107 protein-coding genes, 1 tRNA gene, 4 pseudogenes and 1 riboswitch are annotated in these 104,310 nt (G+C 49.9%); of the genes and pseudogenes, 101 read left to right on the top strand and 11 right to left on the bottom strand.

Annotated elements, in window-relative coordinates:
* The 18 genes from NUV48_04035 to NUV48_03950 form a co-directional block, all read left to right on the top strand.
* A partial coding sequence (locus NUV48_04035) for an MFS transporter (protein ID MCR4441306.1) occupies positions 1–242 on the top strand: 242 nt, incomplete at its 5' end.
* Between the two features lie 97 nt (positions 243–339).
* Positions 340–1,671: a 4-hydroxybutyrate CoA-transferase gene (locus NUV48_04030; protein MCR4441305.1), complete on the top strand. Its 1,332-nt coding sequence runs from the start codon at positions 340–342 to the stop codon at positions 1,669–1,671.
* Positions 1,672–1,714: 43 nt separating this feature from the next.
* Positions 1,715–2,896 carry a CoA transferase gene (locus NUV48_04025; GenBank protein MCR4441304.1) on the top strand — a complete coding sequence of 394 codons (1,182 nt, stop codon included), beginning with the start codon at positions 1,715–1,717 and terminating at the stop codon, positions 2,894–2,896.
* On the top strand, positions 2,897–3,238 hold the full coding sequence (locus NUV48_04020) for a hypothetical protein (GenBank protein ID MCR4441303.1): 342 nt from the start codon (positions 2,897–2,899) through the stop codon (positions 3,236–3,238).
* Between the two features lie 52 nt (positions 3,239–3,290).
* A complete protein-coding gene (locus NUV48_04015; GenBank protein ID MCR4441302.1) occupies positions 3,291–4,157 on the top strand; it encodes a 3-hydroxyacyl-CoA dehydrogenase NAD-binding domain-containing protein in 867 nt (288 codons plus the stop codon).
* A 13-nt stretch (positions 4,158–4,170) separates the two neighbouring features.
* Complete coding sequence (locus NUV48_04010; protein MCR4441301.1) at positions 4,171–4,947, top strand: enoyl-CoA hydratase-related protein; 777 nt, start codon at positions 4,171–4,173, stop codon at positions 4,945–4,947.
* An 18-nt stretch (positions 4,948–4,965) separates the two neighbouring features.
* Positions 4,966–6,156, top strand: a complete 1,191-nt coding sequence (locus tag NUV48_04005) for an acetyl-CoA C-acetyltransferase (protein ID MCR4441300.1) — start codon at positions 4,966–4,968, stop codon at positions 6,154–6,156.
* A gap of 167 nt (positions 6,157–6,323) precedes the next feature.
* Positions 6,324–7,313 (top strand): amidohydrolase family protein, encoded by a 990-nt coding sequence (locus NUV48_04000; protein ID MCR4441299.1) that lies wholly within the window; start codon positions 6,324–6,326, stop codon positions 7,311–7,313.
* 55 nt (positions 7,314–7,368) lie between these two features.
* Positions 7,369–8,511: an acyl-CoA dehydrogenase family protein gene (locus NUV48_03995; protein MCR4441298.1), complete on the top strand. Its 1,143-nt coding sequence runs from the start codon at positions 7,369–7,371 to the stop codon at positions 8,509–8,511.
* A 48-nt stretch (positions 8,512–8,559) separates the two neighbouring features.
* The gene (locus tag NUV48_03990; protein ID MCR4441297.1) at positions 8,560–9,354 is read left to right on the top strand and encodes an electron transfer flavoprotein subunit beta/FixA family protein; all 795 of its coding nucleotides are present in this window, start codon (positions 8,560–8,562) and stop codon (positions 9,352–9,354) included.
* Positions 9,355–9,391: 37 nt separating this feature from the next.
* Positions 9,392–10,390, top strand: coding sequence for an electron transfer flavoprotein subunit alpha/FixB family protein (locus tag NUV48_03985; GenBank protein MCR4441296.1), 999 nt, complete (start codon positions 9,392–9,394; stop codon positions 10,388–10,390).
* Positions 10,391–10,423: 33 nt separating this feature from the next.
* Positions 10,424–11,281, top strand: a complete 858-nt coding sequence (locus NUV48_03980; GenBank protein ID MCR4441295.1) for a flavodoxin family protein — start codon at positions 10,424–10,426, stop codon at positions 11,279–11,281.
* Positions 11,282–11,288: 7 nt separating this feature from the next.
* Positions 11,289–13,232: an FAD-dependent oxidoreductase gene (locus tag NUV48_03975; GenBank protein ID MCR4441294.1), complete on the top strand. Its 1,944-nt coding sequence runs from the start codon at positions 11,289–11,291 to the stop codon at positions 13,230–13,232.
* A 45-nt stretch (positions 13,233–13,277) separates the two neighbouring features.
* Positions 13,278–15,215 (top strand): FAD-dependent oxidoreductase, encoded by a 1,938-nt coding sequence (locus tag NUV48_03970; protein ID MCR4441293.1) that lies wholly within the window; start codon positions 13,278–13,280, stop codon positions 15,213–15,215.
* A 63-nt stretch (positions 15,216–15,278) separates the two neighbouring features.
* Positions 15,279–15,740, top strand: a complete 462-nt coding sequence (locus NUV48_03965) for a DUF2889 domain-containing protein (GenBank protein ID MCR4441292.1) — start codon at positions 15,279–15,281, stop codon at positions 15,738–15,740.
* 34 nt (positions 15,741–15,774) lie between these two features.
* Positions 15,775–17,235, top strand: a complete 1,461-nt coding sequence (locus NUV48_03960) for a menaquinone biosynthesis decarboxylase (protein MCR4441291.1) — start codon at positions 15,775–15,777, stop codon at positions 17,233–17,235.
* The gene (gene ubiA, locus NUV48_03955) at positions 17,216–18,070 is read left to right on the top strand and encodes a putative 4-hydroxybenzoate polyprenyltransferase (protein MCR4441290.1); all 855 of its coding nucleotides are present in this window, start codon (positions 17,216–17,218) and stop codon (positions 18,068–18,070) included. The genes NUV48_03960 and ubiA overlap by 20 nt, the downstream gene beginning before the upstream one ends.
* A 37-nt stretch (positions 18,071–18,107) precedes the next feature.
* Entirely contained in the window at positions 18,108–18,866 is a 759-nt protein-coding gene (locus tag NUV48_03950; GenBank protein ID MCR4441289.1) for a class I SAM-dependent methyltransferase, read from the top strand.
* A gap of 89 nt (positions 18,867–18,955) precedes the next feature.
* On the opposite strand, the gene NUV48_03945 is transcribed toward NUV48_03950, so the two are convergent.
* Entirely contained in the window at positions 18,956–19,354 is a 399-nt protein-coding gene (locus NUV48_03945; GenBank protein ID MCR4441288.1) for a hypothetical protein, read from the bottom strand.
* A 17-nt stretch (positions 19,355–19,371) separates the two neighbouring features.
* The gene (locus NUV48_03940; GenBank protein MCR4441287.1) at positions 19,372–19,797 is read right to left on the bottom strand and encodes a ferritin-like domain-containing protein; all 426 of its coding nucleotides are present in this window, start codon (positions 19,795–19,797) and stop codon (positions 19,372–19,374) included.
* A gap of 122 nt (positions 19,798–19,919) precedes the next feature.
* On the opposite strand from NUV48_03940, the gene NUV48_03935 reads away from it, so the two are divergent.
* The 5 genes from NUV48_03935 to NUV48_03915 all read left to right on the top strand — a co-directional run bounded on the left by NUV48_03935 (position 19,920) and on the right by NUV48_03915 (position 25,942).
* Positions 19,920–21,788, top strand: a complete 1,869-nt coding sequence (locus tag NUV48_03935; GenBank protein MCR4441286.1) for a spore germination protein — start codon at positions 19,920–19,922, stop codon at positions 21,786–21,788.
* A gap of 37 nt (positions 21,789–21,825) precedes the next feature.
* Positions 21,826–22,887: a spore germination protein gene (locus NUV48_03930; GenBank protein MCR4441285.1), complete on the top strand. Its 1,062-nt coding sequence runs from the start codon at positions 21,826–21,828 to the stop codon at positions 22,885–22,887.
* Positions 22,877–24,169: a Ger(x)C family spore germination protein gene (locus tag NUV48_03925; protein ID MCR4441284.1), complete on the top strand. Its 1,293-nt coding sequence runs from the start codon at positions 22,877–22,879 to the stop codon at positions 24,167–24,169. The genes NUV48_03930 and NUV48_03925 overlap by 11 nt, the downstream gene beginning before the upstream one ends.
* Positions 24,166–24,345 (top strand): hypothetical protein, encoded by a 180-nt coding sequence (locus NUV48_03920; protein ID MCR4441283.1) that lies wholly within the window; start codon positions 24,166–24,168, stop codon positions 24,343–24,345. The genes NUV48_03925 and NUV48_03920 overlap by 4 nt, the downstream gene beginning before the upstream one ends.
* Before the next feature lie 517 nt (positions 24,346–24,862).
* Positions 24,863–25,942, top strand: a complete 1,080-nt coding sequence (locus NUV48_03915; protein MCR4441282.1) for a peptidoglycan-binding protein — start codon at positions 24,863–24,865, stop codon at positions 25,940–25,942.
* Between the two features lie 30 nt (positions 25,943–25,972).
* Here the strand turns inward: NUV48_03915 and NUV48_03910 are convergent, their stop codons facing one another.
* Positions 25,973–26,950, bottom strand: coding sequence for a GGDEF domain-containing protein (locus tag NUV48_03910; GenBank protein MCR4441281.1), 978 nt, complete (start codon positions 26,948–26,950; stop codon positions 25,973–25,975).
* Between the two features lie 195 nt (positions 26,951–27,145).
* On the opposite strand from NUV48_03910, the gene NUV48_03905 reads away from it, so the two are divergent.
* On the top strand, positions 27,146–27,604 hold the full coding sequence (locus NUV48_03905) for a QueT transporter family protein (GenBank protein MCR4441280.1): 459 nt from the start codon (positions 27,146–27,148) through the stop codon (positions 27,602–27,604).
* A gap of 80 nt (positions 27,605–27,684) precedes the next feature.
* On the opposite strand, the gene NUV48_03900 is transcribed toward NUV48_03905, so the two are convergent.
* Positions 27,685–28,395 (bottom strand): GntR family transcriptional regulator, encoded by a 711-nt coding sequence (locus NUV48_03900; GenBank protein ID MCR4441279.1) that lies wholly within the window; start codon positions 28,393–28,395, stop codon positions 27,685–27,687.
* A 364-nt stretch (positions 28,396–28,759) separates the two neighbouring features.
* On the opposite strand from NUV48_03900, the gene NUV48_03895 reads away from it, so the two are divergent.
* The 18 genes from NUV48_03895 (at position 28,760) to NUV48_03810 (ending at position 45,196) form a co-directional block, all read left to right on the top strand.
* Entirely contained in the window at positions 28,760–29,779 is a 1,020-nt protein-coding gene (locus NUV48_03895; GenBank protein ID MCR4441278.1) for a C4-dicarboxylate TRAP transporter substrate-binding protein, read from the top strand.
* A gap of 23 nt (positions 29,780–29,802) precedes the next feature.
* On the top strand, positions 29,803–30,279 hold the full coding sequence (locus NUV48_03890; GenBank protein ID MCR4441277.1) for a TRAP transporter small permease: 477 nt from the start codon (positions 29,803–29,805) through the stop codon (positions 30,277–30,279).
* Positions 30,280–30,385: 106 nt separating this feature from the next.
* Positions 30,386–31,669 (top strand): TRAP transporter large permease, encoded by a 1,284-nt coding sequence (locus NUV48_03885; GenBank protein MCR4441276.1) that lies wholly within the window; start codon positions 30,386–30,388, stop codon positions 31,667–31,669.
* 52 nt (positions 31,670–31,721) lie between these two features.
* The gene (locus NUV48_03880) at positions 31,722–32,420 is read left to right on the top strand and encodes a GntR family transcriptional regulator (GenBank protein ID MCR4441275.1); all 699 of its coding nucleotides are present in this window, start codon (positions 31,722–31,724) and stop codon (positions 32,418–32,420) included.
* 26 nt (positions 32,421–32,446) lie between these two features.
* Positions 32,447–33,532, top strand: coding sequence for a mannonate dehydratase (uxuA, locus tag NUV48_03875; GenBank protein ID MCR4441274.1), 1,086 nt, complete (start codon positions 32,447–32,449; stop codon positions 33,530–33,532).
* Between the two features lies 1 nt (position 33,533).
* Positions 33,534–34,376 carry an SDR family oxidoreductase gene (locus NUV48_03870; GenBank protein ID MCR4441273.1) on the top strand — a complete coding sequence of 281 codons (843 nt, stop codon included), beginning with the start codon at positions 33,534–33,536 and terminating at the stop codon, positions 34,374–34,376.
* A gap of 44 nt (positions 34,377–34,420) precedes the next feature.
* Positions 34,421–35,443: a sugar kinase gene (locus tag NUV48_03865; GenBank protein ID MCR4441272.1), complete on the top strand. Its 1,023-nt coding sequence runs from the start codon at positions 34,421–34,423 to the stop codon at positions 35,441–35,443.
* 11 nt (positions 35,444–35,454) lie between these two features.
* Positions 35,455–35,703: a DUF2437 domain-containing protein gene (locus NUV48_03860; GenBank protein ID MCR4441271.1), complete on the top strand. Its 249-nt coding sequence runs from the start codon at positions 35,455–35,457 to the stop codon at positions 35,701–35,703.
* A gap of 41 nt (positions 35,704–35,744) precedes the next feature.
* The gene (locus NUV48_03855; protein ID MCR4441270.1) at positions 35,745–36,218 is read left to right on the top strand and encodes a fumarylacetoacetate hydrolase family protein; all 474 of its coding nucleotides are present in this window, start codon (positions 35,745–35,747) and stop codon (positions 36,216–36,218) included.
* A gap of 97 nt (positions 36,219–36,315) precedes the next feature.
* Positions 36,316–36,963, top strand: a complete 648-nt coding sequence (locus tag NUV48_03850) for a bifunctional 2-keto-4-hydroxyglutarate aldolase/2-keto-3-deoxy-6-phosphogluconate aldolase (GenBank protein MCR4441269.1) — start codon at positions 36,316–36,318, stop codon at positions 36,961–36,963.
* A gap of 125 nt (positions 36,964–37,088) precedes the next feature.
* Complete coding sequence (locus tag NUV48_03845) at positions 37,089–37,820, top strand: HesA/MoeB/ThiF family protein (protein ID MCR4441268.1); 732 nt, start codon at positions 37,089–37,091, stop codon at positions 37,818–37,820.
* A gap of 37 nt (positions 37,821–37,857) precedes the next feature.
* A riboswitch (molybdenum cofactor riboswitch) is annotated at positions 37,858–37,978 on the top strand.
* A 73-nt stretch (positions 37,979–38,051) separates the two neighbouring features.
* Entirely contained in the window at positions 38,052–39,278 is a 1,227-nt protein-coding gene (locus NUV48_03840) for a molybdopterin molybdotransferase MoeA (protein ID MCR4441267.1), read from the top strand.
* 28 nt (positions 39,279–39,306) lie between these two features.
* A complete protein-coding gene (locus NUV48_03835; GenBank protein MCR4441266.1) occupies positions 39,307–41,223 on the top strand; it encodes a molybdopterin biosynthesis protein in 1,917 nt (638 codons plus the stop codon).
* A 32-nt stretch (positions 41,224–41,255) separates the two neighbouring features.
* Entirely contained in the window at positions 41,256–41,948 is a 693-nt protein-coding gene (locus NUV48_03830) for an ABC transporter permease (protein ID MCR4441265.1), read from the top strand.
* A 2-nt stretch (positions 41,949–41,950) separates the two neighbouring features.
* Positions 41,951–42,652, top strand: a complete 702-nt coding sequence (locus tag NUV48_03825; protein ID MCR4441264.1) for an ATP-binding cassette domain-containing protein — start codon at positions 41,951–41,953, stop codon at positions 42,650–42,652.
* A gap of 9 nt (positions 42,653–42,661) precedes the next feature.
* A complete protein-coding gene (gene moaA / locus NUV48_03820; protein ID MCR4441263.1) occupies positions 42,662–43,663 on the top strand; it encodes a GTP 3',8-cyclase MoaA in 1,002 nt (333 codons plus the stop codon).
* Positions 43,664–43,675: 12 nt separating this feature from the next.
* Complete coding sequence (moaC, locus tag NUV48_03815) at positions 43,676–44,194, top strand: cyclic pyranopterin monophosphate synthase MoaC (protein ID MCR4441262.1); 519 nt, start codon at positions 43,676–43,678, stop codon at positions 44,192–44,194.
* A 78-nt stretch (positions 44,195–44,272) separates the two neighbouring features.
* Entirely contained in the window at positions 44,273–45,196 is a 924-nt protein-coding gene (locus NUV48_03810; GenBank protein MCR4441261.1) for a molybdopterin-binding protein, read from the top strand.
* 62 nt (positions 45,197–45,258) lie between these two features.
* On the opposite strand, the gene NUV48_03805 is transcribed toward NUV48_03810, so the two are convergent.
* On the bottom strand, positions 45,259–46,518 hold the full coding sequence (locus NUV48_03805; GenBank protein ID MCR4441260.1) for a glycosyltransferase: 1,260 nt from the start codon (positions 46,516–46,518) through the stop codon (positions 45,259–45,261).
* A 127-nt stretch (positions 46,519–46,645) separates the two neighbouring features.
* On the bottom strand, positions 46,646–47,359 hold the full coding sequence (locus NUV48_03800) for an MBL fold metallo-hydrolase (GenBank protein ID MCR4441259.1): 714 nt from the start codon (positions 47,357–47,359) through the stop codon (positions 46,646–46,648).
* Positions 47,360–47,565: 206 nt separating this feature from the next.
* Here NUV48_03800 and yhbY point away from each other — a divergent pair, with 206 nt between their 5' ends.
* The 24 genes from yhbY (at position 47,566) to NUV48_03680 (ending at position 67,495) form a co-directional block, all read left to right on the top strand.
* Positions 47,566–47,859: a ribosome assembly RNA-binding protein YhbY gene (gene yhbY / locus NUV48_03795; GenBank protein MCR4441258.1), complete on the top strand. Its 294-nt coding sequence runs from the start codon at positions 47,566–47,568 to the stop codon at positions 47,857–47,859.
* Between the two features lie 24 nt (positions 47,860–47,883).
* Positions 47,884–49,029 (top strand): glutamate 5-kinase, encoded by a 1,146-nt coding sequence (gene proB / locus NUV48_03790; GenBank protein ID MCR4441257.1) that lies wholly within the window; start codon positions 47,884–47,886, stop codon positions 49,027–49,029.
* Between the two features lie 20 nt (positions 49,030–49,049).
* Positions 49,050–50,303, top strand: coding sequence for a glutamate-5-semialdehyde dehydrogenase (locus NUV48_03785; protein MCR4441256.1), 1,254 nt, complete (start codon positions 49,050–49,052; stop codon positions 50,301–50,303).
* Positions 50,304–50,576: 273 nt separating this feature from the next.
* On the top strand, positions 50,577–51,221 hold the full coding sequence (nadD, locus tag NUV48_03780) for a nicotinate-nucleotide adenylyltransferase (GenBank protein MCR4441255.1): 645 nt from the start codon (positions 50,577–50,579) through the stop codon (positions 51,219–51,221).
* A gap of 87 nt (positions 51,222–51,308) precedes the next feature.
* Positions 51,309–51,560 carry an RNA-binding protein gene (locus NUV48_03775; GenBank protein ID MCR4441254.1) on the top strand — a complete coding sequence of 84 codons (252 nt, stop codon included), beginning with the start codon at positions 51,309–51,311 and terminating at the stop codon, positions 51,558–51,560.
* A 61-nt stretch (positions 51,561–51,621) separates the two neighbouring features.
* Positions 51,622–52,200, top strand: a complete 579-nt coding sequence (gene yqeK / locus NUV48_03770) for a bis(5'-nucleosyl)-tetraphosphatase (symmetrical) YqeK (protein ID MCR4441253.1) — start codon at positions 51,622–51,624, stop codon at positions 52,198–52,200.
* 1 nt (position 52,201) lies between these two features.
* Positions 52,202–52,546 (top strand): ribosome silencing factor, encoded by a 345-nt coding sequence (rsfS, locus tag NUV48_03765; GenBank protein MCR4441252.1) that lies wholly within the window; start codon positions 52,202–52,204, stop codon positions 52,544–52,546.
* Between the two features lie 183 nt (positions 52,547–52,729).
* Positions 52,730–52,805 (top strand) — tRNA-Ala (locus tag NUV48_03760).
* A gap of 263 nt (positions 52,806–53,068) precedes the next feature.
* The gene (locus NUV48_03755; GenBank protein ID MCR4441251.1) at positions 53,069–53,863 is read left to right on the top strand and encodes an AAA family ATPase; all 795 of its coding nucleotides are present in this window, start codon (positions 53,069–53,071) and stop codon (positions 53,861–53,863) included.
* A complete protein-coding gene (locus NUV48_03750) occupies positions 53,853–54,845 on the top strand; it encodes a ParB/RepB/Spo0J family partition protein (GenBank protein MCR4441250.1) in 993 nt (330 codons plus the stop codon). The genes NUV48_03755 and NUV48_03750 overlap by 11 nt, the downstream gene beginning before the upstream one ends.
* Before the next feature lie 391 nt (positions 54,846–55,236).
* Entirely contained in the window at positions 55,237–56,223 is a 987-nt protein-coding gene (locus NUV48_03745; protein MCR4441249.1) for a patatin-like phospholipase family protein, read from the top strand.
* Positions 56,217–57,680 carry a nucleotidyltransferase gene (locus NUV48_03740; GenBank protein ID MCR4441248.1) on the top strand — a complete coding sequence of 488 codons (1,464 nt, stop codon included), beginning with the start codon at positions 56,217–56,219 and terminating at the stop codon, positions 57,678–57,680. Before NUV48_03745 ends, NUV48_03740 begins: the two co-directional genes overlap by 7 nt.
* A 707-nt stretch (positions 57,681–58,387) precedes the next feature.
* Entirely contained in the window at positions 58,388–59,896 is a 1,509-nt protein-coding gene (locus NUV48_03735) for an AAA family ATPase (protein ID MCR4441247.1), read from the top strand.
* Positions 59,874–61,178 carry an ATPase, T2SS/T4P/T4SS family gene (locus tag NUV48_03730; GenBank protein ID MCR4441246.1) on the top strand — a complete coding sequence of 435 codons (1,305 nt, stop codon included), beginning with the start codon at positions 59,874–59,876 and terminating at the stop codon, positions 61,176–61,178. The genes NUV48_03735 and NUV48_03730 overlap by 23 nt, the downstream gene beginning before the upstream one ends.
* On the top strand, positions 61,175–62,104 hold the full coding sequence (locus NUV48_03725; protein ID MCR4441245.1) for a hypothetical protein: 930 nt from the start codon (positions 61,175–61,177) through the stop codon (positions 62,102–62,104). The genes NUV48_03730 and NUV48_03725 overlap by 4 nt, the downstream gene beginning before the upstream one ends.
* Complete coding sequence (locus NUV48_03720; protein ID MCR4441244.1) at positions 62,104–62,943, top strand: hypothetical protein; 840 nt, start codon at positions 62,104–62,106, stop codon at positions 62,941–62,943. Before NUV48_03725 ends, NUV48_03720 begins: the two co-directional genes overlap by 1 nt.
* Positions 62,944–62,975: 32 nt before the next feature.
* Positions 62,976–63,197, top strand: a complete 222-nt coding sequence (locus NUV48_03715) for a hypothetical protein (GenBank protein MCR4441243.1) — start codon at positions 62,976–62,978, stop codon at positions 63,195–63,197.
* A gap of 5 nt (positions 63,198–63,202) precedes the next feature.
* Positions 63,203–63,610, top strand: coding sequence for a prepilin peptidase (locus NUV48_03710; GenBank protein MCR4441242.1), 408 nt, complete (start codon positions 63,203–63,205; stop codon positions 63,608–63,610).
* A 1-nt stretch (position 63,611) separates the two neighbouring features.
* Complete coding sequence (locus NUV48_03705; GenBank protein MCR4441241.1) at positions 63,612–64,034, top strand: hypothetical protein; 423 nt, start codon at positions 63,612–63,614, stop codon at positions 64,032–64,034.
* 11 nt (positions 64,035–64,045) lie between these two features.
* Entirely contained in the window at positions 64,046–64,549 is a 504-nt protein-coding gene (locus NUV48_03700; protein MCR4441240.1) for a hypothetical protein, read from the top strand.
* Positions 64,550–64,634: 85 nt separating this feature from the next.
* Positions 64,635–65,180, top strand: a complete 546-nt coding sequence (locus NUV48_03695; protein ID MCR4441239.1) for a hypothetical protein — start codon at positions 64,635–64,637, stop codon at positions 65,178–65,180.
* A gap of 105 nt (positions 65,181–65,285) precedes the next feature.
* Entirely contained in the window at positions 65,286–65,783 is a 498-nt protein-coding gene (locus NUV48_03690; protein ID MCR4441238.1) for a copper amine oxidase N-terminal domain-containing protein, read from the top strand.
* A 220-nt stretch (positions 65,784–66,003) separates the two neighbouring features.
* Positions 66,004–66,429: a hypothetical protein gene (locus NUV48_03685; protein ID MCR4441237.1), complete on the top strand. Its 426-nt coding sequence runs from the start codon at positions 66,004–66,006 to the stop codon at positions 66,427–66,429.
* A 55-nt stretch (positions 66,430–66,484) separates the two neighbouring features.
* Positions 66,485–67,495, top strand: a complete 1,011-nt coding sequence (locus NUV48_03680; protein MCR4441236.1) for a DUF4065 domain-containing protein — start codon at positions 66,485–66,487, stop codon at positions 67,493–67,495.
* Positions 67,496–67,607: 112 nt separating this feature from the next.
* Here the strand turns inward: NUV48_03680 and NUV48_03675 are convergent.
* Positions 67,608–67,844, bottom strand: a pseudogene (locus tag NUV48_03675) (IS3 family transposase).
* A gap of 120 nt (positions 67,845–67,964) precedes the next feature.
* Here NUV48_03675 and NUV48_03670 point away from each other — a divergent pair.
* The 10 genes from NUV48_03670 to NUV48_03625 all read left to right on the top strand — a co-directional run bounded on the left by NUV48_03670 (position 67,965) and on the right by NUV48_03625 (position 75,040).
* Positions 67,965–68,561: a KilA-N domain-containing protein gene (locus NUV48_03670; protein ID MCR4441235.1), complete on the top strand. Its 597-nt coding sequence runs from the start codon at positions 67,965–67,967 to the stop codon at positions 68,559–68,561.
* A 70-nt stretch (positions 68,562–68,631) separates the two neighbouring features.
* Positions 68,632–69,450: a KilA-N domain-containing protein gene (locus NUV48_03665; GenBank protein ID MCR4441234.1), complete on the top strand. Its 819-nt coding sequence runs from the start codon at positions 68,632–68,634 to the stop codon at positions 69,448–69,450.
* Positions 69,447–70,031: an RQC domain protein gene (locus NUV48_03660; GenBank protein ID MCR4441233.1), complete on the top strand. Its 585-nt coding sequence runs from the start codon at positions 69,447–69,449 to the stop codon at positions 70,029–70,031. Before NUV48_03665 ends, NUV48_03660 begins: the two co-directional genes overlap by 4 nt.
* A complete protein-coding gene (locus NUV48_03655) occupies positions 70,028–71,728 on the top strand; it encodes an SWIM zinc finger family protein (protein ID MCR4441232.1) in 1,701 nt (566 codons plus the stop codon). Before NUV48_03660 ends, NUV48_03655 begins: the two co-directional genes overlap by 4 nt.
* A 224-nt stretch (positions 71,729–71,952) precedes the next feature.
* Entirely contained in the window at positions 71,953–72,519 is a 567-nt protein-coding gene (locus tag NUV48_03650; protein MCR4441231.1) for a hypothetical protein, read from the top strand.
* A gap of 188 nt (positions 72,520–72,707) precedes the next feature.
* Positions 72,708–73,163, top strand: a complete 456-nt coding sequence (locus NUV48_03645; protein ID MCR4441230.1) for a hypothetical protein — start codon at positions 72,708–72,710, stop codon at positions 73,161–73,163.
* Positions 73,160–73,399 (top strand): hypothetical protein, encoded by a 240-nt coding sequence (locus NUV48_03640; GenBank protein ID MCR4441229.1) that lies wholly within the window; start codon positions 73,160–73,162, stop codon positions 73,397–73,399. The genes NUV48_03645 and NUV48_03640 overlap by 4 nt, the downstream gene beginning before the upstream one ends.
* 10 nt (positions 73,400–73,409) lie before the next feature.
* Positions 73,410–73,610, top strand: a complete 201-nt coding sequence (locus NUV48_03635; protein MCR4441228.1) for a DUF3791 domain-containing protein — start codon at positions 73,410–73,412, stop codon at positions 73,608–73,610.
* Between the two features lie 389 nt (positions 73,611–73,999).
* On the top strand, positions 74,000–74,635 hold the full coding sequence (locus tag NUV48_03630; GenBank protein MCR4441227.1) for a hypothetical protein: 636 nt from the start codon (positions 74,000–74,002) through the stop codon (positions 74,633–74,635).
* A gap of 15 nt (positions 74,636–74,650) precedes the next feature.
* Positions 74,651–75,040, top strand: coding sequence for a hypothetical protein (locus NUV48_03625; protein ID MCR4441226.1), 390 nt, complete (start codon positions 74,651–74,653; stop codon positions 75,038–75,040).
* Positions 75,041–75,311: 271 nt separating this feature from the next.
* On the opposite strand, the gene NUV48_03620 is transcribed toward NUV48_03625, so the two are convergent.
* From NUV48_03620 to NUV48_03610, 3 genes and pseudogenes are all read right to left on the bottom strand, one after another.
* A complete protein-coding gene (locus NUV48_03620) occupies positions 75,312–76,697 on the bottom strand; it encodes a pyruvate carboxylase subunit B (GenBank protein MCR4441225.1) in 1,386 nt (461 codons plus the stop codon).
* A 362-nt stretch (positions 76,698–77,059) separates the two neighbouring features.
* Positions 77,060–77,935 carry a LysR family transcriptional regulator gene (locus NUV48_03615; GenBank protein MCR4441224.1) on the bottom strand — a complete coding sequence of 292 codons (876 nt, stop codon included), beginning with the start codon at positions 77,933–77,935 and terminating at the stop codon, positions 77,060–77,062.
* A 149-nt stretch (positions 77,936–78,084) separates the two neighbouring features.
* A pseudogene (locus NUV48_03610) lies at positions 78,085–79,398 on the bottom strand (ISNCY family transposase).
* 306 nt (positions 79,399–79,704) lie between these two features.
* Between NUV48_03610 and NUV48_03605 the strand changes: the two are divergent.
* From NUV48_03605 to NUV48_03560, 10 genes and pseudogenes are all read left to right on the top strand, one after another.
* Positions 79,705–81,153 (top strand): CapA family protein, encoded by a 1,449-nt coding sequence (locus NUV48_03605; protein ID MCR4441223.1) that lies wholly within the window; start codon positions 79,705–79,707, stop codon positions 81,151–81,153.
* A gap of 64 nt (positions 81,154–81,217) precedes the next feature.
* A complete protein-coding gene (locus tag NUV48_03600; protein MCR4441222.1) occupies positions 81,218–82,735 on the top strand; it encodes an FAD-binding protein in 1,518 nt (505 codons plus the stop codon).
* A 233-nt stretch (positions 82,736–82,968) separates the two neighbouring features.
* A complete protein-coding gene (locus NUV48_03595) occupies positions 82,969–84,657 on the top strand; it encodes an ABC transporter substrate-binding protein (GenBank protein MCR4441221.1) in 1,689 nt (562 codons plus the stop codon).
* A 119-nt stretch (positions 84,658–84,776) separates the two neighbouring features.
* On the top strand, positions 84,777–85,769 hold the full coding sequence (locus tag NUV48_03590) for an ABC transporter permease (protein MCR4441220.1): 993 nt from the start codon (positions 84,777–84,779) through the stop codon (positions 85,767–85,769).
* A complete protein-coding gene (locus NUV48_03585) occupies positions 85,766–86,638 on the top strand; it encodes an ABC transporter permease (GenBank protein ID MCR4441219.1) in 873 nt (290 codons plus the stop codon). Before NUV48_03590 ends, NUV48_03585 begins: the two co-directional genes overlap by 4 nt.
* Positions 86,639–86,653: 15 nt before the next feature.
* The gene (locus NUV48_03580; GenBank protein ID MCR4441218.1) at positions 86,654–87,637 is read left to right on the top strand and encodes an ABC transporter ATP-binding protein; all 984 of its coding nucleotides are present in this window, start codon (positions 86,654–86,656) and stop codon (positions 87,635–87,637) included.
* Complete coding sequence (locus tag NUV48_03575) at positions 87,624–88,607, top strand: ATP-binding cassette domain-containing protein (protein MCR4441217.1); 984 nt, start codon at positions 87,624–87,626, stop codon at positions 88,605–88,607. Before NUV48_03580 ends, NUV48_03575 begins: the two co-directional genes overlap by 14 nt.
* A 158-nt stretch (positions 88,608–88,765) precedes the next feature.
* Positions 88,766–89,647 carry an MBL fold metallo-hydrolase gene (locus tag NUV48_03570; GenBank protein ID MCR4441216.1) on the top strand — a complete coding sequence of 294 codons (882 nt, stop codon included), beginning with the start codon at positions 88,766–88,768 and terminating at the stop codon, positions 89,645–89,647.
* 80 nt (positions 89,648–89,727) lie between these two features.
* A complete protein-coding gene (locus NUV48_03565) occupies positions 89,728–90,984 on the top strand; it encodes an MFS transporter (protein MCR4441215.1) in 1,257 nt (418 codons plus the stop codon).
* Between the two features lie 84 nt (positions 90,985–91,068).
* A pseudogene (locus NUV48_03560) lies at positions 91,069–91,206 on the top strand (IS21 family transposase).
* A gap of 174 nt (positions 91,207–91,380) precedes the next feature.
* Here NUV48_03560 and NUV48_03555 read toward each other — a convergent pair.
* Positions 91,381–91,755: pseudogene (locus tag NUV48_03555) on the bottom strand (transposase).
* Positions 91,756–92,489: 734 nt separating this feature from the next.
* On the opposite strand from NUV48_03555, the gene NUV48_03550 reads away from it, so the two are divergent.
* From NUV48_03550 to NUV48_03480, 15 genes are all read left to right on the top strand, one after another.
* Positions 92,490–92,843, top strand: a complete 354-nt coding sequence (locus NUV48_03550) for a helix-turn-helix domain-containing protein (GenBank protein ID MCR4441214.1) — start codon at positions 92,490–92,492, stop codon at positions 92,841–92,843.
* Positions 92,836–93,624 (top strand): ImmA/IrrE family metallo-endopeptidase, encoded by a 789-nt coding sequence (locus NUV48_03545; GenBank protein MCR4441213.1) that lies wholly within the window; start codon positions 92,836–92,838, stop codon positions 93,622–93,624. The genes NUV48_03550 and NUV48_03545 overlap by 8 nt, the downstream gene beginning before the upstream one ends.
* A complete protein-coding gene (locus NUV48_03540) occupies positions 93,608–94,189 on the top strand; it encodes a hypothetical protein (protein MCR4441212.1) in 582 nt (193 codons plus the stop codon). The genes NUV48_03545 and NUV48_03540 overlap by 17 nt, the downstream gene beginning before the upstream one ends.
* Before the next feature lie 493 nt (positions 94,190–94,682).
* Complete coding sequence (locus tag NUV48_03535; GenBank protein MCR4441211.1) at positions 94,683–95,216, top strand: DNA repair protein RadC; 534 nt, start codon at positions 94,683–94,685, stop codon at positions 95,214–95,216.
* 45 nt (positions 95,217–95,261) lie between these two features.
* Positions 95,262–95,660: a hypothetical protein gene (locus NUV48_03530; GenBank protein ID MCR4441210.1), complete on the top strand. Its 399-nt coding sequence runs from the start codon at positions 95,262–95,264 to the stop codon at positions 95,658–95,660.
* Entirely contained in the window at positions 95,661–97,127 is a 1,467-nt protein-coding gene (locus tag NUV48_03525; protein MCR4441209.1) for a protease complex subunit PrcB family protein, read from the top strand.
* A 53-nt stretch (positions 97,128–97,180) separates the two neighbouring features.
* Positions 97,181–99,094 carry a hypothetical protein gene (locus NUV48_03520; protein MCR4441208.1) on the top strand — a complete coding sequence of 638 codons (1,914 nt, stop codon included), beginning with the start codon at positions 97,181–97,183 and terminating at the stop codon, positions 99,092–99,094.
* 52 nt (positions 99,095–99,146) lie between these two features.
* On the top strand, positions 99,147–99,362 hold the full coding sequence (locus NUV48_03515) for a hypothetical protein (protein ID MCR4441207.1): 216 nt from the start codon (positions 99,147–99,149) through the stop codon (positions 99,360–99,362).
* A gap of 12 nt (positions 99,363–99,374) precedes the next feature.
* The gene (locus NUV48_03510) at positions 99,375–99,806 is read left to right on the top strand and encodes a hypothetical protein (GenBank protein MCR4441206.1); all 432 of its coding nucleotides are present in this window, start codon (positions 99,375–99,377) and stop codon (positions 99,804–99,806) included.
* The gene (locus tag NUV48_03505) at positions 99,763–100,317 is read left to right on the top strand and encodes a hypothetical protein (protein ID MCR4441205.1); all 555 of its coding nucleotides are present in this window, start codon (positions 99,763–99,765) and stop codon (positions 100,315–100,317) included. The genes NUV48_03510 and NUV48_03505 overlap by 44 nt, the downstream gene beginning before the upstream one ends.
* A 48-nt stretch (positions 100,318–100,365) precedes the next feature.
* Positions 100,366–101,661 carry a hypothetical protein gene (locus tag NUV48_03500; GenBank protein MCR4441204.1) on the top strand — a complete coding sequence of 432 codons (1,296 nt, stop codon included), beginning with the start codon at positions 100,366–100,368 and terminating at the stop codon, positions 101,659–101,661.
* 146 nt (positions 101,662–101,807) lie between these two features.
* Positions 101,808–102,695, top strand: a complete 888-nt coding sequence (locus tag NUV48_03495) for a hypothetical protein (GenBank protein ID MCR4441203.1) — start codon at positions 101,808–101,810, stop codon at positions 102,693–102,695.
* A gap of 198 nt (positions 102,696–102,893) precedes the next feature.
* Positions 102,894–103,286 carry a hypothetical protein gene (locus NUV48_03490; protein ID MCR4441202.1) on the top strand — a complete coding sequence of 131 codons (393 nt, stop codon included), beginning with the start codon at positions 102,894–102,896 and terminating at the stop codon, positions 103,284–103,286.
* 18 nt (positions 103,287–103,304) lie between these two features.
* On the top strand, positions 103,305–103,877 hold the full coding sequence (locus tag NUV48_03485) for an ABC transporter ATP-binding protein (GenBank protein MCR4441201.1): 573 nt from the start codon (positions 103,305–103,307) through the stop codon (positions 103,875–103,877).
* Positions 103,878–104,026: 149 nt separating this feature from the next.
* Positions 104,027–104,310, top strand: a 284-nt coding sequence (locus NUV48_03480) for a transposase (GenBank protein ID MCR4441200.1), incomplete at its 3' end; no start/stop codon positions are given.

Here is a 104,310-nt window from a genome sequence, read left to right as displayed (position 1 = left end):
TGTACGGTTCCGAGCTGTGGCCGACCTGGCTGCGGGCAACGGGGATGGGCATCGCTTACATGGGCATTGCCCGCATCGGTTCGACCTTTGGCCCCATGGCGGTCGGCGCGATGGCCGATATAATCGGGGTGGCAAAGGCCATCGGGGTCATGGCCAGCTTCTATATCCTGGCGGTTATCCTGATCTGGGCCATCGGCTACGAGACCAAGGGCAAGTCCCTGGAAGAACTGGACAAAATCTGATTGGGAAGTATTCTTGGACAGCGGGATGGTTTGCATGGGTCACGCCGGCTTTGGCCGGCGTGACTTAAAATAATGAGGCAGAAAGGTGGTTAAATCAATGACCAAATGGCAGGATCTCTACAAAAAGAAGCTCACCACCGCCGATGAAGCCGTCAAAGTGGTGAAATCCAACGACCGGGTCGTCTTTGGCTTCGCCTGCGGCGAGCCGCAGACCCTGGTGGAAGCACTCGTCAGGCGCGCGCCCGAGCTGGAGAACGTGGAGATCGACCATATGATTTCTATGGGCCCGTCCGAGTACTGCAAACCGGAATATGAAAAGAACTTCCGCCACCGTTCCCTGTTTATCGGCGCTTCGGCCCGCGAAGCCGTCAACGACGGGCGGGCGGACTTTGTCCCCATCTTTTTTCACCAGATACCCTGGCTCTACCAGCGGGGCATCCTGCCGGTCGACGTGGCCTTGATCCAGCTTACCCCGCCGGATAAAAACGGCTTCTGCAGCCTGGGAGTCTGCGCCGACTACACCATCGCGGCCATGGAAGCGGCCAAGTGCGTGGTGGCCGAGGTTAACGCCCAGTACCCCTGGACCAGTGGCCGGCCTGTGCATGTTTCGGAGCTTGATTACATCGTGGAAAGCGACCGCCCGATCATCACCACGGGGAAACCGGCCATCACCGAGGTGGAAAGAGAGATCGCCAGGCACGTCTCTTCACTGGTCGAAGACGGGTCAACCCTGCAGATGGGTATCGGCTCCATCCCCGACGCCGTTGCCTCGCTGCTCGTCGACAAGAAGGACATCGGCGTTCATACCGAAATGGTGGCCGACTGGTGCGTCGACCTTTACGAAGCCGGAGCGCTCACCGGGCGCAAGAAGAGCATGCACAAGTGCAAATTGATCGCTACTTTTATCCAGGGTTCGCAAAAGCTGTATGACACCATTAACGGCAACCCCATGGTGGAGATGTGGCCTGTCGACTATACCAACAGCCCATGGATCGTGGCCCAGCAGCATAAAATGGTCGCCATCAACAGCGCCCTCCAGGTCGACCTGCAGGGCCAGGTCTGCGCCGACAGCATCGGCACGAAACAGTACAGCGGCGTGGGCGGCCAGGTCGACTTCATCCGCGGGGCGGCGCAGTGCCCGGGCGGAAAATCGATCATCGCCATGACTTCGACGGCCGCCGGCGGTAAGCTGTCGCGCATCGTGCCCTGGCTGGAACAGGGCGCCTCGGTGACCACCAGCCGCAACGACGTCCATTACGTCGTCACCGAATACGGGATAGCGGACCTGAGATTCAAGACCTTGCGGGAAAGGGGAGAGGCGCTCATCGAGATCGCGCACCCCGATTTCCGCGCCGAACTGCGCAGGGAACTGTACCGGAGGCACCCGGGGTATGAAAGGTACAAGCAGAGAATGGAGCAGAAAAAATAGCCCCAAAACAGGCTTATCCCACATTTTTATTAAGGAGGGATATATGATGAAAGAAGCCCTTTCCGGTCTCAAGGTCCTGGACCTGACCCGCCTTCTTCCCGGTCCTTACTGCACCATGTTCTTAGCCGACTTCGGGGCCGAGGTCGTCAAGGTGGAGGAACCGGGGCGCGGCGACTACATGAGGGAATGGCCTCCCTACATCAATAAAGTCGGGGCGATTCACCTCCTGGTTAACCGCAATAAAAAAAGCATGACCCTGAACTTGAAGAAACCAGAGGGCAAAGAAATACTGCTTAAGCTGTGCGAACAGGCCGATGTGCTCGTGGAAAGCTTCAGGCCCGGGGTGATGGACCGTTTGGGGGTAGGCTACGAGGCCGTGAAGCAGGTTAACCCGCGCATCGTTTACTGTTCTTTAAGCGGTTACGGGCAGGACGGACCTTACCGCCTGCTTCCTGGCCATGACCTCAACTACATTGCGCTGGCCGGTCTTTTGGATCTCTGCGGTGAGCCGGGAGGAGACCCCATCATCCCGGCGACCCAGGTGGCCGACCTGGGGGGCGGCGCGCTGATGGCCCTGTCCGGGATTCTCCTGGCCCTGCTGGCGAGGGAAAGAGAGGGGATCGGGCAGTTCATTGATGTGGCCATGCTGGACGGCACGGTGAGCTGGATGATCCGGCCGGTTGCCTGCTACCTGGCGGGAGAGCTGATTAAGCGAGGCGAAGAACTGGCCGCCGGCGGCCTGACCAGCTATTTGCCCTACGAGACGTCGGACGGCAGGCACATTGCCGTAGGCGCAATGGAGGAGAAGTTTTGGGAGAATGTTTGCAAGAAGCTGGGGCGCGAGGACCTTGTCCCCATCCAGTACGGGGACAGGGAAAAGCAGGACTACATCCGCCGGGAGTTGAAGAAGATTATTAAAACAAAGACCCGCGACGAATGGGTCAAGGAAATGATGTTCGCCGGCGACTACTGCGTTACGCCTGTCAATAACGTTGCCGAAATGATGGAAGACCCGCAGGTCCTGCACCGCGAGATGGTCGTGGAAGTTGACGACCCGGTGGCCGGCAGGATCAAGCAGCTGGGCGTGCCGATCAAGCTCTCCGCAACCCCTGGGAAAGTGGCCAAGGCCGCGCCCCTTTTGGGGGAGCATACTGAAGAGATGCTTTCCAGGATTGGCTTTGACAAAAAAATGGTCGGCGAATTAAAGGAAAAGGGAGTCATCTAGTTGGGGGGAGGAAGAGATCCGGTCAGGCTGGGCATCCGGTACTGCGGGGGCTGCAACCCGGGAATAGACAGGGAGGAAATAACAAAAAAAATACTGCGGCTTCTTGTCCAGGCTGGAATGAAATTGCAGGTCGTCTATGAGGGGGACGAAAGGTCTCCTGATTTCTGGCTGACCGTCAGCGGCTGCGAAAGCGACTGCACAAGCCGGAAAGACAGCCTTGCCGAGGTGGTGGTGGCCGGATGTTCAGTAGACCGCTGGAAGGCGGCTGGCGAGGAGGACATCGTGTTGAGAGCTTACCGGAAGATTATTGAACTGGCCGGCAAAAAAAGGACGGGCGGTTAGTAATTAATATATAAAAATATATAAAATTTCATAATAAAGGGAGGTAAAAACAATGGAAGTGAAAAAAATAGCGGTTATTGGGGGATCCGGGCAGATGGGCCAGGGGATATGCCACGTGGCCGCCCTGGGAGGCTATGAGGTGTCCCTGCGAGGGAGGACACCCGAGACCTGCCAGAAGGCGTTTGACGGGATCAGCAAAAACATGTTCAAAGGGGTGGAGAAGGGCAAGGTATCCAAAGAAGAAGCCGAGGCCGCGCTGGCGCGCATCAAGACGACCACCAGCCTGGAAGAGTGCGCAAAAGACGCCGACTTCGTCATCGAGGCCGTGCCGGAAGAACTGAAAGTGAAGTGGGAAACGTTCCAGGCCCTGGATGAGATCTGCCCCGGCCACACCGTCTTTGCCACCAACACCTCTTCTTTAAGCATTACCGAGATCTTCTCCGTGACCAAAAGGACGGACCGCTGCATCGGGATGCATTTCTTCATTCCCGTCCACATCATGAGGCTGGTCGAAATAATCAAGGGACTGGAGACCAGCGATGAGACGGCGGCCGTAACCGAAGCCGTGGCCAAAAAAATGGGCAAGGAGACGGTGATGGTCAACGAAGCGCCCGGCTTTGCCACCAGCCGGATCAACGCCCTGATCGGCAACGAGGCCTTCAGGATGCTGCAAGAAGGGGTGGCCTCCGCGGAAGACATTGACAAGGCCATCAAGCTGGGACTCAACCACCCCATGGGGCCGTTTGAAATGATCGACATGGTGGGGCTGGATACCCGGCTGCATACCCTGGAATACCTTTACGAAACGCTGGGCGAGAGGTTTCGTCCCAACCCGCTGCACGTCAAGTACGTGAAGGCGGGAAGGCTGGGCAGGAAAGTCGGCAAGGGAGTCTATGAATACCCCGATTTGAAAAAGTAGGCAGGTTAGGGAGATGACTTACCAGAACATACTGCTGGAAAAGGAAAACGGTATCGCCGTCTTGACAATAAACCGCCCCGAGGTCAGGAACGCGCTGAACAAAGAAACGGTGCAGGAGATCAGGCAGGCCGTGGCCGAAGTCAGGGAAGACGAGAGCGTCAGGGTGTTGATTGTGACGGGCGCCGGCGACAAGGCCTTTGTGGCCGGCGCGGATTTGAACAGCCTGCAAAAACGGGGGATGGTCGAGACCCTGGCCAATGAGAACCAGTTGGCGCTGTCCGAGCTGGCTGGTCTGGAGAAGCCGGTCATCGCGGCAGTGAACGGTTTTGCCCTGGGGGGCGGTTGCGAACTGGCCATGGCCTGTGACATACGCATTGCCAGCGAGAACGCGAAGTTCGGACAACCCGAACCGGGGCTGGGCTTTCTGCCCGGGGCCGGGGGGACCCAACGGCTGCCCAGGCTGGTGGGTGCGGCCAAGGCCAAGGAGCTAATCTTTACCGGCGAATTAATCGACGCCCGGGAAGCGGAGAAGATTGGACTGGTGAACAAGGTTGTGCCGCAGGAGGAACTGATGAAGGCGGCCCGGGAAATGGCGGAAAAGATCATGAAGAAAGGCCCGCTGGCGATCAGGATGGCCAAACTGGTGATCGATAAGGGCATGGACGTGGACCTGGCCAGCGCCCTTCTTTTGGAACGCGTCGGCCAGACAGTGCTGTTTGGCAGCGAAGACAGGAAGGAAGGGATATCGGCATTTTTTGAAAAGAGACCACCTGAATTCAAAGGCAAATAACAAAAGGGGGAAAAAGAGATGCGTGAAGCTGTAATCGTGGAGGCCGTGAGGACAGCCGGCGGCAGGATGGGTGGTACCCTGAAGGATGTTCAGGCGGAAGACCTTTCCAAAATTGTGATGGAAGAACTGCTCAACAGGACAGGCATCGAAAAAGAAGCGATCAGCGAAGTGATCTGGGGACAGACCAAGCAGTCGGCCGATGCTCCCAACATTGCGAGGGTGGCGGCGCTCAAGACCGGGATACCAATAGAGATCCCGGCGTACACCGTCCACCGCCAGTGCGGTTCAGGGCTACAGGCCGTCAACAACGCCGCCCAGGCCATCATGTGCGGCCTGTCGGACATAGTTATCGCCGGCGGGGTGGAGAGCATGAGCACCGCCATCTACTACCTGCGCAACGCCCGCTTCGGTTACACCGCCGGCAACGGCGAGCTGGTGGATTCAAACACCGAGAGCCAGCCCAGGTCGCAGCCCATTGAGATGTTCGGCTCGTTCACCATGGGCATGACGGCGGAAAACCTGGCCGAGAAGTATTCCATCAGCCGGGAGGAGCAGGACCTCTTTGCCTTCAACAGCCAGGAGAAGGCCCATGCCGCCATCCAGGCGGGCAGGTTCAAGGAAGAGATTGTCCCGGTTATAATTCCCCAGAGGAAAGGCGACCCGATCATCTTTGAGGTCGACGAGCACCCGCGCCGGACCAGCATGGAGGAGCTGGCCAAACTGAAGCCGGCCTTTAAAAAGGACGGGACGGTCACGGCCGGCAACGCGTCGGGGCGCAACGACGGGGCAGCCGGGCTGGTGGTCATGTCCGCCGAGGAAGCGGCCAAAAGGAACCTCAAGCCCATGGCCATAATCCGCAGCCAGGCCGCAGCAGGCGTTGATCCCAGGATCATGGGGATCGGGCCGGTGCCCGCTTCCCAAAAGGCCCTGAAGCTGGCCGGCCTGAACTGGGGAGACATCGGGCTGATCGAACTGAACGAGGCCTTTGCCGCCCAGTCCCTGGCCGTGATCAAAGAGCTTGACCTGAACCAGAGCATCGTCAACGTCAACGGCGGGGCCATTGCCCTGGGACACCCCCTGGGCTGCTCGGGGGCCAGGATACTCACCACCCTGCTATACGAGATGAAGCGCCGCAAAGTCAAGTACGGCCTGGCCACCCTGTGCATCGCCGGCGGCCAGGGCATTGCCACCGTCGTGGAGCGCGTGTAACGTGTAAAGAAAATTATTTTAAGCCAGCTTTGACGCCGCCGGCCGGCGTACGGCCCTGGGACAGTTTTACTGCCCGGGAGTCATTAAATGCGCAGCGGCGCTGTACGCCGCCGGGGCGTTATTTATACCATTATTAAACTTGCCAAGTATGAGAGGAGGAGTAAAACATGTCGAAAGACACGGAAAAGAGAGCACCCAAGACCCCGGAAGAAAGAGGTTACACCATACTTGACATTCATGCCCACCCCAGCGTTAAAGACGGTGGCGTACCGCCGGTCATGCGGTATGCCCTTTCCTTAAAGAAATACCTGGAACCCCGCTGGACAGGGAAATCGGGAAACCGCACCATGGAGGACCTCATCGATGAAATGCCGGTCCTGGCCGACCTGGTAGGCATCCTAAAGAAGCATGGCATCAAGAGCACGCCGGTGGCCTGGGACGCCGAGAGCGGCACCGGAGAGAAGCCTGTGACCAACGACTTTGTCGCCAAGATTGTCAAGGAACACCCCGAGGCATTTTTATGCGGCTGGGGCTCGGTCGATCCCTGGAAAGGCGTGGCCGCCTTGCAGGAGGCCGAGAGGTGCATTAAGGAACTGAACCTGATCGGGCTCAAGTTCCAGCAGGCCTCGCAGCGTTTCCACGTCAACGACAAAAGGTTTTACCCCTTGTGGGACCTCTGCCAGGACTTGGGTGCAGTGGTGCAGTTCCATAGCGGCTATACCGGGCTGGGCAGCGGGGGACCGGGAGGGGACGGGATGTACTGCATGAGCTACTGCCGCCCCCTCGAGGTGGACGAAGTGGCTGCCGATTTCCCCAGGCTGAAGATCATCCTTCTCCATGCCAGCGAGCCGTGGCCCTGGGAGGCCAACATGGTGGCCCTGCACAAGAGAAACGTGGTCAGGGAGACATCAGGCATCTGGCCGCGGTACTTCCCCCACGAAATGCTCTACGACATGAACCGCCGCCTCCAGGACAAGTTCCTTTTCGGCAGCGAGTGGCCGTATTTCAACACCGACGAACTGCTGAAGCAGTGGGAGGAGCTGGATTTAAGGCCCGGCGTGCTGGAAAAGGTCATGTACAAGAACGCCCTGAACTTCCTGGGCGAGGAGTTGGAAAGGGTCGGAGCCGACCTGAGCCCCTGGAAAGGATTATATTAACAGCCGAAAAAGGATAACTGGACAAAAAACCATGATTGGCAAGGAGGGATTAGAGATGGACTTTGCAGAGGGCAGGGCTTTGCAGATGCTGCGCGAGATGTGCCGGGAGTTTGCCGAAAAAGAAGTGCTGCCTTACATCGATGAGCTGAAAAAAAAGCCTGAATTTCCGTACCATATTACTAAACGAATGGGAGACCTGGGCTTGATCGGCCTGACCATCGGCGAAAAATACGGCGGGAACATGATGGGCCACGTGGCGGCGATGGTGGCGATTGAAGAACTGGCTTACCACTACCCGTCACTGGGGACCCACCTGCGGGGCTACCGCCTGGTCCCGCAGGTGATTGAGCACCACGGGAACGAAGAGCAAAAAGAAAGGTTCCTGCCACGGCTGGCCAGGGGCGAGATCATGGGAAGCCTGGCCACCACCGAGGCTTCGGGCGGCTCGGCACCAAACGTCTGCGCCACGACCTGCCGGCGCGAAGGAGACTACTACATCGTCAACGGGCGGAAAGTGATGATCACCAGGGGCAAGGATTCCCACGTCGTACTCATTTCGGCCCGCGAAGGGGATAAGATCCACTGCCTGGCGGTGGAAAAAGACATGCCGGGGCGTTTGGCCGGCAGGAGGGAAACGATGGCCGGAGTATCCTCGGTTTCCCCGGTTGACGAGATCATCTTCGAAGACATGAAGGTGCCGGTGGCCAACCGGATCGGGGCCGAGGGCAAGGGGCTGGGGCCGCTTCTGGACGGGATCGGCGCCGTGGGGCGTCATGGGGGAGCCGGCACCTGCCTGGGGATCGCCCGTTGGGCTTACGACGTTGCCAGGAAATACGCCAAAGAAAGAATGATCGGCGGCAAGCAGCGCCTCCTGGACATCAGTTCCGTGCGCCACATGCTGGCGGACATGGACACCAGGGTCGAGCAGGCCAAGCTTTTATGCTACAGGTTTGCCTGGCTGCTTGACCAGGGCATTAAAGCCCGGGACTGCGCGCGCGAAGGGGCCATGGCCAAGCTGGTCGCCTCGGAAACCGCGGTCTACAACTGCTACAAAGCCATCGAAATACATGGCGGTTACGGCACCACGGAAGAATTTAAAATCATCGGCAGGCTCCATACCGCTTTAGACATGGTATCCGCCGCCGGCGCCGACAACATCATGCGCAACACGATCGCTCTGGCGCAGGACAGGGACTAGGACTGCCTGGACATAAGAAGTAAGGGAAAAAGGAAGGTGGGGAGAATTATGTCATATAAAATTGCGGTATGTGTAAAACATGTACCACACCCTGATTACTTTTCCAGGGTCAAGCTTGACCCCAAGACGGGAACGATCATCAGGACCGGCATCCCTTCGGTTGTCAACCCGCTGGACCGCCATGCCCTGGAAGTGGCCCTTTCCTTCAAGGATAAATACGGAGGGAGCGTAACGGCGGTAAGCATGGGCCCGCCGCCGGCCAGGGAAGCCCTGGAAGTGGCCCTGGCCATGGGGGCCGATGAGGCAGTTTTGCTTACCGACAGGAAGTTTGCCGGCGCCGACAGCCTTCTGACCGCCGAGATACTGGCCAAGGGCTTAAAAGAAATAGCCAGCTTTGACCTGGTCGTCTGCGGGGACTTCGCGGTGGACGGCTCCACCGGCCAAGTCCCGGCCCAGCTTGCCGAGTACCTGGGATACCCGCACCTGGCCCATGTCCAGGAAATAGCCTTGGAAAACGGTAAATTGAAGGCCAAAACGACCAGAGAAACCGGCTATGCCGTCTACCAGGCGCAGCTGCCGGTGGTGATCGCGGTAAACAAACACGCGGGCGTTCCCAGGAACATGACTGTGCCGGGAATTATGAAGGCCGTAAAGTACGACCTGAAAATGATCACCGCGGATAAAATACGCCTTTTGGCGCCTAACGCCCTGGAGGGTTCCCCGACAAGGGTGCAGGGGATGACCGAAGTCAAAGGAGGCCGTAAAGCCCTGATCCTTACGGGCGAACCGGCGGACTCGGTCAAAAAGGCCATCGAGCACCTGAAAAAAGTCGGAGCACTTTGATGTTACTTATATGTCAAGGAATGGAGGGAAGATATAAATGAGCAGCGGAGCAGTTTGCGTTTTTGCGGAACATTTCCAGGGAAACGTAAAGAAGTATTCGCTGGAGAAGATAAACAAGGCCAAACAAATAGCGGCCGGGCTTGGAGCAGAAACAGCCGTCCTGGTGTGCGGGAACCGGCTGGACAAAGTCGCGCGGGACCTGGCGGGTACTGGAGTGACAAAGGTCTACGCTTTTGACCACCCCAGCCTGGAAATGTACCAGCCGCTCCTCTATGCCGACCTGCTTGCCGGCTGGGCCAGGGAGGAAAAGCCGGAGATCATGTGGTTCAGCAGCAGCAGCATCGGGGCCGACCTGGCTTCACGGGTGGCGGCCAAGCTGGAGACAGGGCTTACGGCGCACTGCGTTGACCTGGACTTGGAAGAAATCGACGGGAAGAAGATCGTTGTTCATTCCCTGCCCGGCTGGGGCGGCAACTTCATGGTCAAAATCATTTGCCCCGAAAAAAGGCCGCAGATGGCCACGGTCCGTTCCGGCATCTGCGAGGCGGCGGAGATTTCCAGCGAGTCTTTGGCCCAGGTGATAAAAGTCCCCGTGACCGTAAAAGAAGAACTCTTAAAAATACGGGCCGTGGAGGAGGTTCACGATGAAGCCGCTTCCGACGGCCTGGAAACGGCGGAAGTGGTGGTAGCCGGAGGCTGGGGCATGAGAAGCGCCGGGTCACTGGACCTTCTCAAGCAGCTGGCCAAAACGCTCAAGGCCGAGATCGGCGGAACCCGCCCGCTTGTCGACTGCGGCTGGGTTGAGGAATCAAGGATGATCGGGGTCAGCGGGAAAACAGTCTCGCCCAGGCTGTTCATCAGCGTGGGAGCCTCGGGGCAGCCGCACTACACCACGGGCTTTGACAAGGCGGGAGCCATCGTGTGCATCAATAATGACCCGGCCGCCCCGCTGTTTGAAATGTGCGATGTGGGGATCGTCGGCGATGCCCGCAGGGTGCTGCCCGAGCTCATTGCCCAGCTCGAGGCCGCTTTGTAAGCCGCGTTTCCTAATAGAAAGGGGAGAGCTAACATGGCCAAAGTGCTGGGGATAGTAGGTTCGCACAGGAGGCAGGGCAACAGTGCCGTTCTGGCGCAGTTGTGCCTGGAGGCCGTGAATAAGTCAGGGTTCGAGGTCGAACTCATCCGCCTGCATGACTTAAACATAAAAAGTTGCCGGGGGTGCCTGTCTTGTGTTTACAAGGGGAAGTGCGCCATCGAGGATGACGATATGCCTGCGCTCCTGGAAAAACTTGTTAACGCTTCCGGGCTGGTGACGGCGGCACCAACCTATATCTTCAGCCCGAGCGCAGTGATCAAAACGCTGATCGACAGGAGCCTGATGCTTACGCCTTATCTGGAAGAATTAAAGGAGAAAAAAAGGTTCGCGGTAAGCATCAGCATAGCCGGCAGCGCCAGGTGGAACCCGATGGGCACAACCTTCTTGAACCAGTTTGCCCTGTCGTACGGCTACAAGGTACTGGACCAGATGGAGGCATACGGCCCGGGACCGGCTGAAACGGTCCTGCAGGTTGAGGCTGTCGAAAAAGCGGCCAGAATGGGCGAGCTGCTGGCCCAAACGCTGCGAGGCGAACATGTCCCGCCGAAGCATGAAATGTCGGGGTTGAAATGCCCTGTCTGCATGGGCAGCGTGTTTGACTTGAAAAAAGCCGGTAAGGCGCAGTGCGTCGCCTGCCTGGCCGAAGGGGTTCCTGTCCAGTCTTCTGAAGGATTCGAGATTGCTTTCGTTACGCCTGAACACAATTTCTTTTATATTGACGACAGGATTGAACACGTAAAAGATTGGATCGAGCCTTCCCGCGACAGGTTTTTTGAGGTCCGGGAGCGAATAAAAGCCCGGCTGGACGAGCTGGGAATAAAAAAGAGGTGAATTTACAATGCAGTATCCCAACCTTTTTTCCAGCGCCAAAATTGGAAAGATGACGGTTGAAAACAGGATCATCATGGCGCCGATGGCCACCAATTTCGCTCTGGACGGCGGAGGAGTGAGTCAGGTCCAGCACGATTATTACGCGGAAAGGGCCAGGGGCGGGGCAGGACTGATCATCGTTGAGAATGCCAACGTGTCTTTCCCCTTGGGCGCCAACGGGGCGACCCAACTCAGGATCGACGAGGACAGGTTTATTCCGGGGCTGGCCCACCTGGTTGACACAATCCACGAGGCAAAAGAAGGCTGCAAGGCGGCTATTCAGCTCAACCACGCGGGGGCGACGGCAAAGTCTTACCGGGTAGGCGCGCAGCCGGTCAGCGCTTCAAACATTCCCGCCACCGCTGCCGGTGAAGTGCCCCGCCCGCTTACGCGCGAAGAGTTTGCGGAATTGGCGGCAAAATTCGGCGAGGCGGCCCTGCGGGCCAAAAGGGCCGGCTTTGATGCTGTCGAAGTTCACGGGGGTTACGGCTATTTGCTGGGGCAAGTCATTTCGCCGTATACCAACAGGCGAAGCGACGAATATGGCGGCAGTGTGGAGAACAGGATGAGATTTCCCTTGATGGTGGTGGAAGAGATCCGCCGGCGGGTAGGTCCCGATTTTCCAATCCTGTTCAGGATGAATGGCGATGAATTCATGGAGGGCGGGCTGACCTTAGAAGAGGCCAAGAGAGGGGCCAAGCTGCTGGAAGAGGCCTCCGTGGACCTGATTCACGTCACGGCCGGCAACGGCTACACCGCGTACCGCCATCTCGAGCCCATGTCTTTTCCGGAAGCGTGGAAGGCTTACCTGGCCGGCGAGGTCAAAAAGGTGGTCGGCGTTCCGGTGGCGGCGGTCGGGGTCATCCGCGACCCGGCCAGGGCCGAGGCGATAATTGAGGCGGGCGTTGATTTCGTGGCGATCGGCCGGGGTCTGATCGCCGATCCAGAATGGCCCAACAAAGCCCGCCAGGGCAAGGCTGGCGACATTAGGAAGTGCATATCCTGCCTGGTCTGCGCTTCCCGGCGGGTGTTCGAGGACCTGCCGATCCGCTGCTCCGTCAACCCGCTGGTCGGGCATGAAGGGGAAGCGAGGGTTGTTAAGCCTGCCGGGAAAGCAAAAAAAGTCGTGGTGATCGGCGGCGGGCCGGCAGGAATGGAGGCCAGCATACTGGCCAGCCAAAACGGGCACAGGGTTACGCTTGTCGAGAGGAGAAAAGAACTGGGCGGCCAGCTGCTGTTGGCCAAAGTTCCTCCACATAAGGACAAGATCGCGTGGTTTATCGATTACCTGGCCGATCAGGTCCGCCGGGCCGGCGTAGAAGTCAGGCTGGGGGTGGAGGCAGACGCGGAGACGGTTGCAAGCATGGCCCCGGATGCGGTTATCGTGGCTACGGGCGGGCAGCCCATCACCCTGTTCCTGCAGGATTCGCCTTCGGCCGTCACCGCTCACGCCATGCTTGAAAAGGGACTGCGTTATTCCAACAAGAAAGTGGTCGTCATCGGCGGCGGGCTGGTAGGGTGCGAGTCTGCCGAGTACCTGGCGGAGCAGGGAAACAGGGTTACCGTGGTGGAAATGCTGCCCCAGGTCCTGGCCGATACCGACCCGCTGACCCGGGCCGATCTTTTGCTGCGGTTGAACCGGCTGGGCGTGGACCTCAGGGCGAATTTCCGCGTAAAAAGCGTCACGGGGACTAATGTTACCGGTGATGTCACCCAAGGGGGAGAAGTTTCCCAGCAAGAGCTGGAGGCCGAACTCCTGGTCATTGCGGTGGGTGCCAGGCCGGACGACGCGCTGGTTAACGAACTGAAAAACATCCCGGGGCTTGAGGCTTTTGCCGTCGGCGACTGCGTGAAGCCGGGCCGGATTGTGCATGCGGTGCGCCAGGCCGCGGTGGCCGCAAGCAAGCTCTAAAGGGAGGAAAGCTGGAAAAAATTATCCAAAGGGGGTACTGGTATCATGTCTGTACTTTTTACACCCGTTAAAATCGGAGGGGTTGAGATTAAAAACCGGATTGCCCTGCCTCCCATGACCAGCAACTACGCTGACGAGGATGGCATGGTGACGGACCGGTTGATTGATTTTTTTGCCGAGCGCGCCGCAGGCGGGGTAGGGCTGATAATCGTGGAAGCGACCTACGTCAGCCAGAATGGGAGAAGGTCGAAGTACAACATCAACGTTTTTGATGACCGGTTTATTCCCGGCCTGGCCAGGCTGACCTCGGCCGTAAAAAGGCACGGCGCGAGGGTGGCCTTGCAGATTGCCCACGGCGGCAGGGAGTGCAGGCGGGAAGTCACCGGGGAGCAGCCGGTGGCCCCTTCGGCCGTTTCCTCCGCTTTTTCCGGCTACGGCGCCGGGGAGCAGCCCCGTATCCTTTCCCTGGCTGAGATTGAAGAGATGGTCGTGAACTTTGCCAAGGCGGCGGTAAGGGCCAAAGAAGCCGGTTTCGACCTCGTGGAAATACACGGCGCCCACGGTTACCTTATCAGCCAGTTTCTTTCAGCCAACACGAATTTCAGGACTGACAGGTACGGCGGCGGCCTTGAAGGGAGGGCCAGGCTGCTGGAGGAAGTGGTCTTAAGGTGCAAGGAGGCTGTCGGGCCGGATATGCCGGTTACCGTACGCCTGAATGCCAGCGACTATACCCCGGGGGGTTTGACGCTCGAGGAATCGCTGCAGGTTGGCCGGATAGCGGAGAGGGCTGGCGCGGATGCCCTGCACGTATCTGCGGGCGTAAACGCTGCCCGCCCGTACATGATGATCCCGGGAATGGATGTCGAAAAAGGCTGCAATGTGAAGGCGGCCGCCAGATTCAAGGAGATTCTAAACATCCCGGTAATCGTGGCCGGCAGGATAAACGATCCCCTCCTGGCCGAGTACATCATCAAGGAAGGTAAGGCGGACATGGTCTCCGTGGGCAGGGGGCTGATTGCCGATCCGGAATGGATCAAAAAAACCGCGCAAAAAGATTTTACGGCCATCAGGAAATGCATCGGCTGCAACGAAGGGTGCATCAGGCGGCTCCACGAGGCCAAGCGGATCACCTGCGCCATCAATGCGGCGGCCGGCCGCGAGGCTGTGTTCATGGAAGGCCTGCGAAAAGCGCCTGTCCCCAAAAAAGTGGCCGTGGCGGGGGGAGGCCCGGCAGGCATGGAGGCGGCGAGAGTGGCAGCGATAAGGGGGCACCGGGTGACCCTCTATGAAGAGCAGGATTCCCTGGGGGGACTGCTTAAGCTTGCCGCCATCCCGCCCCGGCGCAGCGATATAGGCAACCTGGTCGGCTATTACCAGAACATATTGCCCAGGCTGGGTGTAGAGATAAGGCTTAAAGAGAGGTTTACACCCCAAAAGGCAAGCGAGACGAAACCCGATGCCGTAATCCTGGCCACCGGCGGAAAGGTTAATCGCCCGCCGGTCCCCGGGCTGGATCTGCCGCACGTGGCCGGGGCTTTTGAGATTATCAAAGGCGAGAAGAAAGCCGGCCAAAACTGCGCGGTCGTCGGCGGCGGGCTGGTGGGCATAGAAACTGCAGAAATCCTGGCGGAGCAGGGGAAACGCGTTATCCTGATCGAAATGTTTGATATTAACCTTGATGCCCCGCGGTCGGACATAGTCTATTACACCGACCGGCTGGAAGAGCTGCAGGTCGAGCTGCATCCGAAAACCAGGCTTTTGGAAGTAACCGAAAACGGCCTTCTCGTGGAGGAAAAGGGCTGGAAAAAGATGATCCTCGATGTGGACACGGTGGTGATAGCCACCGGTCTGAAACCCGACAGCTCGCTGGCGGATGAATTCCGCCGGGTGGTCCCGGAGGTTTATGCGGTGGGAGACTGCCAGGCTCCGGGGAAAATAATCAACGCGGTTCACGCTGCCGCGGAAACAGCCTTGACTCTATGAAAAATATGGATTACTATCAGTGTCAAGGAAATCATACGGCCAAGGCGGGGGAGAAAGCATCTCATGTATCTTTACAACCGGATGAAAAACTACAGCGTTGAGCAGGTCGGGAACGACCTGCGCATCCAGGCGTCGATGATCGACAGCATCCATGAGATGGTGCTGGAACTGGTTGTGGGTCTGGATGACAGCGTGATTAAGAAGGTCAGGTTTGACATGATCAGGACGCCGCACCTGTTGATCTGCAAGGAAATGGAAGCAAAAGCCAGAACCCTGGAAGGGTGCGCGGTTGGCCAGGGCATCGCTAAAACGATCAAGGAAAGAGTGGGCGGCGGCGAGGGCTGCCATCACCTGGTGGACTTGTTCGTTGAGGCCATCAAAGTGTTCAAGCAAGGCCAGTACCGCCTTATTTACCACCGGGAAAACGATAGGGAAAGAAGAAAAGAGATTTACTGGAGCGAGTTAAAAGGCACCTGTTTCTATTACACTCACGGCCAAGAAGAAAAGTATAAGGGACTGGATTAAGGCAAAGTTATCGCCAAACCGGGAGGGAACAGGTATGGCCTATGCAGACTTGCAGGAGTTTTTACAGGCGCTGGAAGAGAGAGGTTTGCTGAAGAGAATTGAGGCGGAGGTAAGCCCTTTTTTGGAAGTGACTGAAATATCGGACCTGGTGGTGAAAAAAGGAGGCCCGGCTTTATATTTTTCCAGGGTTAAAGGTTCTCCCTACCCGCTGGTGACGAATCTTTTCGGTTCCCAGGAAAGGATGAGCATGGCCCTGGGGGTAAAAACCCTGGACGAAGTTGGAGAAAGGATCCGGGAATACCTTGAACTGCCGTTTGCCGCGGCCGGCGGCTGGCTGGAAAGGCTGAAAGCCGTTCCCAGGGCTGCGGAGGCGGTAAAATTCCTGCCCAGGATGGTAAAAAACGCCCCCTGCCAGGAAGTGGTGGAGACCGACCCGGACCTTTTCTCGCTTCCCGTCCTGCAGTGCTGGCCGCTGGATGGCGGCCGGTTTATCACGCTGCCGCTGGTTTTTACGAAGGATGTGCGGACCGGGCGGCGCAACTGCGGCATGTACCGGATGCAGGTTTATGACGCCAAAACCACGGGAATGCACTGGCACCTCCACAAAGACGGGTCGCGCCATTTGCAGAGCGCCCTTGAAGAAGGAAAACGCTTGGAAGCGGCTGCGGTTTTAGGTGGCGACCCCGCCACCATCTATGCGGCGACTGCCCCTCTCCCCCAGGATGTGGATGAAATGGTCTTCGCCTCGTTTTTGAGAAGGGAACCGGTGGAAATGGTGAAATGCAGGACCGTCGACCTGGAAGTGCCAGCTCGCGCCGAATTTGTCCTTGAGGGTTATGTGGAACCCGGGGAGTTGAGGAAAGAGGGTCCGTTCGGGGACCACACCGGTTTTTATTCCCCTGCAGACGATTATCCCGTATTTCACCTGACCTGCCTGACCCGCAAGAGAAGCCCGGTTTACCCGTCCACGATCGTGGGCAGGCCGCCGATGGAAGACGCGTTTTTGGGAAAGGCTACGGAAAGAATATTCTTGCCGCTGCTGCAGCAGTTGCTTCCCGAGGTTGTGGACATGCACTTCCCGCCGGAAGGGGTCTTTCATAACTGCCTGGTGGTTTCGATAAAAAAACGTTACCCGGGACAGGCCAGGAAAGTTATGCAGGCCCTGTGGGGGATGAGCCAGGCGATGTTTACCAAGCTGATCATCGTGGTTGATGAGCATGTTGACGTTCAGGACATGCCTGCGGTTTGGTGGCGCGTTTTCAACAATATTGATCCCCGGCGGGATGTAACGATTGTTGAAGGACCGCTGGACGCCCTGGATCACGCTTCGACCACGCCTTTTTATGGCAGCAAGATGGGTATTGATGCCACCAGGAAATTGCCCGAGGAGGGTCATCGCCGGGAATGGCCCCGGGAGCTGGAAATGATCCCCCAGATTAAGGAACTGGTGGCTAGGAGATGGCGCGAGTATGGCTTTGATCCTGAAAAAGATTAAACTGCTGGGGGAACTCATCAAATATGAACACACGGTCTTTGCCCTGCCGTTTGCCTACCTGGGAGCCATCCTGGCCCAAAAGGCTTTTCCCTCCTGGTGGCAGTTATTCTGGATAACCCTGGCCATGGCCGCCGCCCGCAGCGCCGCCATGGGACTGAACAGGGTCATCGACAGGCACCTTGATGCGGCCAATCCGCGGACAGCCGGCCGGCACCTGCCGCGAGGCCTGGTCTCCGTGCTGGAGGTTAAAGTTTTCATTGCGTTTTCACTGGTAGTCTTTGTTTACTGCGTGTATGTACTCAGCCCCCGTCACCTTGTTTACACGCCGGTAATCATGCTTTTTCTCGTCGGCTATTCCTATACGAAGCGCTTTACCTGGCTGTCCCATCTCATCCTTGGGGCCACGGACGGGTTTGCTCCCCTGGGCGGCTGGATCGCCGTCACACGGTCGATGGACCCCACGGCTTTTCTCCTGGGAGCGGTTGTCGCTTTTTGGGTGGCCGGTTTTGACATCATCTACGCGACGCTGGACCTTGATTTCGACCGGGAATACGGCCTTTATTCCCTGCCGCTCAACTTTGGGTTGAAGAATGCCCTGCTCATATCCAGGGCCCTTCACGCCCTCAGCGTTCTCTTGCTTCTGTTTATCTTTTTCTTCTTAGGGCTGGGCTGGTGGTTCCTGGCAGGAATCGCGGTCATGGCGGTTCTTCTTGTTTATGAGCATTCCATCATTTCACCGAATGACTTAAGCAGGGTAAACACGGCCTTTTTCAACGTCAACGGGCTGATCAGCATTTTACTCCTGGCCTTCACGGCGATTGACGTTTTGTTCTAGCCAAAAAAGCCGGAGCGTAAGGAGAAAGACGGCGTTTATGGTTTCTAAAAAGGGAGTGCAGTTTGCGGAAAAGGAACAGTATGTAAAAGGGGTTTTTGCAGCCATAGCGCCTGTTTATGACCGGATGAACGTGATTATGACCTTTGGACTAATAAAAGGCTGGCGGAGATTCGTGCTGGACATGTGCCGGCTAAAACCCGGCGGGGTGGTGCTCGATGTCGGGACGGGGACGGGGGAAATGGCGTTTCAGGTACTACAAAAGGTCGGTCCTGCAGGAAAGGTGATTGGGGTTGATATTTCAGAAGAAATGCTTAGCATTGCCCGGAAAAAGCTACGGGCCCTGTACTCAAGAAACGGGGTCAGTCCTCCGGTTTTCTTCAAGGCCGGGGACGCCCTGGCGTTGCCGTTCCCAGACGGCATGTTCGACTGCGTGGTCACGGCGTTTACTCTCCGCAACGTATCCAGTATTTTGCTGGCTGTAGGCGAAATGGCTAGGGTCTGCCAAAAAGGAGGCAGGGTTGTTTGCCTGGAAATCTCGGAGCCTGTCAACCCACTGCTGAGGACAGGTTTCAGGCTGTATTTCAACCGCTTCATTCCGCTGCTCGGCCGGCTGGCGGGCAGGGGGCAAAGGATTTTGGGAAAGTCGCCCGCTTATACCTGGTTGTCCCAGTCACTGAGGGATTTCCCCCAAGGGGAGGAAATGGCCGGCATTTTCAGTGACGCGGGTTTGAGCAATAGCCGCTTCCACCCCCTGAGCGGGGGCATGGTCACGGTGTATGTGGGTGAAAAGGCTTAACAGCCGGAGTTATGTGTAGTTGGAAGTTAAATAAAAAGAGGAGTTGATAACCGCTATCAGCTCCTTTTTTATTGATTTTATTAAACTGCTTAACCAATCAGGTAGAGTAATCTCATGGCGTTGAGTTCGTGCTCAACCAGGCAGTTGAAAATTGGATCGCGGTAACAGGTGCTGGCTGCCAGGTACATATCCTTCAGGAGGTGTATGACCTGGGTCTCTTCTTTGAAAGCATAGCGCGCCGCATCAATAAAATTTACAAAAACTGGCACTACTTCCGCCGCTTCCCCGTAAGGAGGCATCATTGAGCCTTCCATCTCGTAATAGAGGTCTTCCAGCCTGGAGAGGGTATTTTTTACAGTCAGCAAGTTCATGTCAACCATTCGCCTGGCATCCTCGGTTGGAGCATTCTGCTTCATATAACCGTACACCACCTCGAGCTCGGTCAGTTCCATAACGAGGGATTTTACTGTGTTATGCATCATAGCCATATTGCGCATACTCCTTTCTAATAATTTAATAAATAATTATCCAGCAAGACATGGCGCAGCTCATCTTGGGCCGCGTTGAAGAGAATATCGCGGTAAACAGGATTAGCCGTCATCAGGTACATGTTTTTGTATTTGCGGGCATCGGCATATTCATCAAAAAGCTGGAGCTGTAGAAGCTCGTCAAAAGTTGCCCCGGCCTGCGGCGTCTTCATTCCTGTACTGTCTGGCGGCGGCTCTTTTCCTGTCAGCTGCTCGTAGATTTCCTCAAACGCTTCCGCATGACGGGATTCATCCTGCGCATTCATATAAACGATGCGCCTCGCCTCTTCCGACGGGGCCAGGTCAGCCATCTTCAGGTAGCGCTGGTTGGCTTCCAGTTCACCGTAATATGATTCCAGGACAAGCCACGTAAAATTTTGATCGTCCAGATTCACGGGATTCATTATTGCCCTCCCCATTCCATGTTTTATTATATTTATACTTTATGCGGGTCATGAAGCAAGGGTGACAGGCATAATTTCCGGTTTATCGTTAAAAAATAAAAAAAAGAAAAGATTGGTGTCATATGCCTGCCCAAAAGAAAAAAAACGACGCAAAGAATAACAGCCGGGATAAAAACGACCAAAACGGAGAAAGACCCGGGCTTTTCAAAACCCTAAAAAAAGCGGCAGCCCGCTGGCTGGTATTCCAGGAGGAAGTTCCCCGGGAAAATTTTATTTTACTGGACCAAAAGCAGGGCGACAAAAAACAGCAGCATGGGAACGGCCAGGAGAGCAGCAGCGGCGAAAACCATCCCAGGACCCGTATGAACAAAAAACCCAGGCCAATCAGGCGCAAAAACCATAATGGGAAATTAAACGACCCCGGGGAAGATGAGGAAGGTTTTTATACAAATTTGCTGGTTGATCCGCAGTTAAGAATGAATAAAAAATACATCGAGAGAATATACTCTCTCCCCAAGAATAAAGACATTATCGTGCGCGATTTCACCATTGCGCTGGACCCTCCCGTTCAGGCTTTTGCCGTGTTTATCGAAGGGATTTCCGACAGGGTAACGGTTAATGAAAGCGTGCTCAAACCGCTGATGTTCCTGTCGGGTCTCAAAGAAAAAGTGGAGATCATGGAACTGGCCGAATATCTAAAAAGGCATGTTGTTTATGGAAACCAGGTTGACGTCCAGGATAAATATGAAGATATTATCGAAAAAATCAATTATGGGGGTACGGCCGTTTTCCTGGATGGGTCTCCTTACTGTCTAACCATAGAAACAAAAGGTTGGGAAAAGCGTCCCGTGGGGAAACCTGTGACCGAGCAGGTCATACGCGGTCCCCACGAGGCCTTTGTCGAAACGCTGCGCAGCAACACCGGTCTGCTTCGCAAGGCTATCCGCAATCCCCACTTGATAACCGAGCACATTAAGATTGGGGTCAGGAACAAGACGGATGTTGCCATCATGTACCTGGACAACCTGGTCAATCCTTCCCTGGTGGAAGAAGTCAGGCGAAGGATAAATTCCATCGATACAGATTATGTAAGCGAATCGGGAGTTTTGGAGCAGTTTATAGAGGACAATCCCTTTATGCCTGTTCCCCAGGTTATATCCACCGAGCGGCCCGACCGGGTGATTTCTTTCATCATGGACGGGAAAGTGGCCATCCTGATGGACGGCAATCCCAACGTTCTTGTTGTTCCTACCACCTTTTTTTCCCTGCTCCACAGTCCCGAAGATTATTACCTGCGGGTGCCTTACGGCAATTTTATCCGCCTTTTGCGCGTAGTGGCCATGTTTATTGCCTTCATTACGCCCTCTTTCTACGTGGCCATAACCACGTTTCACCAGGAGATGATCCCCACCGACCTGATTCTGGTCATTGCTTCCTCCCGGGAAACGGTCCCGTTCCCCACGATTATCGAGGTGTTTTTTATGGAGTTTGCCTTTGAGATGATCAGGGAAGCCGGTGTGCGCGTGCCGGGGGTCATCGGCAACACCCTGGGCATTGTTGGCGCCCTGATCCTTGGGCAGGCCGCTGTGCAGGCGGGGATAGTCAGCCCGATCCTTATTATCGTCGTAGCCCTTACCGGTCTTGCTTCCTTTGCCATTCCCAACTATTCCATGTCCTTCGCTTTCCGTGGGGTGCGCTTCATTTTTACAGCCCTGGCCGCCGGTTTCGGTTTTTTTGGCGTCTCGGCTGGACTTTTTATTCTCCTAACTTCCATGACCAGCATGAAATCGTTCGGCGTGCCCATTCTCTCTCCCATTGGGCCCCGAACCAGGGCCGGCCCCGACATCGTGCTGCGCGGGCCAGTCTGGTCGATGGAGGAAAGACCCGACTTCCTCAATACCAGGGAAACAAGGAGACAGCCCGATATCAGCCGCGGCTGGTTCAAAGACAATTCGAAAAGACGGGAAGACGGGGGTGGGGACAATAAGTAAAAGAGAACCTTTGATACTCCTTGGTCCTTCCGAGGCAATGGCCATGGTGATGATATACACCGGGGCCAAGGCATTCCTGGGGTATCCCCGTCTTTTGGCCGATAAATGCCTCAATGCCGGGTGGATGGCTGCCCTGCTGGGCGGCCTGGCAGCAGTGGTTTTCTGGCTGGCGATTTCGGCGCTGCTGGCCCGTTTTCCGGGAAAATCAATCATCGAGATAAACGAAATAATCCTTGGCCCCGTCCTGGGACTGGGTCTGAACGCGCTTATCCTTGCTTATTTGATCCTGAGTTCGAGCGTTTTCTTACGCCAGTTCAGTGAATCGGTAATTATAACGGCCCTGCCGGAATCTCCCCTGAGCTCCTTAACCTTTCTCTTCCTTATTACTGTGCTGGTTGCCGCGTACCTTGGCCTGGAATCGATCAGCAGGAATTCTTACATAGCTTTGCCTTTTATCCTCGTGGGGGTTGCCGCAGTTCTGGTGTCGCTTTATACCTTTTGGGATGTGAAGGAGCTTTTTCCCGTGCTGGGAGCGGGAGCGGGGCCTGTCCTTGCTTATGGTCTGCTGGGCGCGTCCGCCTACGGGGAAGTGCTGCTTCTTGCCATCCTGGCGCCATTTTTTTCTTTCAGGATTAAGACCTTGAGGACAGTGGGATTAATCAGCATAGGTGTGGTGATGCTTTACTTCGCGGCCATAACCGCCGTTTACCTGATGGTCATTCCGGTACCGGCAGCAGCCGAAGCCCTTTCCCCGTTTTACCAGCTTTCGCGCACCATTTACGCGGGCCGTTATTACCAGCGCTTAGAATCTGTATTTGTTCTTTTTTGGACCTACACCGCATTTCTCCAGCTGGCGATAGGCCTAATAACCACTACCCTGGCAGCGCAGGCGGCCTTTAAGCTCCCTTATTACAGGCCCCTTCTTCCAGCCCTGGCCGTTCTTTTCCTCAGCCTGGCCCTGACTCCCGCCAGCCTGATGGAAAATACCGTTATTGAGGAATATCAACTGCTTTGCGGGGGGCTGTTTACCCTGCTTGTTCCTTCTGGCGTCTGGGCGCTGGCGGCATTAAAAGGGAAGGCTGAGAAAAATGAGAAGTAACAGCGCTAAAATGTTTCTCGTTTTCTTTTGCCTATGCCTTTTTCTGCTTCCGGGCTGCTGGGGGGCCAGGGAAACGGACGAACTGGCCTATATTCTCACCCTGGGCATTGACAAGGGGACGGAAAATGTTATTAACGTGACCTTCCAGATGGCTCTTCCCAGGGGCAAAGAGGAAAAAGGAAGCGGAGGAGAAGGGGGGGGAGAGAAGGAAAAGACCACGGAAATAATATCGGTGGAAGCCGCTTCCCTTTTCGGCGCGCTCCAGCTTGCCAGCGCTTTTAGCGCGCGGGAACCGACCTTGATTCACAACAGGACGGTTATCGTTTCCGGAGATATTGCCAGGGAAGGGCTGGCCAGGTATATCAACCCGCTTCTTCGCAGCCGGGAGATCCGCCGCAATACGTTCATCGTAGTTACCCCGGGGAAGGCGCGTGATTTTATCGAAAAAAACAAGCCGCCTTCGGAAAAAAACCCGTCCCGCCAGTTTGAACTGGCGTTTGAAGCAGCGGATTATGCCGGGTTTATGATGAACTCAATCATCAATGAATTCAGCGAGAATATGAAGTCGCCCGGCCGCGAAGCGGTGACAGCCCTGGTAAATGTGAACGAAGGCCGGAAAGGGCGGGAAAATGGTCGATCCGTTGAGGAGAAAGCTGGGCGCGAAGTGGCTTGCCTGCCGGGAGAAATTGCCCGAGAAGGAGGAAACAAAATTGACATCATAGGGCTGGCGGCCTTCAGGGGGGACCGGCTGGCAGGATATCTCAACGGTTCGGAAACCCGTTATTACCAGATGGCCAGCGGTAAATTCAGGAGCGCAATTATTACCTTTCCAGACCCCGAAAAACCCGGGGAGGACATAATTGTGATGAGGTTGAGAAAAGGGCGGAACCCTGTTGTTAGGGTGGACCTTAGCGGTCCGGTACCGCTGATAGATGAAAACATCATCCTGGAAGGCGAGATACTCAGCATCCAGAGCGGTATAAATTATGAACTTGGCGAAAAAGAAAGACAGCTCCAGAGATACCTGGAGGATTATATAACCAGGGAAATAACAAAAGTGATCGAAAAAACCCAAAAGGAGTTTAAAAGTGACATTTTTGGTTTTGGCAATTATACGCGCCGGTTTTTTTGGACATGGCAGGACTGGCAGGATTACCGCTGGCTGGACAAATACCCGGAAGCGAAAGTAAAGGTGAGAACGAACCTGAAAATACGGAGGCCGGGGTTGATGATCCGCACAATACCCGTTAAAGGTTCGCTGGAAGGAGAAAACAGCTGGTGAACGAATCAATATATGATTATTTTCTCTGGCTCGTCACTTTGGCCGTAGGTTTTTACACCCTTACTTACGCCCGGTGGCTGTGGCGCAAAAAAAACAGGCGGGGAGCGCTGGGAACGGCGGTCCTGGCTTTACTGGCCGTATTGTATCCCGGTTTCGTTCTATTCATTTTGTCTTGAATAAAAATTCGCTGCCAGTCAAATAAAGATCCGGGCGAGATAATGAATAAAAAGACAATAAATAAAAAATTATAGACAAATGGCAAAGAAGGAACTATAATTAGATCAGGCTGGGGCAAAACTCGTTGGAGTTGTCCGGTCGCGAATATCTGCAGTGATATGGAATTACCCGTATCAAGTACGCAGGTTGTAAATCTAGCGTGTTAGGTTTACAAGCCTGCGTTTTTAATTTATATGATTCAAGAGAAAACAAAACAGAAACAATGTTAAATTGGAGGGTAAAGGACTAAACCCGGGCGAATGCCCGGGTTTAGTCTGCGACAGGACCTGGTTCCTCAGAGGATAGGGTATAAACAAAAAAAATGCTCCAATTTGCTGGAGCTAAAAAAATATAACATTAAATTGGAGGGTATATATGTAGAATAGCATATTTGCCTCGAATAAACAATAACTTAACAAAAAGACCCGGTAAAACATATCATATAGGGCAAGAATACCGGAAAAGGAGTTGTGTCCTGTGCAGTATATAGTTCAACCGGGGGATACTTTGTACATCATAGCCCAAAAGTTTGGTGTTTCTGTCGAGGCTCTTGTCCAGGCCAACAACATCACCAACCCAGATTTAATTTTCACCGGTCAGGTATTAACCATTCCGAAAGAAATTGTTCCTTCTCCCGCGCCTGCGCCTTCTCCTCCCACGGCCGTCTGTCCCCCGCTCAGCAGGGGCTCAAGAGGTCCGTTTGTAAGAAAACTGCAGACGCTGCTGCTAAACAGGGGGATCAGCCCGGGCCCCGTCGACGGTATCTTTGGAAGCGGGACGGAGGCTGCCGTGAAAAGGTTCCAGGCCCAGGCAGGCCTTTCGGTTACCGGGGTTGTCGATGTCAGTACCTGGACAGCCCTGGGCGTAAACTGCGGGGTTATACCACCAGCCCCGCCTGTTGTTCCACCTGTGACACCGCCCCAGCAGCACTTCTGCCCGATCCTCAGGCTTGGCGCCGTGGGGCCTGCCGTGAGGCTCCTGCAAAGGCTGTTAAGAGAAAGAGGATTTTATCGCGGGCCCATCGACGGTGATTTCGGGGGCAGAACCCAGCAGGCTGTGCGTGAATTCCAGCGCCGGCAGGGGCTTGCGGTTACCGGGGTTGTCAATGAGGCTACCTGGGAGGCGCTGGGCGTTGAATGCCATAAGGAGCCGCGGCCGCCTGCCGGGACTCCCATCGCGACTACAGTGGCGAGAGGCATAAGGCACATCCTGTATACAGACAGGCGGGTTTATGGGAGAGGAGAAAAGGTCAAAATTACACTTGTAAAAACCAACGTTACCGATGATGAGATAACCCTCCGTTACAGCACAAGTCAAATAATTGAAATAACCGTTACCAGCGGAGTCGGCACTGTTGTTTGGAAATACTCGGAAGGACGCCAGTTTTCCCAGTTTACCAGGATAATCACCATATACCCGGGCGGGACCCAGGTCATCAATGAGGAGTGGAACCAGCGGAACAATGCCGGGGTCCAGGTGCCCCCCGGCACGTACACCATTACTGTGGAAAACCTGGCTACCGGCGCCAGTCTTTCGGTGCAGGTTACGATTCGCTAAATTAACAGGGCGCCCCCTCGCGGGCGCCTTTCACTGGCTGGGCGTGTATACGGAAACGTAGTTTTTGCCCATGCCTTTTGAACGATACAGGGCTTCATCGGCCCTTTTGAGTATATCCTCCTCGTTTGAGGCGTCTTCCGGAAAGGATGCTATGCCCAGGGATAAACTGATGTGGGGATAAAGCAGGAGCTTGGGGTTGATCAGGACATTGTTTCGTATCCGCTCGGCAATGTTTTTGGCGGTTTCTTTTCCGGATTGAGGGAGAATGATCGCGAATTCATCTCCGCCGAAACGGGCCACCACGTCGGAAACCCTTGTGCATTCCTTCAGTATTGAGGCGATTACTTTTAGCACGTAATCGCCGTGGTGATGTCCCTGCGTGTCATTCAACATTTTAAAGTTGTCAATATCCAGCAAAATCAAAGAAAATGGCACATTGGTCCGCACCATCCTGGACAGGATATGATTAAAGTAACGCCGGTTGTGGATCTTGGTGAGGGTGTCCTGGTTGGCCTGCTGGAAATAGCTGTTGTGAACGAAGTTAACCAGGAACTGGGTAAAAAACGCCGTAATGAAAAAAACGATCACCTGGACGATGAAAGACGGCAGGGGGAAACCTTTGTAGGCGGCAATTGCCAGGTAAAGAGAGCCGGCCAGCAATGCGCCGAAAAACGAATAAAACGGTCTGGCCTGGAAAGAGAGAGCAATAACGGGGAGCATGTACAAACCGGCGAGGGCATAAACATACCTGGAGTTGTACATGATAAAAAGGGTGATGAAGGCAAAGTCCGCCACCAGGGGAAGAGGGATTATCGCGGTGAGAAAATCATTGACTCTCGGCAAAAGGAAAAGCGTTCCGCTGTAGATGAAGGCAAAAGCCGCGAGGTAGAGGTCGGCAGCAGGCAGTTCGGCTTCCATCAATAAAAAGCAGGGCAGAAACAAGACACAGACCATCAACCGGAGGAAAGCGATGTTGCAGCGGCCTTGTTTGGGGAGGAATAAAGGCATGGTAAAATTCCCCCTTATTCCTGAAAAAAAGTCTAAATATTCTATTCGTGATTGAAACGCTTTTTACCTTTTTATAATCAATAATTTTTAACAGCAGTTCACTTGACAAAAGCAGCAGTTGATTAGTGTTTAAATCGGCATTTGAATGGTATAATAGATAATCAATTGAGCAATAGAAACAACTGAGGTGATAGTGTGAATACCACTAAAATTGTGCGGGTTGCCGTGATCGCTGCCTTATATGCAGCCGTAACAATCATTCTTGCGCCGATCAGCTACGGGATGGTGCAGGTTCGTGTTTCGGAGGCGTTAACCGTGCTGCCTTTCATTTTCCCGGAGAGTATCCTGGGGTTGTTTTTGGGCTGCCTGATCGCCAACATTTACGGCGGCCTGGGAATGATTGACATTGTTTTTGGGAGCCTGGCTACCCTCACGGCAGGGTACCTGACCAGCAAGATGCCTTCCCTCTCCCTGGCGCCGCTGCCCCCGGTGGTGGTCAATGCGGTGGTGGTGGGGTTTATCCTGAAGTACGTGCTGGGAACCCCGCTTTTGCTGAGCATGCTTTATGTAGGGGCGGGGCAGTTCGTATCCTGCTACCTTCTCGGGCTGCCCCTCCTATACTGGCTGAGGCGTTACAACTGGACTAACAGATAGGCTTTACTGAAATAATATAATATAAAAGTGGGTTTAATAAAAAAAGGGTTACGGCATACCCTTTTTTTCAATGCAGATTTTCAAAGGAAATACTCGGGATACTTTGCTTTCATTTCTTTTTCTTCAACAATTAATTTTCGGAGATGCTTTTTTAAATTAGAATTGGCTTTTTCGAGGTCCTTGTCACGAATGGCTTCAAATATTGCGGTGTGCTGTCTAATCAAATCCTCCAGCACCTGTCTGTCCCAAAGAGTCATCGCCCTGATGCGTTTGTAATGGCCGCTTATGTTTTGGATAACCTCCCAGGATAATTCCTTATTGCAGCCCATGAATATAATCCGGTGGAATTCGTCGTCCACCTTGAGGAACCTCTTGTAGTCGATATTTTCTACACATTCTTGTTGTTGTTTCAAGTTTTCCTCAAAAGCCGGCAGTCTCTCGGGGGGGAACCTCTCCACAGCCACATTAAGCACGGCAACTTCGAGGCTTTCCCTGATAAACCTTTCTTCTTCCACGCGCCCCAAGTCGATCTTGGAAATCACCGTGCCTCTTTGGGGCAGTATCTCGACCAGGCCCTCGCGCCCCAACTTGATAAACGCCTCCCTCACTGGAGTACGGCTGGCGCGGAATTGTTCAGACAGCTCTTTTTCGCTGATCATTACCCCGGGCTTTATGTTCCAATTAATAATGTTTTCTCTGATCGTTCTATAGACAAAGTCGCCAACATTTGAATTTTCGTCAGATTTCGGTATTTCAAGCAAGTATTTAATAGTGAACACCCTCTTAGTCATTTTAGCCGTGAGAAACCTGGTAATAAGACAACCATCAACGCTGCTACTAAGATAATACTAAAAATTTCATTCACATAAAACCCCCTAATAATTAGATTGGAAAATTAATTGGAAAATTAATTGTTGTTTTTTAATAAAACGTGTAGTATACTAGTATACAAGAAATCCTAATCAAAATGAGGGGGGAGTTTTAAATGAATGGTTCAATAACCAAGAGGTTGCTGCCAGGGATATGATGTCGCACGTGTTTCATTTCACCGAAATAAATGAAGCAATCCGGTTGATAGAAGATATGAATATCGAAAAGCAAAAAGTTGTTTTGAAATTCTATAAGTAAATATAAACAACAAAAGAGGGGGATTTTATGGTGAAGAAAATTATCAGTATCATCCTAACAGCTGCGTTGATGGTCGTTTTATTGCCAGGTTGTTCGCAGCAAGGAGGAAGCGGTCAGCAGGCTGAACAAAAGCAAGAGGCGAAGAAGTATGTTTTAAAGCTTTCTACTCAGCTTGCTGCGACCGACCCGCTTGTCGATGGCTTCAGGCTTCTTAAGAAGAATGTGGAAGCCAAGACCGGCGGGAATCTTGTTATCGAAATCTTCCCCAGCGCTCAACTCGGGTCTGATGAAGACGTAATTGAGCAAACCAGGCAGGGAGTCAACGTCGCGGTATTAACCGACGGCGGCCGCATGGCGAACTTTGTTAAGGACATCGGAATCATTGGAATGCCGTATTTGGTCGATAACTATGATGACATAGTAAAACTGGTCACATCTTCTACATTCAAGAAATGGGAGAATGAACTAGAAAAGAATTGCGGGATCAAAGTTTTATCTTTTAACTGGTATCACGGGCCGAGGCATTTTCTTACCAACAAACCCGTAAAAACGCCCGAAGACCTTCGGGGCGTCAGAATAAGAACTCCCGGGGCGCCTGTGTGGCAGGAATCAATAAAGGCAATGGGAGCAACCCCTGTCGCTCTTGGCTGGACCGAGGTTTATCCGGCAATGCAGCAAAAGGTTATTGACGGCGCTGAGGCGCAGCACCTCGCTTCATATGGCGCAAGAGTTTATGAGGTTATCAAGTACATCGACAAAACCGCCCATTTTCATTTAATCAACGGCATAATTGTAGGCACTAAATGGTTCAATACCTTGCCCAAAGAATACCAGGACATTCTGTTAAGTGAAACCAAGGAAGCAGCTAAACAAACAGCCCTCAATGTTATCAAAGTTGCCGACGATTATGAGAAAAAAATGGTGGCGGCCGGGATGGTTGTTGTTGAGCCTAATATACCCGCGTTTAAGGCTGCTGCCGAAAAAGCTTATGATGTGCTCGGCTTCAAAGAGCTGAGGACCCAGATACTAAAGGAAATCGGCAAATAAATTAATATAGGATGATAAACGCCATGAAAAGAATTGTGGATTCTTTTTACCGGTGGGAGGAGTTCCTGGTAAAAACGTTATTGGCGCTGATTGTTGCTCTTGTGTTCATTGCGGCGGTATTAAGAACTTTTAAATACCCGATAAACTGGTCGGTGGACATAGCTCAAGGCCTCTTCGCTTGGGGAACGTTCCTCGGCGCCGATGTTGCCATGCGCAAGAATAAACTCATGGGAGTAGATTTATTCATTTCAAAAATGCCCATAAAAACGCAAAGGCTGTTAAAAATAATCAATTATTCGATGATCATCGGTTTTCTCAGCGGCATTGCCTTCTTCGGAGTAAAATTATGCGTTGAAAATTATGCCAGGACCTTCCAAAGCCTTTCCGTCAGCTACTCGTGGGTAACACTCAGCGCGCCGGTGGGAGCAGTGTTGATGATTATTACCAGCGGCAAAAAAATCAGGGAAATGCTGAACGTAAAGGTAAAGGGCTCTTCATAATTCTTCACAGTACAGTATTGAAGATTACCGACTTTTCGCTAGGGCTGTACGTTTCGTATGGCCCTAGCGAGCGCTCTGATTGTTCCGAGAAAAAGGAGTGGGCAGCTTGTTGGCGATGTTAATGGTTTTTTTTGTTTTGCTTATACTGGGAATGCCGATTGCTTTTGCTATCGGGCTTTCCGGCGCAACCTTCTTTTTGCAGCATTCCGATATTCCGCTTTCCATAATTGTTCAAAAGGTGGTGAGTTCTACCCAGTCGTTTCCGCTGCTTGCCATACCGTTTTTTATACTCGCCGGGAACTTGATGAATGAAACCGGCATAACATCCAGACTTATCAAATTGTCGACAGTGCTTACGGGGCATATGGCGGGAGGGTTGGCCCAGGTCAGTGTCGTGCTCAGCACTTTGATGGGCGGAATATCCGGATCGGCAACCGCGGATGCAGCAATGGAAGCAAGGGTCTTAGGCCCGGATATGATAAAAGCAGGGTATTCGAAGGGATACAGCGCGGCGGTAGTCGGTCTCACTTCGCTTATTACCTGTACCATTCCTCCGAGTTTGGGATTTATCCTTTATGGATACGTAGGCGAAGTCTCGATAGGCAGATTGTTTGCAGCCGGCATTGTGCCGGGGTTAATGATGATGGCGCTGCTGATGATAACTGTCAGCATCACGGCGAAGAAAAAAGGCTACGCCCCTATAAATTCCGGCAAGCCGGCTTTCAGAGAGATTATTGTGGCCATCAAGGACAGCATTTGGGCGCTGCTGTTTCCGGTGATACTAATTGTTGGCATAAGATTCGGTCTGTTTACCCCGTCGGAAGCCGGCGCTTTTGCGGCGGTATATGCCTTATTTGTCGGTGTTGTTGTTTACCGGGAATTGACGTGGGAAAGATTCAAAAGAACACTTGATGAAACAATCGTGGATATCGGCGCGATCATGCTAATTATCGCCCTATCCGGCATTTTCGGATACGGGCTGGTATATGACAGAGCGCCCCAAGCTCTTGCCGGTTTCATTACCGGCATTACTACAAATCCATACGTGCTCACACTGATAATCATCACCTTTCTCATTGTCTCCGGCATGTTTATCGAAAGCACAGTATGCGTGTTGCTGCTTACGCCGATTTTCCTTCCGGTGGCAAGAAGCGCTGGAATTGATCCGGTGCACTTCGGCGTAGTCATGATGACGATCGTTACAATGGGAATCATGACCCCGCCTGTTGGCGTGGCCATGTATACTGTTTGCTCGATTTTCGATTGCCCTGTAGAAGAGTTTGTAAAAGACAGCATCCCGTTTATTCTGGCAATTGTGCTGTTGGTAATTAATCTCATTTTCTTCCCGCAAATTGTTCTTTTCGTTCCAAACTTGATTTTTGGCCAATAAGCAGCGCAGTACGCCCGCAGTATTGCTTAGCAAAAATAAACCGGCTGAGAGGGTGTTTGCAATAAAATACTCGCTTGAAATACCAAAAAATGACGGAAATTTAAATGTTGGCGACTTTGTCTACAAAACTGTCAGAGAAAACATTATCAATTGGAACATAGAGCCCGGGGTGATGATCAGCGAAAAGGAACTTTCCGAACAGTTCCGCGCCAGCCGCACTCCCGTAAGGGAGGCGTTTATCAAGTTGGGGCGCGAGGGTCTGGTCGAGATACTGCCCCAAAGAGGCACGGTGATTTCCAAGATTGACTTGGGGCGCGTGGAAGAAGAACGGTTTATCAGGGAAAGCCTCGAAGTTGCCGTGCTTAATGTGGCTGTGGAGAGGTTCCCGCCCGAGAAGCTGCCGGCTTTTGAGGAAAACTTGAAACAGCAACAAGAGTGCGTTGAAAATATCGACTACAAGAGGTTCCTCAAGGTGGACGACGAATTCCACCGGATTATGTTTTTGGGCTGCAATAAGGAATTATCCTGGGAGGTTATCCAGAATATAAGCGGCCATTACAAACGCATCAGGGCGATGACTCTTTGGGACAGACAGGTGCTGGAGGATTTGATTAAACAGCATGCCGCAATATTTGAGGCCATTCGTGACAAGGACCTCGAAAAAGCCAATTGTAATTTAAAAAAGCATCTTCGAAAATTAATCGTGGAAGAAAAAGAAATGAAGGCAAAGTATCCCGAGTATTTCCTTTAGATGAGGTAAAAGGAGTGGTTTAGACAATGAAAATGACAATAAGATGGTTTGGTGAGGGATATGATAATGTAACCCTGGACCAGATAAGGCAAATACCAAATGTAACTGGGGTAATTACAACCCTGTACAACATGCAAGCAGGAGAAAAATGGCCGCTGGATAAAATCTTGGAACTTAAAAAGCAGGTGGAGTCTAAGGGCTTGAAGATCGAAGGAATAGAAAGCGTCAACATACACGAGGATATTAAACTGGGACTTCCATCACGCGAAAAGTATATAGAGAACTATAAAGAAACCCTGAGGAATCTCGGCAGGGCAGGCATATCTCTCGTTTGTTATAATTTCATGCCCGTATTTGATTGGATAAGAACCAATCTTGCCAAGGAACTGCCTGATGGGTCCACCGTACTGTCATATGATGATAAAATAGTGAAACGACTCAATCCGGATACCATGTTTGAGCATATGGAAGCGGATTCCAACGGTTTTCTATTGCCTGGATGGGAACCAGAGCGATTAAAGGAGATTAAAACGCTCCTTGAAAAATACAAGGGTTATACGGAGGATATGCTCTTTGAAAACCTGGGGTATTTTCTGAAACAGATCATTCCGGTTTGTGAGGAGTATGGCATCAATATGGCGATACATCCGGACGACCCGCCCTGGCCAGTATTTGGCCTGCCCAGGATAGTCACTGATAAGAAAAACCTGCAGAGGATTGCGGAACTCGTCAACAGCAAATGCAACGGTTTTACCATTTGCACAGGCTCGCTGGGCGCAAATCCGGACAATGATTTGCCGGATATGATAAGACATTTTGGCAGCATGGGAAGAATACATTTTGGCCACCTCAGAAATATAAAAATACATAATTGCGGCAGCTTTGACGAAGCGTCTCACCTGTCAACCGATGGCACGCTCGATATGTTTGAAATAGTCAAGGCATTTTACGATATTGGCTTCAAAGGTCCGATCAGGCCGGATCATGGTCGGATGATCTGGGGTGAAAAAGGAAGGCCGGGCTATGGACTTTATGACAGGGCATTAGGCGCAGCTTACCTGAATGGGTTATGGGAAGCTATCGACAAGCTGGAAAAGAAAGGAGTGAGCTGAAATAAACAGCATAGCGGGTAATGTGGCAGTGGTCACCGGAGGAGGCGGCGTGCTGTGCAGCATGTTTTCAAAAGAACTTGCGCGTCATGGGGCCAAGGTTGCAGTGCTTGATCTGAAGATTGATGCTGCGAAGAGGACGGCGGATGAAATTACGGCAGCGGGAGGCGAAGCGATTGCTGTTGCCTGCGATGTTTTAAACGTCAACAGCGTAAACGAGGCTGAGAGAATAGTAAATGAGGCGTTCGGCTCCTGCGACATACTTATAAACGGGGCGGGCGGCAACCATCCCAAAGGAACAACGAGCAAGGAATTCTTCGAACCGGACGATCTTGATCACAACGATGAAGACAATGTGACGTTTTTTGATCTTGATCCAAAAGGTTTTGAGTTTGTATTCAACCTGAATTTCATGGGGACGCTTATACCGACGCAAGCGTTTGCAAAGGGCATGGTGAAAAAGAAACGGGGGGTCGTCATTAATATATCTTCGATGGCAGCGCCCTGCCCGATGACCAAAGTTCCCGCTTACGCTGCGGCAAAGGCGGCGATAAACAACTTCACGCAGTGGCTTGCGGTTTATTTTGGAAAAACAGGCATTAGAGTCAACGCGATAGCCCCAGGGTTTTTCCTGACCCAACAAAATTATCGGCTGCTTGTTAATGATGACGGCACACTCACCGCGCGTTCCCATAAAATAATTACTCACACGCCAATGGGACGGTTTGGCCAAGCCGAAGAACTGTTGGGCACTCTGATATGGCTTTGTGACAGCAAAGCATCGGGCTTTGTCACCGGAACAGTGATCCCGGTGGACGGAGGCTTTTTGGCATACTCGGGAGTATAACGACATGGGGAAAACACAAATATGCATATGAGGGAGTGTTCAAAATGTCTAAAACGGTTTGTTTCGGGGAAATCATGCTGCGTCTCTCTCCTCCCGGTTTTCAAAGGTTTACGCAGGCAAAATCTTTTGAGGTCGCATATGGGGGAGGAGAGGCAAACGTCGCCTTTTCACTGGCCCAGTTCGGAGTGAAAGTTGCCTATGTTACCAAGCTGCCGAAGAACCTGATCGGCGACTGCGTGGTCAACGAACTGAAAAAGTATGGTGTTGACACGCGGAATATTGTGCGGGGTGGAGAAAGAGTAGGCATATATTTTTGCGAAAAAGGCGCGGCCTTGAGGCCTTCCAGGGTTATCTACGATAGGAGCTGGTCTGCCATTTCCCAGGCGCAGGCGGGAGATTTTGACTGGAAGAGCATTCTGGAAGGCGCCGGCTGGTTCCATTTCACAGGTATAACGCCGGCCTTGGGCGACAACGTAGCCGACCTTTGCCTGGAGGCGTGCCGGCAGGCCCGGGCGTTAGGCGTAACTGTCAGTTGCGACCTGAATTTTAGGAAAAATTTATGGTCTTTGGCCAAGGCCAACCAGATCATGTCAGGTTTGATGCCTTACGTGGATGTGCTCATAGCCAACGAGGAAGACGCTGAAAAGGTCTTCGGGATTAAAGCGGAAAAAACCGATGTAACTGCAGGACAGCTCAATATTGAAGGATACAAAACAGTAGCCCGGGAATTAATGTCCAGGTTTAATTTCCGGAAGGTGGCCATTACCCTGAGAGAAAGCCTTTCCGCTTCGGACAACGGGTGGTCCGGGCTGCTCTATGACGGCAAGGATTTTTACCAGGGGAAGAGATATCTCATCCACATCGTCGACCGGGTGGGAGGAGGAGACTCTTTTGCAGCGGGCTTGATTTATTCTTTCCTCAACGGGTTTAGCGGCCAGGAAGCCATAGAGTTTGCCGTGGCTGCCTCGGCCCTGAAACATACGATTGAGGGTGATTTCAACTTGGTATCGGTGGATGAAGTAAAAACGCTTGTCGGCGGGGACGCCTCGGGAAGAGTGCAAAGATAGGAGGGCTGCAGGTGAGAAAGTATCTCCGTTTCAGCTTTGGAGAAATGATTTATTATGGAGAGGTCTTTGAAGACAGAATCAAAAGCCTAAAATCAAGTATTTTTGATGAATCCAACGTATATGGTCCGGAGTTCAGGCGCGAAGAAATCAAAATTCTGGCGCCTGTCTTTCCTTCCAAGGTTATTGGGATAGGGTTGAATTATAGGTCGGCGGCTGCCGCCAAAGGCGTGGAACTTCCCCGGGAACCTGTTTTTTTCTAAAGCCTCCTTCCAGTCTTGCCGGGGATGGGGAGGAGATTGTCATACCCGCGTCTGTCCGGAATCCGGCCTTTGAAGCCGAGCTGGGCGTAGTTATAGGGAAAAAAGCAAAAAACGTCAATACAGCAGATGCGGAAAAATACATACTTGGTTATACCCTGGCCAACGACGTGACAGCCAAAGACCATCTGGTCAAAGGAATGCCCTGGAGCAAGGGCAAGTCCTTCGATACCTTTACGCCGGTGGGACCATATCTTGTCACGGGAATTGATCCTGGGAACTTGGCCGTCAAATGTTCGGTGAACGGGCAGGTGAAACAGGATGAGAACACTGCCGATATGGTTTTTAGCGTGAGCGAGCTGGTGTCTTTTCTTTCCGCCATCATGACCCTGGAACCGGGCGACCTTATTTTGACCGGGACGCCGCCCGGGGGCGGGGAGTTGAATGACGGCGACCTGGTGGAATGCTCCAGCCCGCTGTTGGGGAATCTGGCAAATAAGGCGCGTTTTGTGCGCTGAGGCGGGGGAAGTCAGGTGAAAGAAATGGGTGATTCTTTTACGAATAATACAAATAAATCTGCCGGCGAAGCAAGAGTTAGATGATGGGGTGAAAAAGATGAACAAAGGCGAAATAATCGAAAAAATCAAATCGTCCGGTCTAATGGCGGTTATAAGGGCGGACAACATGGAGCAAGCCCTGAAGATTGCCGAGGCCTGCGCGAAAGGAGGCATTGCCGCCCTGGAAGTTACTTTTACCGTGCCGGGAGCAGCAGGCGTAATCGAGAAGCTTGCCGGCGCTTTCAACAAAAGCGATGGCATCATTATCGGCGCGGGGACGGTTCTTGACCCCGAAACGGCCAGGAGCGCCATCCTTGCAGGCGCCCGGTTCCTGGTCAGTCCTTGCCTCAATGTTGAGATGGTCAGGTTGGGGAATCGCTACCAGGTACCGGTAATACCAGGGACAATGACGGTTAAAGAAATAGTCGAGGCCATGGAGGCGGGGGCCGAACTAATAAAGGTCTTTCCCGGCGAACTGTTGGGACCGCTATTCATCAAAGCGGTTAAGGGCCCGCTGCCTTACGCCCAGCTAATGCCTACAGGAGGTGTCAGCCTGGGAAATGTGGGCGAGTGGATAAAAGCGGGCGCAGTTGCGGTGGGCGTCGGCGGAAACCTCACCGCCGGGGCGAAAACCGGCGATTACGCCTCAATTACGGAAATGGCCAAGGCGTTCATAGAAAGAATCAAGCAAGCCAGAACCCAATAATTCAAAAAAATATATCGCCTTTACCCTCAAAAAAGCTGATGTTCTAAAAAGGATAAGATTAACACATGTCGAAATAAATAAATGATGATTTCAGGTCAGGGAAAGGGTATGTATAAGTGAATAAGATGATAGATTTCAGGCGTTACCAGCGCCAGATCATGCTCCCGCAGATTGGGGAGGAAGGGCAGGAGAAGCTTTTCTCGGCTAAAGTTCTGGTGGTAGGAGTGGGGGGCCTGGGGTCGCCGGTCCTCTATTACCTTGCGGCTGCAGGTGTTGGCACCCTGGGTCTGGTGGACGGCGATGCCGTTGAGGTGACCAATCTCCAGCGCCAGGTCCTGCACTGGGAAAAGGACTTGCTGAGGCCCAAGGTCCTTTCGGCCCTGGAGAAGCTGCAGGCATTCAATTCTTCGCTCAATTACGACGTTTATTCCTGCAGGTTTGACCTGGAGACAGGACGGCAGCTGATTCCACGCTACGACCTGGTTGTGGCGGCAGTAGACAACAGGGAATCCCGCCGGGTGATCAACCAGGTTTGCTTTGAAACAAACCGGCCCTGGGTGGAGGGGGGCGTGGGACAGTTCACCGGAGTGGTGACGGTTTTTAGACCGCCGGGCGGACCTTGTTACCGGTGCCTGTACCGCGATATCCCGGCAAATGAGGAGGACAGGCCTCCGGGTCTTTTAGGCACCCTGGCCGGTGTGATTGGGATATTGCAGGCCCAGGAAGCGCTGAAACTTATTCTCAATATCGGCAAGCCGCTTGTGGGCAGGCTTTTGATTTATGATTCCCTGGAGGCGCGTTTTGAGAGCGTCGAAATCCGGCCAGACCCTAATTGCCCTATTTGCGGCGGGAAGTAATCATGTTATAATAAACGAGATGTGCTCAACGAAGAATAATCGATATTCTCTCCGATTCTGTCTGCCTAAAGCCGGTTTGGCCATGGAGGCGGAACGACGGGCACCCGGAGAAATCCGGCTGCCTCCCGCGCTTGGAAAGGAGAAAGATGTGTTGAAAAGGCCAGTTTTTTCCGGCGCGGGAAGAACCGGCTTTTTTGTTCCGGGAATAACGGATAAAGAGGATTGATGGCCATGCGGCTGTATCGTGTCAGTTCACCCCAGGAGGTGCGGCAGGCAATCAGGGATAATTTTTCAGCCCTTCCTGCCGAGGTAATAGATTTAGAGCAGGCCGGGGGCAGGGTGTGCGCGGAAGATATTATCGCCCCGGAGGACGTGCCGGGATTCAACCGCTCCACCGTTGACGGCTATGCAGTCCGGGCCGCCGAGACTTTTGGCGCAGGCGATACTATTCCGGCCATGCTTAAGCTGACCGGAGAGGTTCGCATGGGAGAAGCCGCGCCGGCCCTCCCGCCGGGAAGCTGCGTTTATGTTCCCACAGGAGGGATGCTCCCTGGGGGTGCCGATGCCGTGGTGATGCTGGAAGACACTGAGACGCTGGATGACCTGGTAAACGTCTTCCGACAGGCTGCTCCGGGCGAAAACGTCATCCGCCGGGGGGAAGATATTGCGGCGGGCACCGTAGTCATTGAAAAAGGCCGGCTGCTGCGCGCCCCGGAAATCGGGGTGCTGGCTTCGCTGGGGATAACCTCCCTTGGCGTGATCAGGAGACCACTGGTAGGAATCCTTTCTACGGGTGACGAGATTGTTCCGTATGAGACAAAGGTGCTGGCGCCCGGCCAAGTAAGAGACAGCAATGCGCCGGCTCTCGGGGAGATTGCCAGGAGGAAAGGGGCCCGCATTCTTTACGGCGGGATTCTAAACGATACGCAACCGGTTTTTCGTGAAGGGATAAAAACCCTTCTCGAACAGGTCGACTTCCTGGTCTTATCCGGCGGGAGTTCCGTGGGAACGCGTGATTTTACGGCCCAGACCCTGCAGGAGCTGGCTGGAGGAGAGCTGCTGGTGGAAGGCGTTTCCATCCAGCCTGGCAAGCCCACCCTGCTGGCCAGGTGCCTGGGCAAACCGGTTCTGGGGCTTCCGGGACATCCCGTTTCGGCAATAAACATTTTCAGCCTTTTTGGTGTTTACGTCATTGAAAGGCTGTCAGGATACAGGGAAGAAAGTTATCAACCTGTTGTGAGGGCCAGGCTTTCTCGCAACATCCCTTCGCGGGCTGGGCGGACGGATTATGTCAGGGTCAAGCTCGAGCAGAAAAACGGTATGGTGTACGCCGTGCCGGTTTTGGGGCGTTCCGGCTTGCTGCGCACCTTGGCCGACGCCCATGGTATGGTTGCGGTTCCCCCGGAGAGCGAGGGAGTGCAGGCGGGGAAAGATGTTGATGTTATTATTTGGGAATAAAGAAACTTCAAGCAAGGAGGTTGCGGGAGTGAGAAAGATTTACCTGGAGAGCCGGACGCGCCTGGAAGCTAAAAGAATGCTTTTGGAAAGGGCTGCTTTTGACGCCAGGACGGAAAGGATTCAGGTTCATGAGGCCTTGGGACGCGTAACGGCCGGGCCTGTTTTTGCCAGGAACTCGCTGCCTTTTTATCCCGTTTCGGCCATGGACGGGATTGCCGTGAAGGCTGAGACGACTTTCGGGGCAAGCGACCAGCATCCCCTTGTTTTGCACGAAAAAAAAGACTACCTGGTCGTTGATACCGGCGACCTGCTGCCTGAAGGTTTTGACGCAGTCATCAAAATAGAGGATGTGCAGACGCTGGATAAGGAGAGCCTGGAGATCATCGCGCCGGTTGCTCCGGGACAGCATGTAAGGCCGGTCGGAGAGGACGTGGTGGCGGGCGAAATAATAGTCCCGGCTTACCACCTGCTGACACCGCCCGATCTTGGAGCGATCCTGGCAGGTGGGGAAACCCACATAGAAGTGCTGGCCAAACCGCGCGTCATCATTATTCCCACAGGCGATGAACTGGTACCACCCGGCAGCAGCCCGCAAAAAGGGCAAATCACCGAATTCAACGGCACGGTTATGGCCGCCTACCTGCGCGAGTGGGGCGCCGATCCGGTTGTTCATGAAATTGTCAGGGACAGGTTTGACGAGCTGCGGCAGGCGGTGGAAGAATCACTGGAGAAATCCGACATGGTTATAATCAACGCCGGTTCATCTGCGGGCAGGGACGACTATACCGTCCATGTTCTGGAGTCCTTGGGCGAAGTGCTGGTGCACGGCATCGCCGCGCGGCCGGGCAAACCTGCCGTTTTGGGATTCGCCCGGGGAAAACCCGTGCTGGGAATACCTGGGTACCCGGTTTCCGCCTACCTTGCCCTGGAATGGTTTGCCCGGCTGCTGGTCTGCAAGTTCTTGCACCAGCCTGAACCGGAACGCCAAAGGATCAAAGCGCGGCTGGGGCGGCGGGTTGTTTCCGACCTGGGGAGCGAGGAATTTGTCCGCATGACGGTAGGGTATGTGAAGGGCAGGTATGTTGCCAACCCGCTCGGCAGGGGGGCCGGCGTTACCATGTCCATGGTAAGGGCCGACGGGCTCCTCGTGATCCCCGGCGATTCCCTGGGATACGAAGAGGGCCAGGAGGTTGAAATAGAGTTGTACCGTCCTGAACGCGAATTAAAAAACACCCTTGTGGCCGTGGGAAGCCATGACCTGGCCCTGGACCTTTTGGCGACGGCAGTAAAGAGGATTAACCCGGCGCTTCGTCTTTCCTCTTCGCATGTGGGAAGCATGGGCGGGATCATGGCCATCAAAAAGGGAGAAGCCCATTTTGCCGGGATTCACCTTTTTGACAGCGAGACGGGCGAGTATAATCTTCCTTATGTCAGGAAATACCTGGCCGGTGAAGAGGTGGTGCTTGTCAACCTTGTATACCGCCTGCAGGGCTGGATCGTGGAAAAGGGGAATCCATTGGGTATAAAGGATGTCAGGGATATTGTCGAAAAAAAAGCGCCGTTTATCAACAGGCAAAAAGGGGCCGGTACACGCCTGCTTTTTGATTACTTGCTACGGCGGGATGGACTCAACCCTTCGGATGTTTACGGTTACAACCGCGAGGAATACTCTCATCTGAACGTGGCAGCAGCCGTAGCGGCTGGCACCGCACGGGTAGGCCTGGGCATACTTTCCGCGGCCAGGGCGTATGACCTTGATTTTATTCCGGTGGGAGAAGAAAGATACGACCTTCTTATGTCCCGGGAATTTTACGAATCAGAACGCGGGAAAGCGCTACTTGAGGTAGTGGCTGAGCCTGCTTTCAAAAAAGAGGTGGAAGCCCTGGGCGGATACAGCATGAGAGACGCGGGGAAGGTGTTATATCCGCCGCCCGCCGTCCGCTGACCACAAAAAAAGGTTGAAAGCGAGAGATTAAGATGGTCCTGCTCGAATCATTCTGGTCCGCGGTGGGGCTTGTACTGTCCGGAGACACCGAACTGTACGGAGTTATCGCCCGTTCCCTCTGTGTTTCGCTTACAGCCGTTTGCCTGGCTGGACTGGTGGGGATCCCCGCCGGAATTATGCTGGGGCTTGGGGATTTTAAAGGCAGAAACACCGTGTTGAAACTGGTTTATGTGTGCATGGGACTGCCGCCTGTTTTGGTGGGGCTGCTCGTCTTTTTGCTTCTTTCCCGGAGCGGGCCGGTCGCCCCTGTCATCTATATCCTGTTTACTCCGCAGGCCATGATCTTGGCCCAGTTCATCCTGGCCGTGCCGATAGCAACAGGCCTGACGGTTCATGCCGTGGAAGAGCGCGCCGCACTTATCCTTCTCACGGCCAGGGGACTGGGAGCCAGCATGAGGCAAGCCCTTTTCACCCTGGTCAGGGAGCTGAAAATACCGCTGATTACCGCTGTGGCAACGGCCTTCGGGCGCGTTATTGCCGAGGTTGGAGCGGTGATGCTGGTGGGAGGAGACATTGAAGGTTACACGCGCGTACTTACGACGGCTATCGTTCTGGAAACACGCAAGGGGAATTTTTCCCTGGCCCTTGCCCTGGGTATCGTGCTGTTGGCCCTATCTTTTTTGATAAACAGCCTGCTCTACGCCTGGCAGTACCGGAGGTCATGAAAATGGCGCTGGAAATAGACAACGTTTCCCACAGCTACGGAGAGCGACGGGTGTTAAAAGGGATCAGCTTCCGTTTTGATGAAGGCATAATATACGGTATCATTGGGCCCAACGGTGCAGGAAAAAGCACTCTGCTGCGCATCATGGCGGGGATGGAAAAACCGGAAGAAGGCCATGTTTTTTGGGAAGGCAGGCTCTTGGAAGAACCCAATCCCCAGATAGCGTGCGTGTGGCAGAAGCATTACCTTTTTCAAAGCACGGTAAGCGATAATATCTTGTACGGGTTGAAGATACGGCGCTGGCCCAGGCGGGAGCAGGAAAAGCGCCTGGCTTACCTGCTGGAAAACTTCAGGCTGGCGGAACTGGCCAAGCAGCCGGTCGGCAGCCTTTCGGGGGGAGAAACGGCGCGTGTGGCCCTGGCGAGGACGGTGGCGCCCAGGCCGAGGCTCCTGGTCCTGGATGAGCCGGCGGCAAGCCTGGACCCTTTTCACACTCTCCTCCTGGAGAACTCGCTTCGCTGGACCTGCCGGGAGGAGGGTATGACGGTAATTATCGTTACCCACGACATGTTCCAGGCCAAAAGAATTGCCGACGAAACGCTGTTTATCCGGGACGGGGTCCTGGAAGAACACGGTCCGACAGAGCAGGTGTTTGGAAATCCCCGTTCGGCCAAAACCAGGAAATTCATTTCGGGAGAACTGTGAGGGAAGAAGATGAAAGAACGTCTTACGGACAGGTTCGGAAGAAAACACGACTACTTGAGAATTTCCGTTACGGACCGGTGCAACCTGCGCTGCGTTTACTGCATGCCGGCGGAAGGAGTCCGGCTTATCGAACACAGGCAAATCCTGCGCTACGAAGAGATCGTCAGGGTAGTGGAAGCTGCGGCGGAACTGGGAGTTACCAGGATTAGGCTTACCGGCGGTGAGCCGCTTGTGCGGAAAGGGATCGAAACACTGGTAAAAGGCATTGCGGCCGTTCCGGGGATTACCGACCTGTCCATGACCACCAACGGGGTGCTCCTGGCGGGCATGGCCCGCGCCTTAAAAGAGGCCGGCCTTAAAAGGGTCAATATCAGCCTCGATTCCCTGGTAACCGGGACATACCGCCGCATTACCCGCTGCGGAAACCTGCCAGATGTCCTGGCCGGGATAAAAGCCGCTCTCGACTGCGGGCTGGATCCGGTAAAAGTTAACGTCGTGCTGATGAAGGGGGTTAATGACCTGGAGATTGACTCTTTCTTCCGCCTGGCCATTGAATATCCCATCAGCATTCGGTTCATCGAATACATGCCGATCGATTATCATGATGGCGGCTGGACGGAAAAATATTTGCCGCTCCAGGCCGTGCTGAATAGGGCCGCGGACCTGGGATATCCCCTGGAACCAGCGGACAGCAGCGATTGCTGCGGGCCGGCCGAAATGTACCGCATACCGGGTGCACTCGGGTTGGTAGGGCTTATCCACCCGATCAGCGGGCATTTTTGTTCCAGGTGCAACCGGCTGCGGCTGACGGCGGACGGTTATCTCAAGCCGTGCCTGTACTGGGAGGAAGAATTCTATGTCCGTCCCGTTTTGGGCGACAAAGCCGCTTTGAAAAAGCTTTTTGGGGACGCCCTGGAGCGTAAAAAAGAAAAGCACGGCATGAGCGCGCGCGGCTGCGGTCAAAAAAGCAAAGAAACCCCACAAAGGGGCATGTCGATGATTGGCGGTTGAGGCGGCCTGTTGATGATTTTTAAAGAGGTGAGCAAGTTGACTGGTTCGGAACAGAGACGTTTTTCTCACTTTGACGACTGCGGCCGGGCGCGCATGGTGGACGTGACGGGAAAGGAAACTACCGCCCGCGAAGCAGTCGCCCGGGGAGAGATCCTCATGGAAAAAGAGACGCTGCGGCTGGTAAAAGACGGCCAGCTGTCCAAAGGAGACGTGCTTGCCGTTGCCCAGGTGGCCGCGGTGACGGGCGTAAAGGAAACCAGCCGCCTTATTCCCATGTGCCACCCCCTGCTGATCGGCGGTGTTGCCGTGGAATTCAACCTGGACGACGAAAACGTGAAAATCGAAGTTACCGTGAAAGTTAAGACCAACGGGCAGACCGGTGTCGAGATGGAGGCCCTGACAGGGGTTAGCGCCGCGCTGCTGACCATCTACGACATGTGCAAGGCCGTGGACAAGCAAATGGTGATAGGAAACATCAGGCTGCTGGAAAAAAAAGGCGGACGTTCCGGGCACTATGTGCGGGCGGAGTAAAAGTCATGGATGTAGGGTGATACGTACCTGGCGAAATACAAATATCAAGTGAGTAGAACAAGAATGGAGTGATGATAAATGGGGAAAATAGTGGCTGTCTGTACCAGCGCAAACAAAGGTGAACGCAAGAAAAACGTAGGCAGCGCTTTGTTTATCAAAGACCAGGGTTTGGAAGGGGACGCCCATGTCGGTTTCGCCCACCGCCAGGTAAGCCTGCTGGCCCTGGAAAGCATTAAAAAAATGCAGGATAAGGGATTTGATGTATACCCGGGGGACTTTGCCGAGAACCTGACCACCGAAGGGCTTGATCTTGTTTCCCTGCCCGTGGGCACCCGGCTGAAGGCCGGCAAGGAGGTCTATCTTCGCGTCACCCAGATCGGCAAGGAGTGCCATAGCCGCTGCGCTATCTACCAGCAGGCAGGCGACTGCGTGATGCCGCGCGAAGGCATCTTTACCGAGGTTTTGAGGGGAGGGAAGGTCAGCACCGGCGATCCTATCGACATCTATCCAGCCTGCCGTTTTGCCGTAATTACCGTAAGCGACAGGGGAGCTGCCGGTCTCAGGGAAGACAGGAGCGGTCCGCTGCTGGCCGAAATGCTGCTTCCCTGGGGAGACGTAGCGGAATACCATATTATACCGGACGAAAAGGAACCCTTGGCAAAAATGCTGAGATCACTGGCGGACCAAAACAGGGCGGAAGTTGTCTTTACAACGGGCGGGACGGGCGTAAGTCCCCGCGACGTTACGCCGGAGGCCACCCGCCAGGTTATCGAGAAAGAGGTTCCGGGCATCCCCGAGGCCATGCGTTTAGAAAGCCTGAAAATTACGCCGAAAGCCATGCTGTCCAGGGCGGTGGCCGGTATCCGCGGCCGCACCCTGATCATCAATCTCCCGGGAAGCCCGAAGGCTGTGCGGGAGAATCTTGCCGTTTTCCTGCCGGCACTCGACCATGCCCTCGAGGTCCTCACCGGCCGCTGCGGCGAGTGCGCCAGCCCGGAATGAATTGAAAAACCGGCGGGATTACCCCCCGGTTTTTTGATGTTCGTTTTGCTTTCAGCGGGTTATCATCTCTCCCTTAGTATGTCCGCGTAGCTGATATTGCGGGTATGGACGGTATGCGACCAGGAAGCGCGCGTTTTGGCGAAGAAACTGATAAAGACGATGGGAATCCAGCTGTAAACAAAAAGAAGATAATGCAGGAACGTCCATTTGATGACGCGCCTGGGAAGCCCATCCATCCAGATGACCAGGAAGGGATAGAGCACCTGCAGGGTGCTTACCAGCTCCCACAGAAGCGGGGGCCAGATGTACTTGAAGATCGACGTGTAAACATCATAGACAAAAGTGTCAATAATCCCGACGATGGAGAAAAATCCCATGATTACAACCAGCAGTGGCTGGAAAGTTACGATTGCTCCGTCGAACAGGACAAGGTCTTTTTTAAGCCAGGCCTGTTTAAAAAATTCAAGGCTGTATGTGCGGAAAAGTTCCACGTGTCCCAGGGCCCATCTTTTTCGCTGGTTCCAGGCCTGTTTGAAAGTGAGGGGTTTTTCGTCGTAGACGACTGCTTCGTGGGCCCAGGTCGTTTTATAGCCAAGCAGCAGCGCTTTTAAGCTGAATTCCAGGTCTTCCGTGAGTGAAGTGGCTCCCCACCCAATTTCTCTTAGGACATCCAGGGAAATGGCCATTCCCGTGCCGCCCAGGTAATTGGATAATCCCAGGTTGTACCTGGCCAGCTGCAGCATGCGGTTGGCGACCCAGAAAGCCATGGCGAAAGAGGCCGTAACCCAAGTATCGGTTGGGTTTTTGGCGTCGATATAACCCTGGACCAGCTTGGCCCCGTCGCAGAGGCGGTTGTTCATGTGCCTTAAGAATTGCGTATCCACTAGGTTGTCGGCGTCAAAAATCACCACGGCATCGTATTTTTTGGGCATATTGTAAAGCTTGTTGAAGAGCCATTCCAGGGCGTAGCCCTTTCCTTTGTTATTCCTGTCAAAGCGCTCGTAAACGATGGCGCCTTTCTGCCGGGCCACCTCAGCTGTTCTATCCTCGCAGTTGTCGGCAATTACTAAAACGTCATAAAGCTCTTGGGGGTAATCGAGGGCCAGCAGGTTCTCTACCAGTGGGCCGACGACGATTTCCTCGTTGTGGGCCGGGACAATAACGGCAAACACCTTTTGAGGCTGGTGCTGCGCCGGCAACCGGAACTGGAAAAGACCGGATATGCCGAGGATAAAGAAATAAACGGCAATCAAGGAAAAGAGTATTTGTGCCGGGATCATGATTACATCCATGGGCATCAACATGATTTCTTTTGCGTCCACCGACGACCCCCCTCCGGTCATGGTTGAAAAATGGTACGGATAGAAAAGTTTCAATAATTACACTGGAAGATTATAGCATATTATCAGCGGAAAGGATAAAAATTTTTTTAACGAAACAGGAAATTTTTTAGCATCTGCACCAGAATATATCATTATCTTTAATAACGAAACCAATATCTCCGGCATTTGCCAGGCAGCTTAAAAAGGCGTGAAGACTTGCCTTCAACAAGAAATACTGGCCGGGATTGGTGATGGAAAGTCCTTTTCTTTCGATTGTTTGCAGTGCGCTGCCGATGTCCGCGTGATAAGGCAGGCCGTGCTTGGCGAGGATTTCCGGGCTGAAAACGGCGTCCGCCAGGAAGAAGGTTCCTTCGTGAATTATCCCAACCTGGCCGGGAGTATGACCGGGGAGGGGTATGACTTCAAGGGAAAAGGAAAACAACTCCTGTTTGCCTTCCTGAAGGCAAATATCGACAGGGCAAGGAGACGCCTGCAAAAATTTGTTTTCCATGGATTTAAGAGGTTTAGCCCCGCCAAAAAGATAGAACGGCTCGAGGTCCGGCCACTCGATTAAAGGTTTTTCCCGGGGTGAGGCGATGACCGGGATTTGTGTGGTTTTTCTTAAATACGCGGCCCCGCCGGTGTGGTCGGCATGAGCATGAGTCAGGATAAGGCCGGTCAGGTTCAGGCCGTTATCTTTTAGAATCCTGAGGGCCTTTTTGGCTGCCGCTTCATCCAGCCCGGAGTCAACCAGCAGCGCCTTTTTATTTTTTACCAAAACCCCCAGATTTATTGCGCCGTCAAGGCAGCACGATCCAGCGGTGAGGAAATGCAGATTCATGTTTCGTTACTCCTTGTAATGATTATATGATACATAAAAAAGGGCGGCTTTTCCATAGTTTTTATCTGCGGTATAAGTCGTAAATGCTCGTTGCTCTGGCGGATAGAGGGAAATACTGTTATAATAACCTTACAATACACAAAGGAGGTGTACCCGGCATTTTTAAAGCGGCTGTTTTTCAATAAGAAAAATGCCGGCAAATAAAGATGCTTACTGGTAAACAGAGGAGATTCTTGAGGGCGATGGGCACGGGTCTTGACCCGATTATCCAAATCGGCAAGGCCGGCTGGGGTGAGGCTGTCGTTCGTCATCTGGATGAAGCCCTGGAAGCCAGGGAACTGGTCAAGGTTCGCGTGATCGCCAATGCCCCTGTTGACCCGCGCGAGGTTGCCCCCCGGCTGGCGGAAGCTGTACGGGCGGAGACTGTCCAAATCATCGGCCGCAACATTTTGTTTTACCGCAGGTCCATGGAAAAACCTTCTCTTGAGCTTCCCAGCTGATTTTTACCTGATAGCAGGTGATGGATGATGGTTGTTAAAGACAGTGAATTACTAACAAAAGCTCACCGGTTGGTAGTCAAGGTTGGAACGAGTACCCTGACTTATTCTACTGGTAAGCTTAATTTATTTCAACTGGAACGTCTTGTCCGTGAGATAGCGGACCTCAGGCACCGGGGTCTGGAAATAGTACTTGTTACTTCAGGGGCTATCGGAGCCGGTATGGGGAAAATGGGACTTGTGGAAAAACCCAAGTCCATGCCGGAAAAGCAGGCTCTGGCTGCCATCGGGCAGGGTATTCTAATGCACATGTATGAAAAGCTTTTCGGCGAATACGGTGAAGTGGTGGCCCAGGTCTTGTTAACGAGAGATGATGTCACCCACCGGGAAAGGTATTTGAACGCCAGGAATACTCTTCTGGCCTTGTTCAGGCTAGGAGCCATCCCGATTATCAATGAAAACGACACGGTGGTTGTCGAAGAAATAAAATTCGGCGAAAACGATACGCTTTCCGCGCTGGTGGCCGGCCTGGCGGATGCAGATCTGCTGGTGCTTTTATCGGACATCGACGGGCTTTACACGGCGGACCCTCATAAAGACGCTTCCGCCTGTTTGATTCCCCTGGTGAAAAAAATAACTCCGGAGATCGAGATGCTGGCTGGTCCTTCCGGGACGAAAATAGCTTGCGGAGGCATGGCTACCAAGATCAACGCCGCCAAAATAGCCACAGGCTACGGCATACCCATGATCGTGGCTAACGGCGCCAGACACAACGTCCTGCGGGAGATTGTGTCAGGAAATAACCCCGGAACGCTTTTTTTGCCGGGCGATCACCGGAACAGTTCGCGCAAGAGCTGGATTGCCCATGCTTCCAAAACGAAAGGGACCATCTGGTTGGACGAAGGCGCGCAAAAGGCGATTCTGGAAAAAGGAAAAAGCTTGCTGCCGAGCGGCATTACCAGGATCGAGGGGCAGTTCCAGCGCGGGCACGTGGTTTGCATTATGGGTAGCTCGGGAGAAATAGGCCGCGGGATAGTCAATTACGGCTCAAACGAGCTGGAAAAGATAAAAGGGCGGCAGAGCAAGGAGATAGCGGCTGTTTTGGGCTACAAGGACGAGGACGAGGTGATTCACCGCGATAATCTCAGCCTGACGCAGCCTGCTGTAAGTTAAAAGCCTGGAGGAGGTAGACGATGGTTTGCGAAGAATTACGGGTTAAAGGGGAACTGGCCAAAGAGGCAAGCTATGTATTGGCCGGCCTTTCCGCGGAACAAAAAAACAGGGCTCTCTCGGCTATGGCCGCGGACCTGGAAGAAAAAGAAGGACTGATCCTTGAAGCCAACGAAAAAGACATGACAGCGGGACGGGAGCGCGGCATGAGCAAGGCCTTGCTGGACCGGCTCCTTTTGACGCCGGCCAGGATTAAGGAAATGGCCAACGGGCTGCGGGCGCTGGTATCGCTGCCCGATCCCGTTGGAGAGATCGAAAGCATGTGGAAAGGTGCGCAGGATATCGAAATAGGGAAAATGAGGGTTCCTTTGGGTGTCGTCGGCATCATTTACGAGGCACGTCCCAACGTGACGGTTGACGCGGCGGGACTCTGCCTTAAAACGGGGAATGCCGTCATCCTGCGCGGCAGTTCAGACGCCCTGCAGTCAAACCGCACAATAACAGGGGTTATTGCGGCGGCCGCGGAGTCGGCGGGGGCGCCCCGCGGCTGCATCCAGCTGGTTGAAGACCCCCGCCGCGAGGTGGCCGTTGAGATGATGAGGTTAAACCAGTACCTGGATGTTCTGATCCCCAGGGGAGGTGCCGGCCTGATCCGGTCGGTACTCGAGAACGCGTCTGTTCCCGTAATTGAAACGGGGATTGGCAACTGCCATGTTTACGTGGACAGCTGGGCTGATTTGGAAATGGCGGAGAAAATCATTATCAATGCCAAGACCCAGCGCCCGGCGGTCTGCAACGCGGCCGAGTCGCTTCTGGTTCATGAAAAAGTTGCCGGGGAATTTCTGCCACGGGCCGGGAAACGGTTGGTGGAAATGGGAGTAGAAATCCGGGGCTGTCCAAAAACACTGGAACTGATTCCAGGAGCAAAACCGGCTACCGAAGAGGATTATGCGGCTGAATTTCTCGATTTGATCCTGTCGGTCAGAGTGGTCGCCGGCCTGGAGGAGGCGATGGCTCATATCCGCCGTTACGGCACGAAGCACTCGGAAGCCATTGTTACCGAAAGTTATGCCAACGCGCGGGCTTTCCTGCAGGGGGTAGATGCCGCCGCCGTCTATGTTAATGCCTCGACACGGTTTACCGACGGTTTCCAGTTCGGGTTCGGGGCGGAAATAGGCATCAGCACGCAGAAACTGCACGCCCGGGGTCCCATGGGCTTAAAGGAACTGACTACCATAAAATATGTTGTTTACGGAAACGGGCAAGTAAGGAAATAAAACAGGAGCCGAACCGGCTCCTCCTTTTGCTTAACGCAGCCTCCTGATTGCGTTTTTCAATTTGTAATACAAACGCGCGTGAGGGTGTTGCCAGTAAAGCAAAGACCTTATTTTCCATAAAAATCTTCTTGTAAGGTGCTTCAACATGCTCTTCCACCTCTTTTCTCCCGTATCTATGTTATGCTTTGCCTTCGTTATTGCTATTGGAAATTTTTCTTGTTCGTGAATGTTGGCAAATGTTATACTAAGATAAAACCGTCAGGGGAGCAGGTTATGGAATATCATGAGGATTTACACCTGCAGAGAGCAAGCAGGGTCGGAATCATGGGCGGTACTTTCGACCCGATCCACCAGGGTCACCTTGTAACGGCGGAAGCGGCTCGTTCCGAATTTAACCTGGACAAGGTCATCTTTGTCCCTTCCGGCCAGCCGCCTCACAAAAAAGGGGTCGCCATCAGCAGCAAGGAACACCGCTACCTGATGACGGTCCTGGCTACCGCAGCCAACCCGTATTTCGAGGTTTCCCGCACGGAAATCGACAGACCGGGCGAATCATATGCCATCGATACGGTTATGTATATTAAAAGCAAGATGAAGGCCGGCGGCGAACTGTTTTTTATCACCGGCGCCGATGCCATTCTGGAGATAATAACCTGGAAAAACGTAAGTGAACTCCTGAAAGAGACCGCTTTTATCGCTGCAACCAGGCCTGGGTTTGATTTAAACGAATTGCACGAAAAACTGGCCCAAAACTTGCCGGCTGCGCTGCTTAAAAAAATCATTCCCCTGGAAGTACCTGCTATGGCCATATCCTCCACGGACATTCGCCACAGGGTGAGGAATGATCGCACCATTAAATACCTGTTGCCCGAAGCCGTAGAAAACTTTATCAGGAAAAACGGGTTATACCACTGCTGAGGCATTGCTCGCCTCTGAGTATAATAATGAAGCAATAACGCATAATAAAAAAAGATTTATGATTCAGAGGTGAGCGAGGTGAACCAGTTGTCGAAAACCTTATATGTGGGCAATTTGCCCTGGGCAACAAGCCCGCAGGAGTTGGCGGATCTTTTCAGTTCATACGGGCAGGTTATCAGCACCCGTATTATCAAGGATAAGGAAACCAATCGTTCCCGGGGCTTTGGTTTTGTAGAAGTTGCTGACGAAGACGTGGAAAACATGATCGCCTCCGTTGACGGAAAAGAATTTAACGGGCGCATACTGTCAGTCAATGAAGCAAAATCGCGGGAACAGTGATAAACCCCGGTTGATTTGCCCCCTCTCCTCAAGGGGGTTTTTATATGGAGAGGTTCAGCTGATGAATTTTAATAATTATGTCAATATTATTAAGGAGAGGCTCAGCCCATCGCGCGCGGCCCACTCCCTGCGGGTCGTGAAAACCGCGCTGAAAATGGCGGACGGAAAAAAAGTCGATAAAGACAAGGTTTATCTTGCGGCTCTTCTTCACGATTATGCCAAGGACCTGCCTCCCCAGGAACTGCTTGCCGTGGCCCGGCAGAACCATCTCTTAACCTGCCAGGCCGAAGAAATGCAGCCGGATCTGCTGCACGGGCCTGTCGGCGCATGGCTTTGCCGAAACGATTTGCGGGTGGATGACGAGGAGGTTTTGCTGGCCATCCACTATCACACCACGGGAAGGGTTAACATGAGCATGCTGGATATAATCATTTACCTGGCGGACCTGGTGGAGCCCGGGCGCAAATACCAAGGTGTCGATAAATTGAGAAGTGTCTGTGCAAGCGACCTGGCGAGGGGAATGCTTTGCGCCTTTGATTCCACGATCAGGTATGTCTTGGAAAGAGAGTTCCTGATCCACCCGCTGACCATTGAGGCGAGAAACTGGCTGCTTGCCAGCAAACTAAACCTGGGGGAATGATATGAAAAGCAGAGAACTGGCTGTACTGGCTGCACGGGCCATAGCCGAAAAAAAAGGAAGAGAGATCAGCATTTTAAAGCTGGAGGAATTGTCGCTTTTAACCGATTACTTTGTCCTTGCCAGCGGGAATTCACGCGTGCAAACCCAGGCCATTGCGGATCACGTGGAAGAGGAAATGAACAAAGCCGGCCTGCCCTTGGCCAGAAGGGAAGGTTACCCCGAAGGCAGGTGGATTTTAATGGATTTCGGTGTGGTGATCGTCCATATCTTCCAGGATGAGGAAAGAAACTTTTACAGCCTGGAGAGGCTCTGGGCCGACGCTCCGCAGGTTCCTTTCGAGGAATGAGCGGCCCAACCCAGTTTATGCCAGATTATTCGCGTTGACAAGAACGCCTTTAATACATATAATCTTAACTGTGACCATATTTATACGAATACCGGGGCATTAGCGCAGTTGGGAGCGTGGATGATACAGTTACGCACCCCGGAAAAGCGCAACAGGAAATTAATACCAGAAAAGGGAATAACTGGGGCATTAGTTCAGCTGGGAGAACGCTTGACTGGCAGTCAAGAGGTCAGCGGTTCAAGTCCGCTATGCTCCACCATATCAAAAACATCTGAGGTCGATTGCGGTCTCAGTTTTCATTTTAATAAAATGGCATGTTGGCCAAACCGAATTGACGATGACAGGCTGCTAAGTGTGAACATCAAAGAAACTTGCGTTTGTCATCTTGAGTTTAGGTTTAGTATAAGAATTAAATAAGGCTTCACTATTGGGACTATGCGGTTTCTTTGCACCGCGTAGTCTTTTTGTTTTTCACCGGAATCTGATGTGAATGAAAAATTAGCAAAACGGAAGGAGATAAAAATGAGCAACAAGTGCAAAATTGTGGCAATCGCCAACCAGAAGGGCGGCGTGGGAAAAACCACAACAGCCTTAAACCTGGCTTATGTTTTGTCGGAGCTTGGGAAAAAGGTGCTCTTAACCGACTTCGATCCCCAGGCCAACCTGACAATGTGTTTTGGCATTGACCGTCCCGATGAGCTGAAAACCACCATCTACCACTTAATGATGGCGGCGGTGGAAGATAAGGAACTGCCGGACAGGGGTGAATACCTGCTTTCTTTCAGCAATCTTGACCTTCTTCCCAGCAGTATAGAGCTTTCGGCAGTTGAAATGAGCCTGGTCAATGTAATGAGCCGGGAAATGATCTTGCTTTCCGTATTAGAGAAGCTGCGGGACCGGTACGATTACATCATTATTGACTGCATGCCTGCGCTCGGCATGCTGACCATCAACGCCCTTGCGGCCTGCGAAAGCGTTCTTATCCCCGCCACAGCGCAGTACCTTTCAGCCAAAGGCCTGGAGCTTCTGCTCAAAACAATTGCCAGGGTCAAGAAACGCATCAATCCCGGCATCAAAATTGACGGTATCCTGATTACCATGTTTGCCGGCAGGACAAAGCTGGCCAAAGAAATAATGAACCTGTTGAACGACGCTTACAAGGGGGGCTTAAGGATCTTCGACAGCAAAATACCGGTATCCGTCAAGGTCGGAGAAGCCAGCTACAATTCACAAAGCATTCTGGAATACGACGGCAAAAGCAAGGTGGCCCAAGCGTACAAAAACTTTGGAAGGGAGTATCTGAGCTATGGAAATTAGAGAAAAGGGAAGAATTCAATCCTTCAAAGATATTTTCGGCGATGAGACGAAAGAAGCCGAGGGGGTAAAGGAGCTCCCCCTATCCACACTCCAGCCTTATGAAAATCATCCGTTCAAGTTGTATTCGGGAGAGCGGTTCGACGACATAGTACGGAGCGTCAAGGAGCTTGGCGTGATTGTGCCGATTATTGTCCGGCCCAAAGGCGAGGAAAAATATGAAATCTTGTCAGGGCATAACCGGGTCAACGCAGCCAAAACCGCCGGATTACAAACGATACCGGCGGTAATAAAAGACAAGCTTACCGATGAAGAGGCGGCCTTGATTGTAACCGAAACCAACCTGATGCAACGTTCATTCGCTGATCTGTGCCATTCAGAAAGGGCCATTGCCTTGGCAATGCATCATAAGACGCTAAAAAAACAAGGGGCTCGAACAGACCTGATAAATGAGCTGGAAAAGCTCCTGAACCCGCATGAAATAAGGGGAAATAGAACTTCGTCTCAAGTTGAGACGAGGTTAACAAGCCTAGGAAAAACAGGCATAAAATACAGTCTCTCAAGGCCAACTGTTGCCCGGTATTTACGGCTAAATGAGCTTATTCCTGAACTCCTTGCAAGAGTGGATAAAGAAGAAATTGCCTTTATTCCGGCAGTAGCGCTTTCTTATTTGCGGGAAAATGAGCAGAGGGATGTTGAAGCCATTATGGCTGAAAATGGTTTTAAGGTTGATATGAGCAAAGCCGAAATTCTGCGTTCATATTCAGAAGCCGGAAAGCTTGATAAAGACATAGTATATTCAGTATTGGCCGGCGAGCTTGATAAAAAGAAGAAGTCGGATAAGCCTGTTGCCTTCAAGCTTAAGGCCAAGCTTGTGGCAAAATTCTTCTCCTCCGGACAGAAGCAGGCTGAGATTGAAGAGATTATCGAAAAGGCGCTAATCCTTTACTTTGAGAAAAAGAAGGAAGCCAAGAGTGAAGGCTGAAGAAAATAGAATTACAAAATACTTAAGGTCCGGCATATATTGTCGGGCCTTTTTACTAAAGGCTAAATTGATTATACAAAGATGAAAAATGTAAGTATTTATCATTAGGAGGAAAATTATGGCTTGTGGAGAATATTTTTAGCAGGTAATTATGTGTGTACAAGACTTTAACAAAGTATAAAAGTATATTTGATATACAGACAGGGCTTGTCAGAATAATATCACAAATGGCAACGTGAGCTAATGTTTATAATGGGAAGTTTGAATGAGGCAACATATGTTCTCTAAATAGTAATTATTTAGGCTTAAGTAGTATATACCATCAATGCGTTAAACCGACTCATAGGAATAGAGGTTATATCATTTTAAATATTATATGGAGGATAATAACATGCAGCAGGGCCCTTTATCTAAAAAGTTTCACATCCTTTCTCTTGATGGCGGAGGTATTAAAGGCCTTTTTTCAGCTGCAATACTTGCTGCGATAGAAGAAGATACCGGTGTTAACATTATTGAACATTTTGATTTAATAACTGGTACATCTACAGGTGGTATTATTGCATTGGGATTGGGATTAGGTATGAGACCACGAGAAATTGTAAATTTCTATTTGGATTATGGTCAGCAAATATTCCCACCAATACCTTTTTATAAAGGACTCATACAATGGTTTCGCTATAAGTATTCTAATCAGCCACTTAAAGAAGCATTACAGAAGTGTTTTGGTGATAAAACATTAGGAGATAGTAAAGTTCGTCTGGTCATACCGTCCTATAATATCGGGGATGATGATGTTTATCTATTTAAGACCCCACATCATGAAAAACTCAGACGAGACTATAAAGTACCTGCATGGAAAGTTGCACTCGCAACCACAGCAGCACCAACTTTTTTCCCTTGTACACGTGAAGTTGACAATATACGCTTGATAGACGGGGGAGTATGGGCAAACAATCCGACAATGGTTGGGATAATTGAAGCATACAAGTTGTTAGGTGTACATTTAGATGCATTGTCTGTACTTAGTATCGGAACATCAGATGAGGTAATAGCACGTCATGAACGCCTAAATAAAGGTGGTAAATTCGCCTGGGTAAGGGGTAATGATGTAATTGATGTAATTATGAGAGGACAAAGTATAGCAGCAAACAACCAGGCAGGATTACTACTTGGGAAAGAGAAAGTCCATAGGATTAATCCAAAAGTGGCAGCAGGAGAATTTACACTAGATGGTGCTAATAAGGCTGATGACTTAATTGGGAAAGCTTCTCATGCAAGCCGACAATTTATACCTATATTTGAAAAAATATTTAAAGAACATAAAGCAATTCAGTATACTCCGCTTTATTCCGTAGGTAAGGAGGAAAGCGTATGTTAGCAAATGGTAATCCGATAAGTGATATTCTAACCAGAGTATCTTCTGCCCTAGATATTCCAGATTATGTATACGAAGATGCTACAATAAAATATGAAGATGTAGGGGCATGGTTGGGAGATGATTCATCTGAACTGAAAAAGTATTCCCCGGAAATTTATCCACAGGGTTCTTTCCGACTTGGTACAGTAGTTCGTCCAATCAATGGTGAAGATGAATATGATATTGACTTAGTTTGTACTCTTAATCTGGCAAAAGAACAAACGACGCAGGATAATTTAAAAACAATTGTAGGAAACAGGCTTAAATTACGTCCTGATTTTAACAGCATGCTGGAACAATCACGAAGGTGTTGGACGCTAAACTATCCTGCGCAAAACTCACTACCTAAATTCCATATGGATATTCTCCCATCTATTCATAACTTGGAAGACGAACCTACAGGTATTTTGCTTACTGACACAGAGCTTAAACTATGGCAGAAAAGTAATCCCAAGGCTTATGCAGAATGGTTCTATAAGCGAATGGAAGTAATTTTTCTTGAAAAGAGAGCTGCTCTTGCAAAATCTTTTAATGCCAAAGTTGAAGACGTGCCCGAATGGCAAGTTAAAACACCACTTCAGATAGCTGTTCAAATTTTAAAACGGCATCGTGATATATATTTTCAAGATCAACCTGACAACAAACCAATTTCTATAATAATAACGACACTTGCAGCTAAAGCATACCGTGGACAAGCAGATATTTATGATGCTTTAGAGAGTATTGTTCAGGATATGCCAAAATTTATTGAACGAAAAGGTGATAAATGGTGGGTTACTAATCCCGTTGCGGAAGAGAATTTTGCAGATAAATGGAACGAATACCCTGAAAGACGGACAGTATTTATAATGTGGTTGGACAGAGTTCGAAGTGACTTTGCTACAGTCAAAGAACAACATATCACTGAAATGACAAAATCATTAAGTCCTATTCTAGGGAAAAGTATAATGGAAAAAGTCGCATTTGATATGGGTTTATCTTCTGGTTCTACGTTCTTGCTGACTAAGCAGCCTCAAATTCCTCCTCTCGGCAAAACTGATCATTGTAAACCGCCGATATGGCCTCAAAATCTTCTTTATAAAGCCGATATTAGTGGTTCTGTTCATTTTAATCGAAAAACACTTAAAAAATTATGGACAATTTCGGAACGTCCAGTACCAGCAAATGTTTGGTTAAGATTCCGTGTTAATACAAATGTGCCTGCTCCATATGAGATACAATGGCAGATAGTTAACACCGGGGAAGAAGCAACTAAAGCAGGTGACTTGCGTGGCGGTTTTCTCGCAGAAGGTAATAATTATAGTCCATATCATTGGGAACATACTTTATATAAAGGGACTCATTGGATAGAGGCATTCGTTATTAAAGATGGGGTTTGTTTAGCTCGCACGGGTCGAAAGTTTATTAAAATAAGATAGATTGTATATGGTAACGTTTGACTGAGATTAACTGAGATTAGGTAAAAGCTGTAATCAGACGTAATGCAGGCTCTTTTATTGTCGCTGCTCAGGCTATATGACCGCAATTGACTCAATATGCTTGGCCGAATAAATTGCTTATGATATATGACCACCTTCAAAACTTAGTAACTTCAATACATTCGAGCATTAAGTAACGATTTATTATTGCCAAATACTAACATTGCATTGCCGTGATTTTTCTGGAAAATCCTACTGCTCATGACCGCTGTCCGCAGTTTAGTTTTGGGGGCGCTACCCCCAAACCCCCGCCCTTCGCCGGGTGGCAGGGGTCAGGTTAGCCCTGAACCTGGGCAAAAGGGTTTTGGCTGGGTGATGCCCGTCAAGGGTAAAATGAACTCGCTACGCTCGCCCTTGACAGGCTGCAACACAGGTGCCTGAAAGGAATACAGCAGTTTCAAGATTACATTTGGTCAATTATTGTGAGCAGATATATGGCATTTACCTTTAGCAGAAACACTTTTTTATCGGGGTTGTGGGACGTATGTTACACCCTATAACTAACAGCGTACCTGGTCTTGTTGCTCCATGCCTGAACTACGCATTATCCATATAATGCGGATCACATATTGTTTCATATTCCCTTCACTGGAGAACAGTGAGGGGATTTTTTATTTTCCCCAATAAAAAAACGGAGGTGTCTGTAATTGTTTAACAAACGTGTCGTACGCCTGGCGGTTTCCCTGGTGGCTGCTCTGGCCATTACCTGCCTATTGATGGTGAGCACGTCGGACAAGCAAGTGGCCTATGTTCCTGTAGCTGTGGCAACCAGAGACATCGAAGCCAACGCGCCCCTTACTCCCGAGAACCTGGAAGTGCGGAGCATCCCGGCCGCCGCGGTGCCCGAAAAAGCCTTCTCGGCTATTCCCGGCGGAAAACTGGCCGGCCAGAAAATCTGGAAGGGCGAATACCTGCTTCCGCCCATGGTCAAGGACCATCCGGTCACACTGCCCGAACCCGGGAACCGGGTTTTTTCCATCCCTGCAACCTTGCAATCAGCGGGAGGCATCCAGCCGGGCGACCGGGTGGATGTTTTTCTATTTGCGGCTGATCGATCCAACCGGGGAGGGGGTGAGAGCAAATTGCTTCTTTCCGGCATCACAATCGTGGGAATCCTCAACCAGAACGGACAGGCCATCAGCGGGAAAGAAGGGAAAACCCAGGGGGTCTGCGGCAGTGCCGAGTGTGGTTCAAGTGCTGGTGACGGCAGTCCAGGCCAACCTGCTGAACGCCGCCGCCAATACGGGGGAACTGTCTTTAGCCCGGTACTTGCCGCAGAGCCAGCCGGTCAAAGACGTACCTACCTTTATTGTGACAGGGGGCAGCATTCAATGATAATAAACAAATTATCCGCTATAAGGAGGCAGAAGAAAAAAAGCGATGGTTCCGGGGAAAAGCACAGTGCCATTCCCCGCGTGATTGCCTTCTGGTCGCCCAAGGCAACGGGAAAAACTGTTCTGGCCGCTGCCGTTTCCGCCACCTTAGCGGGGGCAAAAAAACGGGTCGTCTGCGTGGACTTTGACCTGCTGACCCCGGACTTCCCCCACGGGGGTTATAGCCTGGACCAGGTTGCAAGCGATATACTGCGGGGCGACTTCGATCCGGCCAAAACAGCTTCAAAGCTTTCTTGTCTGAAACCTACAGGAGTCCATCTCCTCTCCGGTCCCGGCGACATCGTGCGGGCTGAAAACCTGGGGAGGGTCGAATTGCTAAGCATGGTGAGCGGCTTGGCCGGACAATTTGATGTCGTGGTTCTGGACACCAATCGGAACCTGGCCATGGAGGCTACCTTGGCCGCCTTGGATGCGGCCGATCTGGTTGTAATACCGGTCATTCTGGGGGACGGCCCGGTGCGGCACATCGGGCGTTACCTAAGCATACTGGTCCATGACCTCTGTTTTGACATTAACAAATTCCGGCTGGTGTTGAATCATGGCAGGGAGAAACCCGCTCTTTCCGCCGGTCAAATCGAGGCCTTGCTGGGCAGAAAAATAGAGGCGGAAATCCCCTATTGCCCGCATTGGGCGGAATGGCGGGGAGATGCGCTGCAGACTGCAACAGGCTGGGAAGACGTATTGCTTAGCCTGGTGTCGGTGCCTGTCCCAGTCATGCCCGGAAAGGAGGCGACATCCGATGGGTGCAGTGAGCTTGGCTGAGGAAAGCTACCGCCGCCGGAACAAACCGGCCGGGGCGATTCCCGAGGCCCAGTCCTCGCAAGACCGGCATGATCACGATGTCATATTTATGGTCACTGAAGAGATCCTCCGTGATTATGCCGACGTGGTCTATGCCGTCAGCACGGGAGCAAAAGCGCCCGGGGACCTGGAACGCCTTGTGTCCTGGATCGTGACGGAAAAAGGATACCTTCTCCGGGGCGGGAAGGAAGAAACCATCAAGACGGTTTGCGATAACATCCTCCGTTACGGAATCCTCCAGGATCTGATCGACGACCCTGCGGTAACCGATATTTTCGTCAACGGCCCGCAAAACGTGTACAAGCGGGTGAACAATGAGGATATTTTCTGTCCGAAGGTGCGTTTCCGGGATAACCAGCACCTGGAGCAGTATATCCGTACCATCTTGGCCAAAGCAGGCCGGTGTATTACCCAGGCTGAGTGCCTGGTGGACACGCGGGACGTGCCAAACCACCTGCGCATCAACGCCGGGATCGGGCCGGCAGCCAAAATTCCTTACCTGTGTATCCGCAAGCACACGGTGGCCGACTTTACAGAGGACGACTTTTACCGTACAGCTACTTTCACCCCGGAAATAAGCGGTTTTATCCGGCAAGCCGTGAAAGCCAGGTTAAACACCCTGATTGCCGGTCCCACCGGCAGCGGCAAGACCACGTTGATGCGCTTTATGGCCTCCAATTTTATCCCCGATGACGAGCGCATCGTGGTGCTGGAGGAAGAAGAGGAGCTGAGAATCACCCACCACAACCAGGTATTCCTGGAAGCGAAGAAAAAGGCCGGGGAAGATGATGAGGAGATCACGCTCGATGACCTGGTGCGCAACGGCTTGCGCATGGCCATGCGGCGCATCCTTTTGGGGGAATTCCGGGGGAAAGAGGCCTTTGCCCTGATCCGTGCCTTTGGTACCGGCCACGACGGGGGAATGGTCACGGTTCACGCCAATGATCTCTACAATGCCTTGGACCAGGTTGCCGTGATGATGCTGTATGCCGCCGCGCCACTTAAGTACGAGCACCTGAAACTCCTGATTGCCCAGGCCTTGGACCTCATCATCTACATGGAAAACTACCGGATCACCGATATCGCCTTTGTGGCCGGCTATGACCACCGTCGGCAGGAAGTCCTCTTGGAGCCTATCCTGGAAACGGAACGGGACTCTTCCGGCAGCCTGGTTTATGTCTGGCATCCATTGAGTGACAGCGCCAAAAAACTCTTCTGGCGAAGGGGGGTGGCCATGCCATGACCAGGGATTTTGCTTTACTAGTCCTGACTGCAGCGGCCTGGTTTATCTTCTTCATAACTGTACTTTCGTTTTTCAAACGTAATTCCCTCAATTGGTTCCATGTAAAGGGCTTAGACCGAAAAGTGATGCTAGCTATGGAACGAAATGAGCATTCCCGGGTTTGGGGACAAAAGCTGCAAAAGATGCTGGCAGCCGTGTCCTTCAGGCCTGGTGGGAAACCGTTCAGCGTATGCTTTTTTCTACTCGTCTCCTTGCTGGTAGGGATAATTATGGCTGTATCGGCTGCTGTTATTTTGCGAAATCCTCTGGTGATGTTGCTGCTGTTTGGGGCGGGAGTATCTTTGCCCTACCAGGTCTTAGAAGTTGCCTATTACCGCCGGCGGAAAAAACTCAGGCGACAGGCGGCCTCCTTTTTGCTGACGGTAGGGAACCTCTGCGGCGTGTATGGCGACCCGCTGGTGGCCCTGGAGGAAGCCCTTCCCCGCTTGAAAGACCCCCTGCGCAGCCAGGTGCGCTGGTTTCTCACCGCCTGCAAAGGCGGGCTGCCTTTGCCTGCCTGCGCGGAAACAGTAAAAAGCCGCCTGCCCGATCCGGTTTTGCGGCAGTTCTGGGACGATGTGGTCTTCTTTGCCGAACGGGGCGGTGATTTCCAGGAGTGCGTGACGGAACATGTGCACCAGGTTTACCGGCGGGAGATCAACACGACCCGGGGGAGCAGCGACGGGGGCAGCACCCTGACCGTCTTTTTTGTCCTGCTGGGCGTATATCTCGCGGTCCTGGCGACCCTGTCCCGCAGTCAGCCGGAACTGATGGGCTTTTTGGTGTCGGACTCAAGGGGGAAGGCGGCAGTTGCCTTGATGGCCGTGATCTTTCTCGCAGCCGGCTATTTTCTTAAATTAATGGTCCTGGAGAGGGGGGATGATTGATGGAAGCAGGCAAGTGGCTGGGCGTGCCGTTAATTGCGGCGCTGTTTGTTGCCATATATACGGGATGGGAGATTGTCCTGGAAAAGCAAAGGATGCGCCGCCTGCTGGCTGGCATCAACTCCAGGGGGAACAAGCAAGGAAACCTGCTCCTGCATGTGGCCGGGCGGCTGCTGGGATGGTATGGCGGTCCTGCTCTTCCCGACCGGCTGGCCCGGGCCGGGAATCCCGGGTTGATCGGCGCAAGCCCGGCTCATTTCTACACGGCCAAGCTGCTCCTGGCCGTTGCAGCGGGCCTGTGCTTTGGCGGCAGCGGTCCTTCTCTCTTATTCTTTGGTGTGGTTGGTTTTATGCTCCCGGACGGGCTTTTGTACCTGGCCGCCAGGAGAAGAAAAGAGGAGATTCTCCGGGTATTGCCGGAGATGCTGGATTTCTTGCGGCGTTCCTTGGCCGGCGGCAACGGCATGCGGGAAACCCTTTCCGCCCTGCCTCAGCGGGTCTCAGGCCCTTTAAGAAAGGAGGTGATACAGCTCGCCGCCCATTACGCCCTTACTTTGAATTTGCCCTGTTGCCTGGACGCCTTTGCAGCCAGAATCGGCTTGGAGGAGGTGGATCATTTGGTTCTGGCCTTAAAACAAAGCGAGGCGACCGGCCGGGTGAAATCACTGCTGGCCCACCAGGCGGAAGTACTGAAAGCGCGCAAGCAGGCCGGGATTGAAAAAGGCCTGAAAAACCGGGCTAATTTCTTGCACCTGATCAGCGTAATGGTGGTGGCCAACATCATGATCTTGATTGCCATGCCCTTGCTCATTCAGTTCACCAGTAGTTTCGGTCAATTTTGATTACAAAAAGAATTATGAAGGAGGCTGATTGAATGTTTTCCCTGGTTCGCCATGCTTTACCCTGCCTGAAAACGGTTTTCCCGCGCGCCGCACGTTTCCTGAAGGACAAAAGAGGCACCCCGTCCATTGAGACGGTGGCCATTATCGCCTTTATCGCCTTGGCGCTGTTCCCTTACCTCAGGGATATCGGCGAGGCCATCGGCAACGTTTTTACCTCTTTGAGCACGAACCTGAATAACCAGGTTAATCCTTAAAAACTATGGAAACGGCCATGATAGCCGCCGCGGCGCTGGCGGCTTGGCATGACGCCAAAACAAGGGAAATCCCGGACTGGATCACGCTGACATTGATCCTGGCCGGGATTGTTTTTTCCCTGGTTGACCTGGGCTTGGGGCTTACGGCGGCTACTCTGTTCTTGGGATGTATCCTCTGTGAGCTTTGCTACCGTCTCAATGCCTTGGGCGGCGGGGACTTGAAATTATTGTTGGGTTTAGCCCTGACGGGAGGGCCGTTGTATGGTCTGGCGGTATTTTACGCCAGCCTTTTGGCGGCCCTGCCGCTTTTTTTCTTCTATATGGTTAAGGACAAGATGACAAATCCCCGTGTACCCTACGCCATAGCTATTCTGGCAGGGGTTTTATGGGTTTCTGGGAAGGGGGTGCCTTAATTTGCTCAATTTTGTACAGGACCGGCAGGGAGGCAGTGAAGCAATTGCCTTTGCCATAGTGCTGCTATTGCTTATGCTCGTTGTGCTGAATTTGCTGCCCCCCGTTAAAACGGCTTTCATGTACGCCAATCTTACCCATGTGCACCGGGAGACAATGTTGAGAATGGAGGTGGCAGGAGGACTGACCCCGGCCATTGAGCAGAAGGCGCGGGATGAGTTGGTGCAAATGGGTTTTGATGATAACCGGGTTGATATTGCCGGGACAAACGCGGTTGTAGACTATGGCGAAACGATAGACCTGGTCATCCGTTACACCTACTCCTATGACACCTATGCCTTGAGCAATTTTCTCATTTATGCGGTGAATACGCCGCGGGTGATGGAGGCTGCCGGGTCCTCGGTGAGCTTTAATTTTGAGAAGTAAGGAGGGTAAATATGCTGTTTTGGCGTGATCAAAAGGGCGGAGCGTCAGCTGTTACAGGGGCAATTACAGTGATGATCGCCATGATGCTTCTGGCCCTGGCCTTTGATACGGCGTATTTGTATGCCCGGAGGGACGCAATCAAGCAAGCTTTGGACTACAGCAACATGGCCGTGTACCGGAATCTGGACCGGGAAAAGCTGGCGGATCGCCTCCTGGCAATAGAAGAAATCGCCGCCCAAGACACCTTCCGGGAGTTTCTGGCGCAAAACCTGCGTCTGGACGGCAATCTTAACCCTTTGCCGGGCAGTCTGGCCGCAGGGCCGGTGCAGGTAGCGGATTTCCGGGTGTTCAATCCCGAGGATCTGCCCAATACTGATGGCCTGGGCAACCCTGTCACGGAAGTGTCGGTTTATTCCCGGGTCAGGGTGCCGGTGAAGCCGCTCTTTGCCGGACTTTTTGCCGCCATCCCGGTACAGGTGGCCATCACCACCGATATACCGGAAGGGCTGCCCTAGTCCTATATTTATTGCCAATTTAGACAATATCTGAGATAATATTAGGTAAAGTATGGTAAATTAACTGATATGGGGAGGTAGTCAAATGCTGAGTGGAGTGGCTTTATGCCTGAAAAGGTCTTGGAAAGCTTTGTTGATCTTGCTTGCGTTGTTGGCTGTCCCCTCCGGGGTACTGGCCGCCGAAGATACCAGATTGGGCAATTATCAAGAAGCGTCTTATAAGGATGTGGTTGAGATTAACCTCTTTGATTTCAAGGATGGTTTGCCTCCACAGACTTATGTCAAAATACCGGAAAAATATATTTTCTCACCGGACAAACTGGAACGAACCGTTACCTTGAACGGACAGAAGTGGAAGGATCTCGTCATCGTTTCCCGGTATAAGAACGGTTCTTATCTAATTTTCGATATGTTTGAAAAAAAGGAGCCGGAAACGGATGTATTCTTTAAATATCTTAGTATAAAGCCTAATGAATATATTTCCGAAGAGCAACTAGAACAGTCAATTCAAAACGCATATCAAGCCGCTTTGCAGTCTACGATTGATGATTTCCTGGGTGATTATTGGGAATATCCCTTTGGACGGGGCGGAGGCGGCCCGATCGAGCCTATTGTATCCATTAACGGCTAACCCTGGCAGGAAACATCATGGAAAGATTATATTGTTGACCATATTCGTGAGCGACTCTATCCTTCCGACCCCCTTGTCAGCAGCCCCCAATACTGGGAAGTGTTCTTGAACCCGGACTATAACGGCCAAGCAAAAGAAACCATTGAGGCCATGGAACAGAAAACAACTCCACCTTCCTCTGAACAGACCGCGGTGCGGGCAAACCAGGTTCTTCTTACCCTGGGCAAAAGAGAGGTCATGGTCTACCGGGAGGGTACAGCGGAGGTTCATACTTTGGATGTGGCACCTGAAGCACCCGGGGGTGTAACCATGGTCCCCCTGCGGGGAGTGCTGGATTTTTTGGGGGCAACACTGGATTATGACGGGCCGTCAGGAACGGTTAAGGTGCAGGACGGCAATATTCTCGTAAGGCTTACAATCGGAGCGGGTAAAGCTTTCATCAACGAAGCCGAAGTACCTCTTCTTAAGCCGGCCGAGATCAAAAATGGAAGGACCTTGATTCCTCTGCGTTTCGTGGCGGAAAACCTGCATTACGACGTGGTATGGGACCCGGAAAAACAGCAGATTAAGATTAGCAAACGATTGTCCCATCAGGTTTTGTAACAAATACTTAAAATGGACCCATAACCATTTCGGGTTCATTTTTTAATATCGCGGATATAAGTTTTGGGTTTCGGCAGCTTCACTTTTCAAACAGAAAGTTGCTTTTTCAAAAACTTGTAGGTTTTAAATTAAAAATGTATCAATTAATACATTAATCTTATTTTTTTAGTATACAAAGCGTATCATTTGAATATAATATAAGTAAAGGAGCGATTAGAATTTGAGTCCCGAGAACCGAGAGACAAAGAAATATACGGATTTCACTCCGGATGATATAAAAAAATACCTTAATGATTTGAGAAGAGCAGTCCTTGATGGCAAATACACGATATCGATCAATGAGAACAGAAAAGAAAATATGGATTTTATCGAAGACTACAAAATTGATTCCAAGAAGGAAAAAGAAATCCTATTAAGCCTGCAGCACGATGATTTTTGCTATGCTGTTGATAACGAAAAAGAAACCTTTGCCCACGAGCGTCTATATATATTCTGCAAAAGTTATGAACTGGACAGTTGGGGAGATTTGGAGCCTGTTGACATATATATCAAAACCAATATGACCCAAACAAGACGAGGAGATGATTTTCTCTTCGTTGTATCCTTCCATAAACGAAATAAGCCAATTACGTATCTTTTTAAATAAATAATTTGATTCAGAGGCTGATCAAAAACGGTAATTTAATAAGGGGGCGATTTAAATGACGGGTTTTTGCGAAAAATGCCGTGATGTGGTGGAATACACCGTTAGAGAAGGGGAAAAAACCAAATGCATAAAAGGAAAGGAGATCAGGTACACCGGCAAAGAAGCATATTGCCGTGAATGCGGCGACGAAATATTTGTGGCGGAAATTCGCGATTATAATTTGCAGATGCTGGATAAGGCTTTTAGGGAGCAAGAAAAACTCATCTCAGTGTCGGACATCGAAAGCATATTGAAAAAATACAATATCGGCAAAAGGCCATTGTCCTTGCTGCTGGGCTGGGGAGAAGGCACTGTCACCAGGTATCTGAATGGTGATATTCCTACCAAACAGTATTCCGACATACTTAGGCGGATTCTAGCTGATGCAAATTATATGGCTGAAATATTAGAACAGAACAAAAATCAGATTACAGATCATGCCTATGGTCTTTGCAAACAGGCTCTGGAAATAATTGAACGTGAAACTGCCCGGAAGACATGTAAGCTTGAAAATGAAGGTAAGATTGACAGTGTTGTAAAATATTTGCTGATCCATTGCGCAGAGATCACACCGATGGCACTGCAAAAGCTTCTTTATTATGCCCAGGGATTCTATAAAGCTTTTAATGGAGAGTATCTGTTTGCCGATGATTGTGAAGCGTGGGTGCACGGTCCTGTTTACAGAAATATTTACTACAAATATAAAGACCATGGCTACAATCCTATCGAAGAAAACACGTTTGAGTATGGCAGCATTGAACTCACTGAAACCGAGGAAGAGATCCTCGATAGTATCATTACTAATTTTGGCTGCTATAGTGGTAAGATACTGGAAAGGATGACGCACATCGAAACCCCTTGGAGGGTGACGAGAAAAGGACTCGGTGATCAGGAAGGGTCCGACAGGATTATCGCAAAAGAACTGATTACCGACTATTTCAGCGGGATCAAAGCAAAGTACAACATGCTGAATACATCTGATATTAAGGATTATAGCATGGATTTATTTGGAAAACTTTATCATTAGTTCGGCACAATAAAACCATATTACAATTAAACTGCGGAAAAATGTATAAGAAAATTTAAGCTCTGAAGCAATTTGTGTGAAGTGATCCCAAAAAGTTAGACAAATATTCAAATTAAGCGGTCATGAGGGCTTGCTGTCTGTGAAGAACGGGCGGCAGGCCCTTCAGTTTTGCCTTGATACGGCGATTATTGTGGTAATCAAGATATTCGATGAGTTCTGCGATAAAATGCTCGATAGATATGAAGTCTTGCAGGTAGAGGAGCTCGCTCTTGAGCAGACCGAAGAAGTTTTCCATAACAGCATTGTCCAGACAGTTGCCCTTACGGCTCATGCTCTGCCGAATGGCTCTATCTCTTTCGAGTACAGGCATATCCAACGCTTTTACTTTTTCTAATCAGCACTATTCAAACTCTCTCGTACAAAGTATAATTATGAATATATTCAGGTTTTGTTTGGACGGGAGATGAGCATGGTGACCGAGGAAGAAAAGCGCGCGGAAGCGATTTGGACATATTGCATATCAAGGGAAAAAATCTTAAAACACTTGGTTTCAAAGGACCTTATGACCCAAGACCTTGCGGACACGCTCTCCGAAAGGATGTTTGAGCAGTTGAACGCAAGTTTTGTCCCCGGATTCCGCCGCTCATCAATCGGTGAAGCCATGATTGCCAAACATATCCAGATCGTTTCTCCAGACGACACCTACATATCGCTGACTGAAATAGCCCGGCAGAAAAATACCGATGCGCCCAGCTATGTGATTCAAAGCTGGCTGCGCAACTACGTGACAATTGAATTCCTCCGTCTATGGGAAAAGGAGAGCAATCCTAAATTCGTAGATGAAGCCTGCACGGCGTTAATTGAAAGAATGAAATCCAGCTCTTTTAGACTGACGCTTAAGCAGTGGATCGCCAATACAGGTGCGGTAGGGATTACATCGAAGCAGGGTAAAAACGGCGGTACCTTTGCCCATCCGGACATTGCCTGTGAATTCAGCATGTGGATTGACCCGGCATACAGGCTGGACGTCGTTAAGAAGTTTCGTATGGCAAGCATAGAGAAGTAGAATGTCTATTAAAAATGCACACTTAAAAAAGTAAGCCAAAAAATTAGGATAGAAACAGAAGGTGCGGCAGATGGTAAATTACCTCAGTGTGAACGGAGCAAAAATTACCGTTGCAACGATGGAGGAAAAGGATTATATCTCCCTGACAGATATGCTGAAAGCTAAGGACGGCGATTTTTTCATCTCGGATTGGCTTCGCAATCGCAACACCATTGAGTTTTTGGGAATATGGGAGCAAATCCACAACCCCAATTTTAATTATGGCGAATTCGCCATAATTAGAAGTCAGGCTGGCTTGAACAGTTATAAAATCAGCGTTAAAGAATGGGTGGCAAAGACAAATGCTATTGGCCTCAAAGCGACTGCCGGCCGTTATGGCGGAACTTACGCCTACAAGGACATCGCCTTTGAGTTTGGCATGTGGATCAGCCCAGAGTTCAAAATTTATCTGATTAAAGAATTTGAAAGGATGAAGGCCGAAGAACAACGGCAACTCGGCTGGGATATCAAACGCAATCTGGCAAAAATCAATTATCGTATCCATACGGACGCAATCAAGGAAAATCTTATCCCGCCTGAGCTTACGCCACAACAAGTCAACCAGATATATGCCAGCGAAGCGGACGTCCTGAATGTTGCGTTGTTCGGTATGACCGCCAAACAATGGCGAGACAGCAATCCGGAGCTAAAAGGCAATATTCGGGATTATGCAAATGTTTCGCAGCTTGTCTGCCTTTCTAACATGGAGAATCTGAATGCAGTATTCATTGCAGACGGAATGCCCCAGTCGGAACGCCTTAAAAAATTGAACATCATTGCAATCAGTCAGATGAAACTGCTGACGGACGATCACAGGATAATAGCTCTGGATGAAAAGAGTCAGGCATGAGCAGCAAAAAATCAAGAGTAAGATATGCGCTGAACAGCGGTGATGTAAAAGATTTAACCGATGAAGAAATCAGGGCTATACTTCGTGCGGCTGATGAACTGATTGCCATTGGCGGCAGAAGTATGTTGGCCAAAATCCTCAAAGGCTCCAAAGATAAAAAGGTACTGGAACATGGACTGCACCAATGCCCTGCCTACGGATACTATCAAGCGTTAACCCTGCAGGAAATAACGAACCGAATTGATTGGCTGATCAAGAAAGATTACCTGGAAATTGAATACAGGGATAGGCTTCCCATGCTTGTCTTCTCTGAGAGAGGTTGGGAAATAGAGCGGGAAACCCATGCCGAGGAGCTGCTGCAAAAACTTACAAAGCTGCTGGAGGGAAAAGATTATGGCTTTACTCAGGATTTGAAGGATAGAAACAGAGGAATGATCCTGCTGTTGCTTGAGAAAATCAGGCAAACGGGCAATGCCCGGTTTATACCGCTCCTTAAAGCTTGGAAGGAGATTGAATACAAGAAGGTACAGGCTGAAATTCAGAGGGTTATTGATTATCTGGTGAAAGAAGGAACAATATGAATCTCCACAACTTTGAAAGCTGGATTGATAAAAAAATTGTTGCCCGGGGCTATGATTATTACAAAAATGACTGTGTAATATCAGTGGAAGAACCCGAGAAAAATGTTTATGTGGCGGAAGTTGAAGGCAGTGAGCTGTACACAGTGGAAGTTGAGCTTGATGATCAGGAGGAGATCGCGGACAGTCAATGCGATTGCCCTTATGATTGGGGGGAGTATTGCAAGCACCAGGCGGCGGTATTTTTTGCCTTACGGGATATCAAGAACAAAAAAGACTCGAACAATGCGGACGCTGAAGCGGTTTATAAGTCCGTTCCCAAGAAAAGAAAAACGCCTGATATGAAGAAAATACTTTCGGAGAGGACAAAAGATGAACTTATTGAATTTCTCCTGGCGATCGCAGCCGAGTATGAAGAAATCAAGCAGCGGATAGAACTGGATTTTAACGAAGGAAATGATGAGGACGAAATACGTAAATCCATGATGCTTATGCGCACCTTTATCAGAAACAATTCGGATCGGCATGGGTTTGTCGCTTACGGAGACGCCTGGGAGGCGGTCAAGGGGGCTGACTTGGTGTTGGAAAAAGCCCGCTCTGCTTTGACCAAGAAAAAAACCATGCATGCTTTAGAACTGTCCCTTTGTGTTATCCATGAAATGATGGATCTGCTTGAGGGCGCGGATGATTCCGACGGGGTAATCGGCGGAGAAATTGAAGAAAGCCTGGCTTTTATCCGTGAAATAGTTGAGGATGAATCATTAAGCCCGGCTGATAAAGAAAGTATTTTTCAGAAGCTGATAGAAGAAGCGGCGCATAGACGATATGAAGATTGGACCGACTGGAGGCTCGATCTTTTGGGCAGCTGTTCGGAGCTTGCAGACACTCCGGTTTTACGCAATAAATTGGAAAATCATTTGGTATCAATCATAAAAAACGAAAGAGAGGATTCATGGAGCGGCAGTTACTTGGCGGAAAGAGTTAATCTCATCAGATACCATATGATTGAACAGTATGACGGACGAAAAAAAGCGCAGGAATTTATTGGACAGAATCTGCGATATTCGGAATTTAGGAAAATGGCGATAGAAAATGCCATGAAGAAAAAGGACTATGACTCGGTGATCAAGCTTACGCTTGATGGAGAAGAGGAAGATAAAGACAGGCGCGGGCTGGTAGATCAGTGGAAGAAATACCGGTACAAGGCGTTTCAGCTTTCCGGCAAACTTGATGATTTGCGCGGGATTGCCATGGAATTTATTCTGGATGGTAGTTTTGAATACTACAAGGAATTAAAAAAGACTTATGATTTCAGCGAGTGGCTTTCTGTTTACCCCCAGATTATTCTTCTGCTGGAAAACCAGAAGAAAACAAATCATGACATATACACCCGTATTTTAATAGAAGAAGGGGAAAAACAAAAGCTTCTTGCCTATGTTAAGCCGAGGCCGTCAATGGTAGAGATTTTTTATAAACAGCTTATTCCCGAATTTAAAGATGAGGTTTACACCCTGTTTTTGCAGCATATTGAGCAGACTGCTGCCAGAGCTGGCAGCAGGAAAGATTATCAGAGGGTATGCGCAATTATCCGTAATCTAAAAAAAGCAGGCGGGCAAAAGCAGGTCTCGGAAATCAAACAGAAGCTTTTTAACAAATATGCCAATAGACCGGCGTTCAGAGATGAGCTGTCAAAAGTATAGGCGGATGATATAATTGGAATTTCTGGGTTGGGATCCGTCACGAAGTCCGGCTCATTTATGATTTATACCTGAAAGCTATGGCTGCCGCAAGATTAAATCTTACCACAAAGGATATTGACGCTCTTTACGAACCAAAAGGCGAGTGAAGGTCCTGAACTAAAACTGTAAAGAAGGTAAAGTATTTTGATGAATAGATTGATGCAGATAAAGAGGTTCAAAAAATTATGAGAATCTATATTGTCGGAGTTTCGTGTGTTGGAAAAAGCACTGTTGGTATGCTGTTGGCTGAGAAGTTTGGTTATGATTTTGTAGATTTTGATCTTTATGTCGAGAAGCGGTTTGGCAATTCTGTAGAGCGCATTAAAAACACTTGTTTTAATGAACATGCGTATCGTGATAAGGTTAAGCATTTGCTGGCAGAAATACTTAATGATTATAAGGACAATATTGTTATAGCAATGCCGCCAGGGGGTTTGTTCAGACAGTATCTAAACATTTTAAAAAAGCATCCCGATGTGACGACAGTTGCGCTTAAGGACTCAGCTGAAAATATTATGAAGAGGCTAATATTTACTGATGAAGACTCCAACTTAATTGAAGAAGAAATCGTAAATGATGACAATTACTGGAGATACTTGAGAGAGGTCAAGGAGGATATCGAATACTTTCGTGACACTCATAAAAAGGCAAAAATACAATGTCATATCAATGGAATGGATGCAAAACAAGCTACAGACTTTTTGGCGAAGCTGCTTGTAGAGGCTCATATTCAACCTGATTCCGAAAAGTAGAATAATAGATATGATAAAATATTGGCGGCATCTATATTCACCTAACTTGCCAGAATATTTGTCGAAAGAAGTCGATTGCTGTTGCGGTTGGCTTCTTTCTTTTTGGTAAAATCCAGATAAAATAATATAATTTTACTGTCTGTGAACCAGTACTTTAATGGTTTGTTCGTTGCCGAGAAGCGATTTCGTTGGAAATCCACCGGCCACTGACAAGAGTTACGGGATCCGATGCGTATGGCATGAACCTTACCATCTACAGTTATGCCCTACATTATCCTTGTTTTTTTAATTATGTTGGGCATAATATAAGTAGAAATGATATTGACGGTGATGTTATGGGCTATGTTATAAATTTAATTGCTGACGAAGCAAAGCGGATCAAGGCGCTAAAAGAAAGCTATGAACAGCAGCTATCATTGCTTCCGAAAGGTACTCTGCGAACGCGCAGACGAGGAAAACACGAGTATTATTATTTGTCTTTTCGAGAAGGCGAAAAGGTTATTACAGATTATGTTGGCAAGGATGAAAAAAAGATTAATGAACTCAGAGAGAGCTTGGAAAAGCGAAAACACGTGGAAGATATTCTGCAGCAATTAAATCGGGAACTCAGTGTCGCCAAAAGAATTTTGGAGGGTGAAAAATGATGGATATTGAAAAGTTTTCTGCTATTCTCCCAATGATAGTGGCGGCTGTAACAGACAAGATTGCTACAGAATACCATCTGGATGAAAACGCAGCGATTGAAAAGCTATACTCAACTCAGTTGTATTCGTATTTGGAAGATGAAAAAACAAAGGTGTGGCACTATAGCGTGGATAAGATCTTTGACTTATACAAGACGGAAATAGAAACGGGAAAACTGGAACTTCCCGGATATTGAGGTGGACCATATGAGCAAGACAATGCAATTTAAGGTGTTCTGCATTGAGCAGTACAAAAAAAAGCATAACATGACCGGAGCCGAGACAGTGAAAAGGTTTAAAGAATTTGGTGTTTTCGATTATCTAGGTTCATTCTTTGATGTACTGCACTCCACGGGAGCAAAGTACATCGTTGAAGATATTGACATGTTTATAGCAGCAAGACAATAGGATTTTATTACCGTCAGGATTTCAGCCATTTCTTGTCTGGCTGCTTATCAAGTGCAATAGCACCTGAAATAGGTTCAAAACTATATGATTATTTTGTCAACTGTATCAAGGAGCTTGGCATCTTTTTTTACCTAACTTTCCACCCAGAAATTGGGAAAAGCTCTGGAATAATTGATTTCAGAGCTTTTTGCCGTATTAAAGAGTTCGACTCGGCTTGAAGAGCGGCAGAGAGGACAAGGTTTTAGGAATAATATTGTAGTAACTCAATTTTACTCGCTAGTATACAACGCGGATGCTGAAGATAAATTTAAAGTATCATTTACATTTTTTACTTTTGGAGATAATATTGATTGGGAAATTATAGTGATTTATCTTGAGGAGAAACGAGATTGGATATTGTTAAACAATATAGGCAATGCAGAAAAGTGGGTATGCAGCTAAACAGTAGAATTATAGAAAGTGCAGATAAGGAGCTATTTGGTAAGGCAGCAGCATTATTGAATATGCTTGAAGATAACACCATTGTACTCGAAGAAGATTATGAACGGGATGTTTTAATGGATTTCATAATAAACGAGCGGATAAATGGAGATAAAAGTGTTGCTGAAACTTTCTTACAATCTCAGAGTCTGGAAAATGATGTGGAGAGAGATATATTAAATGCATTAATTTCTTCTTACACATCGCTTTTCAAAATTGAATCAATACTCAGAGATGAAAAAGTAATCATACTAAATGATATTTTGAATGAGAGAAATGAAATAAAATTAACAGATATAGGCTTTAGTGAAACGGCATCTCCTGAAATGCTACTTTTTACGAGAATAGTGCCATTCGATAATTTTAATATGACATCAGGTTTATCTTTTCTTTTTCCTGCTGGCCGAGAGGAATATCTTTTAAGACGCTACAGGAGGATTAGGAGAAAATATAAAGCTCAAGATGAAGCGACTGCTAGGTTTGCAGCTTTTTTTGAATTAAACAGGACAGAAGGGCTACTTGTAAAATATCAACGAGTAAGATGATGGACGGTGGTGCATATGGGAAAAGGTATGTGGGTATATAACCCGAAACCAGCTAAACTAACGCAGAATGCAAAGGATTTTCTGTTAAAAAGAGTGAATAATTTTGTAGCTTCTTCGGAACGATTGAGCAAGGAAGTTAATAGGATAGACATACGTGCAGGCCGCATATATATGTTTCACTTAGTAGAGCAGTTTATACCTGCAGGAATAGAAGTACAGTTTATAAAGTCTCTTATTGACGGTAAGTATGTGGAGTATCCTATGGCTAGAATTACTTTATTCGATGCTAGAGGCGAACAATGTACGGCAGATTGGCTGAGACATACTGGACAGTGGTATGACGTACATAAAGGAAACCTGGATGAGTGCTTGAAGTTTATTGAGGATAACCAGCAATGGTTTTAAATTCGGATGATATTGTAATACAAGTCCTCAATCCTTGATAAGGAGAAATATTTTGACTACTTTATCACGCGCGATCTTCATTTCTTTCTCGGCACCACAAAGCGATTCCATAACGTTGCTCCAAACCCATTCATCATAGTTGGTGCATTTTACCCGCCGATGCCGTTGCAGAATCAGCGGGAGGGTTAAGTCCCTTTTACAGTATTGATTTAGAATAAGATTATGAAAAGAACCGCGGATCAGAATTCCCGAAGCGTTGGTTATTTTTGAACTACTTGATTCCGTACTTTTCTTTCAGAAAAGCCAGACCTTCCTGTGGGAACATCGCATAGGTAAGGACGTCCTCCTCGGTGCGGGCAATTTCTTCCACCTCTGATTTGATCCTTTCGTATCCCGGCTCGATCAAATCCGCCGGACGGCATGTGATCGGCTCCTCCCCTTCAGCGAGGACCTTTTTCTTCAACTCCTCACTGATAGGTCCAGGTATGCGGCCGTATTGACCTCTCACATAGGCCTTCGCTTCTTTCGGGATCATCTTATAACGTTCACCCGCCAATACATTCATTGCCGCCAGAGTTCCGCAAAGTTGCGAGAACGGTGTCCCGAGCGGCGGATATCCTAGATCCCTACGGACTCTCACAATCTCCTCCAGCACCTCATCCATACGATCTAATGCATTCATTCCCTTTAGCTGGTGTTCCAGGTTAGAATACATACCGCCCGGAATCTGATGCTGCACGACTTTAATATCAACGCCGCAGAGTTTTGTCTCAAACTCCTCGTATTTTTTGCGCATCTGTTTGAGATAATTGTTTATCTCCAACAGCTTATTGTAGTCCAGCCCGGTATCCCGCGGCGTATTTTTCAGCGCCGCAATCATGCTTTCTGCCGCCGGATGGCTGGTTCCGAGCGCAAAAGCTGAAACATCCACATCTATTACATCCGCGCCGGCCTTTATAACTTCCCAATAGGTGATTTCTGTCATTCCGCCGGTGCAATGCGCGTGGTAGTGCACCGGAACATCTAAAGCAGCCTTGATCGCCGCAACAGTCTTGCCTGCTGTTACGGGATCGATCATGCCGCCCATATCCTCAAGATGGACAGCCGTTGCGCCAATCTCCACATACTCCTGCGCTGTTTTAATAAATGAATCAATAGTATGTACGGGGCTTGATGTAAACTGGATGTTGCCTTCCACCAGTTTTCCGGAACGAAGCGCTGCCTTGGCAGCTGTCTCACAGTTGCGAATATCATTGAGACCGTCAAAAATCAGGAATATATCTATACCAGCTTTCGCGGCGGCAGTTACAAAACGATCCACTATATCGTCCGGATAATGCGTATAACCCAACAGGTTCTGTCCACGCAACAGCATCCTGAGCGGGGTTTTTTTGACGTACTGTTTGAATGTTCGGACCCGGTCCCATGGGTCCTCCTTCAGATACCTGATACAGGTATCAAAAGTCGCGCCTCCCCACATCTCTATGCAGTCAAAGCCAAACTCATCCATCTTCGAAAGGACCGGCACCATGTCCTCGGTGCGCATCCTCGTCGCCATGATAGATTGCTGTCCATCACGAAAATCACAGGACGACAGCTTCATCGGTGTCGAAGACGTGAAACATATCTTAAATTCGTTCTGTGTCAATTTAGTCATTCCTTTCTGCTGCTTGATTTATTTAAACAGTTATTAAGCCAGTCCAGTTCAGTGGCGGTTGACTTCTTAAAAATAGTTCGAAAATTATAATATGTCAAATACTAATTTTTAATGAGTTAATAGAATGGAATAATAGAAAACCGATGCCATGTTATAAATATCGAAAAGCCCGGTCACCCCTTCTTATAGGTAAGTGTCCGGGCTTTCTATCATACGCACATTTACTGTTCGATTATCTATTATCTCTGTCTATCAACTCATAATTTTTTCATATTTGACGGTTATAAATTTTCGAATTATGGTTATTTTAAGGTTGGTTCTTTGCAAAGCACTCTGATAACCTTGTCAATTAACTCAAGAAATCATGAGTATTTATAGTCCTTACAAAAATACAAAAACTTGAGCGCATCGCTTGATAATAAAATGTCTTTGCGCCTGATAATACCCAGTGCGACCCGGATGGGAGGGTGAATGGAAAAAGGAGCCAGTTTATCGTTCAATTTCAGCAGGTCTTCCATCAAGAATGCCACAGCACCATATTGCAGTACCACTTGCATAATAAGCAGAACCTGGCGGGAGTACATAAATACATTTGGTTCCATTTCCATTTCTTTGAATCGCTGTAGTATCAAATTTATTGTTTTTCCTTTTACCCCGCCCAGGACCAGCTTTTCATCCTTCAGCATCAGAGGCGTAACACCGGTTTTGCGAGCGAGCGGATGATCACTACTGACACAACCCAGGATATTTGTCTCAATAATAGGGGTGAACTCGAACAGGTCTGAAAGCACAGCATCATTGTTAACAATAGCCAAGTCAAGTTTGCCTTCTCTGACCTGCTGTGCTGAATCTGTCGAACTGAGTTCGTGCGTCTCAATATGTATGGAAGGATATTGTCTACAAAAAGCAGTTATCAGTTTGGGGTACAAAAAAACGCTTGCCATGGCAGAGACGCCGAGACGTATTCTACTCACTTTTTTCCCCAAGTTTTTCATATAATCTTCCGTCAGTTTAACTTTATTAATTATTTCAGATGCTTTTATCTGGAATTCTTTCCCCTCGTCAGTCAAAATCAAGCGTTTCTTAGACCGATAGAAAAGATTGAGCCCGAATTCTTCCTCCAATTGACGGATTGCTACAGAAATCGAGGGCTGTGAGATATGCAGAATCTCAGACGCTGCGGTCAAGCTTCCACAATCGCATACGGTAAGGAACAGTTTGAGTTGATTGAGTCTCATACTATGGCTCCTTTCAGATGCGAAAATCTCTGGAATATGGGGAGTAGCTTAGCTAGCTAGTTTTCCCTGAAAAACATTGTTTTTGAAAAACTGCGATGGTACCGGGCAGTGGCCTATTCCCTATATCTGATTGATTACCCTCTCAATGTTCAAATCAAGCTGGCAATCATCCTCAAATTATAGGCCAGAATTCCCAATCCAACCCATGATTTGGTGCCGCTGACCCCATGGAACCGGCTACACCTCAGTCCAAACTTGCGTTTAAGGACACTGATCGTAGTCTCACCACCGGCACGCCAGCGTTGAAGCCTTTTTATTCCTTGCGTGATTCACTTAGTTTTCCTTTGTAGGGCAAACTGCATCGTTTAACTCCTCGTTCTTTCAGTGCCTTTTCGTTCTTGGAACTGCTAAAGCCCCGGTCGGTTGCCACTGCCCGGGGAGGTCGTTTAAAGGTCTTGATGTGGCGGTCCACAGCATCCACTAACAAGGTATCGTCACTGGGATTGCCATCAAGTACCCGATAGCCGGTAATCATCTTCTCTTCCGTTTCTTGAAGCAATACTTTGTAGCCAAATTCTGTGGGAGCATGGAGTTTTCCCCGCTTAATCGGACGGGCCTCGGGGTCAAAGATGCTGACTACTCGGTGGGGAAGTCTTGTCCCCCCTTGCTGAACTTCGATTGTTTGGCTAATAATCTGTTCGGTAAATGCAACAGCCTGTTCCAGTGATTGCACTACCTGCTGAGCTTTTGGGGCAAGACCATCCTTGCGGCGATATAGATTTTGCTTGGCGTTCTTGATTACCTGCTTCGCTTCAGCTGCCACTTGCTGGGCGGCCTTCAGGATCTCTCCGGTGATTTGCCTTACTTCGTTGCAGGCTTCCCCACTACGCCGTTTAACCACTTTGGTGATAGACAGAAGCCGTTTCTTGACGGACCGCCGCCGGTCCTGAAACTTGGGGCGGATAGCTACACCGGCTTCTTTACTGTGCTACTGTACGGGTAATTACCTTGACCCCGTTAGAAAGCAGGCTGGCATCGGCGGGATAGTGAATATCGGCTTCCACAACAGTTGTATCAACCCGAAGTTTCCTGCCCCGGATAACTTTTTGCTCCCTGGCTTTGGCTATTAGGGCGGCATTCAAGCTATCAATGGTCTCCAGACCATACCGCTTGGTAGGTTTGATTAGAGTGGTAGAGTGAGGGATTTTCCCATCCAGGGGGATGCGGCAGAAGCGCCGCCACTGGATACTGTCCTTGACTTCCTCTACCAGAACTTCATACCCCAGCTGGTACCGGAACTTTAGATACATTAACCGCAGGTAGGTTTCTACCGGTACCGTGGGACGACCGGTTCGGGTATTAAGCCCGGCGATAAACGGTTCTAGAAAGGCTTCATCGTCCAATAGTTCAGCGGGGAGCACCGCGTCCCAGACAGTCAACTGGGAATCTTTCAGTCTTAACATATGCTCACCCCGCAGGAAACGGAGGCGATGTGATCATTTACAAGATTCGATCCAGAGGATAGCAACTCCTTCTGTTTTAGCCTGAAAGTATAATGTTTTCAAGGTTTTAGAGAGATTTTGAAGCCGACTTTTTCAGGGGAAACTAGCTAGTATGATAGTTTTATTATAACTTAATTTTACCCGTTTTGTCTGTCTTGTTTTTTGAGTTCATTATGATAGGGGAGTGATAAACGAAGTAAAAGAAATGCAAATTGGCTCTAAAAGAGGGGGTTAAGCTACTAGAAATTGCTTAGGAGGTATTACTTAATGGGACGTAAAAGCATTCAACGTACGGGAGCAGACACGATGGTTGAGGGAAACTCTGTGAACCAGAACCGTGGTTGGAAAGTGGCCGTAGCGGGCGAGTGTATGTTGAGCCGGACCTTCGCCATGCACTCGGAGCCAGAGTTCCTGAAGATCAAGAGCATTATGCACGCGGCAGATGTCACATACGCCCATCTGGAGATGAATTTCGGCGACTTCTCCACCATCGGATGGCCAGCTCGCGGCGATTGGGTGGGAAGCTACATGCTCGCTGATCCGGCCATTGCCAAGGATCTGAGGTGGCTCGGCATTGACGTCATGTCTCTGGCGAACAACCACAGCTTTGACTACGGTGCTCCTGGGCTCTTCGAGACCATCAAGCACTGCCGGGCAGCCGGGTTGACCTGCGCCGGCACCGGCCGGGATCTGGAAGAGGCGAGAGAACCCGGCTATTGGGAGGGAGCAGCGGGGCGCGTGGCGCTGGTGTCGACCACTTCTGGCAACGGTCCTTACGAGTGGGCGAACCTCCCGAAGGGAACTATGTCGGCGCGGCCTGGTGTGAATCCCTTGCGGGTGCGGACCCGATACCGGGTGCCCGCCGCAGAAGCCGAGACCCTGCGCCGTATCGGGCGCGAGCTGGGTGTGCTGCGGGTAAAGGGTGCTTCCATCGAAGGTTCAACTCCGGTCGGGCTGGATGACGGCGAATTCCGGATCGTGATGCCGGGAGATCAGTCGCAGCGGGGCAGCGGGGTCTTCTATGTGGGCGAGGACTTCGGCATTGAGACGGTGTGCCATCCGCGCGATCTTGAAGGAAACCTCCGGTCCGTTCGAGAAGCCAATACTATGGCCGATCTCGTCATGGTGGCGCACCACTACAACATCTCGGAGGGAAGCCGCGGCGACGTGCCAACGGCCTTCGCCCGTGAGTTTGCGCATGCCGCCATCGATGCCGGAGCCGACATGTACTTAGGTCACGGCTGGCACAAGACCCTTGGGGTTGAGATATATAAAGGCAAGCCGATATTCTACGGCTTAGGGAACTTCTTCGCGCAATCCCAGTTCATCCGGCGAATCCCATACGACAGCTATGAGACGTGGGGACATGACGTCACCCGTTTACCCTCTCTCAATCCATCCGACGAACCCCTTCACCCGGGTCTCGACAGGGCACAGGAAACTTGGTGGAGCTCTGCGCTGATCGAAGTGGACTTCAATCCCGATGGTCACGTTCAATCGATAACGTTCCATCCCGTGGAGTTGGGTCGGGACGTGTCCCCGTCGGCACCTGTAACCCGACGTACCGGCCGGGGCAGCACCGAGCATGCGGAAGGGCGACCGATGATCGCGACCGGACAAAACGCGCGACGAATCCTGGAGCGGCTGCAGATCCTTTCGAAACCGTTTGGAACCGTTATCGAGATCGACGGTGACATAGGCCGGTGGAAAGCCTAGTGTCAACTCGGTCGGCGGCACCAATAGCTGATCACGCTACGGTTGCGCAAAGGAGGCAAGGCAAATGCTGACATTACAGAATCATTGGGATCTGGAGGCGGACGTAGTTGTAATCGGTTACGGCGCTGCCGGGGCAGTAGCGGCGATAACTGCTCATGACGCAGGGGCTAGTGTAATAATATTGGAGAAACAAGAAGCCGGAACACCTTTAGTGATAACCAGCAGCTTTATGTCTGGCGGATCCGTCATCTGTCCCAGCGATATACAGGAAGCAAGACGCTATATGGAGTCCCTCTACAGGGTCAGTGGCGATTTGTACTGGACTGAGCCCGACGTTATTCGGGTCTGGGCCCAGTATACCGCAGAAAACAAGTCATGGTTCGAGAGCATGGGCGGACAGATGAAATTCATACGCCATGGCGGGGAGCACAAACTGCCGGGCTATGAGTCCATCGACGTCTATGGTGTTGTTGGCAAGGGACCAGGATTGATGCGGGTTCTAGACAAACAGATTCATGCGCGGGGCATTCCGGTGAAATATGGGACGGCAGCCCATGAACTTCTGATAAATTCCAAAGGCGAGGTTATAGGGGTAAAAGCTGCCCAACATGTTCATGAAAAGGATGAGAAGAAGGTTATTAACGTCCAGGCCCGCCGCGCTGTAATTTTAACAACAGGTGGATTTGAGTTTGACGAAGAGATGAAGCTGCAATACCTGAGAGTCTACCCGGCCTATTTCACCGGCACGACGGCGGCAACCGGGGATGGAATTAGGATGGGTCTCGGGGTGGGAGCTCAATTGTGGCATATGAACTGCTGCTCAGCCCGGGCGGTTATAAAAATTCCTGATATTCCTCAAGGGATGTCTGTTATGTTGGGCGGGGAGACCCGGCATACACCGGGTTCGGAAAAGGCAGTGAGCGAAGGAGCCAAAGCGGGTTATGTCATGGTAGAGCGTAACGGAAAGCGATTTACCAATGAAAACTTCAAGTCACATTCCTTGTTTTATGAATTGACGTATTTTGACAGCCAGAGAGTGTTTTATCCCCGGGTACCCTGCTATTGGGTCTTTGACCGGAAGAGGATGGAAAGCGGTTCTCTCGTAACCAGGACGGTTGGAGCTGCCGGCGCTGCTCGCTTCTATAGATGGAGTGATGATAACAGTAAAGAACTGGAGCGGGGTTGGATAAAGCAGGGAGAGTCGCTGAAAGAACTGGCCCTAAAATTGGGTATAGACCCCCAGACACTTGAAACAACGGTTAACAAATATAACCTCTGCTGCGAACACGGGGAGGATGTGGAATACCGGCGTCCGCTTCACACATTAATCCCGCTGAAAACACCGCCTTTCTATGCCATAGAGTTGTGGCCTGGTGGACCAAATACCCAAGGGGGTCCTCGCCGTAACAGCAAAGCTCAGGTGTTAAGGGCGGATGGGACTCCTGTCCCCAGGCTGTACAGCGCGGGAGAACTGGGATCAATTTATGGCATGTTATATCCTACCGGCGGAGGGAACCTAGCAGAGTGCATAGCTTTTGGGCGAATCGCCGGGGAGAATGCCAGCGAGTGTCGACCATTTTGAATTGGTTCTAAAGAAGGAATCTAAGTTACCAATTATTGTCAACAGGCCATACCCAATGGAACGTAGAATAGTTAATCTAGGTGCCGCGGTGACAATTTCGGTCAGGGATAATGTTCGCCCGCGCAATGTGAACATACGTAAGGTTCAGGAGTCTTTAAGCATTAGCTTTATCGGATGACAAGTTTTTAACTTTCATAAAATTACGTAAAAAATAAAAGGAGGAAATTAAAAGAATGAGGAAGTCTATTTCAATCATCTCTCTGCTTCTCGTGTTTGTTATGCTTTTCACCCTCACCGGATGTGGAAAAAGCACTGACAAGAGCGCAGAACCCGCCAGTGCGCCTACCGCAAAGACTGAGCTCACCAAGACAACCATTCCCTGGTACCGCGGCGAGATAACCGTCATGCAGTCGAAGGACACCGGCTTTAAAAAGAAGACTCCGCCAGGCACCGTCGTTTACGCCACTTCCGGCCAGATCATCGGCGCCGATCCCATGAATTCCCAGGAAGAGTATCCCTGGAGCCACAACGTTTACGAGGGCCTGCTCACCCGCGACTGGAAAACCGGGGAGATCAAGGGCCTCCTGGCTACCGAATGGAAATATGACGACAAAGGCAACCTGAACATCACCCTGCGCGAAGGCGTCAAGTTCCATGACGGCACCACGTTGGATGCGGAGGACGTCCTGTTTACCCTGAAGCGCACAGCTACACATCCCAAGTCCAAGATCGCTGAAGCAACCAGCAAAATCGACTTTGCGAAGTCCTTCAAAAAAGACGCCACGCATCTGACCCTCGTGTTCAAAGAGCCTTCCGGCGCTTTAATCAGTGTCCTGGCCAGCGGATGGGCCGGTATCATGAGCAAGGAATTCGTCGAATCCAAAGGTAAGGACTATGATTACATGGACGCCGATGCCGGCACCGGCCCCTACAAACTGGTGGAAACCGTTACCGGCAACAGCCAGACCTTCAAGCGCTTCGACGAGTACTGGGGCGAGAAACCCGAAGTTGAAGCCGTTGTCTACAAGCTTTTCAAGGATTACACTGCCATGGCCATCGCTTACCAGAACGGCGAACTTGACTTCACCCTCAACAACAACTACGACACCGTTAAACGTTTTATGAACGGCGAAATAACCGACACTACTTACTACCGCATCGGCGTCAACCGCTCCCAGCATCTGCAGCTGACCACCCTGGGCGGAACCCCGCTGAAGGACGTGCGCATCCGCCAGGCTCTGGCTTACTGCATCGACTACAAGAGCCTGATAGTCGGTACCTATGAGAGCGAAGAGATGGCCAACCTGCCCAGATCCATCTTCATGGGCGGCATCAAGTACGCCATTAATCTGGGTACCTACGAATACAACCCGGAGAAAGCCAAACAGCTTCTTGCCGAGGCCGGTTACAGCAAAGACAAACCGCTTGAGCTCAAACTTATGACCTCCGACAACGTCAACAACATGGCCGCCGCCCAAATCGTGCAGAACTACGCAGCAGAGATCGGCATTAAGATTTCGGTTACTTCCCAGAATTCCACGGCCATGACCAAAGACATCAACGACAAGAATATACCCAGCAAGTGGGATATCGTCCTCACCTCGACTAACTACGGCAGCGGCGATCCCGACGACTTCCTAGCCGGACGCGCCGCCTATGGGAAACAGCCCGGCACCTTCAGCGCCAACATGGGTATTGACGACCAGAAGCTCTGCGACCTCATGGCACAGGGTTCCGCCACCATTGACGAGGCAAAAAGAGCAGAAATCTACAAGGAAATCCAGCAAATGTTTTATGATCAGTGTTGGGTCATTCCTCTGAATGTGAGAACCAGCAACGTGCTCTGCCGCAGCTATCTGCAGAATACCGAGTTTCTGAGCGGCTACCATCCCCGTTTTGCTTCCTGGAAGCTTGCCCAATAAGGATTTCCGAGTATTACCCGCACAGCTAGGCGATTGGTTATAACGATGGGGGGGAGGTATCTGAAGGCCTCTCTCCCAATCGAACTTTTCAATCACCTTATACAGAAAGAGGTAATAAAATGCTTCGATATACAATAAATAGGCTCCTGATGATGATCCTGGTGGTTCTGGGTGTATTGCTTTTCGTCTTCATCCTGGGCCGTGCCTCCGGAGACCCTGTTCCCGCGCTTCTCGGAGGTACCTATACGCAGGAGCAGTACGACGCCATGTATAAGGAATTGGGACTTGACGATCCGTACCCCGTTCAGTATTTCAAATACGTCAAGGGCATTGTGACTCAATTTGACCTGGGAAGATCGTACGAGTCTAAACGCGAGGTCAGGGAAGAGGTGGCGAACCGTTTGCCCATTTCCCTTAGGATCGCTTTGTTCTCACTTTTGTGGTCCATACCGTTCGGCGTACTGTGCGGTCTGATATCAGCGGTCAGGCAGTACAGCGTGGCGGATGTATCGCTGACTACTGCAGCCATGCTCCTGGCGTCCATACCGAACTTCTGGGCGGGCTTGATGCTGATGCTTTTATTCTCCCTGGTTCTCAAGTGGCTGCCCGCAACGGGCCTGGATTCATGGCTGGGCTATATAATGCCCTGCATTGCTCTTGGCCTCCGTCCGGTTGCGAGCTTCACTCGCATGACGCGCTCCACCATGCTGGAGGTTATCCGCCAGGACTATATCCGTACCGCGCGTTCCAAAGGCTTGAGAGAGAGAAAGGTCATCATCGGGCATGCGCTGCAGAATGCGGCTATTCCCATTGTGACCCTGATGGGCACCACGTTCGAGGTTATCGTCGGCAGCTCGGCGGTCATAGAAAGCGTGTTCAACATCCCCGGCCTCGGCTCCTACATGATCTACTCCATAGGTGTGGGGGATTATCCTGCCGTACAGGGAGCTGTCTTGGTGTTCTCCTTATTAGTGTGCGTCCTCAACTTCCTGACGGATATCGTTTACGCCTTCATCGACCCGCGCATCAAGGAAAAGTATGAATCCGCAAGCGCCAAGGCGCGGAGGGCAAACCGGAATATGATAAAAGTTGCGAGGGGGCAGGCGTCATGAAGGAAAAAGATAAAATCAAGAGAAGAAGCAATAACCAGTTTGCGGTTGCCGTCCGTCAGTTCAAGCGGAACAAGTTGGCTATGGTAGGACTTTTCATCTTCCTCATCGTCGTTATTGCCTGCATATTGGAGCAGTGGCTGACATCCTATGATTATGCAAAGCAGGATCTCACAAACCGCTTTGCGGATCTCAGCTGGCAGCACATCTGCGGAACGGACCAGTACGGGCGCGACCTGTTCACCCGGATCCTGAAGGGCGGCCAGATTTCGCTGCTTGTCGCCACCTCAGCTGTCCTTTTCGCGGCTGTCGTCAGCATGATTCTGGGATCCACGGCGGCGTTTTTCGGCGGCGTGTATGAGTCCGTCATCATGCGTACCATTGACGTCCTTATGAGCATTCCGGCTCTGTTGCTCGCAGCCGGCGTGTCAACGGCGCTGGGCGTGGGCGTGTACAAATCAATCTTTGCCATCGGCCTGGCGCAGGTGGCCAACATGACGAGGATCATGTATTCCAGTGCCCTGACGGTCATGGGCCAGGAGTATCTGGAGGCGGCGCGGGCCTGCGGTGCGTCCAGAATGCGGATCATCTTCAAGTATGTGGTGCCGAATTGTCTGGCTCCTCTCATTGTGCAGGTCACGCTGCGTCTCGGTATCTGTATCACGCAGATCGCCAGCCTGAGCTTTTTCGGCCTGGGCGTCCAGCCCCCCACGCCGGAATGGGGCTCTATCTTAAACGAGGGCAAGCTCTATATACGCCAGTACTGGCCGCTGGTCACGTTCCCCGGCCTGGCCATCGCGACGACGCTGATCAGCGTCAATTTAATCGGCGACGGTGTCCGCGACGCTCTCGACCCGCGGCTGAAGTCATAAGGTAGGAGGTGGAGCATGAGCTTACTTGAAGTGAAGGAGTTGGAGGTTCAGTATGTAACCTCCGAGGAGGTCGTCCGCGCGGTAAATGGTATCAGCTTTAAGCTGGAGAAGGGCGAGTGCCTGGGCCTCGTGGGCGAGACCGGCGCCGGGAAGACGACCACGGCGCTGAGCATCATTCGCCTGCTGCCCGATCCCCCGGCGAAAGTCTCCCACGGCGAGATCCTGTACAACGGGAAGGATTTGCTGAAGGTGGACGAGAAGGAAATGCAGAAGATCCGCGGCAATGATATAACTATGATCTTCCAGGACCCGATGACAGCCCTGAACCCTGTCAAGCGCGTGGGCGACCAGATCGCCGAGGTCATCAAGAACCATCAGGACTGCTCAAATGAGGAGGCGTACCGGAAGGCCTGCAAGATGCTGGAAGATGTCGGCATCAGGGCGGAGCGTGCTACGGAATACCCGCACCAGTTTTCCGGCGGTATGAAACAGCGCGTGATCATCGCCATCGCGCTGGCCTGCGAGCCCAACCTGCTTCTGGCGGATGAGCCCACCACTGCGCTGGATGTGACGATACAGGCGCAGGTCATCGAGATGATGATCGAGCTGCGCCGAAAGTATCAGATGTCCATGATCTTTATTACCCACGATCTGGGCGTGGTGGCGGATATTTGCGATAAAGTGGCCATCATGTATGCCGGCGAGATTATCGAGTACGGTTCGCTGAAGGACATTTTCCTGGAGAGGAGCCATCCCTATACCAAGGGTCTGTTTGGTTCAATCCCGTCTTTGACCAAGGATGTGGATAGGCTGGAGCCCATCAAGGGGATGATGCCGAACCCGGCGAACCTGCCTGCGGGCTGCAAATTCCATCCACGCTGTCCGTATGCCATGGAGATATGCAGCAAGATCATTCCGGGGGAGACAGTACTGGGTGACGGGCATTTCGTAAGATGTCATCTTTACAGCAGAGAGGATAAGAAAAATGAGCGAGATTAAGGAGAACGGCGTACTGCTGGAAGTAAAACGTCTGAAGAAATATTTCAAAACAAAACGGGGCCCGCTGCACGCGGTGGACGATGTAAGCTTTACCATCGAAAGAGGCAAAACGCTGGGCGTGGTCGGCGAATCCGGCTGCGGAAAGTCCACGCTCGGCAGAGTGATCCTGGGTCTGCTCGAGACAACGGCCGGCGAGATTTGGTTTGACGGTCAGGAGATTACCCATGCCAAGGGCAAGCGCTGGAAAAATCTGCGGAAGGATATGCAGATCATCTTCCAGGACCCGATGGCATCCCTGAATCCGCGCTTCACCGTTACAGACTGCATCGCGGAGCCTCTGAAGATATTCGGTATCTGCAAAAACAAGACGGAGTTGAACGAACGCATATACGAGCTGATGCAGACGGTGGGACTGGACGACCGCCTTGCCGGCAGCTATCCGCACGAACTGGACGGCGGACGCCGGCAGCGGATCGGTGTGGCAAGAGCGCTGGCCCTCATGCCCAAGTTCATCGTGTGCGACGAGCCCGTATCGGCGCTGGACGTATCGATCCAGGCTCAGATCCTGAACCTGCTTCAGGATCTGCAGGTGCAGAATAACCTCACATACATTTTCATCACCCATGATATGTCGGTCGTCAAGCATATATCCGACGATATCCTCGTTATGTATCTGGGCTGTATGGTGGAAAAATCCGGCTCAAAGGAGCTATTCCGGCACCAGCTGCATCCCTATACGAAAGGACTTCTGTCCGCGATCCCCATACCGGACATCACGGTCCAGAGAAAGAAGGTTATCATGCAGGGCGAACTATCGTCCCCCATCAATCCTAAGCCCGGATGCCGGTTCGCCAACCGGTGTCCCTACGCAAAGGACAAATGCCATGTCGAGCAGCCCTCGCTGAAAGAGGAGCTGCCGGGGCATTTGGTGGCATGCCATTACTGCCGGGAGATTAACGGCCTTGACTAAAGCGGGAAGGCAAAAGGCCATACCCCTGTTCTCGTAAAAAGTGTGCGCTGCATAGTATATGCAGCGCGCCTGTTTGCGATATTACGGACGCATTTCCATGATTTGGGCAAGCCTAATGATCTTTATTTGGGTTATATAAAGAGTGGGGTGATGTATTGTTGAATAATTTTACTTTAGGGGAACTGGAAAGTCTTAAAATTACAGTTCTGATGGAAAACACAGTAACTTCCGGCGCCTTATTAGGTGCACACGGTCTTTCCTTCTTAGTTGAAGCAAAGAAAAACGGAAAAACGATTCATATTTTAGTTGACGTTGGACGAGATCCTGAAGTTTTACTCAATAATATGGAAGTTTTAAAGGTGGATATCAGCAAAATAGATCTGGTTGTATTAACTCATTGTCATCATGATCACACTCATGGTTTAGCTACGATTATTTCAGAAATAGGAAAAAAGGATCTCCCTGTCATCGCACATCCTTCAATATTCAGGTTTAATTTTCGTACTAGACCTTTTCTATCCTATATAGGTATAAGGAAGGAAGATGCCAAAGACCAAATTGAGAGATGCGGAGGTAGGCTGTTTTTAGTCTCAGAGCCATTCGAACTAATGGAGGGACTAATAACGAGCGGGGAAATTTCCAGGGAAACAGAATTCGAAAACCTCGATAGATCCCGTTATACACTGGAAAACGGGCATATCCAGCCTTATATGGTAACAGAAGAACTAGCGGTAATTGCCAATGTATCGGGAAAAGGTTTAGTTATTATTACCGGCTGCAGTCATGCCGGAATAATTAATATATGCAAGCAAGCTGTTAGTATTACCGGCTTAGAGCGAATAGAGGGAATACTGGGCGGCTTGCATCTGTTGAAATCCTCCCCGGAAATAATTGGAAAAACAATCCAAACGCTGAAACAATATAATCCTGCTTGGATTTCCTCAGGTCACTGCACCGGTTTTCTTGCCGAAGTAGCGTTAAAGAATGCTTTCCAGGAACAATACCATAAGATGACTTGTGGAAGTATTTATAATGTTTAGTTATGTTATCGCTATATAAAGGAATGACACGATTGGGCTTTAATTAAGAATTATACGAGTTAAAAGAAGGATGAATTATATTGGGCTCATATGCATTTGTCTCAGACAAATTATACATAACATTTAAATCATTAAGACACAAGGATTTCCGGTATTTTTGGCTGGGTCAGTGTGTCTCTTTGATAGGGACCTGGATGCAGCGGTCAGCTCAGGTTTGGTTAGTTTATACCCTTACCAATTCCCCGCTGCTTCTGGGATTGTTAGGGGTTTTTCAGTTTTTGCCCATACTGCTGTTTTCTTTATTTGCGGGAGTTGTTGTAGACCACCTTCCCAAAAAAACAATAATTTGTTTCACTCAGATTGGGTTTATGTTGCAGTCATTGATCCTGGGGTATATTGTTTGGGCCGGGCTGGTAAAATACTGGCATGTTTTAATGTTAGCTATTATCTATGGAAGTTTGCATTCGTTAGATGCACCTGCACGGCAGTCCTGGTTTATAGAAATGGTTGGAAAAGAAGATTTGCCGAACGCTATTTCTCTGAATGCAACGATTGTGACTATGGGTAAAATTATCGGTCCTGTCATAGCGGGACTTGTTATTGTGAATTACGGAATTGCCTCCTGTTTTTTCTTCAATGGGTTAAGTTATGTGGCAGTGCTCACCGGCCTATTCCTTATTAAAACTTTAGGGTTACCAAAAACTCACCTGGAGAAAAATATGTTATTTGAGGTAAAAGAGGGAATTACCCATATACTGCAAAGCGAGATACTCCGCACCACATTATTAATTATGGCTATATATTGTACTCTGGCAGTGAACGTAGCGGTTATTATTCCTGTATTCTCTGACACTGTTCTCCGACGGGGTGTTGATGGGTACACATCGTTGTTGGCGGCTACAGGGATTGGGGCGTTTATCGGTGCGATTTATATGGCTCAAAATAAGTTAGTTCATATCAGAACCCTGTTAAATGATGCATTCATAACGTCATTTTTGCTGATAGCTGCTGCCTTTACAACTTACTATCCCTTAAATTGGCTTCTTATGGTGTTAGTGGGGTTCTTTAACCTTTCCTTTATAAATAGGGCCAATGCTAATCTTCAACTTAATACAAATGATAGTTACAGGGGCAGGATTATGAGTATTTTCCATTTAATTAATCAAGGCTCTACGCCTTTGGGATACGCTATCACGGGCGCCGCGATGGAATATGGTGGGGCTGTCATGGGTTTTATATTTAGTGGTTTATCTACACTATTTTTAATAACCCTTTTAATATTTTATACGCCACGTCTAAAGGGATATTTAGTAATACAACGATTTGATAAAAAATGAGAGCAGGCTAATAAATAGTTGCAAATGGGGATTGTTAGCGCCGAAAAAGAAATGACCCACTCCTGTCGAATATCCTCTCTGCAATCCAGCAATACCATCCGGAAGTACCTTCGTTCCAAGGACATTCCTGAATCCCAGCCTCGGTCAAAACGGCCATCCCAACTCGACCCCTACAAATCTATCATTGATGACTTGATTAAACAGGGAATTTACAATTGTGAACACTAGCGTTGCATAAAAACCAAACAAAAAAATAAACCACTATATTTTAGACCTCGATTTACTATATAAACCATATATGATAATAATTGCAAACAACTTTTCCCCATCGGTGGCTAAAAGGACTAGAACTAATAAAGAGTAGTCCCGTTCCACATTTTGCCACCATATGGTTTTCTAGAGAATTACGGGGTCATAAGTCAAATCATAAAGGAAATCCGTTTCACCTACCATTACCTGAATTAGTGTCTGTTTAAATACGAGTTCATGGTTTATACTTCGTGGACCCTTTGAGCTTCGTTGGCGGTTGTGAATGATTTTTTGGGTGAATATTTCAAAGGGCTCGTAGAGACAGGTGCAGAGCAGTCGTTTAACAGTGAGCAGTGGGCCTTCAAAGCCGAACTCAAGTCGGAGCATCATCAACAGACAGTAAGTTGCTAGCGCTATGTACAATTGGTTTTCCACCGCCTGCTTACCTAAGCCGTATAGATTTTTTACATGCAAGTGCTGCTTTAGCCATTTGAAAAAGAGCTCAATCTGCCAGCGGTAGCGATTTTGATTCTTCGGAAAGTTACGGTTCCGAACGCTACCCGGTGGACTTCAGTCAAAACCGGTGGGAGTTTATTCCCCCCGCGGGGGTATCTGCTGAAACTATCAAAATTGTAACTTCGACGGATTTGAAAACACGTCAGGTCTTGTTCAAGGAACCGAGGGATTACCGCGTCCGCCTGGCTGTAAAGAACACGAAAGGGACGGTTTCGGAACGGCAAGACCTATCTTTTTTCCCTCCGGGTGCAGGCTCTTGACGGCCCCGACGGCGTGGGGGAATGGTCCTTGCCCAATGTCCGGACGGTTAGCACCAGTTCTTTGAACATGCCGCCGGTGGCCCAGTTTGCCGTAAGTCCCAACCCCCTGCCCCTGGGCAAAACGCTTACATACAATGATCTGAGCTAAGACCCCAACGGCGACCCCATTGTGCAGCGGAGCTGGCGGATGGTCAAGCTCCCCGGCGGCAGCTGGACGGATTACGGGGGGGACACCCCCCAATGACTTCACCTCCCCGGGCGCAGGGGACTACCACTGGTTTTTTTGATTTAAGAAAGTGGCGCCCGTAGTGGCCTCAAAACTGAAAGAAGAGGCCCCTGCCGGCTTTTGCCCAAGATGGTCAGGGTAAAAAAGCATGACACAACTTCACACATCATGGGTAATATTTTATTACATATACATGCTTATACTTGATTTTTTGTGTTCCATATTATAACATGATGTTAGGAGGTGCAACTCTGATGTCAAGGATACCCACGTTTAAAGAGGTTGGAGAGCGGATACGAAAGTTGCGTGAGCAAAAGGGGAAGTCCCAGCAGCAGTTGGCATGTTTCCTCGGTGTTACCCGCCCCGTAGTGACCAAAATTGAAGGCGGAAATAAGGCTGTTAACGCCCAGGAGCTTCGGCTGATTGCTGATTTCCTCGATACTACAGCGGACATTCTGCTGCAGGATGCGGAGGATGAAGAGTTGGCAGTCAAGTTCCGCAAGGCTGGAGTAGTTGATGAGGAACTTACTGCCGCCGTGAGCCGGATCGACCTGGTGATGGATGAGGTAATCGGCCAATTAGATATCTGGAGGAACAATAATGGCTAAAAAGAATGCTCGTCGGGAAGAACTTGACCGCTGGGCTGAGCGAAGAGCTATGGAGAAAAGAGGAGAATTGGGGTTAGGAATTGAGCCCATTTCAGACATCTTTGATCTGGCGGAAAGACAGGAAGTCTTGCTTCTGCGCTATCCCTCGGACAATGATAAGCTATCGGCCTTTATAACGCAAAAAAAAGGCCGTCATGTGATGTATATCAACAGCAATATGAATCTGGGCAGGCAGATCTATTCGACCGCCCATGAATTAAAGCATCTGTTTTTTGACGATATGACAGTAAACTCTGTGTACATCTGCAATCCGGGGGAAAACGATACGGACAAGGAGGAAGAAATAACAGCAGACCTGTTCGCGGCCCATTTCCTGATGCCCTATGACGGGGTGCGAAAGGTCTTTTACCAAAAGTTTGGCAGGCCGCGCTTGATCCACGAGGGGCACGTACTCTACCTGCAGCACCGCTTTAAAGTCAGTTACGCAGCGATGCTTTACCGGATGCTGCAGTGTGGAATTATCACTCCCCCGATATACGGTAAACTGAAAAAAGCCGGTTTAAACGAAAACGCCCAGTACCTGGAGAGAATCACGGCGGAATTTGGTTACGACACCGCCCTTTTAAAACCTACCCAGCCAGTCATACCCGCACTGCTAATATACTCCTTGAAAGAAAACTACGAGAAAAACCTGGTTTCCTTCGCCAAAGTGGAAGAGGTCTTATCGCTTTGGGACAAGAAGCCCCGGGATTTCGCGATTAACTATGAGTATGAAACTTGAAGCCTGCATCAGCGATGCAGATGTTCTGATTAAGTTGTGCAAGGCTGGGGTAGTACATATATTGCCAAAGGTCTTTACAATGGTGAAGGTGCCACAGGTCGTACTGAATGAGGTGGAACGCAAGACCCCGCCGGAAAGATACCATGCCTTAAAAAGATGCGAGGGAGACTGGCTGGAGATCTTAACTCCCGATATATTCGATGCAAACCAGAGAAGGCTGTTTGAGATTTTTTTATCGCAGCATCAATATACTTTAGATACAGGCGAACGCTATGCAGCAGCTTTTGCCAACGAGTTATCCATCTCCATTATTCTCTCGGACGATAAGGCTGCCCGCCGGATTATCGAAACACTAGGGGTTACCGTATTGTCTATGCCAGAAATCCTGTGGTTAAATATCCAACTAAAGGAACTAACGCTTGAAGAGGGACAAGTTGTCTTTGATATGCTTAATGAAGTGGTAGATCATCCTATCACTACACCCTTTGCCAGACTTCTTGAGATGGCTGAAAAACGCCTAGCACCCATCTTTGGTGAGACGAAGGCTTTAAAAATAAACCGGTGACATAAATGAACTGGTCGATAATCTTAGGGAAAGGAGGATTTGGGTATGGCATGGGCAAGAGATTTTCCGCAGAAGTGTTGCCCAGAGGGTTAATACGACATTCAAGATAGAAAAGGTTTGAATTGAGAAGATACCCGAGCTAATTACTATCTCGGGTGTATATTTTTTTAATGAAGACTCTCCGCTGAAATTCTGTTGCGGAAAGTATATACTTGGCCGGCGGCCCGGGGAAATCCCCCGTCCTATATCCCCATCTTGAATAGAGCGGTAGTTGCAAGAACCAGGCATGATAAATGTATCATACCTGGTTCTTTTTTGCATAATGGGAGTTTCCTTTACAGACAATGCTGTCGGTTCAGACCGGATTATACCGGCACGGGACCCGTCCGTACAAGGGTAAAGGCCGTGAGCATAAACGGTTCCCCCATTTATCCCTCCCGTCCCGGCCTGTGGAGAGGCCGCCCTTGCCCGTCCACCCGCGCCAGGGGTCTTCATGACTAAGGCCGGCAGGCCAGTTGAAAAACCAAAAGGGGGAATGGGCAATGGTAAAAAAATCAAGGGAAGCAGCAGCGAAGGAGCCGAAAAGGGCAAACAGGTGCAGGTGGTGCGGGTGGAAATGGTCAAGGAACGGGCAGTCAGCTTTGCTGTAAACAGGGTCAGCAGTCCGCGGGACGCGGCCGCAATCCTGGCCGATTTCCTGGCCGGAGCGGACAGGGAATATTTCGTTTTATTGTGCCTGAACACCAAAAATGTGGTGAACGCCATCAATGTGGTGTCAATAGGCAGTTTAAATTCGGCCATGGTGCATCCCCGGGAAGTGTTCAAACCGGCTATTTTAGCCAATGCCGCTTCAGTAATCCTGGGACATAACCACCCCAGCGGGGATGCCACCCCCAGCCCGGAAGACAGGGAGATTGCCAGGCGGCTGGCCGAAGCCGGGCGCATTCTGGGGATTGAGGTGTTAGACAACTTAATTCTCGGCGATGACGGCAGGTTTGTAAGTTTCAAAGAGCAGGGACTGATTTAAGCCGGTCCTTGCTCATTATTCTTAATCCGAAAGGAGGGGATTGCTGTGTGGTTCAAAGACGCAAAACAGGAGAGGCTGTATAGGGCACTCTGCGACAAGGCCCAGGTCCAGGCGGGAGAACGGGAGTATCTGGCTTCTTTATATGTTTTGGCTGCGCTGGATAAACCGGTTGAACGCTTTGTTCTGCCCCGGGAAATAGATTTTCCGGCCCTGGTGAAACAGGCCAGGCCGTGGAGCAGCGGCGAAAAAGCCCTGGTGAAATTGGCGGCCACACTATTCAACAGTACTTTTTGGAAAGTATCGCTGCATGACGTGTTTTGCCGGCTGGACTCAACCAACTTTTTATCTGTTAAGTACCGGTTGGCTTATTTAGGAAGGAACAATTTGGATGTTTTCAACGTCTCTAATACTAAAAGTGTCTTTTTTTCAAAGGGAGGTAAGTAAATGAAAGGAGGCACCTTAAAGTTACTGATAGTAGCCGGTTTGATTATTCTTGCCGGTTATAGTAGTAATGCGGCCTGGGCAAACCAATCCCTTTCCACTGGCGTTACTATCATTGATACTCCATCCTACGTGTTCCCAGTGGAAAAGAATGAAGTGAAAAAGGACCTAATAATCCCACTGAAACCTAAGTGGGTTTCTTATAACTCCTATGAAGACTTGGCTAACGACGTGTCTTATACCCTCATGATTCCCGGAAACTTACCCCGAGGATTAGCGCTGACACGAATTCAGTACATGAAAGACACTCAAGAAGTCGTGTCCATCTATTCAGGGGAGGAACGGGAACTCGTTTTTCTCCAAAAACCGAAGGGGTCAGAACTGATTGATGATATTTTTAAAAAAGTTGATATTCAAGGGATTCCGGCTAAATGGTTCAAGACTGGACAAGGACTTATAGTTACCTGGCAGAAAAACAATGAGATGTACGAATTAAAAGGCCAAGGTCTTACTCTGGAGGAGATGGTTGCCTTCGGGAATTCGCTTTTCCCTCACTCACCTGTCTTTAAAGGAGCAGAGCTTAAATTTAGAGAAATAGCAACATCCTGGCATATGGAAAAGTTTGAGCCGGAGAAAAAAACTGCTCTGGTTTTTGCAGATAAAAAAGACCTTCAAACCTTTGCCCAAGAGCATGGAATTTCCTTAGAACGGCTCGGGTCGGTTAAGGAAAATGAAATATATATTGGGGTATTTGCGGGTCAAAAACCTAGCGGAAGATACGGTGTTTTAGTGAAGAGCGCCAGGGTAGATAAGGACAGATGGGTCATTTTATTTGAAGAAACAGCCCCATCCCCCAATACAATGGTACCCGAGGTTATAACCCACCCCTTCCAGTTTGTTGCAGTAGAGATTCCACAGTGGGAGTTGAAAGAACCGGAAAGTGTTTTGTTCGTTAGTTCAACGGGCGAAGCCATCGCAAATTTATCATTGAAAAAATACGGCTACAATACCGAAAGCGGAGTAGAACATGAGAAGGTGGCATTCTCGGAAGCGGAAAGAACTAAGCTGGCAAAACTGATCGGGATGCTTCCCCCAACAGTTAAAGAGGAATTTGAGACTAAATACGTTGCCTGGAAAAAAACATGGGAGGACCCCAAAATCAGTATGCAAAGCAATCCAAGAGCATATGCCCAATCCCAACAATATAGAGAGTTCTTCGAGTACTGTAAGAAACAAGGCGAAGCCATATGGCCTTTATTAATCCAGAAACTAGAACAGGGAGAAACCTTTATCCATATTCCTATTTTAGACGTGACGTTAACTGACCCTGCTAATGAGGAGCTATTGGCTGAAATAAGAAAGAAAAGTGCAGAGGAAAGGTATACCTCCGAAGGGGTATATATCGTACCATCTGGGGAGGACAATATGATGAAGTATGTCAAGGAATTGCTGGCTAAACTAGAAGGATGATTGACGCCCAAGTATTAAATAACCATTAGAAATCTATACTAGGGGGTAAACAAATGTACAAAAAATGGCTGTTAAGCAGTTTTATCTTGCTTGTAATATTACTTGCATTGCTGCCAGGGGTGGCTAACGCCCGTTTGTCAGTTTCTTCACCAGAAGGGACATTAAAGCGAGCCGACCTCATTGTTACGGGTACTGTAATTGAAAGAAATTATGAGGATGAGCGACGTAAGGTAACTATTGAGATAAACGAAGTCCTCAAAGGAACAATCGAGGAAAAACAACTAAAACTAGAAAGAAAGAAAAATGATGTATATGGCTGGACAGGTTTTGACTTTCCAGAGCCAGGGGCTAAGATATTCCTCTTACTGGGAGGGGATAAAACCCACGGTTACTGGCCGGCCGGAGATCTTAACTTTTTAGCTGTAGTTGCAGATGGCCATGTCAGTGAGCTTTACAAAGGTTCTAAAATCGGCATTAACGACCAGTCTTGGCCCCAGGAGGATTACGCTAAAGCTTACGATGCTTTCTACCAATCTCACCGCCAGGATAAAGCAGACCTTGAACAGACCGGGAAAATGACTAAAGAACAAATTGCAACACTGATCCAGACCCAGGGAAAACATAATAAAGATTCTTACATCGAAGGACTTTCATTTGAGCTTGCCAACTTGGATGATGATGCCGCTTGGGAAATAGTGGCAAAAATTGATGGAGCTGTACACCTGGGCCAATTTTTTATCTTTGATCAGGACTTAAGCGGAGCTTATAAATTAATAGCAGAAGAGGATTGGAAAGTCGAACAGTGGGATTTTAATAATCCTATAGAAATAGAAGACAAAAGAATTTTTAAGCTCGTGACCCGAACGGGCGGTACCGGTCTTGACGTTTTTACCGGTCACCTTTGGTATCTTAAACAGGGTAAATTTATAGAAGCCTGGCAAGGTACTGTAAAAGAGCGGTCAATGATGGCAGGGCCAGAAACTTTCTACATGAAAGTCGGCGGGTATCAGGTTGATGTGGAGGGCAAACGGCTTTACCAGTGGGAAACGACTCATCAGCTTGACCAAGATGGAGTGTCTCCCAAAGGCGATTTAAAAACATCCACAAAGGTTTATTTATTTAATGGAACCGCCTTTATACAGGAAGAATCTCAAAAAGCAGACCCTGCCCAGGCAATAATTGTTGAAGAAGAGAGGGAGGTAATCCCCAATGTCCTTGTGGTAACCAAAACTGTCAGTGATTATGCCCATGGTCAACATATCATTTGGGTCGAGGGGCGGTTCAAACATACAGCAGGTGAACTATACCTAACCCTTTTGGATGAGAAAGGCCAACAAATGCAATCAGGGGGTATTCACAAAAGCGATGAAGTCAAACCAATAGATGATGAATGGTCTTTCTTCAGCCACAAGCTCATTGAAGACACCGGAAAAGTTGTCGATACGGATAAAGCAACCATTATTTTTCATTTGCAGAAAGAAGGTAAAAATCAAAAAGGCCTGCTTTACGTACCTGCCAAAAATCCTGTGGGAATTTTTACCAAGGATACGGGCAAATCACAAGACATTTCTAATAAGGATATAAACAGTGATCATAAAAATTGGGAAGTGGTATCAAGAACCCGCAGGGTGGAAGGGACCATCCTTAAACTTGATATGACTTCGGATGAATTAAAGACTGTTGTGCTAAAGGTGACAAAAAATATCCAGCTACCCAATGACCCTGTTGATAGCTACTATCGAGCAGGACAAATTATAGAAATAGTTTTTGATGAAAAATTAGCAAGTGCAGGCAGCATCAGAGATAGACTGAAGCAGGGAGCACAAATTGTTGTAACCTTTGCCCAATATGCTGTCCCTCCCGATGGAAAGGTTGTGCTGGGAGCATCTCTTGGCGAGGGTACCTATTATGTAGAAAACGGAAAGTATTATGATATAGAAGGGAAAGAGGTGGCTCCTGCACAGTAATTGACCCGGAGCAAAGGTAGCTATTATTTGAAGTCTAGGTAGGAGGGCAACCATGTTAAAAGCAATTTTAGGTACAACGATATTTTTTTATGTCTTTGTATTATGGCAAGGCTATCCACTTGCGAATTTTCTTTTTCCGTGGGCAGAGTCCCACCTTAAACCCATATATTTGGGAATAGTTTTCTTAAGTGGTTTAATTGTTGGCTGTACTTGTTATATCGCTCAACTTATAGAAGAACTAAAGTCGGATAAAAAAGCCGATAAATAAGACTCAAATTATATGAACAAATGTCAATATAAAGAAGGTAAAGAGAATGAAAACAACAAAATTCCTGGGATTGCTGCTGACAATACTATTAATCACTTAAACAATGCGGGTTATAAGGAAAATGGAAACAGGACCACACTTGTGGAACTGGTTAATTCCCTTAAAAGACAGCTTCTTGAAAACCGCCAATACCTATTATGGTGCGGATTTGCAAGCAGCGGTGTAAAAGAGGCCTTGAACCGGTGGATCGAGGATAAAACCCACGGCAGGATACAAAACCATATTACCAATGTCAATCCCCAGGCGTCCATGTTTGTGTTCAACGCCTTGTGCTTCAACGGTAAGTGGCAGGTCCCCTTCGATAAATCAAAAACACAAATTGAGCAGCGGGAATACCGTCATGGTGGATATGATGAATGCCGAAAGGCGAATCAATTATTATGAGGATGAGCAAATCCAGGCCGGTGAGTTCAATTATTACGGTTGCAGCATGCTTGTCATCCTTCCTAAAGGAGACACGGGAAAATATGTCCACCAGCTGGATTACAAAGAAATTCAAAGGGTATGCAGTAACTTGGAGAATATAAAAGTGAAGATCAAGTTCCCCAAATTCATTTTCCAGCAGAAGAACAAGCTGGGCAGCCACCTGCAAGCCATGGGAATGGTATCCGCCTTTGACAGCAGGAATGCGGATTTTACCGGGATTGCGGACAGGTCGGAAGGCTTCAACATCTATATTGACGATATCTCCCAGGAATGTTTTATCAACGTAGACGAGGAAGGTGCAGAAGCAGCCGCACTGAGGTCGGTATTTCTGGCAGGGGCCGCTAAGCCTAAGGAAATCGTTCCTCCCGAGTTCTATATAAACAAGCCCTTTGTATTTTTTATCCGGGAGCATCGGACCGGTTTAATCCTTTTTATGGGGAAGGTAGAAAACCCGTTGGATAATGAGTAATCTAGTGGTTCAATTCGAGAAAGCACTTTAAGAAAGAGGGTGATAGATGTGATGAAATATAGGAAATGTTCTATTTCTGCCATAGCAGTATCTAGTGTTTTTTTGCTGGCAGTGTCAGTTATAATACTTGCCGGACCATCTGCTATACCCAATAACACAAATATATCCACAGCAGATAGCATTGATGTAAAGAATAAGGTAGACCAACTTTTGAAAGAGATCATTGACAATGGTCCTGTGGCTTCTTCGAATCCCTACGACTATCTCAAGGACAGTAAAGCTTTTGATGAGCTTGTCGCTATGGGGAATCCTGCTCTGGAGTATATGTTTGACAGCTTTGCGAAAAGCCATGAGGATGGATTAAAGGAATACATTATGGCTTCTGCCTGTGCCAAAATTATGGGTAAATATGATGAACAAAAGGGAATAGGAATTAAAAGCGGTAGGGAATGGTTTTACAAGTATGGGGTGTTTGCAAAAGATGCTGACTTCCACATAATTGATGCCGACTACGAATTGTTTAAGGATACGTCCGGCAAGCCAAAACTTGTTTTACCAGCACATACGGATATGAAAAACATGGAGGATGTTATAGCCAACTGCATTCTTTCCATAAACAGAAGGGCATACCGGATGGGAGAGAAGGCGATAGAAGCACATAAGATCTACAGGACAGAGGAAAAAGACGGGATAATCAATGCTTATATGTTGGTGAGTTTCCGTTGGTTTGGTTTTGAAAACAATATCTTTACGAGTGTATCCGGGGGCGGAGGTGAACCTGTGAGAATGCAATTGAAAAAATCTGACAACGGTGAATATGAGGTGCTTGAATACAAACGGGCCATGGACGGAGGAATACGGGCACAATCGATCAGGGAAATGTTCCCCCAGGATTTGGCTGAAGTCGTTATTAAAGGCGATGAAAAAACCTACAAAGAATTGTGGGATATGCAGGTGAAAAAGGCCCAAAAATATCTTGAGGAGATTAACAGGGCAGGTGCGCCGGTAATATCCCATGTCGCCAAAGAAAGAGCGGATGAAAAAGCAAGCAAGGCGATTTATCTCGTTACTATAATGAGGCGGGAGTTTCCGGAGTGGAATGGTACCAGAGAGATCTTGGTCAATGCAGGAGGGAACCCCCCTGGAATAAAAATAAGGTGCTTACTGGAAACGGATTGTATTTCTGCAAGTGAAGGTCAATATCTTGTTACATTGACAAAAACCTGGGGCATAAAAATAAACGGCAGCCAGCCGGTTAGTTATTGGAAATACAAAGTCACAGGCGAACGTGTTGAATTGATTGAAGAGCAGGACAAGGATGACATGATAAGAATAATTAAATGATGTACTATACTTGGGAATATAAGTCCCACATGCCTGACCTATGATAAGTTCAGGCTTTTCATTTGGATAAAAGGAAGTTGGAAAAAATAGAGAAATGTCTAAAGAAGCTGAAGAATTGGTAGCTATATTAACGGGGAGGAGATTAAATGGGTCTATTTGATGGAATAAAAAAACTATTTTCTGATGTTAAGCCAGAGAAAACTAACTCACCAGCCTCATCGAGGGAAAAACTTTGCTATCAAAGAGTTAAAAAGCCGTTATTCAACCAAGTTTTAAAAATCAAGCCGGCAAGTGAAACTGAAGATACCTGGGACAATTTCTTTTCCAGTACAAAAACAAATGAAAAGTTGGAAGGTTTCGACCGGAGGACCGGGCAAAAAGCGCGTCTTCATTATTATGGCTCTAACTCGCTGGTGGCAGAACATGCTAACTGTATAGAAATAGTTAGTAGATCAAACTTAAAAAGGATTCTGTTAAAAGATAGCCCTTTTGAAGGACTGAATGTGCAAGAGGCAAATGATAAGGGAGCTATTTTGGAGGATAAAGAACGTATCGGTTTTATTAACTTTAATTCCTTCGAGGGGACTATCTATGAGTTCCAGTGGCAGCCATTCAGAAAAGCTCTAGCTGACGACTACTGGCTTATTGGTACTCGGGAAACCTATAACGGGCCTGGGGAACTGTACTGTTTTTCTTTTACAGGGGAATATCGGTGGGGTATTCGCTTTACTGAAAAGATGGATACCATGTTCGGCAGGATAGAGGTGACGCCATACCATCTCCAAGTCTCCGGCGATTCAACCGATATTTTTGTCTCCAGCATGGATCGGCTTTACCGTTTAAATCCAGATGGTTCTCTAGCCATGCGGGTGGCCATTTCCGAATTGAAGGAAGCAGAGCTGCAAGAGAAAGAGCGAAAACAACGGGCAAAATATTTCTCCAAGCCCAAAACAGAGAAAGAAGCTATTGAAAAGATTGCTAATGAGATGGCCCAGAATTTTATTGCTATTGGCAGCAGGTATTTGGGGGTTTGATTTTTATCATAACGCCCTCTGGAATAGCGAGGTCCAGACACAAATAGAAGCCTTTTTCTTTATGTTTTGCCTTATATTATGATGAGCATTTTAGTAATTTCCGGAATGGCAATTGTATGGAAGAGTTATAAAAACATAAAAAATGCTTTGAAATAAAATTGTTCTAGTTATACAATGGCAGTCGGGAAGTGATGGGTAATGATGCAAAATACAATAAAAAAATGGAATATTGTGACCGGTATACTTACTATCGCGGTAGGGCTTCCCTATGTCCTGGGTCTCTATGGCCCAACTGAAGCTGAAGTACGAACATGGGGGAATATGGCGATAATACTGGGAGTGGGTATTTTATTTAGTTCAACAAACGTATTTATCACTAAACGGGTACTTGGATCATTACTCTTAATAACGACATTAATACAAATCCCTCCAATAGTATTATGGTTTGTTTTCCACGGGTACGGCATTTCTGACGGTACACCACCAAGTTCCTTTATGGCTCACTGGGGATTTTCTTTCCCTCATATTTTTGTAGTACTAGCAGCTGGTTGGTGTTTGTTTCTCCTATACAAGCCTGCCAAAAGTGAATAATCGAGGATGTGATAACTAATGGATGTATTGCAAGTAGAAATTAAACAGGCCGGTTATACAGGAAAAAGAAATGCCATCAACAATATTAATTTTTCGCTTAAGAAAGGTGAACTAGCAGGTTTAATCGGGCCTAACGGTGCCGGTAAAAGCACCACTCTTAAGGCTATTGTCGGTCTTTTACCCGAAATGGTAGGAAAAGTGCAATTTATGGGCCAAAATAGGAATTGTGCCTATATACCTGAACAGCCGGTTCTCTATGAAGAACTAACTTTCTGGGAACATGTGGAGTTGGTAGCAGCTGCTTATGAGATTGAAAGAAACATTTTTTTGGAAAAAGCCGAGAACCTACTCAACATATTCCGTTTGCAGGAAGTAAAACATCATTTTCCAGCAACCTTTTCCAAGGGCATGCAGCAAAAAGTCATGATTGTTATAGGATTATTAATTGAGCCGGATGTCTATATCATAGACGAGCCCTTTGTTGGGCTTGACCCCCGCGCAACTATGGAGTTTTTGCGATTCTTAAATGAAGAAAGAATACGGGGGGCCGGGATACTTATTTCCACCCATCAACTAGATAGTTTCCCCTGAAAAAATCGTATAAAAATCGCAAAAATTAGAAGGAACTCGGATCATTGAATGGAAATTGTTATTATAGCTAACAAATCCAAACAAGGGGCCGAATTCCATATTGTTAATTCTATACGGCCCCTCGAAAATCCTTTTTTGAGGTGGTCTTGATGTTAAGGATTCGAGACAATCAAATAAATATCTGGGAGAGCATCCTTCCCGAATCGGTAAAAACCTTGCCGGTTGAGTTGGCCAAAGTAGATGAAATACTTAACGATCCCCGTTTTATGAAGCCGTTTTTCGAGAGATTCAATACCAAAAGAGGCAGGCCAACTTTGGCCATTCAAACCTACTTGCGGTTAATGTATTTGAAACAGCGCTATCAACTCGGCTACGAGAGTCTGGTTAAGGAAGTCGGTGATAGCATCACCTGGCGGCTGTTCTGCCAGATTGC

It is taken from the genome of Peptococcaceae bacterium (genome assembly GCA_024655825.1).
Lineage (GTDB): Bacteria > Bacillota > Peptococcia > DRI-13 > PHAD01 > JANLFJ01.
This window is presented reverse-complemented; position numbering and strand designations above follow the sequence as displayed.

Coding starts and splice junctions, on each gene's coding strand:
- yhbY (MCR4441258.1), top strand. CDS start 47,566: ATGCTTACTGGTAAACAGAGGAGATTCTTGAGGGCGATGGGCACGGGT.
- proB (MCR4441257.1), top strand. CDS start 47,884: ATGATGGTTGTTAAAGACAGTGAATTACTAACAAAAGCTCACCGGTTG.
- NUV48_03635 (MCR4441228.1), top strand. CDS start 73,410: ATGAGCAAGACAATGCAATTTAAGGTGTTCTGCATTGAGCAGTACAAA.
- NUV48_04025 (MCR4441304.1), top strand. CDS start 1,715: ATGATGAAAGAAGCCCTTTCCGGTCTCAAGGTCCTGGACCTGACCCGC.
- NUV48_03540 (MCR4441212.1), top strand. CDS start 93,608: ATGAGTATGAAACTTGAAGCCTGCATCAGCGATGCAGATGTTCTGATT.
- NUV48_03715 (MCR4441243.1), top strand. CDS start 62,976: ATGTTTTCCCTGGTTCGCCATGCTTTACCCTGCCTGAAAACGGTTTTC.
- NUV48_03605 (MCR4441223.1), top strand. CDS start 79,705: ATGGGACGTAAAAGCATTCAACGTACGGGAGCAGACACGATGGTTGAG.
- NUV48_03985 (MCR4441296.1), top strand. CDS start 9,392: ATGAGCAGCGGAGCAGTTTGCGTTTTTGCGGAACATTTCCAGGGAAAC.
- NUV48_03585 (MCR4441219.1), top strand. CDS start 85,766: ATGAAGGAAAAAGATAAAATCAAGAGAAGAAGCAATAACCAGTTTGCG.
- NUV48_03970 (MCR4441293.1), top strand. CDS start 13,278: ATGTCTGTACTTTTTACACCCGTTAAAATCGGAGGGGTTGAGATTAAA.
- NUV48_04015 (MCR4441302.1), top strand. CDS start 3,291: ATGGAAGTGAAAAAAATAGCGGTTATTGGGGGATCCGGGCAGATGGGC.
- NUV48_03720 (MCR4441244.1), top strand. CDS start 62,104: ATGGAAGCAGGCAAGTGGCTGGGCGTGCCGTTAATTGCGGCGCTGTTT.
- NUV48_03945 (MCR4441288.1), bottom strand. CDS start 19,354: ATGGCTATGATGCATAACACAGTAAAATCCCTCGTTATGGAACTGACC.
- NUV48_03665 (MCR4441234.1), top strand. CDS start 68,632: ATGGTAAATTACCTCAGTGTGAACGGAGCAAAAATTACCGTTGCAACG.
- yqeK (MCR4441253.1), top strand. CDS start 51,622: ATGAATTTTAATAATTATGTCAATATTATTAAGGAGAGGCTCAGCCCA.
- moaC (MCR4441262.1), top strand. CDS start 43,676: ATGATTTTTAAAGAGGTGAGCAAGTTGACTGGTTCGGAACAGAGACGT.
- NUV48_03840 (MCR4441267.1), top strand. CDS start 38,052: ATGCGGCTGTATCGTGTCAGTTCACCCCAGGAGGTGCGGCAGGCAATC.
- NUV48_03520 (MCR4441208.1), top strand. CDS start 97,181: ATGTACAAAAAATGGCTGTTAAGCAGTTTTATCTTGCTTGTAATATTA.
- NUV48_03550 (MCR4441214.1), top strand. CDS start 92,490: ATGTCAAGGATACCCACGTTTAAAGAGGTTGGAGAGCGGATACGAAAG.
- NUV48_03740 (MCR4441248.1), top strand. CDS start 56,217: ATGTTAGCAAATGGTAATCCGATAAGTGATATTCTAACCAGAGTATCT.
- NUV48_03980 (MCR4441295.1), top strand. CDS start 10,424: ATGGCCAAAGTGCTGGGGATAGTAGGTTCGCACAGGAGGCAGGGCAAC.
- NUV48_03590 (MCR4441220.1), top strand. CDS start 84,777: ATGCTTCGATATACAATAAATAGGCTCCTGATGATGATCCTGGTGGTT.
- NUV48_04000 (MCR4441299.1), top strand. CDS start 6,324: ATGTCGAAAGACACGGAAAAGAGAGCACCCAAGACCCCGGAAGAAAGA.
- moaA (MCR4441263.1), top strand. CDS start 42,662: ATGAAAGAACGTCTTACGGACAGGTTCGGAAGAAAACACGACTACTTG.
- NUV48_03625 (MCR4441226.1), top strand. CDS start 74,651: ATGGGAAAAGGTATGTGGGTATATAACCCGAAACCAGCTAAACTAACG.
- NUV48_03800 (MCR4441259.1), bottom strand. CDS start 47,359: ATGAATCTGCATTTCCTCACCGCTGGATCGTGCTGCCTTGACGGCGCA.
- NUV48_03895 (MCR4441278.1), top strand. CDS start 28,760: ATGGTGAAGAAAATTATCAGTATCATCCTAACAGCTGCGTTGATGGTC.
- NUV48_03950 (MCR4441289.1), top strand. CDS start 18,108: ATGGTTTCTAAAAAGGGAGTGCAGTTTGCGGAAAAGGAACAGTATGTA.
- NUV48_03525 (MCR4441209.1), top strand. CDS start 95,661: ATGAAAGGAGGCACCTTAAAGTTACTGATAGTAGCCGGTTTGATTATT.
- NUV48_03545 (MCR4441213.1), top strand. CDS start 92,836: ATGGCTAAAAAGAATGCTCGTCGGGAAGAACTTGACCGCTGGGCTGAG.
- NUV48_03695 (MCR4441239.1), top strand. CDS start 64,635: ATGCTGAGTGGAGTGGCTTTATGCCTGAAAAGGTCTTGGAAAGCTTTG.
- NUV48_03535 (MCR4441211.1), top strand. CDS start 94,683: ATGACTAAGGCCGGCAGGCCAGTTGAAAAACCAAAAGGGGGAATGGGC.
- NUV48_03725 (MCR4441245.1), top strand. CDS start 61,175: ATGACCAGGGATTTTGCTTTACTAGTCCTGACTGCAGCGGCCTGGTTT.
- NUV48_03750 (MCR4441250.1), top strand. CDS start 53,853: ATGGAAATTAGAGAAAAGGGAAGAATTCAATCCTTCAAAGATATTTTC.
- NUV48_03995 (MCR4441298.1), top strand. CDS start 7,369: ATGGACTTTGCAGAGGGCAGGGCTTTGCAGATGCTGCGCGAGATGTGC.
- NUV48_03930 (MCR4441285.1), top strand. CDS start 21,826: ATGGCCATGGTGATGATATACACCGGGGCCAAGGCATTCCTGGGGTAT.
- NUV48_03680 (MCR4441236.1), top strand. CDS start 66,485: ATGACGGGTTTTTGCGAAAAATGCCGTGATGTGGTGGAATACACCGTT.
- NUV48_03710 (MCR4441242.1), top strand. CDS start 63,203: ATGGAAACGGCCATGATAGCCGCCGCGGCGCTGGCGGCTTGGCATGAC.
- nadD (MCR4441255.1), top strand. CDS start 50,577: ATGGAATATCATGAGGATTTACACCTGCAGAGAGCAAGCAGGGTCGGA.
- NUV48_03825 (MCR4441264.1), top strand. CDS start 41,951: ATGGCGCTGGAAATAGACAACGTTTCCCACAGCTACGGAGAGCGACGG.
- NUV48_03580 (MCR4441218.1), top strand. CDS start 86,654: ATGAGCTTACTTGAAGTGAAGGAGTTGGAGGTTCAGTATGTAACCTCC.
- NUV48_03935 (MCR4441286.1), top strand. CDS start 19,920: ATGCCTGCCCAAAAGAAAAAAAACGACGCAAAGAATAACAGCCGGGAT.
- NUV48_03830 (MCR4441265.1), top strand. CDS start 41,256: ATGGTCCTGCTCGAATCATTCTGGTCCGCGGTGGGGCTTGTACTGTCC.
- NUV48_03910 (MCR4441281.1), bottom strand. CDS start 26,950: ATGCCTTTATTCCTCCCCAAACAAGGCCGCTGCAACATCGCTTTCCTC.
- NUV48_03495 (MCR4441203.1), top strand. CDS start 101,808: ATGGGTCTATTTGATGGAATAAAAAAACTATTTTCTGATGTTAAGCCA.
- NUV48_03640 (MCR4441229.1), top strand. CDS start 73,160: ATGATGGATATTGAAAAGTTTTCTGCTATTCTCCCAATGATAGTGGCG.
- uxuA (MCR4441274.1), top strand. CDS start 32,447: ATGAAAATGACAATAAGATGGTTTGGTGAGGGATATGATAATGTAACC.
- NUV48_03600 (MCR4441222.1), top strand. CDS start 81,218: ATGCTGACATTACAGAATCATTGGGATCTGGAGGCGGACGTAGTTGTA.
- NUV48_03850 (MCR4441269.1), top strand. CDS start 36,316: ATGAACAAAGGCGAAATAATCGAAAAAATCAAATCGTCCGGTCTAATG.
- NUV48_03515 (MCR4441207.1), top strand. CDS start 99,147: ATGTTAAAAGCAATTTTAGGTACAACGATATTTTTTTATGTCTTTGTA.
- NUV48_03615 (MCR4441224.1), bottom strand. CDS start 77,935: ATGAGACTCAATCAACTCAAACTGTTCCTTACCGTATGCGATTGTGGA.
- NUV48_03660 (MCR4441233.1), top strand. CDS start 69,447: ATGAGCAGCAAAAAATCAAGAGTAAGATATGCGCTGAACAGCGGTGAT.
- NUV48_04005 (MCR4441300.1), top strand. CDS start 4,966: ATGCGTGAAGCTGTAATCGTGGAGGCCGTGAGGACAGCCGGCGGCAGG.
- NUV48_03900 (MCR4441279.1), bottom strand. CDS start 28,395: ATGACTAAGAGGGTGTTCACTATTAAATACTTGCTTGAAATACCGAAA.
- NUV48_03810 (MCR4441261.1), top strand. CDS start 44,273: ATGGGGAAAATAGTGGCTGTCTGTACCAGCGCAAACAAAGGTGAACGC.
- NUV48_03620 (MCR4441225.1), bottom strand. CDS start 76,697: ATGACTAAATTGACACAGAACGAATTTAAGATATGTTTCACGTCTTCG.
- NUV48_03755 (MCR4441251.1), top strand. CDS start 53,069: ATGAGCAACAAGTGCAAAATTGTGGCAATCGCCAACCAGAAGGGCGGC.
- NUV48_03510 (MCR4441206.1), top strand. CDS start 99,375: ATGAACAAATGTCAATATAAAGAAGGTAAAGAGAATGAAAACAACAAA.
- NUV48_03490 (MCR4441202.1), top strand. CDS start 102,894: ATGATGCAAAATACAATAAAAAAATGGAATATTGTGACCGGTATACTT.
- NUV48_03845 (MCR4441268.1), top strand. CDS start 37,089: ATGATAGATTTCAGGCGTTACCAGCGCCAGATCATGCTCCCGCAGATT.
- NUV48_04010 (MCR4441301.1), top strand. CDS start 4,171: ATGACTTACCAGAACATACTGCTGGAAAAGGAAAACGGTATCGCCGTC.
- NUV48_03730 (MCR4441246.1), top strand. CDS start 59,874: ATGGGTGCAGTGAGCTTGGCTGAGGAAAGCTACCGCCGCCGGAACAAA.
- NUV48_03925 (MCR4441284.1), top strand. CDS start 22,877: ATGAGAAGTAACAGCGCTAAAATGTTTCTCGTTTTCTTTTGCCTATGC.
- NUV48_03940 (MCR4441287.1), bottom strand. CDS start 19,797: ATGAATCCCGTGAATCTGGACGATCAAAATTTTACGTGGCTTGTCCTG.
- NUV48_03575 (MCR4441217.1), top strand. CDS start 87,624: ATGAGCGAGATTAAGGAGAACGGCGTACTGCTGGAAGTAAAACGTCTG.
- NUV48_03485 (MCR4441201.1), top strand. CDS start 103,305: ATGGATGTATTGCAAGTAGAAATTAAACAGGCCGGTTATACAGGAAAA.
- NUV48_03655 (MCR4441232.1), top strand. CDS start 70,028: ATGAATCTCCACAACTTTGAAAGCTGGATTGATAAAAAAATTGTTGCC.
- NUV48_04030 (MCR4441305.1), top strand. CDS start 340: ATGACCAAATGGCAGGATCTCTACAAAAAGAAGCTCACCACCGCCGAT.
- NUV48_03990 (MCR4441297.1), top strand. CDS start 8,560: ATGTCATATAAAATTGCGGTATGTGTAAAACATGTACCACACCCTGAT.
- NUV48_03975 (MCR4441294.1), top strand. CDS start 11,289: ATGCAGTATCCCAACCTTTTTTCCAGCGCCAAAATTGGAAAGATGACG.
- NUV48_03650 (MCR4441231.1), top strand. CDS start 71,953: ATGAGAATCTATATTGTCGGAGTTTCGTGTGTTGGAAAAAGCACTGTT.
- NUV48_03865 (MCR4441272.1), top strand. CDS start 34,421: ATGTCTAAAACGGTTTGTTTCGGGGAAATCATGCTGCGTCTCTCTCCT.
- NUV48_03965 (MCR4441292.1), top strand. CDS start 15,279: ATGTATCTTTACAACCGGATGAAAAACTACAGCGTTGAGCAGGTCGGG.
- NUV48_03700 (MCR4441240.1), top strand. CDS start 64,046: ATGCTGTTTTGGCGTGATCAAAAGGGCGGAGCGTCAGCTGTTACAGGG.
- NUV48_03670 (MCR4441235.1), top strand. CDS start 67,965: ATGGTGACCGAGGAAGAAAAGCGCGCGGAAGCGATTTGGACATATTGC.
- NUV48_03595 (MCR4441221.1), top strand. CDS start 82,969: ATGAGGAAGTCTATTTCAATCATCTCTCTGCTTCTCGTGTTTGTTATG.
- NUV48_03960 (MCR4441291.1), top strand. CDS start 15,775: ATGGCCTATGCAGACTTGCAGGAGTTTTTACAGGCGCTGGAAGAGAGA.
- NUV48_03890 (MCR4441277.1), top strand. CDS start 29,803: ATGAAAAGAATTGTGGATTCTTTTTACCGGTGGGAGGAGTTCCTGGTA.
- NUV48_03745 (MCR4441249.1), top strand. CDS start 55,237: ATGCAGCAGGGCCCTTTATCTAAAAAGTTTCACATCCTTTCTCTTGAT.
- rsfS (MCR4441252.1), top strand. CDS start 52,202: ATGAAAAGCAGAGAACTGGCTGTACTGGCTGCACGGGCCATAGCCGAA.
- NUV48_03505 (MCR4441205.1), top strand. CDS start 99,763: ATGGTGGATATGATGAATGCCGAAAGGCGAATCAATTATTATGAGGAT.
- NUV48_03785 (MCR4441256.1), top strand. CDS start 49,050: ATGGTTTGCGAAGAATTACGGGTTAAAGGGGAACTGGCCAAAGAGGCA.